The sequence below is a fragment of the Nocardia sp. NPDC004068 genome, from assembly GCF_042874315.1.
In the GTDB taxonomy this organism is placed as follows: domain Bacteria; phylum Actinomycetota; class Actinomycetes; order Mycobacteriales; family Mycobacteriaceae; genus Nocardia.
Map to the genome: position 1 here is coordinate 1 of NZ_JBIAMW010000016.1, position 111482 is coordinate 111482.

Consider the following 111482-nt stretch of genomic DNA (forward strand, 5'->3'; position numbering starts at 1 on the left):
TCAACACGCTCGCCCTGCACTATGGTGAGCGGATAACCGGAAACTAGCAGGACAATTCACCGTTCTGCCCACAAAAATTCCGACACTCCCTGCGGCCCTGGGTTGCCTGGCCTTTGGGGGAGTGCTCGGTTGGGATGCCCGTACCTGGGAATCCGAGGCTTGGGTGCCTTTCCTTGGGAGTGCGGCCGGGATGTCCGTGTCTGGGGGAGTGCGCGCCTACTGGTGTAGGGCGCCAGTGCGACGTAGGTGGTGGGGCCAGGGGATGAAGGGTCAGCGCCAGGGGGTGCGGTGGGGGGTCAGGGTGCGGGTGGCTTCGTGGGAGAACTCCAGGAGGATTCGGGAGAGGCGGGGGAGGTTGAGGGTGTCGGGGCGGGTGGAGAGGGAGAGGGCGGCGGGGGGTGTGCCGCGGGGGTGGATGGGGGCGGCGGCGCAGGTTATGCCGAGGACGGCTTCTTCTCGGGCGGTGGCTATGCCTTGGCGTTGGCGGATTCGGGCCAGTTCGCGGTGGAGGGGGGCGGGGTCGGCGATGGTGTGGGGGGTGAGGCGGGGGAGGCGGGTGTGGAAGGCGGCCTCGGTGATGTCGGGGTCGAGGGCGGCGAGCATGGCCTTGCCGAGAGCCGTTGCGTGGGCGGGCATTCGGCCGCCGAGGCGGGTGGGGAGGGCGGCGGAGAAGCGGCCGCCCGCCTTCTCGAGGTACACCACGTCGCGGCCGTCGAGGACCGCCAGGTGGCCGACGAGGCCGGTGCGCTGGCACAGCTCGTGCAGCAGCGGACCGACGGCGTCGCGGATCTCGTTGTGATCGGCGGTGAGACCGCCCAGCTCCAGGGCGCGCAGGCCCAGGCGGTAGCCGCCGGAGGTGTGGGTGAGCCAGCGCAGGCGGATCATCTGGTCGAGGATGCGATGCACCGTCGAGCGCGGCAGGCCCGTCCGGTCGACGAGTTCGAGCAGCGTCAGGGTGGGGGTGGCGGCGTCGAACGCGTCGAGGATCAGCGTCATCCGCTCGATCATCGACACCGGCCGCGCGGCCAGCGCGGTGACGGTCATGGGTACCTCCGTGGGCGCATCCGTCGGGTCACCCCTCACCCTGCTCCGTACCGGCCCCGTACCGAATCCGTGGAATTACCTATCTGTGAAGGTGACCCGCACCGACACCGGCGTCGTCTGCAAGGCCGCGAAGCTCGCCGCTGTGAACGCCGCCAGCCGCGGATGCGGAGCGAACGCCTTCGCCCGCGCCACCACATCGTCGTCGGGGCGCAGCTCGGCGCGGCCGGTGCGCCACCGATCCCCTTGGCGCAGCCGCACTTCCGGATTCGCGCGCACATTGTTGCCCCAGCCCGAACGCATCCCGTGCTGGCAGATCAGCCACGCGCCGTCGGCGTCGAACAGCGCCGACACGTTCACCCGGCGCGGTTGTCCCGACTTGCGGCCGATCGTCTCGAGTTCGGCGGCGAAGTCGGACCGCACGCCGATCCGATCCAGGACGCGGAACAGCGGATTGGCCACATACCGGCCCACCGCGCGTTCGACGGCGAACTTGCGCGCCTGCCGCTCGCCGCCGGTGTGACCGCGTTTGGGCCGCACGCTGTCGAAACCGTTGCGGCGCACCATGCTCACCGCCGTGCGCCACGGCGACCGTCCCGGATCGGGATCGAGCCCCGCCCCGAGCCGATGCAGCTGATCGGTGTGCCATTGCAGATCCACCGCGCCGTCGAGCGCCTTCAGCCCCCGCGAATTGCCGCGCAGGCCGAGCGTGATCGCGGGCGGACGCAGCGCGTCGACACCGTCGCTGAGGAGATCGCTTGCGGCGCTGGTGAATACGGCCGACGGGCGACCGAGCCCGATGACGTCGCAGGCGTCCGATCCCACCGCCTCGGCCATCGCCGATTGGGTCCGGAACCCGCCGGTCACCGCCAACGGAACCGTGGTCGCGGTGCGCCGCACGGTCTCGGCGTAGTCGAGGAAGTACGCCTCGCGGGCGCGCGTGCTCGCCGAGCGGCCCATCATCGCCGGGGATTCGTAACTGCCGCCGCTGATTTCGATGAGGTCCAGCCGTTCGGCCGCCAGCAGTTCGATCACCCCGCGCGACTCGTCCTCGGTGAGGCCGCCGCGCTGGAAATCGGCGGAGTTCAGTTTGACGGCGACCGCGAATCCCGGACTCACGGCCGCGCGAATGGCCCGCGCCACCTCGAGCACGAACCGTGACCGGCGCGACGCGTCGCCGCCCCACGCGTCGGTGCGCCGGTTGGTCAGCGGGGAGAGGAACTGCGAGACCAGGTAGCCGTGCGCGCCGTGGATCTGCACGCCGTCGAAGCCCGCTGCCTCCGCCACCCGGGCGGCGGTGGCGAAACGGGTGACGAGATCGAGGATTTCGGGCTCGGTCAGCTCGCGCGGGGTGGGCATGCCGGGGATGTCGAGCGCCACCGCCGACGGCGCGACCGGGCGGCGGCGCGAGGCCAGCGGATTCGCTTGCCGCCCAGGGTGATTGAGCTGCATCCACACCGGGGTGCCGCCGTCCTTGGCGGCCTTGGCCCAGCGGGTGAGCCCGTCGAGGTGCCGCTCGTCCTCGATCGCGACATTGCCGGGCTCGCCGAGCTGGGTGCGGTCGATCATGACGTTGCCGGTGACGACGAGGCCGAAACCACCTGCGCCCCAACGGCGGAACAGGCGTTCCAGCCGTTCGTCGGGCCCGTGGTCCGCGGTGCCGAGACCTTCGCTCAGGGCGGCCTTCATGAGGCGGTTCGGCAGCACCTGCCCGCAGGGAAGGGTGAGCGGATCGGTCAGCGTGGCCATGGTCGTGCTCCTTCCGTCCGGTCCCGGGTAGACCGATTGGTTTAGCGTGACGGTAGTACACCGATCGGTCTACGGCAAGGTAGGCTGGGCGGACGGACAGCGCGCAGGAAGGGGTCGCGACATGGGAGCCCGGGATCGTCTCATCGACAGCGCCGTGGAACTGCTGGGCCGCCACGGGGTCGCGGGGACGGGCATCGCTCAGCTGCTCGAGCACAGCGGCATCTCGCGCCGCTCGGTGTACCTGAACTTCCCCGGCGGCAAATCGGAGCTGGTCACCGAGGCCACGCGGGTCGCCGGGCGGGCCTACAGCGCGCTCATCCGCACGGCCGTCGCGGGCGCGGATCTGGCGAGCTGCCTGGCGTCGTTCCCGTCGATCTGGAGCGAGATGCTGGTGTCGAGCGATTTCACCGCGGGCTGTCCGATCGTGTCCGCGGCACTGGGCCGTTCGGAGGCCCCCGCGGCGGCCGACGCGGCGGGGGAGGCGTTCACCGAATGGGAGACCATCGTCGCCGAGCGGCTGCGCGCCGAACGCGTGGACGCGGAGACCGCGCGCTCACTGGCCACCACCATCGTCGCCGCGGTCGAGGGAGCGGTGGTGATGGCCCTGGCGACGCGCTCGGTGACGCCCCTCGAACGTGTCGGCGCGCAACTGTCGGCCCTGGTGGCCCAGCACACCCGAGCGGCCTGACCGCGTCGCTGCCCCATATTCGCATCGGCTCGGTCGAATTCTGTTGCTGGCCCGGCTTACTCATGCGGCCGTGAGCGCGGGTGTTGCTGCGCCCGGACGCGCCGTGAACGCGGGTGGTTTCGGCTCGCTCGGATGCCGTAGACGCGACTCGCGCGGATTTGTCAATAGCGTTCGGGCGCAATATGTTTCGGGAGATATCCATGTGCGCTCCGGGGGGTGGGGCGGGTAGCTTGGCGGGCATGACGATTCTGGTTACCGGGGCCACCGGGAACATCGGGCGGAAGGTTGTGGATCATCTCCTCGCGGCGGGGGCGGATGATGTTCGGGCGCTGTCGAATCGGCCCGAGCGGGCCGGGTTGCCGTCGGGGGTGGAGGTCGTGCGTGGGTTCCTCGGGCGGGTGGAGACGCTGCCCGCCGCGTTCGAGGGGGTGGATCGGATGTATCTCGCGCCGTATCTGCCGACCGTCGAGGAGGTGGTCGATCTCGCGCGGCGGGCGGGGGTCGGGCACATCGTGGATCTGTCGGGCGACGCGCATTGGGTGCCGATCGCGCGAGCGGTGGAGAAGTCGGGGGTGGATTACACCCATCTGTCGGCGGGGGAGTTCGCCGACAACAGTGTGATGTGGGCCGAGCAGATTCGGGAAGGGCAAGTGCGGGAGGCGTATCCGGAGGCGGCGAACGCGCCCGTCGCCATGGACGATATCGCGCGGGTGGCCGCCGCCGTGCTCACCCAGGACGGGCACGCGGGAGCCACCTATACGCTGACGGGACCGGACACCATTACGCGGGCGGAGCGGATTCGTGAGCTGGGTCGCGCGCTCGGCCGCGAGATCCCCGTGGCCACCGTGAGCGAGGCGGAGGCGGTGGCCGTGCTGGCGCCGGCGATGGGGGAGGAGTTCGCGCGGTGGTACGTGGAGGGCCTCGCCGCCTCCATCGACGATCCGCAGCGGCCGACCACGACCATCGCCGATCTCACCGGTCGGCCCGCCACCACCTTCGCGGAATGGGCCGCGGCCAACGTCGATCAGTTCCGCTGAGCCAGCAAGCGTTCGATCTCCTCGGCATCCGGAATCGACGCGCTGGCACCGAGTTTCGTGGTCGCCAGCGCGCCCGCGGCGCACGCCCAGGCCAGCGCGGCCCGGGGACCCTCGTGCCAGTGCGCGGCCAGGGCGCCGGTGAAGGTGTCGCCCGCGCCGGTGGTGTCGACGACCTCGACGGTGACGCCGGGATCGTCGAATTCGCCCTCGGGTCCCCGGTACCGCGCGCCCGCGCCGCCGCGGGTGGTGACGACGTGCGGCACGGGATCGAGCGCCGAACCCAGTCGCCGGGCCTCGCCCTCGTTCACCACGGCGATGTCGACGGCGTGCCACAGTTCCGGTGGAAGATCCTGCGCGGGTGAGGGATTCAGCACCACCGTCGTGCCGTGAGCGCGGGCGTGGTGGGCCGCGGCCAGTACCGTCTGGATCGGAATCTCCAACTGGCACAACAGCAGATCCGCGGCGGCGATCGTGGCGAGGTCGGGCTGGGACAGCTCGGTCATGCGGGCGTTGGCGCCGCCCACCACGATGATGGTGTTCTCGCCGGAGGCGTCCACGACGATGGTGGCGACGCCGCTGGGCCCCGCGACGGTCCGCAATCGGGCCGTCCCGACCCCCGCGTCGTCGAGCGCCGTCCGCAGTTCGGCCGCGAACAGATCGTCGCCCACCGCGCCCACGAAATCGACCTCCGCGCCCGCCCGCCGCGCGGCGATCGCCTGATTGGACCCCTTCCCGCCCGGCACCGTCTCGAACCCGCTCCCCAGGACGGTCTCCCCGGGCTCGGGCCGTCGCGCGGTCGTCGTCACCAGATCCAGATTGATACTGCCCACCACCGCGATGCGCGCCATAATCGCACCGTAGTCGCCGAAGGGGACATCGCGATGACAGACACCGATCCGCACATCCATGTCGACCGCAAGGTCGTGGCGGCCGGGGCCGACGTGCGCAACGCCATGGTCTCGGTACTCGGCTTCGCCCCCGACACGCCCGGCGCGGTCACCACGGGATGCGGTGTGCGCGCGGCCTTCTCGATGACCTCCGCGCGGCCGGAGAAGGTGACCTGCCTGCCCTGCCGAGAGTTCGCCGCGGCGGCGTATCGGCGGCTGGCCGATCAGGTTGAGCGGGCCGCGCGGATGCCCGGGGTGAACATCACGGCAACCGATGCCGCCACGGCCGCGACCCGGTTGCGGGAGATCGCGGCGCGATTCGCCGGTTAGGGAGGATGGTCGTTCTCTGTCCGGCCCTGTTCGCCGAGCGGGATATCCTGTGTCCCATGACTGCCCCCACTGCCACCGAACTGGACGACGTCCGGGCGGCGGTGCACGATGCCGCGCGCCGCGCTCGGGTGGCCTCGCGGACGCTCGCCCAGCTGACCACCGCCGAGAAGGACACCGTGCTGCACGCGGCGGCCGACGCCCTGCTCGCCGCCAAGGATCGGGTGCTCGCCGCCAATGCCGAGGACATCGAGACCGCGCGCGCCGCGGGCACGGCCGATTCGCTGCTCGATCGCCTGCGGCTGACCGAGGCCCGGATCGACGGCATCGCCTCGGGGTTGCGTCAGGTCGCGGGGTTGCCGGATCCGGTGGGTGATGTGGTGCGCGGGTCGACGCTGCCGAACGGGCTCGAGATCCGGCAGGTGCGGGTGCCGCTGGGTGTGGTCGGGATGGTGTACGAGGCGCGGCCCAATGTCACCGTGGACGCGTTCGGGCTGGCGTTGAAGTCGGGGAACGCGGCGCTGCTGCGTGGGTCGTCCTCGGCGGCCCGGTCCAATGCCGCGCTGGTCGAGGTGCTGCGTGAAGCCCTTGCGGCGCAAGGCGTTCCGCGGGACGCGGTGCAACTGTTGCCCAGCGCGGACCGGTCCAGCGTGACCCATCTGATCCAGGCGCGCGGTCTGGTGGACGTGGTGATCCCGCGCGGCGGCGCGGGCCTGATCAACGCGGTCGTGCGCGACGCGCAGGTGCCGACCATCGAGACCGGCACCGGCAACTGCCACGTCTACGTGCACGCCGCCGCCGATCTGGATATGGCCGAATCGATCCTGCTCAACGCCAAGACCCGCCGCCCGAGCGTGTGCAACACCGCCGAGACCGTGCTGATCGACAAGGCCGTCGCCGAGGTCGCGGTGCCCCGCCTGATCGGCGCGCTCGAGGGCGCGGGCGTCACCGTGCACGGCGATCTGCCCGGCCTGGTCCCGGCGACCGACGAGGACTGGGCCGACGAGTACCTGTCGCTCGACATCGCTCTGAAGGTGGTCGACGACCTCGACGCCGCCGTCGAGCACATCAACCATTGGGGCACCGGCCACACCGAGGCCATCGTCACCGCCGACCTGCGCGCGGCCCGCGAGTTCACCAACCGCGTCGACGCCGCCGCCGTCATGGTCAACGCCTCCACCGCCTTCACCGACGGCGAACAGTTCGGCTTCGGCGCCGAGATCGGCATCTCCACCCAGAAACTGCACGCCCGCGGACCCATGGGTTTGCCGGAACTCACCTCGACCAAATGGATCGTCTGGGGCGACGGCCAAATCCGGCCTGTTTGATTTCCGGCGTGGGTGTGTAACGTCGGACGCGGACGTTTTACGGCGCATATCCGCGTGTGCCGGGACCGAGGAGGACCGCACCAGTGCAGACCGCAGTGCACGAGCCGATCTTCGCGTCGGTCGACGATGTGATCGAGCGGCTCGCCACGACCGGCTATCTGGCCGACAAGGCGACCGCGACCTCGGTGTTCCTGGCGGATCGGCTCGGCAAGCCGTTGTTGATCGAGGGGCCCGCCGGTGTCGGCAAGACCGAGTTGGCGCGGGCGGTCGGGCAGGCGACCGGTGCCGAGTTGGTGCGTTTGCAGTGCTACGAGGGGATCGATGAGGCGCGGGCGCTCTACGAGTGGAACCACGCCAAGCAGATCCTGCGCATCCAGGCGTCGAGCGAGAACGGTTGGGCCGAAACGAAGGCCGACGTGTTCAGCGAGGAGTTCCTGCTCTCGCGGCCGCTGCTGACCGCGATCCGGCGCACCGACCCGACCGTGCTGCTCATCGACGAGGCCGACAAGGCCGATGTCGAGATCGAGGGCCTCATGCTCGAGGTGCTCTCCGACTTCGCCGTGACCGTCCCCGAACTCGGCACCATCGCCGCGGTCCGCCGCCCGTTCACGGTCCTCACCTCCAACGCGACGCGCGAACTGTCCGAGGCGCTCAAGCGACGCTGTCTGTACCTGCACATCGACTTCCCCGACGAGGAACTCGAGCGCCGCATCCTCGCCAGCCGCGTCCCCGAACTGAAGCCCGCGGTCGCCGCGCAACTGGTCCGGGTCGTGCACGTGCTGCGCGGTATGCAGTTGAAGAAGCTGCCGTCGGTGGCCGAATCCATCGACTGGGGTCGCACGCTGCTGGCGCTGGGCCTGAAGGATCTCGACGACAAGACCGTGCGCGCCACCCTCGGCGTGATCCTCAAACACCAGAGCGACCATCAGCGAGCGCTGGCCGAGCTGAAGCTGGCGTGAGGTGAGCAGGCGCACCCCCGCCCGCGCGTTGATCTCCTCGGCGCTGCGCGGCCGGGAGGACGGCCCGGAGGAGCCGAACGCGCTTGCGCCGCACGGTTTCCCGGGGCACCTCGTCGGATTCGTCGACGCCCTGCGCGCCCGCGGCATCGCGGTCGGTCCGTCGGAGACCGTCGACGCCGGGCAGGTCCTCACCGTGCTGGATCTGATGGATCGGGAGATGCTGCGCGAGGGCTTGGCCTGCGCGCTGGTCCGGCGATCCACCCAGCGCGCCACCTTCGACGGCCTGTTCGACCTGTGGTTCCCCGCCGCGCTCGGCCAGCGGGCCGCCGCGCAGGAGGTGGAGATCCCGCGCCGGGCCGACGGCGAGGTCGACATCTTCGAACTGCGGAAGATGTTGGCGGAGTTGCTGTCCGCCGACCCGTCGGGGCAGCGGACCCGCGAACTCCAGGCGTTGGCGGCGCAGATGGTCGAGCAGATGGGCCAGTACCAGTCCGCCAACGGCCCGTCGTTCTCGGCGTATCAGACGCTCAAGGAACTTCAGCCCGAACTGCTGATCAGCAAGATTCTCGCGGGATTGGCCGCGGGCGGCGACAATTCGGATTTCGACACCGAGGTCGCCCGCCGCGCCGCCCGGCAGCGGGTGCGCGATTTCCGCGGCACGGTCGAGGCCGAGACCCGCCGCCGCGTCGCCGAACGCATCGGCCGCGAACGCGTCGCCACCTACGGCGTGCAACGGCAGGCCGAGGACGCGGACTTCCTGCGCATCTCCGAGAGCGAACTGGCCGAATTGCGCCGGGGCAGTCAGCGTTTGGCGCGGGTGCTGGCGGCCCGGCTGGCCGCGCGCCGCCGCCGCGCCCGCCGCGGCGAGATCGACCTGCGCAAGACGCTGCGCAAATCCATGTCCACCGGCGGCGTCCCGATCAAGCTCGCCGCGCGCAAGCCCCGGCCCACGCGCCCGGATCTGGTGCTGCTGTGCGACATCTCGGGTTCGGTGGCCGGATTCTCCAGTTTCACCATGATGCTGGTGAACTCGCTGCGCGAACAGTTCTCGCGGGTGCGGATCTTCGCGTTCGTGGACCGCGTCGACGAGGTCACCCACCTGTTCGACCAGGTGACGCCGCTGGATCGGGTGACCCGGCGGATCTTCACCGAGACCAGGGTCGTCGGCATCGAGGGCCACTCCGACTACGGCACCGCGCTGCGCATGTTCGCCGAGGACTACCCGGAGGCGGTCACCAGCCGCACCTCCCTGCTGGTGCTCGGCGACGCCCGCACCAACTACCGCGATCCGGCCCTGGACACGCTGCGCGAACTCGCCGGGGTGGCCAAACACGCCTACTGGCTCAATCCGGAAGCCGAGAAGATGTGGGGCACAGGCGATTCCGCGGCCCGCCGCTACGCCGAGATCGTCGAGATGCACGAATGCCGTTCGGCGCGGCAACTGACCGCCGTCGTGAGCCGGTTGCTCCCCGTGTAGGAGGTGACGATGGATCTCATGCCCTACTGCCTGACCAAACCCGGCGCGTACCAGGACGAGCCGTGGGAGGGCGATGTGGTCGCCAAGGTCGGCGACAAGATCTTCGCGTTCGTCGGCGCGGAGTCGGTGACGCTGAAATGCGGGCGCACTCGCGAGGAGGCCGACGAACTCGTGCGCGTGTACCCCGACGACGTGACGGCCTCGGCCTACATCGGCCGCTACGGCTGGAACACCATCCGGCTCGGCGGTGCGGTCCCGCTCGACGAACTGCGCGAGCTCATCGATATCTCCTACGACGCGATCGTGGCGAAACTGCCGAAATCCAAGCGGCCCGCGCTCTGACGACCGCCCACCGCTCGCTAGGCTCACCGTTCGTGCAGGAAACAGGTCGGCGCAAGCTGGGTGTGATGGGCGGGACGTTCGACCCGATCCATCACGGGCATCTGGTGGCCGCCAGCGAGGTCGCCAATCGGTTCGCCCTGGACGAGGTGATCTTCGTCCCGACCGGGGAGCCGTGGCAGAAGTCCCGTCGCCAGGTCAGCGCGGCGGAGGACCGGTATCTGATGACGGTCATCGCGACCGCCTCCAATCCGAGCTTCTCGGTGAGCCGGGTCGACATCGATCGGGGTAAGGAGACCTACACCGTCGACACCCTGCGCGACCTGCAGAAGCTGTATCCGGACGCGGACCTGTACTTCATCACCGGAGCGGACGCGCTGGCCAACATCCTGACATGGCAGGATTGGGCCGAACTGTTCGAGCTGGCGAGGTTCGTCGGCGTGAGCCGTCCGGGGTACGACCTGAACGTCGACCATCTCGCCGAGCATCTGCGCGACAGCCCGGCCGACGCGGTGACCGTCATCGAGATTCCGGCGCTGGCCATCTCGTCGAGCGAGTGCCGTCGGCGCGCCGCCGAGGGGCGGCCGGTGTGGTATCTCGTCCCGGACGGGGTCGTGCAGTACATATCGAAGCGGCATTTGTACGTGCCGAACGGGAACGGGAAGGTGACGGAAACAGCATGACTGCATCCGCCGAAGCGGTCGACATGGCGCAGATCGCCGCGCGCGCGGCCGACGATAAACTGGCCTCCGACGTGGTGGTGCTGGACGTGTCCGAGCAGTTGGTGATCACCGACTGCTTCGTGATCGCCTCGGCCCCCAACGAGCGGCAGGTCAACGCGATCGTCGACAGCGTCGAGGAGAAGTTGCGCGAGGCCGGGCACAAGCCGGTGCGCCGGGAGGGCACCCGCGAGGGCCGGTGGGTGCTGTTGGACTACGTCGAGGTCGTCGTGCACATCCAGCACAGCGACGAGCGCAATTTCTATGCGCTGGAACGACTCTGGAAGGACTGCCCGCAGATCCCGGTGCCGGGTCTGGGCGACCCCCGGACCGGGGACGCCGAGTGAACAGACACGCCGGCGTGCGTCGCCTGATCATGTTGCGGCACGGGCAGACCGAGTGGAACGCCGCCGACCGCATGCAGGGCCAGATCGACACCGACCTCAGCGAACTGGGCCGCCGTCAGGCCAAGGACGCGGCGCGCGAACTGGTTTCGCACGAGGCGATCGCGATCCTGTCCTCGGATCTGCGGCGCGCCCTCGACACCGCGACGGCCCTGGCCGACCACACCGACCTCGACGTGGTGCCCGATCCGCGGCTGCGCGAGACCAGCCTCGGCGTCTGGGAGGGCCTGACGCACATCGAGGTCGACGCGCAGTACCCGGGCGCGCGGCAGCAGTGGCGGCTGGATCCGACCTACACCCCGCCCGGCGGGGAGAGCAAGCTCGAGGTGGGCGCGCGGGCGCTGCCGGTGGTGCGCGAACTGTTCGCCGAGCGCGCCGACTGGCCCGGCCGTACCATCATCCTGGTCGCGCACGGCGGGTTGATCGCGGCGCTGACCGCGGCTCTGCTGGATCTGCCGGAGAAGAACTGGCCGGTGCTGGGCGGGCTGGCCAACACCAGTTGGGTGCAGCTGAGCAGTCACGGTCCGAGCATCGAACAGCCCGGGTGGCGGCTCGATGTGTGGAACGCGGCGGCGAAGGTAGCACCCGATGTCCTCTGAGAACAGCGACGAACCGCGGCCCGTACTGCTGGTGATCGCCGATTCGCTGGCGTACTTCGGGCCCCGGGGCGGTCTGCCCGCCAACGATCCGCGGATCTGGCCGAATCTGGTGGGCGCCGAACTGGATTGGGATGTGGAACTCGTCGCCCGCATCGGCTGGACCTGTCGCGACGCCTACTGGGCGCTGATCGGCGATCCCCGGGTGTGGGCGGCCGTGCCGCGCGCGGGCGCGGTGGTGTTCGCGACCGGCGGCATGGACAGCCTGCCGTCGCCGCTGCCGACCGCGCTGCGCGAACTGATCCGCTATCTGCGGCCCCCGCTGCTGCGGCGCGCGGTGCGGACCGGATACCAGTGGCTGCAACCGCGGTTGTCGAAACTGGGCCGGCCGGTGGCGCTTCCGCCGCGGGTGAGCGTCGACTACCTGGAGCAGTGCCGCGACGCCCTCGCCCAGTTGCGGCCGGATCTGCTCGTGGTCGCCGTGCTGCCCTCGGTGCACGACTGCGCGGCGTACGGCCGGGTGCACGCCGGGCGGGAACCGGCGGTGCGGGCGCTGTCCGACTGGTCGGCGAAAACCGGTGTGCCGCTGGTGGATCTGGGCGAGGCGGTGCGCGACAACATCTTCTCCGGCGACGCGAATCCGGACGGCATCCATTGGGGGTGGGAGGGCCACACCGCGGTCGCGCGGGCCATGGTGAAGGTCGTCTCGGAGGTGCGCTAGCACATGGCCGTCGTGGTTGTGACCGATTCCGCCGCGAGCCTGCCCGCCGGACCGGTCGCGGAACTGGGCATCGAGGTGGTGCCGCTGCACGTGCTCGTCGACGATCGCGCGCTGCGCGAGGGCGTGGACACCTGCGAGATCGACTACACCTCCGCCACCGTCAGCACCTCGGCGGCCTCGCCGGGGGAACTGCGCGAGGTCTACGAGCGGGCGTTGGAACGCAGCGGCGGCGACGGTGTGGTGGCCGTGCACATCTCCCGGCAGCTGTCGGCCACCTGGGAGGCGGGCCGTCAGGCGATCCACGATCTGGGCGCGAGCGAGCATGTGCACCTGGTGGATTCGCTCAGCGCGGGACTGGGTACGGGTCTGCCCGTGCTGGCCGCCGCTCGTCGCGCGGCCGCGGGCGCGCCGCTCGACGGCGTCTACGACACGGCCGTGACCGCCGCGAACCGGGGGCGCGCCTTCATCGTCGTGAATCGGACCGAGCAGTTGCGCCGCGGCGGCCGGCTGAGCACGGCGGCCGCCTTCTTCGGCACCGAACTGGTCACCAAGCCCATCCTCCGGATCGCCGACGGCCGACTGGAATTGCACGAGAAGGCCCGCACCCGCAGCAAGGCGTTCGCGAAACTGGTGGCCGCCGCGGTGGACGCGGCGGGCGCGGACGGCGCGGCGATCGCCGTGCAGCACCTGGCCGCCCCCGAGGCCGCCGCCACCCTCGCCGGTCAGCTCGAGAACCTCGTCCCCGGCCTCCGCGAGGTGATCAGCGCCGAATTCGGGCCCACCCTCGCGGTGCATCTGGGGCCGGGCGCGGTGGGCGTGGTGGTGGTGCCGGGCGGCTGCGGCTAGTCACTGCCGGTAGGTCGCCAGGAAGCGGCCGATGCGTTCGATGATCGCCTCCAGATCGTCGGCGTGCGGGAGGGTCAGGATCCGGAAGTGGTCGGGGCGTGGCCAATTGAAGCCGGTGCCCTGCACGATGTGGATCTTCTCCTGCAACAGCAGGTCCAGCACGAAGCGCTCGTCGTCGTGGATCGGGTACATGTCCAGATCGATGCGCGGGAAGGCGTAGAGCGCGCCCTTCGGCCGCACGCACGAGACGCCGGGGATCGCGGTGAGCGCCTCCCACGCGCGATCCCGCTGCTCACGCAGCCGACCGCCGGGCAGGACGAGATCCCGGATGCTCTGATAGCCGCCGAGCGCGGCCTGAATCGCCTGCTGCGCGGGCACATTCGCGCACAGCCGCAACCCGGCCAGCATGGTCAGGCCCTCCAGGTAGCTCGCCGCGTGCTGCGTCGGACCCGACACCACCATCCAGCCCGAGCGGAAACCCGCGCAGCGGTAGGACTTCGACAGGCCGGAGAAGGTGAGGCAGAGCAGGTCGGGGGCGAGGGCGGCGGTGGCGGTGTGCGGGATGTCGTCGTAGCGGATCTTGTCGTAGATCTCGTCGGAGAAGACCACCAGGTTGTGCCGTCGCGCGATCTCGAGCAGTTGCCGCAACACCTCCGGCGGATAGACCGCGCCCGTCGGATTGTTCGGGTTGATGATCACCAGCGCGCGGGTGCGGTCGGTGATCTTGGCCTCGATATCGGCGAGATCCGGGTACCAGTCCGACTCCTCGTCGCACAGGTAGTGCACCGGACGGCCGCCGTTGAGCGTGGTCGAGGCGGTCCAGAGCGGGAAGTCCGGGGCGGGGACGAGGACCTCGTCGCCGTTCTCCAGCAGCGCCGTCATCGCCATCATGATCAACTCGGAGACGCCGTTGCCGAGGAAGACCTCCTCGACGTCCACGTCGTCGACCCCCAGGGTCTGGTAGTACTGCACGACCGCGCGCCGGGCCGACAGCAATCCCTTGGACGTGCAGTAACCGCTCGAGCCCGGCAGATTGCGGACGATGTCCTGGAGGATCTCCGGCGGCGCCTCGAAGCCGAACAGCAGCGGGTTGCCGGTGTTGAGTTTCACCACGTGGTGGCCCTCGGCCTCCAGCCGCGCGGCGTGCTCGGCCACCGGGCCGCGGATCTCGTACGACACTCCCGCCAGCTTGCTGGACTGCTTGACCTGCATGGACGTCCCTTCTCGATGCGGTTGCCGCACACTCTACTTGGAATCTCAAAGTATGCACTTGGATTTTCCAAGCGGCCCGCTACAGTGGGATCGTGCCACGCCGAAGCTACGACCACTACTGCCCCGCGAGCCGCGCCCTCGACCTCGTCGGCGACCGCTGGAGCCTGCTGGTGGTCCGCGAATTGTGTTCGGGCCCACGCCGTTACAGCGACCTGTTCGCCGACCTGCCCGGCATCAGCACCGATATGCTCGCCGCCCGCCTCAAGGACCTCGAACGCGACGGCATCCTGACCCGACGCCGCGTCGGGCCGCGGGCGTCGACGGCGTTGTACGAGCTGACGGCGGCCGGGCTGGGACTGCGTCCGGTGCTGGAGGCGCTGTCGGCCTGGGGCACAACGCTTCTCGGGGAGCGACGGGCGACCGACGCCGTGCGCGCGCACTGGTTCGCGTTGCCGTTGGGGCGGCTCATCGCCGAGCGGATCGGCCGGGGCACGGCGACGGTGCGGATCGGGGACACCGTCTTCCACGTGATCAGCGACGAGTCCGGGGTGGTGCATCGCGACGGTCCGGCGGAGGCGGCGGATGTGGTGCTGGATCTCGACCTGTCCGCCGCGACGGCGGTGGTGAACGGGAGTCGCACGCTGGAGGCCGCGCTACCCGAGGTGACCTGGCCGAATCGGGTTGCGGTGGACTGAGTTCGGGCTCGGTTGTCCACAGCCGAAAAGTTGTCCACAGGTTTGTCGAAAGCCCAGGTCGGCCGCCGAGCGACGCGGCGGCATCGGCCTAGCGTGTCGGACATGGCACGAGACGACGAGCGGGTGCGAGAGCGATTGGGTGCGCTCGAGAACGGGCGCGCGAGCCGGGGCGGCGGCTGGGATCAGGATGAGTTCGATCCCGGCCCCGACGACCGGTACGACGACGAGTACGTGGCGGAGCCGCGCACTCCGCAGTGGTTGAGCGAGCCCTCCGGCGGCGTGTCGGTGTGGCACGAGCGGCTGGTGCCGGAGCGGTTCCGGGGGACGCGCTGGGATCCGGGGCGGCGTGGGGTGCTGGTGCTCGCGGCGATCGGTGTGTTCGCGCTGGTGCTGGCGGCCGCGGCCGTGCAGCGGGAAAAACCTGTGCCGCACGCGGTTCCGCCGTTGCCGACGGTGCGTGTGGCGGCGAGCCCATCGATCCTGGCGGCGGAGACGACGGCGGGGACGACGGTGGAGGCAACTCCGACCGGTGTCGTGCCCGCCGCGAAACCGGTCGAACCGACGGCGGGCGGCCGGGCCGGTGAACTGGTGGTCAGTGTGGTCGGCATGGTCGAGCGACCCGGGCTGCTGCATCTGCCGTCGGGGGCGCGCGTCGCCGACGCGGTGTCGGCCGCGATCGCCCGGGACGGCGCGGATCTGTCGACGCTCAATCTGGCCCGGCGGCTCGGCGACGGCGATCAGGTCGTGGTGGGCGCGCACGGAACCGATTCGGGCGCACCGCGACTCGGCAGCGCGATCATCGTGGCGGGGCAACCGGCGGGTCCGTCGTCCGCGAGTCCGCAGGCGAAGGTGAACCTGAACACGGCCACCGAGGCCGAACTGGACACGCTGCCGGGGATCGGACCGACGACCGCGCGGGCCATCCTCACCTGGCGCGGCGAGCACGGGCGGTTCAGCAGTCTCGATCAACTCGCCGAGGTGCCGGGCATCGGTCCCGCGCGGTCGGCTCGGATCCTTCCGTTGGTGACGCTGTGAACGGGGCGGTGGGCCGGGAGCCGATCTCCGTTCCGCAGCCGCTGGATCTGAGGTTGCTGCCGACGGCCGCAGTGGGCTGGGCGGGAGTGGCGGGGACGATTCTGCTGGGATGGCGGTTCGGGGTGGTGCTCGCCGGGGTGTTCGGTCTCGCGGGAATCGGGTTGTCCTGGTTGCTGTTCCGGAATCGGCGGCGTAGCGCCCGAACGGCGGTGGCGGCGTTGGTGGCGGCACTGCTCGCCGGGGCCGGATTCGCCGGGGCGGCGGCGTGGCAGGAGCACGAGGTCGCCGGGCATCCGCTGGCGCGGCTCGCGGCCGGGACGACGGTCACGGCGGAGGTGGTGCCGACGGGCGATCCGAAGCCGTTGCGCACCAAGGCCTTCGGTGGGCGGCAGTGGCTGGTGCAGGTGGGGTTGCGGGAGTATCGGCGCGGTTCGGAGGCGGTGCGGGCGGGTGGGGCGGTGCTCGTGGTGGGATCCGGGGAGTCGTGGTCGACGGTGCTGCCCGGCCAGCCGCTGCGGTTCCGGGCCCGGGTCGATCGGGCGTGGCGGCGGGATCTGACGGTGGCGGTGTTGCGGGCGCAGGGCACGCCGGTGGCGGTCGGCGCGGCGCCGTGGTGGCAGCGGGCGGCCGGATCGGTGCGGGAGCGTCTCACCGAGGCCGCGGCGCGGGCGCTGGCCCCGGACGCGGCGGGACTGTTGCCCGGCATGGTCGACGGGGACGTGTCGCGGCTGCCCGACGAGGTGTACGAGAACTTCCGGGCGACCGATCTGGCGCATCTGATCGCGGTGTCGGGGACGAATGTGTCGATCGTGCTTGCGGCCGTGCTGGTTTCGGCGCGCGCGTGCACGGTGGATCTGCGCGTCGCGGTGGCACTGGCGGCGGTGGCGCTGGTGGCGTTCGTCGTACTCGCGCGACCGTCCCCGTCGGTGCTGCGGGCGGCGGCCATGGGCGGCATAGCCATCGTGGCCCTGGTGACCGGGCGCCGAAGACAGGCGTTCCCGGCGCTGTGCGCGGCGGTGATCGGGTTGCTCGCGTATTCGCCCCGGCTCTCGCTCGACGTCGGGTTCGCGCTGTCGGTCTCGGCCACCGCGGGTCTCGTCCTGGTGGCTCCGGACTGGGCGCACCGGCTGCGGGAGCGCGGGTGGCCGCGGATGGTGGCCGAGGCGTTCGCGGTCGCGACGGCCGCGTTCCTGCTCACCGCGCCCGTGATCGTCGGGCTCACCGGTCATCTCGCGCCCACGGCGATCCTGGCCAACGTGCTGGCCGAACCGGTGGTCGCGCCGATCACCGTGCTGGGCGCGGTGGCCGCGGTGGTGGCCTGCGTGTGGATGCCCGCGGCGGTGTTCCTGCTCGAGGTGACGGGTCCGCTCCTGCGCTGGCTGCTCACGGTCGCCGAAGAGGGTGCCGCGCTGAGCGTTTCCGTTCCGCTGCCCACCGGGGTGACGGGCGGGGTGATCACCGCGGTGGCGGTGGCCCTCGTCGTCGGAGTCCTGCACCGATCGAAACCGGGTAGGAGACCGGGTTGACCTTGACGCAGGGGCAAGCCCACAGCATGGTCGGTATGACCGCGACACAGCCTTCGTCATCGAGTTTCACGGTTCGCCACGACGGGGTGACCATCCCGGTGTTCCGTGGCGGCCACGGGTGGCGGCCCCTGGTGCTGTGCCCCGGATTGCTGTCGACCCGGGCGGAATACGAGGAGTTGATCGAACTACTGCGAGAGGATTTCGATGTGCTCAGCTTCGACCTGCGTGGTCACGGCGCATCCTCGGCGGGAGACCGGTATTCCTTCGAGGCGTTTCTCGGCGATTTCGCCGCCGTAATGGCCGATTCGGGACTTGTCGGGGCGGCGTCACCGCCCGTGCTCGTCGGGCATTCGCTCGGGGCGGACCTGATCGTGCACTACGCCGCCGAGCATCCCCGTGCGGCCGCGGAGATCGTCGTCATCGATGGAGCCGACCCGGTACCCGAGCCGTTCCTCACCGACAGCACCCTGCCGGAGTTTCGGGCCCTGATCGAAAACCTCACGCGGGAGCCGGAATTCGGGCGGCGGGTGGCACTGACCGCTCGGGACATTCTCGATCTCGATGTCGAGATCGATGCGGTCCGATCCCGCATCCTCGACCGTTATCGCCGGATCGAGGTTCCCATCACCATGATCATGTCGACGTCCATGGCCGGGAACGGGACCGACGAGCGGACGACGCGATGGAACGCCAACTGGCGCACTGGCGTCGAGCGACTCGTCCGCGAACTGCCCCACATTCGCACGCATTGGGTCGACGCCGGGCACGCGCTGGTCACGACGCATGCCGAGAGTGTCGCCCGCATCATCCGGAGCCGCCGATGATGACCATCGGCGAACTCGCCGCGCACGCGGGGGTGACCACGCGCACGATCCGGTACTACCACGCGAAAGGTCTGCTGCCCGAGCCGATCCGGGACGATTCCGGCTACCGCCGATACGCCCCGGCCACCCTGATCGACCTGATCAGGATTCGGACGCTCGCCGAGGCCGGGGTGCCACTCGCCCGCGTGCGGGAACTGCTGGTGGCCTCCGAACCGGAGTTCGCCGCGGCGGTCGCCGACATCGACGCGCGGCTGCGGGCCGAGATCCGCGAGCGGGAACGGCATCGGGCGCGTATCGCGCGTCTCACCGCCGGCGAGGGCCTCGTGCTGCCCGCGGAGGTGGTCGAATTCCTCGACCGGCTCCGGGCGCTCGGCGTCGACGAACGGATCGTCCGGGTGGAACGCGACGGGTGGATCCCGCTGGTCAACCGCTCGCCCGAGATGATCCCGAAGTGGATCGCGCGCAAGCGGATTCAGCTGGACGATCCGCCGCTGGTCGAGTTCTACCTCACCTTGGGGCAGGCATTGGACCAGACCGACGACCGGGAACTGGTTCGACTGGCCGACACGATGGCGGCCTATCTCGAGCGGCTGGCCGACGAACACGGCGAAGGCGACCTCGGCGCGGATCTCGAGCCCGCCCTCGCGGCATTGCTGGACGGGCTCGCGTTCGAGGTCGCGCCGTCGGCTCGGCGGCTCGCAGAACTCCTGACCGAACGCGGCTGGACCGGTTGGACCGATGTCGGGCGCTGTCGGACCCGGCCCGTAGGATCGGCGCCGTGACCGAACGTCCCGCACCCGTACATCTCGTGCTCGGTGAGGAAGAGCTGCTCATCGAGCGCGCGGTCGCCGCGATCGTCGCCCAGGCCCGATCCCACGCGTCCGACCCGGACGCGCTGCCGGTCGACCGCCTGCGCGCGGGCGACGCCAGCACCCCCGAACTGGCCGAACTGCTCAGCCCCTCCCTGTTCGCCGAGGACCGGGTCATCGTGCTGGAGTCGGCGGCCGAGGCGGGTAAGGACGCGGTCTCGGTCATCACCGCCGCCGCCACCGATCCGCCCGACGGGGTGGTGCTGATCATCCAGCACTCCGGCGGTGGCCGCGCCAAGGCGCTGGCCCCGGCTCTCCAGAAGCTCGGTGCCGTCTCCCACGACTGCGCCAAGATCACCAAGGCCGCCGAGCGAGTCGAGTTCGTGCGCAACGAGTTTCGCGCCGCGGGTCTGCGCGTTCCGGGCGAGGTGGTGCAGACGGTCCTCGAGGCGGTCGGCTCCGATCTCCGCGAACTGGCCGCCGCCTGCTCCCAGCTCGCCGCCGACACCGGCGGCAAGGTGGACGTCGCCGCCGTCCGCCGCTACTACTCGGGCAAGGCCGAGGTGACCGGATTCGACGTCGCCGACCTGGCCGTCTCCGGCGACCGCCCCGCCGCCATGGAAGCCCTCCGCTGGGCCACCGACCGCGGCGTCCCCGCGGTCCTGCTGGCCGACGCCCTGGCCGACTCGGTCCACACCATCGCCAGGGTGGGTTCGGCGGGCCGGGGCGACCCGTTCAAACTCGCCCCCCAACTCGGCATGCCGCCCTGGAAGGTCAAGAAGGCCCAGTCTCAGGCCCGCGGCTGGACGGCCGCCACCATCGGCACCGCGCTCCAAGTGGTGGCCGCCCTCAACGCCGACGTCAAAGGCGGCGCCGCGGACACGAACTACGCTCTGGAACACGCGCTTTCGCGAATCCTGGACCTACACGCCGCCCAGCGGTAGGCGCCCGCGTCATCCCACTGTGTCCATATCCGACGCGAGCCACAGCCCGTCGACGTTCTGCTCGGTCACGACCATATCGGTTGTGCTCGACTGCGGCTGCCCGCTTTCCTGCGATGTCACGACCTGCTCGGCGGCCACCCGAACCCGCACGCTCACACCGGAATCCGACTCGACGTCGCACACCACCTTGCCCGCCTCGGCATGCACCTGCCGGGCGATCAGCAGTTGCGCGAGCGTGGCCTGCGACCGGCTCAACCTCTCCCGCAACTCACCGGTGGTCAGTGCGAGCACTCGCGCGTTGTAGCCGTCCACATCCCGATAGTCGTAACTCGACAGGTTCCGCGCGAATTCACATGCCGCGTCCCGAGCCCCGTCGCTGTTCGAATCCGCGGACGCGGTCCCGCCCCCGACCGCACCGAACACAGCGCCCACCGCAACAATCATGACCGACAAGGCTTTTCGCATCCCGAGATCCTCCCACAAGAACCGTCTCAGGATCCGCTTCGGCCTTCCCGTAGTCCGGTGGAGGGCTGTCGCGCGCCGCGTAGCTGCGTTGGTTCGGTCGGGATTCGACTATGCCGCTGACGGACGCTGTTCGGCGTGCGGAGCGGTGAGGGCCTGATGGACGATGGATGAGTTCGAGATCAGGCTCAGCTCACCGCTGTCAGTGCCCGCCAGGGCTTTCGGGTGCGCGGGCGGGGGCGCGGGGCGGCGCATTCGATTCGGCGGCGTGCCTCGGTGGGGGTGATCCGGAGCAGGTCGCTCAACAGCTCGGCGGTGTCGTGGTAGCCGGTGTCGGCGGCGAGGCCGCGGCGTTCGGCCTCGGCGACGGCCGCGATCATGGCGGCGCCGAGGCGGCGGCGGTGGCGTTCGGTTTCGACGAGGGTGCGCAGGAGGTCGACATCGGCGAGGTCCGACCAGCTGCGTGCCGGAGAGTCCGGGGCCAGTGCAGTCGAAGGTGTCTTCACGCGGAGCAGTGTAGCCGATGATCGAACGCGTGTTCGATGAATTGGGCTTCCAGCGCGTCGAACCTTCCGGCAGGGTTGCTCGGTTTGTGCTCCGAGCACAAGATCAGGAAGGGAGCCGGTCCGCGGCGAGGTCACGGCGGTTGACGATTCCGGTCGAGGACAAGGTGCGGGTGGTGTTGTCGGTACTGGCCGGGGAGGCCCTGAGAGCGGCAGGGGGAGTGCCGGTTTCGAGGTTCGCTCGACTGGCTGGCATTCCCGCAGGCACGTATTGGAGACGGCTGTCCAGATCTTCGTCCTGGACAGTCCGCTGATGGTCACCCGTGCTCGGTAAGCGGCTGGCTAAAGATCAACAAGTGCCCATCGGGTGTCCGTACATGGAAGTCGCGCATCCCGTAGGGCCGGTCAGCCAGTGGCTCGACGATGTCGGCGCCGCGGGCGCGCAGCTCGTCGTGGCAGGAATCGACGTCGTCGACGACAACCACCACCCTGGCCGGGCCGACGCTGCTTTCGGCGTATAGGTGGAACTCGGCGGTGTCGCGGATCACGGCCGCGTAGCTCGGTGGGGTCTCCCAGGTGAATATGGTGTCGAATCCGAGCACGTCCGTGAAGTACGACCGCGCTGCCTGCACATCTCGGCACGGCAGCACGGGAACCGCCACCCGCATGACCATTCCGTCACCTTAGCCGACTTTGGTTCGAGATCGCTGATCTTGGGTAGGGTGCTGGCTGTCAGCGGTTCCTCTCGGTGGTAAGGGGAAGCTCTGCACGTTCACGGTAGGGCCTGCGGAGGCGGGCCGTGCGGTGAACGGAATTCCGTACCGATCGTGAGATGTGTTGCGCCACAAGATCACATTCCACATGCGCGCCTCAGCGAGAATGCGCGCTCATCGGCATTACAGCGCGGTCGCTCCATCGCTGGCGTAAACCTCATAACCAGCGAGATCCTGCCAGGATCTTGACGCAAGACATCGGCTCGGGTGTGTTGCGCTCGCGCAATGCGGCGTCGGCGGATGCGCCGGTTCTCCTGCGGCAGAGCCGATGTCGATGGTTGTCGCCGGCCGAGGTCGATCTCGGTCCCCCGATTCGATCGGCTACTGTGACCGAGGAGTGGGAGGAATCGGGTCATGTCGGCAGGGTCGAACGTGGGGGTTGTGCGCGGTGGGGGGCGGATTCGTCCTCTGCGGGCGCAGGGGATCTCGGTGATGGTTCTCATTGCCGGGGGCATCGTCATGCAGTGCGTCGGTGCGATTCTCGACTGGACGACACTGGCCGACCTCGAGCGAAGCTGGGAGCAACTGGATCAGTCGGACAAGCAGTGGCGGTCCAACGGCTGGGTGTACTACATCGGGCTCGCGCTGCTCGTAGCCGCAGGGATCGTATTCCTGATGTGGTTGTGGCGTGCGCGTCGGAATGCGGAGTCGTTGTCCGCAGCGCGGCATCGGCTTTCGATCGGCTGGGTGATCGGTGCCTGGTTCTGCCCGGTGGTCAACTTCTGGTTTCCGTACCTGATCGTGGCCGATGTGGTGCGCGCGAGTGCCCCTCGACCGTCGGATGAGCAATCGCGCCCTCGCCTTGTTATCGCGTGGTGGCTGTCGGTGCTCGTCTGCTCGGTGCTCAGCGTCGTGACGCTGATAATGAGCCTGCCGACGATAAGAACGCAAACCACCGGTGGATATCTGGTACTCGGGACCGCCCCGGTGGGAGGGTTCGGTCTGATCGTCGCGGAGCTGATCCGGGTCGCGGGACTGACGGTTGCGGCAATCCTGTTGGGAGCGATCATCTTCCGGGTGCAACGGTGGCAGGATATCCGCGCGACGCAGCATTTCGGTGATGACAACGACAAGTTGTCGTATTTCCCTGCGGCAGCGCGGCAATCGAGTGCGATGGTGGGGAGTTCCGCGGCCTCGCAACCACTGCCCGGTACCACCGCAGCCCCGGCGACGCTGCCGATGCGGGCGACCGACCCGGCGGTGGTCGGGCCCTACACGCTCATCGGTCGGCTCGGCTCGGACGCCAACGCAGAGGTCTATCTGGGCCGTGGCGACGACGGCGCGATGGTTGTCGTCCGGATTGTGCGCCCCGAGCCGACCACCGGCGGTCGCGATGAACTCGCCCGGGTATTCGCCTCCGCGCGGGCCGTGCGGAGTCCCTTCGTCGCGGCGGTACTCGGCGCTGACGCCGAGGCCGAGCCGCCGTGGATAGCGACCGAATACCTCGCCGGTCGGTCGCTGCACGATCTGGTGGACGAACACGGGCCGTTACCGCCAGCGATGGTGGCGGACATCGCTTTCGGGATCGCGCACGCGTTGTCCGCGATCCACGATGCGGGCCTGACGCATGGTGGGGTGACGCCGAAGTCGGTGACCATGACCGAAACCGGTCCCCGCACAGCCGCTTTCGGCGCCTTGCCCGCGCATCCCGAGTTGTCGGCGTTCAGTTCACCCGAACAACTCGCCGCCGAACCGGTCACGCCCGCATCCGATGTGTTCTCGCTGGGCGGCGTCCTGGCATACGCTCTCACCGGTCGTCCTCCGTTCGGCGACAGCGACCCGGCGACGCGACTGCATCGGATACGAACTCAGCCACCCGATCTCATCGGAATACCCGAGAGCAGGCTCGGTTTCATCATTACCGGTTGCCTCGATCTCCGCCCCGGGGCACGCCTGACGACGACACAGATACTCGGGCAACTCGAGGCCGCACGACCGCAGCAACCGACACCGGCATTGCCGCAACCGGCGTACGCGACAAGTTCTGACGCACCCCGGGGCAGGCATGTCCGCGCCGTCACCATCGGTGTTTCCCTAGCGGTCGTGGTGATCATCGCTGTCGGCGTGTTGGTCGGCAGCCTCGTCGAAACGGATCGAAGCACAGCTTCGGACACGCACACCTCCGCACAATCCACCGCGGGGCAGTTGGGGCCGTGGGGCAAGGTGCAGTGGATCGCGGACGTGTTCCCGTACCTCCTTCCCACGACGCCAGCGGCGCAGAACGGGTACCGGGGTATCGGAGGATGCGATGCCAATCCCAGCGGTTATCTCACATGCCACAACACCACCGATCCCAGGCGACCGGACTTCACCATCACCTGTAGCCACACCGAGGAATTCACCGACCAGCGTTTGAAGCTCGTCGGCAAACAGCAGCGCGGAAAGGAAACACTCCTTTTCTGGGACAGGCACCTCAAAGACGGGGATACCGGTCTCATAATCAGTTTCGAAGACTCGCCGCGCAGTCGATGCCGGATCGAATCCAGATTCCTGACCGGTTCGCAGGCTGACGATATCGATTGGTGGCGATCCGCGTCACTGTAGCGGTTGTAAGACCCGGGAAGCGCCTTCGATCAGGTGTGGCCTAGCTCCTCGGCCGCCGCTGCCGACCCAACTGATATCCCACCCGGTATCCGTCTCGGTAGCCGCGGTGTGAATCCGGTTCGGCGGTTCGGGGGAGTGGGGTTCGGGGACCGCCGCGGAGCGCGTCGCAGAAGCCGTCGCTGTGGCCGTCGCGGTAGCCCGCGCGATAGTCGTCCGAGGTCATATCGGCTCACCTCCGCTGGCCGGAGTGACGGGCTCGGTATCGAGACCTGCTGTGGGAGAGGCTGATTGGGGTGGGCCCGGGTTTCGGGCCCACCCGCGGGCGAGGGCCGCGCGCAGGATGCGGTCCACCTCCGCGAACAACCACCCCGGATCGGGTTCGCGGATCAGGCGTTGATGGCCTGCCGCTCCTGGTCGAGCCGGGTGACCTCGATCTTGCGGGGCTTGGCCTGCTCCGCCACCGGGATGGTCAGGCGCAGCACCCCGTCGCGGTAGTCCGCGCGGATCGCGTCCGTGTCCAGGTTCTCTCCCAGGAACAGCCTGCGGGTGAACACGCCGCGAGGGCGTTCGGCGGCGAACATCGAGCGCTGTGGGTCCAGCGCCGGGCGTTCGGCGCGCACGGTCACCACATTGCGTTCGACATCGAGTTCCAGTGAGTCCGGGGCGATTCCGGGCAGATCGAGTTCCGCCACGAACTCGTCCCCCTCGCGCCAGGCGTCCAGCGGCATCGCCGCCGGGCGAGCCGGGGTACCGAACAACTGCTGCGTCAGGCGATCCAGATCGCGGAAGGGATCGGTACGCATCAACATGGTCACCACCTCCGGTTCAGTCCACAATCTGATGATGGAGATTCACATAATCTGTGCTTGCGAGCACAGATATTTTTTAGCACTCTCCCGCGCCGAGTGCAAGGTCCGCTCATACGAAGCCCGCGAGCTCGAGCAGCCGGCGCGCGGGGCGGCTCGGGGACGGGATGAGCAGTTTGTGATCGGTCGGGGTGAGCCGGGCGGTGAGTTGAACCACCAGCCGCAGTGCCACGCAACCGAAGAAGGTGACCTCGCCGAGGTCGAGGACGATATCGGTCGGCGGCAGCAGCGCGAGTTCTCGATAGGCGGCGCTCAGCTGGGGTTCGGTGGTCATGTCGATTTCGCCGCGCATCACCACTCGCGGCAGAGGTTCCTGGAGGAAACAGCGCACCTCGCCCGGCTGGGGGTCCCAATCTCGCCGCGGCGGCGCGGTGATCACGGGGATGGCGTCGGATGGACTCACGATCGACCTCGCCTCCACGGACCGCCTCGGCGGCAGTCCACTTAATAATTGTCGCACGACAAATTTTGAGAAGCGAGAGCGGGAGGCGGAACGGTTGCCTAGTCGGGCGTGTCGCCGTGGACGCCGAGAAGGCACTGGCAGAGAGGAGTGTGCGGGATGCGAGGACGTGGCGGAGTCGTCTCGCGAAACGCCTTGCCGGACTTATCGATTGCCGCGTGGAAACGTTCCCCGGACGGGCGGCTCAGGCGCGGCGCTGCTGCTGATCGTCGGCACTGCGCTCGGCGCTGGCGTTGAACTCCGCCAAGCCCGCGAGCAGCGCCTCCCGTCCCGCGCCGCTCATGCCCTGGAGAATTCGGGCCAGTTCCCGCCGTCTGGTGTCGCTGACCTCGTTGAGCAGCCGCTGGCCGTCCCGGGTCAGGGCGAGCATCACCTCGCGGCGGTTGGCCGGACTCGCCGTGCGGGCGAGCAGGCCCGCGGCCTGGAGTCGATCGCACAGCCGGCTCGCGGAGGACGGCATGGCCTCCAACTCGACGGCCAGCCCGTTGAGGTTGATCTGCCCGTGCTGCTGCACGATGGTCAGGGCCTGGAGTTGCGAGGGGGACACCCGCGTGCCCACGGCCTGTTGCGCTCGGCCCCACAACACGACCAGTCGCGCAGCCGCCTGTTCGATGGCCGCGGCGAGCTCGGTCCCGGGTCGGTCCGGCCGTCGCGCACTGCTCATGCCCACTACTGTGACAGCTCCGACGCTCTGGCGACAGCCCGCACGCGGTACCGTCGTCGGACATGTGTCACGCGACAATGGTCGCGATCGACCGCAGCCACGTAGCCCCCGGGGGCTCGCCGACTCTCGGAGGCCCGATGACCAGCCATGACGCCCCGCTCGGGCACCTCGAGCAGACCCTGCGCGCCAGCGCTCCGCACGCGCTGCTCGACGTCGTCCGCGCCTCGCTGCGCGACGAGTTCGCGGCGAAGTCGGTGGATCTGCTGCTGGCCGACTACCGGCTGTCGATGTTGCAACCGGTCACCGAGCTGCCGCACACCGCCACCCCGCTGCCGGTCCGGACCACGACCGCCGGGCGGGCGTTCACCGCGCAGCAGGTGCTGCTCGAGCCCGGTCCGGCCGCCGAGGGTGTGGTGATCTACCTGCCGGTGGCCGTGCGCGGCGATCGGCTGGGGATTCTGCGGGTCCAGTTGCCCGCCGCCCCGACGGCCGCCGAGCATCACGCGCTCGCCGGGCTGGCCACCATGCTCGGGCACGAACTGATCGTGGCCGAACGCGACACCGATCTGTATCTCCAGGCGCGGCGGCGCGAACGGCTCAGTCTCGCCGCGGAGATGCAGTGGCAACTGCTGCCGGGGCGCGGCTGCTCCCGCGCGGAATACGCCCTGGGCGGGCAGCTCGAACCGGCCTACACGATCGGCGGGGACAACTTCGACTGGAGCACGTCGGCGGACCATCTGACGGTCACCGTCTCCAATGGCATGGGCCAGGGTATCGAGGCCGCGCTGCTGACCAATCTGGCGATCAGCGCGTTGCGCAACGCGCGGCGGGCGGGGCTGGACATCGCGGACCAGGCGTCGCTCGCGGATCAGGCCGTGTACGCGCAGTACGGGGGGAGTCGGCACGTCGCGACGCTGTTGATGCGTTTCGAGGTCGCCACCGGGCGGGTGGGGGTGATCGACGCGGGCTCGCCGCGGGCGCTGCGGTTGCGCGACGGGGCGGTCGAGCTGGTCGAGTTCGAGGCGCAACTGCCGTTGGGGATGTTCGACGGGACCGACTATCACGAGCAGACGTTTCAGGTGGAGCCCGGGGACCGGCTGGTGATCGTCAGCGACGGTGTGCACACCGCTCAGGCGCCGACCGGGATCGAGTACGGCATCACCAATCTCGACCTCGCGATACTCGCGTCCAGCAATCTGCCCGCCTCCGAGGCCGCGCGGGCCATCATCACCGCGTTGCTGGATTATCACGAGGGCACCGATCTGCTCGACGACGCGGTCGTGGTCTGTATCGACTGGACCAATCCTCGCCGGGAGTAAGTGGGTAGCGGTTAGTTTGCGGCCCTTGGGTTTTCGCGCTGGTTAGCGTGAAATCTGGCCTTCTTCTGGCGGTTTCCGCAGGTGTTCATGTCGCACCATTTGCGGGTGCGGCTCTGGCTGGTGTCGAAGAACGCGGACCGGCAGGTGGGGGAGGCGCACAGGGCGAGTTTTCCGTCGCGTTCGCCCGAGATGATGGCGATGGCGTCGGCGGCGATCACACCGAGAGCGTCCGGTACGGCGGACGAGCGGTTGAGGCGCCATCGGCGTGTGCCGTCCGGGGTGAGGATGGCGGTGGCCCGGCCTCGGGCGCTGCGATCGTTGATGACTTCGAGAGCGGATTCGGGGAGGGGCTCGCGGAGCGCGGCGGCGGTCGCGGCTTCGTGAATGGATTCCCGCAATTCCCAGGCGCTTTCGAGTTGAGCGGACGTGCAGGACTCGACGGCGAGGTCGTTGATCGCCAGCCAGTCGCCGAGGCGTTGGGGGGTGGGGATGCGTTCCACCGGGGTGCCGTAGCGCTCCGAGAGGGTTCCCGTGAAGCTGGTCGCCAGGATATTGCCCAGGCGGAATTCCGGGAGTCTGACGCGCATGGAACCAGCTTAGCAGGTTGCCGGGATTCGGTGGCGCGTGTTAGAACCGTCTAAGCCGGTTCTTGATTCGCTGGACGACCAGGAGTTCTCAATGCCTGCACACCATCCGAACAACGACGTCGACGTATTCGAAGCCCACGTGACGGATCACGAACTCGATGATCTCCGTGCTCGATTGGCGGCGGCGCGGCTGCCGGAAGCCGAGACGGTCCGGGGCGCGGAGCCCGGTCCTCGCCGATGGGCTCAGGGCGTTCCGCTCGCCGACCTCCGCGACGTCGTGGAGTACTGGCGTACCGAATACGACTGGCGATCGTTCGAGGCGCGGCTCGCGCGAATCGGCCAGTACCGCACCACAATCGACGATCTGGCAATTCACTTCCTGCACCGCCGATCGCCGCGCGCGGATGCCACTCCGCTGATCATGACGCACGGCTGGCCGGGGAGCATTGCCGAATTCGTGGATGTCGTGGAGGAATTGGCGGATCCGAAAGACGCTGGCGCGCCCGCGTTCCACGTCGTCGCCCCGTCGTTACCGGGTTTCGGGTACAGCGGCAAACCGGCGACGACCGGCTGGGGCATCGAAAAGATCGCCGCCGCATGGGTGGAGCTCATGGCGCGGCTCGGCTATCACGAGTTCGTCGCGCACGGCGGCGATTGGGGAGGCGTGATCACGACGGTGCTCGGCGGCCGATTCCCGGGCCGGGTCCTCGGCATCCACACCACCACCGCGCAGGCCCCGCCCGGCTTGCCGACCGACGGGCTCACCCCCGCCGAGCGCGCCTGGGCGGAGGAAACCCGCGACTTCTGGCGCTACCGCGCGGCATACGCGAAACAACAGGCGACCCGCCCGCAAACCATCGGCTATGCGCTCGTCGACTCACCGGTCGGGCTGCTCGCCTGGATTCTCGACAAGTTCGCCGAGTGGTCGGACACGAACGACAGCCCCTTCGAAACCCTCTCCAGGGACAGAATTCTCGACGACGTCACTTTGTACTGGCTGACCCGCTCCGGAGCATCCGCGGCCCGGATCTACTCCGAAAGCCACCTAGCCCTCGACCCCGAACTCCGAGTCGACGTTCCGTCGGCCATCACCGTCTATCCGCGCGACACCGAGAAATGCCCGCAGCCGTGGGCGCGGGAGCGGCACCGGCGCATTGTTCGGTGGCGGGAGGCGGAGAGCGGGGGACATTTCCCGTCGTTGGAGGTTCCGGGTTATTTCGTGGCGGACCTGCGGGAGGGTCTCGCGGCGGTGCTGGGTGCCGCTCAGAGAGCGTGACCGAGCCGGAGATCCGAACACACGCGCTCCACCGTGTCGCGCACGCTCCATGAGGCGTCGATGCGCCTTTCGGCGACGAACGGTAGCGGCTGCCAGCCGTGGTACCACGAACGCATGTCACTCGAGGTGAACTCCGTTGACTGTGGCCGCGTTTCGTGATGACGCGCGGTCTCGTCGCGTTCTCGAAGTATGGTGCGCCGCACGGTGTCCTGCGCCACGACGGCGCACTGTCCCTTCGGGAAGTGTCGCTGCAATTGATGGGCGACGGTGGATTTGCCCGATCCGGAGTTCCCCCGCAGGACGATGAGCGCGGACTTCGAATGACCGTTCATGGGCGTCATGGTGCGGTACCGGGCCGCTTCTCGCCGCGGGGCGGGGGCCGAAGTCGTTGTGGCACTCTGGAATTGTGAGGCATCTTCCCGTGACCCTGGGGTTGGATTTTCGTGTTCATCGGTACACGATCAGTCATCGGATGTTGGTGTTGCGGAGTGTGGACAGGATGGCTGAGGTTTGTTTCGAGGGGGTGGAGCGGATGGAGTTGGATCCGCGGTTCACCGGGGGGCTGACGCTCGAGCCGGTGGGGCGGCATGGGGATCTGGATGAGGGGGCCGCTGTGCCCTTGTTGTTGTTGCGGTTGAGTGGGGGTCGTTCGGGTCCGGGTTTGTGGCGTCGGGGAAGGTGACGGTGCGGCGATTTCGACGCGATGAGGGGGGTGTGGTGTTCGATCGGGTGTTGTTCTGAGAGGGGGCGAGTTACTCGGTTTTGGGCTCGGTTACTTTTCGAGGCCCCACCGTAGGCGGCGGTCCGGGTCGAAGGTGCGGATCGATGTTTGGACCCGGGGGCTGTTGGGGCCGAAGCAGCGGTCGAGGGTGTCTGTGGGTTCGACGTGGTTGAGGTAGGCGCCTGCGGAGTGGGGGGTCAGGGTTTGGTTCGCGGTGTGGATCCAGGATTCGGCTTCGGTGGGGGAGTGGGGGTCTTGGACGATCCACTCCAGGGCGGCCGCGTGGGAGCGCCAGGGGAAAGCTGTTGCGGGTGAGGGGGTTTCGGTGATGGTGCCGTCGAGGGGTTCGATAAGGACCACGCCGGAGGAGCCGGTGCGGGCGCGGGCGGCGATGAGGTCGACGATGGTGTCGGCGATGGTGGGGGAGAGGGTCGGGAGGATGTCGGATCCGGCGACGCGGGTGGTGCCCGGGGCGGGTTTGTCGCGGGCGATGTCGGTGATCGCGTCGAGGTGCGGGAGGGTGTGCTGTTCCTGGGCGGTGGGGGTGGTGGTCGCGTCGATCAGTGCCGCCGACGTTGCGGGACCGGATCCCGCGGGGCAGACCATCAGGATCTGGCAGTGGATGCCGTCGGCGGCGCGGAGGTCGACGCGGGCGTAGACGGCGCGGTCGGCGGTGGGCTGCCAGCGGGCCCAGCCGGTGAGGACCTGCGCCGCCTTGTCGCCCGGGAACGTCAGGCGCACAATGTCTTTCGCCGTGGCGGGGATGGTTCGGTAGGTGAGTTCGGTGACGATGCCACAGGCGCCGCCCGCGCCGCGGAGCGCCCAGAAGAGGTCCGGGGCCTCGGACGCCGAGGCGCGGGCGCTGGTTCCGTCGGGCAGGACGAGGTCGGCGGCGACGAGGCGGTCGCAGGTCATGCCGTACTGGCGCGAGTCGACGCCGAGGCCGCCGCCGACGGTGAGGCCGACGAGGCCGACGCCGGGGCAGGTGCCGATCGGGAGCGCCCGGTCGAACTTCGCCAATTCCTGTTGTGCGGCAAGGGATATGGTTCCGGCGCCGACGGTCACGAGGTCGCCGTTGACGGTGATCCGGTCGAGTCGGCGCAGATCGACGATGAGGGCGTCGTTGGTCGCGGAGGCGCCGACGAACGAATGACCGCCCGCGCGAGCCGCAATCGGCAGGCCGTGTTCGCGCGCGAAGGCCACGGCGGTGCGGACGTCCTCCGGCGCGGCCGCTTGGACCACTCCGGCCGGGGTGTTGCCGTTGAAACGGGCGTCTACCAGCGTTTTCGCGGGGCCGTATGTGGGGTCGCCGGGCAGCACGAGCGCTCCTCGCAGACGGCCCCGCAACGCGTCCCACGCGTCCGCGTCCACGGTCGCCCCCGCCGTGGCGCGCGCGAGTGTCCCGGCCACCGCGAGTCCGCCCGCGCCGAGGATCAACCCGCGACGCGACATCGATGAAGCCATCACACTCCCTCTCGAACGAATACGACGATGAGAACGAATGAGCTTGTCGTGCAGGAGAATCCGATATGTCCGAGCGGCGTGATGTGGGGTCATGACCCCTGACGCGTGAGTTGCTCGCAGCGAAGATAGCCGAATCGCTGGTGGAAAGCCAATGTGCGGGATCCGGAGGCGGTGGCCAATGGCTCGTCCGCGTATACATGGCTACGGGCCGACTGCGGAAATAGGCGAATGGTGCGGTGCGAGAAGGAAATTCGATGTTTCGGAGGCCCGGGCCGAGTACTCGGGCCACCGAGTGGATCTGACTAGAGCGCGCCCTTTTCCGGGTCGCCCGCCGGTACGGCTTCGAGGATCTGGACGTCCAGCGGGGCGGCGACCAGATCTTTGAGGCCCTCGTTCATCGCCTTGATGGTGGGGGCGCCGCCGTGCGCGCCGAGAGCGGCCATGTCGCGCCACTTCTCGACGAAGACGAAGCGGTCCTTGCCCTTGTGCAGGGCGTAGCGTTCGCAGCCGTCCTCGTTGTGAACCTCGGGGATGAGGCGGGTGAGGACCTCGGCTACCTCGTCGAATTTATCGGGCTTCGGGGTGATGGTGGCAACGATCACAGGCACGGGGCGAGGGTACCAGTTGGTCTGTGCGGGTGGGTTCGGTCGCGCGTCGGTCAGGACAGGTCGGAGAAGTGGGCGTTGTTCGCGACGGCGGTGACGTGGACGCCGTCCGGGCCGGGTTGGATCGCGGTCAGGTGCGCGCCCAGCGGCAATTGCTGGAGGGGGACCGTGAAGGTGAGCCATTGGCGGAGCAGGTCGAGGGAGACCTCGGGTCCACCGGCCTCGGCCTGGATGGAGACGGGGGTGACCTCGAAGCCGGTGGGGGTGGGGGCCACGGTGACGTCCATGGTGCCGGGGACCTGGACGCCCTCGATGGTGAAGGTGCCGGTCACTCGTAAGCCCTTGGGGCCCTTGGTGATCGACCGGACTCCGGTGGGGGCGTATTTCACGATGACGTCGTAGGGGACCAGGGCCGTGGCGGTGGCCTTCTCGGCGACCAGGTTCGAGGTGCGTTGGTGGATCAGGTCGTTCAGGGGTGCGGTGACGTCGGTGAGGGTGATGTCGAGGTCGTGGACGGTGATGTCCTTGTCCGACCAGTCGCCCACCCGGATCCCGATGTCCCGATAATGGCCGTCGAGGGCCTGGGTGAGGAAGGGGAAGCCCGTGATGTCCACCCGCGGCTGCTGGGCCAGATGGTTCTCCTCGGCGACGCGGCGGCCGATCTCGTGCTGCGCCAGCACGACCGCCACCCGGTCACCCACGAACAACGCGATCACCACCAGCACGATCGTTGCCACTAGTCCACGCATGCGCTCACCCGCTCGGCCATCCCACCATCATGCGGGTGATGGTGGTTCGTGGGGGAAGGGGGACCGACGAGGGAGGCGGGTGATCTGGGTCCGCAAAGGAGGGGTGATTGAGGAGGAGCGGGTGATCTGGGTCCGTGGGGGAAGTGGGACCGAGGAGGGAGGCGGGTGATCTGGGGTCCGCGAGGGAATGGGACCGCGGAGACGACGCGGGTGATCGAGTGATGAGGCACACACCTTCGCGAGCGGAATAGATCCTCCCGCACCCTCGTTGATCACCTTGCCGACGTCGGGACAGCCCCGGGCCGCACCCCTTTTTGTCGTTACGTACGACCACTCGCCGAGAGGCGCTTGTTGGGCGTCGGTGTTGTCGAGCGAACGCCGCCAGGTTTCGAGCCTGGCGGCGTTCGTCGTTTCGGGGCTCAGTCGGCGAGGAAGCGTTGGAGTTCGGCCGTGACGAATTCGGGGTTCTCCTCGACGAGCCAGTGGCCCGCGTGCGGGACATCGGTCGCGCGGACGATATTGGTCAGGCGCGGGGAGACGGTGCCGCGGATCGCGTCGAGTTGGCCCTGGGCGGTCAGGAGCAGGGTTGGGACGGGGGTGGGGGCGGCGGCGAGGGTGTCGCGGACGTCCTGGTCGAGGGCTCGGTAGAGCTCGAAACCGGCGGTGAGGGTTTGGGGGCGGGAGTAGGTGCGGGCGAACTCATCGATGTCGCCGGGGGTGAAGGGGGAGCGGTCGGAGGTGCCGCCGAACGCGGTGCCGCCGAAGGAGACCTGGGGGTAGAACAGGGCCAGGTAGTCGCGGACGTGGTCGCCGACGAGGGTTTCGGGGACTCGGCGCTGGGAGTGGAAGGCTATGTGCCAGCTCAGGTTTCGATAGGCGGCGGCGTCGATCGCGGGCCCGGGGAGCGGGAGGTCGAGGTAGCCGAGGCGGGCGGTGTCGGCGGGGAACCGGGTGGCGTACTCGTACGCGACCGCGGCGCCGAAGTCGTGGCCGACTACGCTGGCGTCGTGGGCGCCGAGGCGGTCGCCGACGAGGGTGTGCACGTAGCGGGCGAGGGTGGCCTTGTCATAACCGGTGGGGGTACCGGTGCTGTCGCCGAGGCCGGGCAGGTCGACGGCGTAGACGGTGTGGTTCTCGGCGAGGGCGGGCATGATCGGCCACCAGCCGTACCAGGTCTGCGGCCAGCCGTGCAGCAGCACGACCGGGCTGCCGTGGCCGCCGGTCACGTAGTGCATGCGGACACCGTCGATTTCGGCGAATTCGTGCCGGAACGCGCGGGCGAAGGCGGGATCGTCGTGGGTGGCGGCGGCGTAGGGGGCGACCGCGGTGGTCGTCGAGCAGGCCGTGCCGACCGTCGTGAGCAGGACGGCGAGGACGGCGGCGGCGAGGGACCGGCGCATCGGAGACTCCTTCTGTCGGAGCGCCCAGTGTCGCCAGCGGCCTGCCGGATCGGCACACGAATTTGCCGTTCCGGCAATATCGGTCCGTGACGAGGCGCACATCCGTCCATCCGGAATAGATCCCCGCCCACCCTCGTTGACCACCTTGCCGACGTCGGGACAGCCCCGGGCCGCACCCCTTTTCAGTCGTTACGTACGACCACTCGCCGAGAGGCGCTTGTTGGGCGTCGGTGTTTTCGGAGAGCGCCGCCAGGTTCGAAGCCTGGCGGCGTTCGTCATGTGCGGGGGCTATGCCTCGCGGGTACGCCAGTCGTGCCCCGCCGCAACGACTCCCGCCAGCGCCGTGCAGGCCGCGCTGGCCCACCACGCGGTGATCGGACGGCCGGTGTGGTCGACGAGCGGACCGGCGAGCATCGGGCCGAGGACCGCGCCGACGTTGAAGGCCGTGGTGGCCAGGGCGCCGGCGATGTGCGGGGCGGAGGGGGAGGCGGCGGCGATGATCGCCGCGATCAGTGTCGACCCGACTCCGAACGCGAGCGCACCCGACAGGGCCGCCATCGCCAGCACGCCACCGAGGGTCGCGGCGACCGCGGCCGCCAGCAGCCACACACCCGTGAGCACGATCGCGCCGCCGACGATGATCGCGCGCCGGTGCCGATCCCCGTACCGCCCGGCCAGCGTCACGCCTGCGAACGAACCGAGGCCGAACAGAGCCAGCGCGACCGGAACCCACCGCACCCCGCCCGGAAGGCCGGACGCGATCGTGCCGAGATAGGTGAAGGCCGCGAAAGTGCCCGCGTTGACCAGACATCCGGCCGCGACGGCGACACCGACGCCGCGATCACCGACCACCAGCCATTCCCGCCATCTCGGGCCGGGACGCGCCGCGTCGCCGAGCCGATCGAGCAGCGCCCACAGCGGCACGAGCACCGCGAGCCCGACGAGCGCGACCGCCCAGAACGCCGAGCGCCAGCCCTGGACCTGACCCAGCGCGGTCCCCGCCGGAACCCCGACGACACATGCCACGGTCACCCCGGCCACCACCACCGAGGTCGCGCGCCCGATCCGCTCCGGACCGACCAGCGCGGGCAGCGCCGCGAGCGCCACCGCCAGGAATCCGGCGTTCGCCACGGCCGCGATCACCCGAACCACCAGCAGGACCGCGAAACTCGTTGCGACAGCGCCGATCACGTGCGCAACGCAGAACGCCCCCAGAAAAGCCGCCGCCGACAGCCGGACCGGTACCCGGCCCGCCGCCACCGCCATCAGCGGCGCGCCCACCACCATTCCGGCGGCGAACAGCGAGGTCAGCAACCCCGCGCTGCCCAGCGAGACGCCGAGGTCCGCCGCGATCGGTCCGAGCAACCCGGACACCATGAATTCCGATGTGCCCTGCGCGAAGACCGCGACAGCGAGCACGTACACCACCTTGGGCATGACGAGAGAACTCCCGGATCGAAGTGTAGGAACGTCGTCCGGCGTTGGGAGACAGGCGAATTCACCGATCGCGAAAACCGGTGCGGCACAGGCTCACAACGCCGCCCGGCCGGTGGGCCGGGCGGCTATCCTCTGGACGCCTCCGGGGAATTCACGCCCCCAGAGTAACTTCGGCACCCCGTGCCCCCGGTTCTGGGGGCGAAACAATCCCGGGCGGAAGGACGACTGACCTATCGTTCGTGTTTCCGAGAGGAACTTTCGATATCGAGGAGGATTCATGCAGTCATTCGCAGTGCGGGCGGCGGGCGCCCTGGCCGCGGCCGCGATCGCTCCCGTTCTGTTCGCCACCGCCGCGCACGCCGACGACGGCACCGTGTACTTCGCCGACGGGAGCATCAATTGCTCGATCACCAGCGACGGCACGGTCGGATGCGATTTCGCCTATCCGCAGCGGTTGTCGTACAAGATCAGCGAGAACGTCTACACCCCGGCCATTCCGGCGACCCAGGTCGTCATCGACATCCCCTGGCTGCCCGCCCACCCGGGCTTCGGCGGTTCGCACACCCTGCCGGGCGGCAACCCGGCGCTCAGCGATGTGAAGACCGGTGCCGGAACGTGGGGTCCGTACATCGACTACGCGGGCGCGCACTGCGAGGCGGGTTTCCATGGCAGCTTCAGCTGCTCGTCGAAGGGGCACGACTGGTGGGTCTACAGCGGTAACCTCACCGCGTCGCTCTGATCGCGGAGACGACAAAAGCCGCCGTGGTCGTCCAGTGCCACGGCGGCGTCGTTACGTTCGGGGGCGGTAGCGCCCGCGGGCTCAGCCCAGCTTGTTGAAGGCCAGCGCGAGCGCCGACTTCTTGTTGGCGGCCTGGTTGGCGTGGATGACGCCCTTGGAGGCGGCCTTGTCCAGGTCGCGGCCGGCGGCGCGCATGAGGTCGAGGGCCTTGTCCTTCTCGCCCGCCTCCGCGGCCTCGCGGAACTTGCGGATGGAGGTGCGCAGCGCGGACTTCACCGACTGGTTGCGCTGGCGCGCCGCCTCGTTGGTACGGATCCGCTTCATCTGGGACTTGATGTTGGCCACGCGTGTTTCCTCTGATTCCTGTCGTCAGTTGGGGTCATGCCTCGGAAGTCTGGGGGCGCACTATCCAGCGATAGCGCCGCGCCGACGATCGAGATTACCAGGGACCGGGGTCCCGGGCGAAATCGCCCTGGTCGGGGTCAGTACCAGTGATAGTCGGCGCACAGGCGATGCGCGACCAGATCGAAGGTCTTGCGCGGCAGGATCGCGCCCTCGCGGCGGATGCCCGCCTCGGGCACGTCGAGCACCCGATCCAGCCGCACCCAGCTCGGGCGGCCCTCGTAATCCCAAGGGCCCGTGCCGATTCCGATCCAGTTGCCGTCGTCGGCGCGCAACGGGTTCGACGACAGCATCAGCCCGAGCAGGGTCTTGCGCTCGCGCCCGACCACCAGGACGGGCCGGTCCTTGCCGTTGCTCGGGTCCTCCTCGTACGGCACCCACGTCCACACGATCTCGCCCGGATCGGCGCGGCCGTCGAGGTGCGGGCAGTACACGACCTGCCGCGCGCGCAGATGGGTGGGCATCGGCGTCGACGCCGACGGCCGGACCGCGATCTTGCGCGGCCGCCGTCCCAACGCGCGATCCACCAGTTTGGGCGCCTGCTGCCGAACGATCCTCGGCCCCTGATCCTTGGCGATCGCCCCCAACTGCTTGCCCAGAGAGCTCCACGTGCCCGCCATGATTCGGAGCATAACGGCGGGCGGGCCCGTTCTCATCCGCGCGGCGAGCCGGGTGCACTCCCTGCGAGGCAGTACCGGTGGACGGGGGTGTCCGAAGTTCATGGGACGATGGGCGGCAGTCCATCGAGCACCTGTGAGGGAGTGGAGTGCCCAGCTTCGCGGATACGACGTTCACCGATCCGTCCCGGATCCGGAACTTCTGCATCATCGCGCACATCGACCACGGCAAGTCGACCCTGGCCGATCGGATGCTGCAACTCACCGGGGTGGTCGAGGAGCGGCAGATGCGCGCGCAGTACCTGGACCGGATGGATATCGAGCGGGAACGCGGTATCACGATCAAGGCCCAGAACGTGCGGTTGCCGTGGGCCGTCGACGGCACCGACTACGTCATGCACCTGATCGACACCCCGGGCCACGTCGACTTCACCTACGAGGTGTCGCGGGCGCTCGAGGCGTGCGAGGGCGCGGTGCTGCTGGTCGACGCCGCGCAGGGCATCGAGGCGCAGACGCTGGCGAATCTGTATCTCGCGCTGGACAAGGACCTCACCGTCATCCCGGTGCTGAACAAGATCGATCTGCCCGCCGCCGATCCGGATCGCTACGCCGCCGAACTCGCCCACATCGTGGGTTGCGAGCCGGAGGAGGTGCTGCGCGTCTCGGGCAAGACCGGGGTCGGGGTGCCCGAACTGCTCGACGCGGTCATCCGCCAGGTGCCGCCGCCGCAGGGCGCGGCCGAGGCGCCCGCGCGGGCGATGATCTTCGATTCGGTCTACGACACCTATCGCGGCGTGGTCACCTACGTGCGCGTGGTCGACGGCAAGCTCACCCCGCGGCAGAAGATCAAGATGATGTCGACCGGGGCCACCCACGAACTGCTCGAGATCGGAATCGTCTCGCCGGAGCCGAAACCCACGCAGGGGCTGGGCGTGGGCGAGGTGGGCTACCTCATCACCGGCGTGAAGGACGTGCGGCAGTCCAAGGTGGGTGACACGGTCACCACCGCGCGTGACGGGGCGACCGAACCGCTGACCGGCTATCGCGAACCGCATCCGATGGTCTACTCGGGCCTGTATCCGGTGGACGGCTCGGACTATCCGGATCTGCGCGACGCCCTGGACAAATTGCAGCTCAACGACGCCGCGCTCACCTACGACCCGGAGACCTCGGTGGCGCTGGGCTTCGGCTTCCGCTGCGGGTTCCTGGGCCTGCTGCACATGGAGATCACCCGCGAGCGGCTGCAACGCGAATTCGATCTGGACCTGATCTCCACCGCGCCCAACGTGGTCTACCGGGTAGTCATGGAGGACGGGACCGAGCATGTGGTGACCAATCCCTCGTACTGGCCCGAAGGCAAGGTGCGTCGCGTGTACGAGCCGATCGTGAAGTGCACCATCATCGCGCCCAGCGAGTTCATCGGCTCGATCATGGAACTGTGCCAGTCCCGCCGCGGCGAACTCGGCGGCATGGACTACCTGTCGGAGACCCGCGTCGAACTGCGCTACACGCTGCCGATGGCCGAGATCATCTTCGACTTCTTCGACTCGCTGAAGTCGCGCACCCGCGGCTACGCCAGCCTGGACTACGAGGAGGCCGGGGAGCAGGAGGCCGATCTGGTCAAGGTTGACATCCTGTTGCAGGGCGAGGCCGTGGACGCGTTCTCCGCGATCGTGCACAAGGATTCGGCGCAGGCGTACGGACGCAAGATGACCGAGAAGCTCAAGGAGCTCATCCCCCGCCAGCAGTTCGAGGTGCCGATCCAGGCGGCCGTCGGGTCGAAGGTCATCGCGCGCGAGAACATTCGCGCGATCCGCAAGGACGTGCTCGCCAAGTGCTACGGCGGCGACATCAGCCGCAAGCGCAAGCTGCTCGAGAAGCAGAAGGAGGGCAAGAAGCGGATGAAGACGATCGGCCGGGTCGACGTACCGCAGGAGGCCTTCGTCGCCGCGCTGTCCAACGAGGCGGCGGCGGACAAGGCCAAGGAGAAACGCTAGGCAACTTGTGCAGGTGACCGGTTGGGTCTGCCGGGTGATTCTGGGTCTTCTGTAACGTTTCGAGCGCTGGCAGGGTTGTACAGCGTGAAGAGTCCCAGAAACTCCTTACCTGGATGATGTGACAGGTGGGTTTTCCGGAACATATGGTGTACCTGATCTTTTTCGTATGACCCGTTCGGTCCGGATACCGAGCACCTGAGAGCGGAGCTTGTATGACGCGTGACCTGCCCTTCGACGACGACGATTCGGGCGCGGGCGATCACGCGGGGGAAACCGCGTATCGCGTCGCGAACGGCGTCGCGCGGGTGGCCCGGGCAGGCGCATACGTGACGGGTGGCGCACTCGTCGCGTCCAATGGCAGCCCGGCCCCGTCCCACGAATCGCACGACAGCAGCCACTTCGCGGGCTGGGCGATCAACGACCCGCACCCCGACGCGCCCAGCCCGGTGATGTCCTACCCGGACCCCGCGCCGAATTCGGTACCGCCACAACTGGGTTCGCACGGGCCCACGTCCGTCGCCGCCCCGCTGCCCGCCGCGCAGCCGCTGCCGCCGCGATCGGGCGGCTTCGGCCTGCCCGAACTCGACGGCACCGTCGGTGCGGGCGCGCCGAGCATGCATCTGCCGCCCAGCGGCACCGAGAACTACGACCCGAACGCGGGGGAGGGCGTGCCGGGCATCGGCGGCCTGCCGACCCTGGACGATTCGACCGGCTCGAACGCGCCGTTCGGCCTGCCGGGTAGCGAGCACGGTTCGTCCGGGTTCGGACTGCCCAGCCTGCCCACCCATCCCGCGCACGGGTCCGCCGAATCGGGATTGCCGGGCGCGGACGGACATTCGACGGCGCTGCCGCTGAACCACGGCCTCGGGCTGCCCGGCACCAACGGCCTGTCGCTGCCCGGGATGAACGGACTCGGCGCGGGCGGCTTCGGCCTGCCCGACGCGGCCGGACAGCCCGAGCACGCCTTCCACGGCGTCGGCGGCGGCAATCCGGGCGTATTCCTCGGCACCGAGGTGAAGGTCGACGCGCACGTCGGCCTCGACGGAATCTGGGTGACCACCGAGGCGAAGGTCGATTTCGCGGTCGGCGACGTGGGCGATCAGCTGGACGACTACTCGCACTGGCTGGGGTCGGGGGTGAATCATCTTCCCACGGGCGGTGATTCGCAGGGCCACGGCTCGACGGGATCGCATTCGCAGCTGGGCGCGCAGTCCGGTCCGCAGGCCGCGACCTCCGGCGCGCCCGCGTTCGCCGCGCCCGCGGGTACGCCCGCGACGCCGGGCGCGTTCCCGCCGGTCAGCGGGGCTCCGGGGGTTCCGGTGCTCGCCGCCGCGCCCGCCGCACCCGCGGTCGTCTCGGCCCCGGTCACGAATGTCGCTGTGCCGCAAGCGATCACGGCTCCGCCCGCGCCGCCGATGGTGCAGCCGGTGGCCGCGACGCCGTTGCAGACCGGGCCGCACGCCGCCGAGGCCGGGGCGAGTCCGATCGCGACCGTGCTGCCGACCCATGTGGCGCCCCTGGTGGCGGTGCCCGCGGTCGCGCACGCCGACACCGGATCGACGATCACGACGACCCCGGGCGGCCACGCGGGCCGCACCGCCACCGGGGAGCCGACGACCACCGGCAAGACGCCGACCTCGCCGGCCGACGCCGACAAGTCGAGCACGGTGCCGCACGTCAGCGTGCCGCCCACCGTGCTCACCAAGCCGGGGGACGCGACCACCGCGCGCCCGGGCGACTCGACCACCGGGCACACCGGCGGAACCACCACGCGCCCCGGCGATTCCGGCACGACGCAGCCGGGCGGCGGCACCACCCACACCGGCGGCGCCACGACACGGCCCGGCGACGCCACCGACGACGACTCGAGCGGTCCGACCGGCACCACGGGCGGCGGTTCGGATTCGACGCGAACGCCGACCACCACCCACGATTCGGACGGTGGCACGACGGGGCACGCCGCCGACCCCACCGGCACGCACGGTTCCACCCCGTCGGCGGACAACACCGCGCCGACCACCGCGAATCACGGCACGGCCCCGACCACCCAGCAACCGCAGCCGACCATCCGGCCGGACGGGGGCGAGACGGGCGGTACGGGAACCCATGTGGCCCCGGTCGATCCGCATCCGGGCGCGGTCGTGCCCACCAATCAGGTTCCGGTGAAACCGGTTTCGCACGTGGTCGACACCTACGACCACACCCCGTGGACCGGCGATCACGGCGGCCTGCTGGTGGCCTCGGGCGGTGACCTGTCCACCCAGCTGATGCCCGACACGACCTACGCCGAACTGCATCACCCGGTGCTCCATCCGGTCGCCGACCTACACATGACGCTGTGACGGGAACGACGGAACTGGACACTGGCACCGCCAAGCATCCGGACGCGATGGCGCCCCTGCTCGGGCTGCTCGACGAGCTGCTCGGGCAGACGCGCGCGTCCGGCCGCGCGGATCTGACCGCGCGCCTGGTGATGTCGCGCGCGCGGGTCGCCGATCCGCGGGTGCGGCTGGTGGTCGTGGGTGAACCCAAGAACGGGATGAGCACCCTGGTCAACGGTCTGGTCGGAATGACGGTGAGCCCCACCGAAACTCCCGTCGGCGTGCCGGTCATCGCCGAGTACGGGCCCGAACCGGCCGCCACGCTGGTCCGCGCCACGGTCGCCGGGCGCACCGAACGGCTGCCCATCGACCCGCACGAGCCGGGTTCGGCGCTGGCCGCCGAGGGCGTGATCCGCGCCGAGTTCGCCGCGCCCAGTCCGCTGCTGGCCGAGGGCTTCGTGGTGATGGACGCCCCCGGCGCCCCCGCCGACACCTCCACCACCTGGTCGCTGATCGCCGCCGCCGACGCCGTGCTCTACGTCTGCGAGGCCGCGGTGGAGTACGGCCCCGAGCAGATCGCGCAGCTGCAACGCATCCAGCAGGTGTGCCCGACGGTCATCTGCGTGCTCAACAAGATCGACCGGTTCCCGCACTGGGCCCAGGTGCAGCAGCGCAACCGGACCCTGCTCGACAACGCCGGACTCGGTTTCGCGGTCGCCCCGATCTCGGCCGAGATGTACCTCCAGGCCGGGCACGACCGCCGCCGCGATCTGGAATCCGGTGTGCCGCAACTGATCGACCACATCCGCGACTACGTGCTGGGCCGCGCCGACTCGGTGGCCCGCGAGGCCGCGGTGCGCGATATCCGGATGATCACCGACCATCTGGCGCTGGCCCTGCGCAGCGAGGCCGAGACCCTGCGCGATCCGCGCCGCTACGGTGAGATCACCGATCGGCTGCGGATGCTGCGCGCCGAGGCCGACGATCTGCGTCAGCGTTCGGCCAACTGGCAGGTCACCCTCGCCGACGGCTGCGCCGAACTGATGGCCGATATCGAACACGACCTGCGCCACCGGCTGCGCAGCCTGATTCGCGACGCGGAGAACGAGATCTCGAAGCAGGATCCGGCCCGCAAGTGGGCCGAGTTCGGCGCGGATCTGGACGCGCGAATCTGCGAGGCGGTCGAGGAGAACTTCGTCATCGCGCACTACCGTTCGGTGGAGTTGGCCGAGCAGGTGGGCAACAAGTTCGGCACCGACCGCGACGTGCCGATGCCGGATCTGCGGCTGGAGAAGCCGGGCGAGGTGCTCGAGCCGGTCGCCTCGCTGGAACCGCTGGGCAGCGCGAAAGTCGGTGTGATCCAACCGGTTCTGAACGTGATGCGCGGCGGCTACGGCGGTCTGCTGATGGTCGGCGTGCTGCTGGCGAGCGTGGCCGGGCTGCCGCCGGTGAACTGGTACTCGGGCACGGCCGCGATCCTGCTCGGCGCGTACGCGCTGTGGGAGGACCGCAAGCTGCGCCGGGAGAAGCGCCAGGCCGAGGCCAAGGTGGCGGTCGCGCGGCTGATGGACGATGTGATCTTCCAGGTGGGCAAGGAATCCCGCAATCGGCTGCGCGCGGTGCAGCGGACGCTGCGCGACCACTTCACCACGCTGGCCAACCAGACGTTGCGCTCGGTCGACGAATCCCTGCGCGCCGCCGAGGAAGCCGCGGCCGTGCACTCCCCGGAGGGCCGCAACCGCCGCCTCACCGATATCGAGTCCACGCTGGTGTCGCTGCGCGACCTGCGCGAGCGGGCCGACGCGATCTGAGCTGCCCGCGCGCGGCGGGTGCGGTAAGTTACGCCGAAACCCGATTCGCGGAGGAAGTATTTTGCGTACCACACTGCTCGCCGGGCTGCCGGTCGGTCTGTTGCTCGGTTCGGCCGTCGCGTTCGTCGCCCCCGCGGCCGAGGCCGCGCCCCGGGCGCCGCTGAACTACACCTGCACCGCCAAGACATGGGACGGCCAGGATCTCGCGCCCGTCACCGTGCAGGCCCGCAACGGGGTCAACCAGGCCCGCCTGCGTGCCCGCCCGGAGTGGCGGGGGCAGGCCGACTTCGACACCATCGCCTGCACCCCGAGCTGACCCTGTGTCCGGGGCGTAGGGCAAGGCTCCTGCTCAGGCCCGGTGGGCCGGGTGGAAGTCGCCGGAGGACACCGACTGCTCGGCCCGGATCACGTGGGTGAGGGCGTTGATCAGGGCCAGATGGGTGAACGCCTGCGGATAGTTGCCCAGGTGCCGCCCGGTCCGCGGATCGAGTTCCTCGGCGAACAGCTCCAGCGGGCTGGCGTAGCCGAGCAGCCGCTCGCACAGCCGCCGGGCGCGGGAGACCTCGCCGATCTCGACGAGCGCGGACACCAGCCAGAACGAGCAGATCGTGAAAGTGCCCTCCGCGCCGGACAATCCGTCGTCGGTGGTCTCGGTGCGGTAGCGCAGCACCAGGCCGTGATCGGTGAGCTCGTCGGCGATGGCCAGCACGGTGTCGCGCACCCGGGCGTCGGTCGCGGGCAGGAAGCGGACCAGCGGGATCAGCAGCAGCGACGCGTCGAGGGTGTCGCCGCCGTAGGTCTGGGTGAACACGCCCTTGTCGTTGACGCCGTGCTCGAGGACGTCGGCGTGGATCTCCTCGGCGATGTCGGACCACTTCTTGGCGAAGTCGAGTTCGCCGTGCATCTCGGCCAGTTTCGCGCCGCGATCCAGCGCCACCCAGCAGAAGATCTTCGACGAGGTGAAGTGCTGGGGTTCCCCGCGCACCTCCCAGATGCCGCGATCGGGTTCGCGCCAGTTGTCGATCGCGCCCTGCACGGCCTGTTCGAGCATGGGCCACAACGTCTCCGGGACCTGCTGCCGCGACTTCACGTGCAGGTACACCGAATCCAGCAGCACGCCCCAGACGTCGTGCTGCTGCTGGTTGTAGGCGCCGTTGCCGATGCGCACCGGGCGCGCGCCGTCGTAGCCGTAGAGGTGGTTCAGCTCGGCCTCGGTGATCTCGCGTTCGCCGCCGACGCCGTAGAGCACCTGCAACGGCAGCGGATCGCCGTCGCCGTCGGTGGCGACGTCGTGCAGGAACGCGAAGAAGTCGTCGGCCTCGCGGTTCATCCCGAGCGTGTACAGCCCCCACAGCGCGAAACTGGAATCGCGCACCCAGGAGTAGCGGTAGTCCCAGTTGCGTTCGCCCCCAGGGGTTTCCGGCAGTGAGGTGGTCGCCGCCGCGAGCAGCGCCCCGGTCGGCGCGTAGGTCAGGCCCTTGAGGGTGAGGGCGCTGCGCTGGAGGTACCCGCGCCAGGGATGGTCCGGGAACTTGCCGAGAGTGATCCACTGCCGCCAACATTCGGTGGTCTGCCACATCTTCTGCGCGGCCTCGGCGAAATTGCGCGGCGGCGGCAGCACCGACCACGACAGCGCCACGAACACCTCGTCGCCCTCGCGCATCCGGCTGCGGGCGCGCGCCTCCCGGCCCTCGAGGCCGAGCCGCAGATCGGTGGTGAGAGTCAGGTTGTCGCAGGGCAATTCGCCCTCGCAGCGCGCGGTGGCCTGCTCGTAGACCTCGCCGGTGTACTCCCAGGTGGCCGCGGCGCGGTGGTAGTCGAAGGCGGGCTCGCAGCTGACCTCGAGTTCGACCACGCCGCTCACGCACTTCACCGTCCGCAGCAGCAGATGCTCGGCGTCCCAGTCCATCGGGGTGCGGCGGTAGGTGCGGCTGCGCTTGTCGTTGTTGTGCCAGGGGCCCAGCACCAGCGCGTCGCGCACGATCAGCCAGCCGGTGTCGGTCTGCCAGGTGGTCTCGAGGATCATGCCGCCGGGCAGGTAGCGCCGCGCGGCGGGCACGTTCACCCCGTAGGGCCCGACCCGGAAGTGGCCCGCGCTGCGATCGAGCATCGCGGCGAACACGCTGGGGGAGTCGGGGCGCGGCAGGCACATCCACTCCACCGCGCCGTTGCGGGCGATGAGGCAGTTGACCTCGCAGTCGGACAGGAAGGCGTAGTCGTCGATGGGCGGGAAGATGGATTTGTGGGTGGTGCCCAGATGCGCCGGGACGAAGCCGCCCGCGAGATCGATGTCGGGGATGTCGGCGAGCGCGTCGCGGCGCACCGGGATGATCTCCGCGTCGAGGTCGGGGTCGAGGGGTTCGTCGCTGATCGGTTCATCGAAGGACGCCATGTCCCAATCATGGGTGCCCCGGGCGAGCGCGTCCACAGAGACGGGACCCGACCGGGCCGGTTCCGGCCGGTCGCGTCCACAGCGACCGGGCCGGTTCCGCCGAGCGGCGCGGCTACTAGGCTGGAGGCGTGCAACACATCGCTGGCTGGTGGGACGGCTTCGAACTGTGGGTCGCCGGGCTGCCGTTCGTGCCGCAGTTCGCCGTGGTCCTGGTCGGGATGGTCCCGGTGAGCTTCGCCCTCGCGTATCTGCTCGATCGCGGGCTGCGCGTGGCGCTGCGGGCCCTCGGGCGCGACCGGGCCGTCGTCGCCGAACCCCGTCCGGACGCGCCGCGGCCGGTGCGTCGGGAAAAGGAGCCGGTCTGATGCCGCGCTCGCGGGTGCAGCTCGCGCTGATCGCCCTGCTCGTACTCGTCGTCGTGGCCTGGTTGCTCACCCGTTGACCGCCCGAACGCCGCCCTTCGGCGCACGGGCCACCCCCGATGTCGGCGCGGTTCGGTACTGTGCACCCCATGCCAACCGATGAGGATTTCGCGGGACTCGAACAGTTGCTGGAGTCCGACGAACTCGAAGAGAGCCCTCGCCTGATCGCCACCCACTACGCCTCCCCGGAGGAGGCGATCGAGATGGTCCGGGCCGCCCAGCTGCTCGGCCTCGGGGTGCGCCTGCACAACCGGCTGCGGGTGGACGAGGACGGGGAGGACGGCGAGGAGACCGCCTCGGAGGAGTGGATCCTCGATTTGCTGGAGAGTCCGCCCGAGGTCGACGAGGACTAGACCCCCCCGGTTCATCAGCACCCTCGACGAGGCCCCCGGCATGCCGCGGGGCCTCCTGTCGCTTCCCCCGGGAGGGCGGCCCGCGGATCCGCTTCACCTCCGTCGTTTCCATTCGGGTGATTCGCGAGGTTAGCGCCCGCTCTGTTAAGGTTTGCCCGTGTCATCGAGCGTTGTGCCGCAGGTCCGCCACGAATTGGCGTTGATCGCGGTGCGTTGCCTCGTGGTCGCCGATATCTACTGTCGCTGAATTCGCACCGGGTTCGGCTGCGCGTAACTCCCGTTAGAATTGGCGCGCACTTTCGCAGACCGAACCCGTTCCCGCGGCGTCAGCCGTAGCCGCGCCACTGCCGCACGACCCGTGCGGCGGATCCTCTCGGCACCCCAACGTTCCGCCACGACTCTCGTATCCGTGCTGGCGGGCAGCAGGAAAGGTTCACCCGATGTCTCGCAGTTCCCGGCTCTTCTCGCGTCGACGTACCGCCGCCGTCGCGCTCACCGCGCTGGCGGCCGTCACCCTGACCGCCTGCGGTGGCGGAGCCAGCGACACCTCCGGCGGCAACGGGGGCGGCAGCAGCAGCTCGCTGACGCTGTTCGCCTACTCGGTCGCCAAGCCCGGCTTCGACAAGGTCATCCCCGAGTTCAACAAGACCGAGGGCGGCAAGGGCGTCGGCGTGCAGGCGAGCTACGGCGCGTCGGGCGACCAGTCCCGCAAGGTCAAGGACGGGGCCGAGGCCGATGTGGTGAACTTCTCCGTCGAGCCCGACATCACCCGCCTGGTCGACTCCGGTCAGGTCGACGCGAGCTGGAATGCCGACGCGCACAAGGGAATTCCGTTCGGTTCGGTGGTCGTGATCGCGGTCCGCAAGGGCAACCCCAAGGGCATCAAGGACTGGGACGATCTGCTCAAGCCCGGCGTCGAGGTGGTCACCCCCAACCCGTTCAGCTCCGGTTCGGCCAAGTGGAACCTGCTCGCCCCGTACGCGGCCAAGAGCGAGGGCGGCAAGAACCCGCAGGCGGGCCTGGACTACCTGAGCCAGCTCATCTCCAAGGACCACATCAAGGTGCAGCCCAAGTCGGGCCGCGAGGCGACCGACACCTTCCTCCAGGGCACCGGTGACGTGCTGCTCAGCTACGAGAACGAGGCGCTGTTCTCCGAGCGCAACGGCGATCCGATCGAGCACGTGCTGCCGCCGACCACGTTCAAGATCGAGAACCCGGTCGCGGTGCTGAAGAACTCCAAGAACCTCGACAAGGCCGTGAAGTTCAAGGACTTCCTGTTCACCGAGGCCGGCCAGAAGGCGTTCGCGCAGGCCGGCTTCCGGCCCGTCGACCCGAAGGTCACCAGCGAGTTCGCCAAGGACTTCCCGACGCCGGGCAAGGTGTGGACCATCGCCGACCTGGGCGGGTGGAAGCAGGTCGACAAGGACCTGTTCACCCCCAACACGGGCAGTGTCGCGGTGATCTACGACAAGGCCACCAAGTAGCGCAGGGACCACTCGGGAATACTCGACGATCGTGACCGACAGCAGTATCGGACAACGACCACGCCGCTCCTGGCTGCGGATGACCGGTTCGGTCGGGCCGCTCGGCATCGCCACCGCGGTGTTGTGGCTCAGCCTGATCGTGTTGCTCCCGCTGGCCGCGCTGACCTTCCACTCCTTCGACGAGGGCTGGTCGGGGTTCTGGGACGCCGTCACCGCACCCGCCGCGCTGGACGCGCTGCGGGTGACGGTGCTCGTCTCGGTGGTGGTGGCCCTGGTCAACGTCGTGATGGGCACCCTGGTCGCCTGGGTGCTCGTGCGCGACGAGTTCCCGGGCAAGGGCATCGTGAACGCGCTGATCGACCTGCCCTTCGCGCTGCCGACGATCGTCGCCAGCATCGTGCTGCTGTCGCTCTACGGCCCGGAGAGCCCGGTGGGTGTGCACTTCAACGCCACCCAGCCGGGCCTGGTGGTGGCGCTGACCTTCGTCACGCTGCCGTTCGTGGTCCGCTCGGTGCAGCCGGTGCTGATCGAGACCGACAAGGAGGTGGAGCAGGCCGCGGCCTCGCTGGGCGCGGACAACCTCACCACCTTCCGCAAGATCGTGCTGCCCACGCTCGCCCCGGCGATCATCTCCGGCGGCGGGCTCGCCTTCGCCCGGGCCATCGGCGAATACGGTTCGGTCGTGCTCATCGGCGGCAACATCCCCCGCCACACCCAGGTGGCCTCGCAGTACATCCAGCAGCAGATCGAGGTGGATCGGCCGATGAACGCCGCGGCGGTGTCGGTGGCGCTGCTGGTGATCTCCTTCGCCACCCTGCTGGTGCTGCGGGTCGTCGCCGACCGCACGGCACGCAAGGAGCAGTCGACGCGATGAAACTGTCCACCCCGACCCGGCTCTCGCTGCGCGTGCTCGCGCTGGCGTACCTGTTCGTGCTGCTGGTGGCGCCGCTGATCATCATCCTGTGGCGCAGCTTCGAACGCGGCCTCGGCGCGTTCTTCGAATCGATCACCACCCCGGCCGCCATCTCCGCGTTCGATCTGTCGCTGCTGATCGTGGCGATCGTGGTCCCGCTCAACGTGGTGTTCGGCGTGATCACCGCGATCGCGCTGGTGCGCGGAAACTTCCCGGGCCGCACCCTGATTCAGGGCGTGGTGGATCTGCCGTTCGCGGTTTCGCCTGTGGTGGTGGGTGTTTCGCTGATCATGCTGTGGGGTGTGCACGGCTGGTTCGGCGGCGTGGAGAATCTCGGCTTCAAGGTGATCTTCGGGCTGCCGGGCATGGTGCTGGCCACCATCTTCGTGACGCTGCCGTTCGTGGTCAGCGAGGTCGTGCCGGTGTTGCACGAGATCGGCGACGATCAGGAACAGGCCGCGGCCACCCTGGGCGCGACGCGCTGGCAGACGTTCTGGCGGATCACCCTGCCCGCCATCCGCTGGGGCCTGACCTACGGCATCGTGCTCACCGTCGCGCGCGCCCTCGGCGAATTCGGCGGCGTGATCATGGTGTCCTCGGCGCTGCCCGGCATCTCGCAGACGCTGACGCTGCTGGTGCACGGCCGATACATCAACGACCACAACACCTTCGGCGCGTACTGCGCGGCGACCCTGCTGATGGGCCTGGCGCTCGTCACCCTGATCCTGATGACCCTCCTCGAACGCAAGCGGGGCACTGCGAAATGATCACCGTCACCAACGCGAACAAACGCTACGGTTCGTTCGCCGCCCTCGACGACGTGAGTCTCGAGATCCCCTCCGGGGAGCTGACCGCGCTGCTCGGCCCGTCCGGTTCGGGCAAGTCGACGCTGCTGCGCTCGATCGCCGGACTGGAATCGCTGGATTCGGGCCTGGTGGTCATCGCCGACCGGGACGTGACCCGGGTGCCGCCGCAGAAGCGCGACATCGGCTTCGTGTTCCAGCACTACGCGGCGTTCAAGCACATGACCGTGCGCGACAACGTGGCCTTCGGCCTGAAGATCCGCAAGCGGCCCAAGCGCGAGATCACCCGCCGCGTGGACGAATTGCTGGGCATCGTCGGCCTCGACGGCTTCCAGCACCGCTACCCCTCGCAGCTGTCGGGCGGCCAGCGTCAGCGCATGGCCCTGGCCCGCGCGCTGGCCGTGGACCCGCAGGTGCTGCTGCTCGACGAGCCGTTCGGCGCGCTCGACGCCAAGGTGCGCCACGATCTGCGCACCTGGCTGCGGCGGCTGCACGAGGAGGTGCACGTGACCACCGTGCTGGTCACCCACGATCAGGAGGAGGCGCTCGACGTCGCCGACCGGATCGCGGTGATGAACAAGGGGCGCATCGAACAGGTCGGCACGCCCGAGGACGTGTACGACCGTCCCGCAAACGATTTCGTGATGTCGTTCCTCGGCGCGGTCGCCAAGCTGAACGGACATCTGGTGCGCCCGCACGACATCCGCATCGGCCGCGACCCGAGCATGGCCCTGGCCGAGCACGAGGGCACCGCCGAATCCGCCGGCGTCACCCGGGCGACGGTCGAGCGCGTCGTGCACCTCGGCTTCGAGGTGCGCCTGGAACTGCGCAACGCCGCCACCGGCGACCTGTTCACCGCCCAGGTGACCCGCGGCGACGCGGAAGCGTTGCGGCTCAACGACGGTGAGACCGTCTACGCCCGCGCCACCCGAATCCCGGACCTGCCCAGCGCCTGACACCCGCCCGGACAACCCCGTGTCCTCTGCTTGGCAAACCCCCAGCAAGGTGATTGCCTTGATGCGGGTCACGGTTCGGTAAACGGCTTCCTCTCGAACGAGGTGGGTGTGATGACGGTTGGGCTCGGCGTGAGTATCGGCACGGTCAACACGGTCTGCGCCGTGACGGGCGGCGGTCGCGCCGAACGGAAGTCGCGCGGCGGCCCACCGCACACCTGGCGCACCACGCTCACCTTCGACAGCACCGGCGCCGCGCGGGTCGGGCGCATCCCCCGCCACGGCCGGGCCATCACCGAATTCGCCGATCTCACCGAGGGTTCCGCGGTCACGGCCCGGGTCGGCCATCGCGCGCTGTCGGCCGCGGATCTGGTGGCCACCGTCGCCGACAGCGTCATCGCCACCGCTCTGGGCGCGAAAGGCGGTGCGGGCGCGGGCATTACGATCACCCATCCGATCCACTACCCGCCCGAACGAGTGGCCGACCTGCGCGCGGCGCTCGACGCGGCCGGACTGGACCGGGCCGCGCTGGTCGCCGAACCCCTCGCGGCCGCGGCCTGGCTCGAACACCGGCACGGACCGCTCATGCCGGGCCTGGCGCTGGTCTACGACCTCGGCGGGTCCGGGTTGACCGTCACCCTGGTACGGGTCGGCGCGGGCCGCCCGGACGATCCGATCGTCGGAGAGCCGTTGCGCTCCAAGGCATTCGGCGGCCGGGCCTTCGGCGACCTGATGGCCCGGCGGGCGCGCTGGCACGCCACCGACGCACCCAGCCTGGTCGGGGTGCTGTCCGATACCACCATCACCGAACTGCGCGCCGCGCACATTCGTCGATCCCTGGGGTTGGTCTACGAATGTCTGCGCGTCGCCGACGTCACGATGGCCGACGTCGATCGGGTGCTGGTGGTGGGCGGGGCCGCGCGCCCGCCGGAGGTGGCCGGGGCGCTGGCGGACGCCCTGGCCCGTCCGGTCTTCGTCGCCGCCGATCCGGAGCGGACCATCGCCGAGGGCGCGGCGCTCCTGGCGTGCCGCGCGGCCGCCCCGCCGGACGCGGTCGCCGAACGCCGGGCCGCCCGCGCGGGCTTGCGTCGGCGCTTCGCCCGCGCCGCGGTGACCGCCGCCGTCGCGGCCGGGGGAGCGCTGTTCGCGGCGACCGCGGTGGCCAGCGACGGGGCCGCCGCCGCGCTCATCGACGCGAACGGGATGTGCTTCGTCCAACCCGCGCCCTGACTGCGTTGTTATCTGTGACACACCCATAGCGGACCTACTCGCGGGTACCCCCAGTTCGGGTGTACGTCTGTGCACCGAACCCCGAAATCGGGCGCTCACCCTCCGATCGGCTAGTTGACGTGACTCGGTGTTGGTGTAACCATGGGACACAGTTACTAGTGCGAGATGGAGAGGCTGTGACGACGATGTCCGTTGCCGCGACGCCCAACGACCCCGTGGTCGCCCAGGCTCAGGAGTACGCCCAGAAGTTGATGCTGCTCTCGGAGGGCTCGGTCAACAAGCACTTCGATCCGTTCGACGACATCGACTGGGACAACCCCGATTTCGCGCCCGACGCCGGCGAGGAGCGGTGGGTGCTGCCCGTCTCCGGCGACGCGCTCGGCCGCCACCCCTGGTACCAGGCCCTGCCGCTGGAGCGGAAGATCGCCATCGGCAAGTACCGTCAGGCCAATGTCGCCAAGGTCGGCCTCCAGTTCGAGTCCATCCTCATCAGCGGCATGGTGACGCACAACTTCGGCCTGCCCAACGGCTCGCCCGAGTTCCGGTACTGCTCCCACGAGATGATCGAGGAGCACAACCACACCCTGATGTTCCAGGAGATGGTCAACCGGATCGGCATCGACGTGCCCGGCATGGGCCCGCTGGTCAGCAAGTTCAAGTACATCGGCGCGCCCGTGGCCGCGCTGTTCCCGAACCTGTTCTTCATGGCCGTGCTCGCCGGCGAGGAGCCGATCGACCACATCCAGAAGGCGATCCTGCGCTCGGGCGAAGAGGTGCACCCGATCATGCGCGGCGTCATGTCCATTCACGTGGCCGAGGAGGCGCGGCACATCTCGTTCGCGCACGAGTTCCTCAAGAACCACGTGCCGGAGACCAACGCCGCCAACAAGTTCGTGCTCTCGCTGCTGATGCCGGTCGTGATGTGGATCCTCGGCCGCTCGATCTACACCCCGCCGCGGTCGTTCTGGCGCGAGTTCGACATTCCGGACTACGTGCGCAAGGAGCTGTTCTACGGCACCAAGGAGGCCAAGCAGGACTTCGCCGACTTCTTCGGCGACGTGCGCACGCTGGCCAAGGAGATCGGCCTGATGAACCCGATCGCCCGCGGTGTGTGGAAGTTGCTGAAGATCGACGGCCACACCACCCGCTACCGCTCGGAGCCGCTGCGCGCCGTGCGGGCGCACTGAACGACGGCGGTCATCGATGCCCTACGTCGTCACCCAGTCCTGTTGCAGCGACGCCTCGTGCGTGTACGCCTGCCCGGTCAACTGCATTCATCCCACGCCCGACGAACCGGACTTCCGGACGGCGGAGATGCTGTACGTCGACCCGCAGGCGTGCGTGGACTGCGGCGCCTGCGCCACCGCGTGCCCGGTGGACGCCATCACCTCCTCGAAGAAGCTGACGCCGGAGCAGCAGCCGTTCATCGAGATCAACGCCGACTTCTACCGGCAGGTCCGGCCGCGTCCCACGCTCGCCAAACCCATTCCGGCGCCCGAGGTTTCGCGTGAGCGCGGCCCGCTGCGAGTGGCGATCGTCGGTTCGGGGCCGTCGGCGATGTACGCGGCCGACGAGTTGCTCACCCAGCGTGACGTCACGGTGACGGTTCTCGATCGGCTCCCGGTACCCTACGGCCTGGCCCGGCACGGCGTCGCCCCCGATCACACCCGCACCCGGCAGGTGAGCCGGTTGTTCGACGTCATCTCGGCCCAGCCCGGCTTCGGCTCGTATCTGAATGTCGCCGTGGGCGAACACATTTCGCACGCGGATCTGCTGCGGCACTTCCACGCGGTGATCTACGCCGTGGGCGCGTCGGCCGATCGCAAGCTGGGCATCCCCGGCGAGGGCCTGCCCGGCAGCGTCTCGGCGACGGAGTTCGTGGCCTGGTACAACGGCCATCCCGACCACGCCGACCGCGAGTTCGACCTGTCGCACCGGCGCGCGGTGATCGTCGGCAACGGCAATGTCGCCCTGGACGTGGCCCGCATCCTCACCGCCGATCCCGAACTGCTCGCCGACACCGAGGTCTCCCCACGGGCGCTGGAAGCGTTGCGGCACAGCAAGATCGAGGAGGTCGTCATCGTCGGCCGCCGCGGCCCCGCCGAATCGGCCTTCACGGTCCCGGAATTCGTGGGCCTGCTCGGTTCCGACATCGACATCGTCGTGGAAGGCGATGTCCCCGAACCGATTCCGGGTATGCCGCAGAAGGTGGAACACAAACTCCGCCGCCTCCGCGAGGTCGCCGACCGCCCCGTCGGTTCCCGCAAACGCATCGTCCTGCGCTACCTGTCCTCCCCCGTGGCCCTCACCGGCACCGACCGCGTGACCGGAATCGAACTGGCCCACAACACCCTCGCCACCGACCCCGACGGCACCGTCCGCGCGGTCCCCACCGGCGATACGGAAACCCTGGACACCGGCCTGGTCCTGGCCTCGGTCGGCTACCGCGGCACCCCCCTCCCCGACCTCCCCTTCGACGAAGCCCGAGGCGTCATCCCGAACACCGACGGCCGAGTCGAACCCGGCACCTACGTCACCGGCTGGATCAAACGAGGCCCCACCGGCTTCATCGGCACCAACAAATCCTGCGCCCAGGAAACGGTCCGTCACTTGGTCGATGACTTCAACGCAGGCACCCTCCCCACCCCACCCGCCTCGTTGGCCGACTTCGACACCTTGATCACCACCCGCCGCCCCACCGCAATCCGAGGCGGCACCTCGAGCGAACCCTGGTGGAAGCGAAAGCTGTTGTCCCGCAGCTGATCCATCGCCGGGACGCCGAGGCGTCCGGCGCGGCGGTGCGAGGGCCGTAGGTCGCTGGGTACGGTGGCTGTCGTGCCCCGAGAGACGTTGACCAGGGAGCAGATCGTCACGGCGGCGGTGGCGGTACTGGATGCCGAGGGTGTGGCCGGGCTGAACGTCCGTCGGCTCGGAGCGCGGTTGGGTGTGGCCGCCACGGCGATGTACTACTACGTCAAGAGCAAGGACGAGTTGGTCACCCTCGCCGCGGATTCGGTCTGGCGGGAACTCGAGCTGCCCGACCCGGCGGTGATCGAATGGCGCTCGGCCGCCATGCTATTGGCGCGTGAGCTGCATGCGATGGTCGCCCGGCATTTTTGGCTGCTGCCCGCCATGAGCACGCACGTCGTCTACGGGCCGGGCAAGGCCCGGTTCGACGACTGCTGCCTGGCGGTGTTCGAGGGTGCCGGGTTTTCGAGGACGGATGCCGACCTCGCCGCCGCGACCGTGCTGATGTACGTCATCGGGGCGGCACACGGGTCTGCCGCCGAACGCGCCTGGCAGGCCCGGATGCGGCGCACGGGTGTCGATGAGGACGCCCGCCGGGAGGAGGTCATGGCCTCCATTGCCGAGACCGTGCGGCAGTTCCCCCGTCTCCTGGCGCGCTCGACGTCGCCGCCGGTCGGCGTCGAAACCCTGCCCGGGGACACGGGATTCGAATTCGGGCTGCGCACGGTGCTCGACGGACTGGAGGCCCGACTGGATCAGGAGAAGTAGCGCCCCGCCGAGGGCAGCGCGAGTAGCAGGATCACCGCGGCCGATCCCGCGGTGGCCAGCAGCCATCGCGCGACGATCGCCGGACGATACCAGGACGGCAGGGCGTCGACCCCGGCCCGCAGCACCGCACCGATATCGAGCGCACGCAGCCGCGGATCGTCGAGTTCGGCGAACGCGGACACGGTGATCCGCGTCGCGAACACCTGCATGCCGGTCACGAACCCGACTCCGAGCAGTACCAACGGCTCCACCACCCACGACGACACCCGCCCGATCCCGGCTCCGGACAGATCGAGTACCGCGAGCACGACCAGCACCGCCGCGATCGACCCGCCCGCGACGAATGCCCCGGGCCCCTCGTCCATTCGGATCCCGTGCTCCGCGAGCGCTTCCGGCGGCACGCCACGTCGCGCCACCTCCGCCTCCATCGCACGCTGCGCCCGCGGACCGGCCGATCGGAAGGCGGCCAGCATCACGACGAACAACCCCGCGAGCGCCAATTGCAACAGGCTCGCCATCAGGACAGCAACGGGCACGGCGCCTCCCGGTTTTGAACTAAGATAAAAACTAGGCTAGGGGGCATTTCAACTTTGTTCAACTCGTGCACGCGACTTGCGGGTGGCAGACGGCGGCGGCGCGCCGCGAGACGGTAACGAGACGGGGGAGGGAGGCGAATCTTCCTGTGCGGCAGGCTGTTTCCGGACCAGGTGGTCTCGGCTGGGTTTTGTGTCCGAAATGCCGAGGCTCAGAGGATCAGCAACTGTCCAGCCATTTGGTAACGGTCGGTTGTTTTCGGGGTGCGGGTGATCAACTCGGGGATGGCGCAGCGCACCGGTCGGTTTTTCGTGAGAATTACTGTGCGGTAGCTGGTTTCGGGGGTTAATGGTCGGTTGAGTGGGGATTTGGGGGTGAGGGATGGGTGGAGATGGGCTTCTATCTGCGGGTTCGTGATACGTACCAAAGGGTTTGAAACCTTTTCTCCGCATTCGGTATTCGTGATCGACAAGTGCCAGCTAACCTGAGTTCGCTGTTTGGTAAACGACCGCGACCACATGGCGCTATCCATGGGGCCGTGGTCTCGGTGCGTTGACGGGATGGCAATGACTGTTGGCTTCGGCATGAGCATCGGCACAGTGAACTCGGTGTGGGCGGCGGTCGCCGGGGAACGCGAGCGGCCCGCGGTGCGGGTGCGGCGGACGGCGGTCACGTTCGACAGCGCGGGTGGGCCGCGCATCGGGGGCGTGCCCCGATTCGCCCCTGTGGTCACCGATTTCGCCGATCTGACGCGTGATGTCGAGCCGGTGCTGCTGGCGGGGCGCATCTGGACGCCCGCCGATCTGGTGGCCGCCGTCGTCTCGTGCCTCGTCACCGCCAACGAACCCGCCGAGGGTCCGGTCGCCACCTATCCGGCCTGCTATTCGGAACGTCAAGTGACGTCGCTGCGGCACGCGCTGGACTGGGCGGGCGCGCCCGACGTCGTGCTCATGCCCGAACCGGTGGCCGCGGTGGAATGGCTCGACGCCGAGCACGGGGTGTCGGAGAACGGGTTGACGCTGGTCTACGACCTGGGCGGCAACTGCCTCGACGTCGCCGTCGTACGGACCGAGGCCGATCGTGAGGAACGCGGCGTGCTCGGCGCGCCGGTGCGGTCGCACGACTACGGCGGCCGTCCGCTCGGCACGATCCTCGCCCGATACGCGCGAGCGCTGTCCCCGGGCGCGCCGTCGCCGGTGTCGAAGGTGGTGCCCGCCATCGACACTCAGCGCCTGCGGGTCTGGCATGTGCGCAATTCCCTTCGCGTCGTGCGCAATTGCGTGCGCGGCGCGGGGTTGACGCTGCGGGACATCGATCGGGTGCTGCTGGTCGGCGGCGCGGTCCGGCCCGGCGAGGTCGCCGAGGTACTCGCAGAACTCGATCGGCCGATCGTGATGGCCCCGGATCCCGCGCACACGGTCGCCGTCGGGGCGGCCCTCGCCTCGGCGCGACTCGCCGACAGCGGGGTGACCCTCGGGCGGTACGCGCGGGGCGCGGCCGTATTATCCAGCGCCGCCGTGGTTTCCGCGGTGGCGATGTCCGCGGCCACCATGCTCGGCACCGGGCCGATCGGAACCGACGGTCCCGCACTGGAATTCGCGCCCGCGCTCGCGGGACCGGCCGATGGGGATCGGCAGGATCAGCGGGAGTTGGAGCTGTTCGACGGGTTGACTCAAATGGCCGGGGTGCCGTCGAAGGCCGACGCATTGCTGACGCGGTTCACTCCGTATGCCGCGAAACAGCTGGTGTCTCAGTCGGTCTCGGCTGCGACGTCGATCGAGACGGTGATTCGCTCGCACGGCGTCGGGACCCGCTGTGATCCGCCCACCACCCGGACGGTATACGCCGATCCTGCGCGCTTCCGCAATCCGCTGCCGTTCGCGCCGTCGGCCTCGCGCGTGTCCGGGCAGGCGGTGTCGGCGACGATCCCGTCGGTGAGCCTGCCCGGTCCCATCGCGATCCAGCCCGGTCAGTTGGATCCGATCGCGGCGACGGGGTCGATCGGCGCACCGGCCGAAGCTGTGCTCGCGGTGGGTTCGCCCGTTCCAGGGAGTGCGCCTGCTCCCGTAGGTGCGCCTGCGCCGGGTGCCGTTGGTGCATCCGCTCCTGGGGCGGCGGGTGCGCTCGCTCCAGGAAGCGCGCCGGGTTCGGTGGGTGCTCCCGGGGGCGTGCCGGGTTCCGTTGGTGCATCCGCTCCCGCCAGTGCGCCCGCGCCCGGTTCCGTCGACGCACCTGCTCCAGGAAATCCCCCCGCGTCGGGCTCGGTGGGTGCGCCTGCCTCGGCTCCGGGGGCTGCGCCCGCGTCGCCTGGCGCGCCCTCCGGCCCGGCCGCCTCACCGAACGGTCCGTCCACCGCGGGCTCGTCGACTTCCGCTGGCTCCCAGCAGAACTCGCCCGGCGGTGCTACGGGAGCCCCCAGTGGGACGAGCGGCCAAGCCAGCTCACCCGCGTCCGGTGGAACGACAACGGGCAATGGAATAGGCTCCGGGGCAACGAGTTCGGGAGGCGCGTCCACCGGTGGCTCGGCGGCCCAGGGCGGAACATCGATGTCGGGCCCGTCGAACGGCTCGGCCTCCGTGGGTGGTACGTCCTCCGGAACTCGCTCGGGTACAACATCTTCCGGCGGAATGTCGGGGGGAACCGGCGCGGGCAAATCGGGCGGCGGTTCCGGAGGCGGCTCAGGCGGCGGCAAAGGCCACTGAGGCCGCGCCTCTCCGCCGAAACGCCACTGGCTCGACGCGCCGTAGCGAAGGCTCCCCGAAGCGGCAAGGGCCACTGCGGCCGTACCTCTCCGCCCAGACGCCAGCGGCTCGACGCGCCGTAAGCGAAGACTCCCCGAAACCGATTGAGCCCGAACGAAATACCCGGACGACCTCGTCGCGCCCGCTGACGAACCCGTCCCCACCGCCCGACGACCTCGTGCCGCAAGATGAGGGGCGCCACGAGGTCGTCGGCCGGAGCGCTCAGCCGAGGCCCATCACTGACCGGCGGCTGGACCCGGGGTCAGGCCCGACCCCAAGGCCCGTGCCGCCGCCCTGCGCCCCGGGGAGATCCAGGTTGTCCTTCTCGAGCGCCGGACCCTGCGGCGCGGGCGGCTTTCCCGGCGCGCCGGGGAGATCCAGGTTGTCCTTCTCGAGTGCCGGACCCTGCGGCGCGGGCGGCTGTCCCTGCGTGGCGGGGAGATCCAGGTCATCCTCCTCGAGCGCCGGACCCTGCGGGCGGCTTTCCCGGCGCGGCGGATGCGGCGGGCTGGCCCGGGACGGCTGGCTGCTGCGGGGCCGACACCATCCTGACTGTCGACGCGAAGCCGAGCCCACGTATTCACCATCATGCCGTCACGAATTCCACTGCGCCGCAGTAACTCTCGTGTAACTGGTGGCGCTCACCGATGGACCATACGCAGCGATGCCGAATGTCCGGACGAAGGTGTCCAGCCCAGCCCGAAGGCCGCACCCGGGCGAGGGGACGCCCGTCTACTGCGCGGCCGACACCATCCCAACCGGCGGAACGAAGCCGGGCCCAAATATTCACCATCATATAGTCGCGAATTCCACTGCGCCGCAGAAACTCTCGCGCAACTGGTGGCGCTCACCGATGGACCATACGCAGCGATTCCGAGCGCCCGGACGAAGGTGCCCCGCCCGAAAGCCGGACCCGGGCGACGGGACCCCCCGTCTACTGCGCGGTGAACCCCCCGTCGATCGATACCACCGCACCGGTGAGAAAGCTCGCCTCGTCACTGAGCAGATACGCACACAGTGAAGCGATCTCATCCGGTTCGGCGATGCGGCCAAGGGGATGCAGGGCGGCGACGGCGGCCACACCCTCGGGCGTCGCGCCCATCGAATTGCGGAAGGCGGGGGTGTCCACGGCACCGGAGGCGATGGCGTTCACCCGGACACCCTGGGCCGCGGTTTCCAGCGCCACGGCCCGGGTCAGGCCGACGACGCCGTGTTTGGCTGCCACATAGGGCGCCACCGAACCCATCCCGACCACGCCCAGGTTGGACGCGTTGTTCAGGATCGCGCCGCCGCCTGAGGCCAGGATGGCCGGAACCTGATGGCGCAGACCGTGATACACGCTGTCGAGATTCAGTGCCAGATCCGCACGCCACCCGTCCTCGGCGATGTCCTGGACGGGGCCGAAGGCATTGACCGCGCCCGCGTTGTTGAGCGCGGCGTCCAGGCGGCCGAATTCGGTCACGGCCGTGTCGGTCAGCCGGGCCACGTCGTCGGGCACGGTGACATCGGTCGGCACGAACACCGCGCGGCCGCCCGCCGCGCGGATCCGCTCGACGATGCCGTCGCCCGCCTCCTTCCCGCGCGCGCCGAGCACCACGGCCGCGCCCTCGGCGGCGACCCGATGCGCCACCGCCGCGCCCACGCCCGATGTCGCGCCCGTGATCAGAACCACCTTCGAGTCGAACCGACCGGTCATCTCGTCCTCCATATCGTCTGTCGTGCTTGCCCTTTCGAGTCAACGCGACGGAAGGCGCTGCGGCTGGCGGAAACCGGACGTGTAATTGACGTGTCATATATTGCCCCGGTCGGCTACGCGGGCACACTGGATTGATGGAGGCCAGAATCATCGGAACCGTGATGCCGGTGCTCGAGATCGGGCTCGCGCCGGGGGAGAGCGTCGTGGCCGAGGCGGGCCAGCTGTCGTGGATGACGGATTCGATTCGATTGCACACGTCCTCGCGAGTGGGCGGCGGGATGTTCCGGGCGGTGAAGCGGGCCTTCGCGGGTACGGGTTTCTTCATGACCGAGTACGGGGCCGACCTGCGTCCGGGCATCGTGGCGTTCGCGGCGAAACTGCCCGGGCAGATCGTGCCGATCACCCTGGAACCCGGTGCGGACTATCTGGTGCACCGGCACGGATTCCTGTGCGGCGGCGGCGATGTCGCGGTGAGCGTGAGTTTCCAGCGGCGGCTGGGCGCGGGCATCTTCGGCGGGGCCGGATTCACCCTGGCCAAGGTGAGCGGCGCGGGTTACGCGTGGGTGGAGTTGTCGGGGGAGGTGGTGCAGTACGACCTCGCGCCCGGCGAGACCCTGCGCGTGCATCCCGGACACGTCGGAATGTTCGACGCCAGTGTCGATTTCGACATCACCCTCATCCGCGGCATCCGCAACATCCTCTTCGGCGGAGAGGGCCTGTTCCTGGCCGCCCTCACCGGCCCCGGCCGAGTATGGCTGCAATCACTGACCATCAGCAACCTCGCCCAGGCCCTCCTCCCATACCTACCCCTCCCGGAGCGCAACGAGCAGTAACGCCCGATCGGCCCGCCCATACCTCGACGCACCGAGCAGCGATGTGCACCGCTATCTCGACGCAACCAGTGGTGCTGCCGCTCAAGCCCACCGCTACCCCGGCGCAACGTACGGGGATGTGTGTGCATCCGTAAGAATGGGCTGGTGGACACTGTACGCAGGCCCGAATTGATAGCGCTGGATGTGGATGGGACGCTTCTGCAAACCGGGCAGCCGGTCTCGCCGCGGGTTCGCGCGGCGGTGCGTGCCGCGGCGGATGCCGGTGCGCATGTCGTGATCACCACGGGGCGTACACTGCTCGCGACCCGGGTGGTCGTGGAGGATCTCGGGCTCGGTGAGGGGCAGGCGTTGTGCTCGAACGGCGCTGTGCACGTGGACATTTCGAATTGGCAGCCGCTGTCGATGCAGACCTTCGACGCGGAACCGTCGGTGGACGCGTTGCGGTCGCGGTTCCCGGACATGGTGCTGTCGGTGGAGAAGGTGGGCGTGGGCACGTGGACGACCGGATACTTTCCGGGCAGTTTCCGGCTCGGTGAGTACCGTTTCGTCGAGGATCACGAGCTGAGCCTGGAGCCCACCACCCGCCTCAGCGGCTGGTGGCCGGGGGGAACGCTCGCCGATATGGTCGCGCTGCTCGACGAACTGGTGCTGCCCGGGGCGGGCTGGGTGCACGGGGAGTACGAACCCTTCCTCGTCGCGAGTAAACAGGGCGTCTCCAAGGGCTGGGCGCTCGAGCGGCTGCGGCGTCGGCTCGGCGTCGACCACGAGGCGACGCTCGCCATCGGCGACGGCTACAACGACCACGAAATGCTTACGTGGGCAGGACATTCGGTGGCCATGGGCAATTCGGTGCTCCCCATTCTGGAGCTGGCCGACGAGGTGACCTTGGATGTCTGCGAGGACGGGGTGGCCGTCGTGCTGGAACGGTGGTTCGCGAACTGAGTCAGGCCGCCGCCGACCCGCGACGCAGCTCCGCCCGCGCCGAGACGTAGCGGCTGAGCACCACATCACCAACGAACGGATGGTCGCCGATCGGGTCGGCGTGGGTCGCCTCGGACGCGGCGGTGAGCAGCCGATCGGTGAGCAACCCCGGCGCGAGGAACCACGGGGCGACCACGATATCGGTACACCCTCGCTCACGTAGCCGCGAAACCGCCTGGGGCAGGCCCGGTTCGGTGGTGGCGAAACACACCGACGTACGCCAGGCCGTCCCCTCGGCGAGCAATCGGCCCACCCGCCGCGTGCGCCGATTGGCCGCCGCCGACGACGAACCGACCGCCGCCACCGCCACCCCCACCGACGGATCGAACGGATCGACCCCGGTGTCCCGAACCCGTTCCCGCAGTCCGGAAATCAGCCGCGCGTCGGTACCGAGCACCTCGGCCTGCACCAACCGCAACCGCGGATGACGCCCTCGAGCCCGCGCCAGCAACCCCGGCAGATCGACCCGGGCGTGATACGCGCTCCCGAGCAACAGCGGCACCACCACCGCCTCGGTATGCCCTTGCGCCGCAACGGCGTCCACGACCTGCTCCACCGACGGCGTACTCAGATCGAGAAACGCCAGCCGGACATCCATTCCCGGATGACGCGCCGCCAGATCCGCCACGACCGCCGAAACCGTTGCGGCGGAACGCGGATCGCGACTGCCGTGGGCGACCGCGATCAGCGCCGGACCGGACTCAGACACCGGACCCGGAACCGACCTCGACCATGGTCAGCACGTCGCCGACCAGACCGGCCGCCAGCGTATTGCCGCCCGCCTGATCGATGAGCAGGAAGCTGCCCGTATGCCGGTTCACGCGATAGTCGTCGGCCACGATAGGATCAGCGACCCGGATCGAGATCCGCCCGATATCGTTGAGCGACAACGACTCCGGGGCCGGATCGGCGGCCAGGTTCTGTTCGTCGAAGCGCTCGACCAGCGCGCCGACGATGGCCTGCGTGGTGCGGGTGCCGTGCTTGAGCAGCAGGCGGGCGCCCGCGCGCAGCGGCTTGTCGCCGAGCCAGCACACCGTCGCGTCGAAGGCGTCGATCGGCTCGGGCGCGTCGGCGGCCGCGACGATGGTGTCGCCGCGGGAGACGTCGACGTCGTCGGCCAGCACCAGGGTGACGCTGCGGCCCGGCTGCGCGGTGGCCAGTTCGCCGTCGGCGGTGTCGATCCGCTCCACCGTCGTGCGCACGCCCGACGGCAGGACCACGACCTCGTCGCCCTTGGCGACCACGCCCGCCGCGATTTGTCCGGCGTAGCCGCGGTAGTCGGGGTATTCGGCGGTGCGGGGCCGGATCACGTACTGCACGGGGAAGCGCAGGCCGATCGAGTGCCGACCCGAGCTGTCGGCGTCCACGGGCACCGACTCCAGATGCTCGATGAGCGAGGGGCCGTGGTAGAACGGGGTGTTCGCCGAGCGGGAGGCGACATTGTCGCCGTGCAGCGCCGACACCGGGATCGCCACCACGTCGTCGCCGGTCCAGCCGAGTTTCGTTGTCAGCTCGGTGAATTCGGTCGCGATCCGCTCGAAGACGCCCGCGGCGTCGTCCACCAGATCGATCTTGTTCACGGCCAGCACCAGCTTCGGCACGCCCAGCAGCGCCATCACCGCGGCGTGGCGGCGGGTCTGCTCGATGACGCCCTTGCGCGCGTCGACCAGCAGGATCACCAGCTGCGCGGTGGACGCGCCGGACACCGTGTTGCGGGTGTACTGCACGTGGCCGGGGGTGTCGGCGAGCACGAAAGTCCGTGCGGGCGTGGCGAAATAGCGGTAGGCGACGTCGATCGTGATGCCCTGTTCCCGCTCGGCGCGCAGGCCGTCGACGAGCAGGGACAGATCGGGGGTGGCCAGGCCGCGGTCCACCGAGGCGCGGGTGACGGCGTCGATCTGGTCGGCCAGCACCGACTTGGTGTCGTAGAGCAGGCGTCCGACCAGTGTGGACTTGCCGTCGTCGACACTGCCGGCGGTGGCCAGTCGTAATAGGTCGGACATCAGAAATAACCTTCTCTCTTGCGGTCTTCCATCGCGGCCTCCGACACCCGGTCGTCGCCGCGGGTGGCGCCGCGTTCGGTCAGCCGGGACGCGGCGACCTCGGCGAGGATCTCCTCGTTGGTGGCGGCGGTGGAAAGCACCGCGCCCGTGGAGGATCCGTCGCCGACGGTGCGGTAGCGCACCGACTTGATCAGCAGTTCCTCGTCCTCGCGCGGACCGCCCCAGGAGCCGGGGGTCATCCACATGCCGTCGCGCTGGTAGACCGGGCGCTCGTGGGCGTAGTAGATCGAGGCCAGATCGACGTCCTCGCGGGCGATGTAGCGCCAGATGTCGAGTTCGGTCCAGTTGCTCAGCGGGAACACCCGCACATGCTCACCCGGCGCGTGCCGACCGTTGTACAGGTTCCACAGCTCGGGCCGCTGCCGCTTGGGATCCCAGCGCCCGAACGCGTCGCGTAGCGAGAAGATCCGCTCCTTGGCCCGCGACCGCTCCTCGTCGCGCCGCCCGCCACCGAACACCGCGTCGAACCGATTCGCCGCGATCGCGTCCAGCAACGGCACGGTCTGCAACGGATTGCGAATCCCGTCCGGCCGCTCGGTCAGCCGCCCGTCGGCGAGGTACTCCTCCACCGACGCCACATGCAGCCGCAGCCCGTACTTCGCCACCACCCGGTCCCGGAACTCCAGCACCTCGGGCAGATTGTGCCCCGTGTCGACGTGCAACAGCGCGAACGGCAACGGCGCGGGCCAGAACGCCTTGAGCGCCAGATGCAACAGCACCGTCGAGTCCTTGCCCCCGGAGAACAGGATCACCGGCCGCTCGAACTCCCCCGCCACCTCGCGGAAGATGTGGATGGACTCCGACTCGAGGGCGGCCAGGGTATCGAATTCGGTATCGGTCACTGTGAGAGTCATGACTGGTGTAACCCGCATTCGGTCTTGGCGAGGCCGGCCCAGCGGCCGCTTCGCGGATCGGATCCCGGTTCCGGCTTCCGTGTGCACGGGGCGCAACCGATGGACGGATAGCCCTCCTCGACGAGGGGGTTGACGAGGATGCCGTGTTCGCTGATGTAGGCGGACATCTCGTCGTCGGACCAGGCGGCGATCGGGTTGATCTTGACCAGGCCGAATGCCTCGTCGAAGGAGATGAGGGGGGCGTTGGCGCGGGTGGGGGCCTCGACGCGGCGGATACCGGTGACCCAGGCGTTGTAGCCGGACAGCGAGCGGGTCAGGGGGACGACCTTGCGCAGGCGGCAGCATTCGTTGGGCTCGCGGGCGAACAGGTCCTTGCCGAGGAGCCGATCCTGTTGCGCCGCAGTGTGTTCGGGGGTCACGTTGATCACGTTCACCCCGTAGACGGCCTCGACCGCGTCGCGGGTGCCGATGGTCTCGGCGAAGTGGTAGCCGGTGTCGAGGAACAGCACGTCCACGCCGGGGCGGACCCGCGCGGCGAGGTGGACCAGCACCGCGTCCTGCATATTGGAGGCGACGATGTAGCCGGGGCCGAACGTCTCGTCGGTCCAGCGCAGCAGGTCGGTCGCCGAGGCGTCGGGGCCCAACAGGGCCGCGCCGTCCGCGGCGATCCGGCGGAGTTCGTCCTCGGACAGCTTCTCCAAAGTGGTTGCCATAGCTCACATCTCCCGTTAGCGAAGGTCGGCCTCGTCGGCGCGGACCGCCCACCGCGCGAACCGTTCGCCGGTGTCGCGGTTCTTGACGAAGTTGCGCACCACGCGCTCGATGTAGTCGCCGAGCTCGGCGCTGGTCACCTTGTGCTGGCGCAGCTTGCGGCCGAAACCGCTGTCGAGCCCGAGGCTGCCACCGAGATGAACCTGGTAGCCCTCCACCTGATTCCCCTCGCCGTCGTCGACCAGCTGCCCCTTGAAGCCGATGTCGGCGATCTGGGAGCGGCCGCAGGAGTTGGGGCAGCCGTTGATGTTGATGGTGATCGGGACGTCGAGCTGGGCGTTGATGTCGGCGAGGCGCTGCTCGAGTTCGGGCGCGAGCGCCTGGGAGCGCTTGCGGGTCTCCACGAACGACAGCTTGCAGAACTCGATCCCGCTGCACGCCAACAGGTTCCGCCGCCACATCGACGGCCGCGATTGCAGGCCCAGCGGCGCCAGCTCGTCGATCAGCTCGTCGACCTTGTCGTCGGGCACGTCGAGCACGATCAGCTTCTGGTACGGGGTGAAGCGGATGCGGTCGGCCCCGACGCGCTCGACCGCGTCGGCGACCTTGGTCAGGATGGTGCCGGATACGCGACCCGCGATGGGGGAGAAGCCGACGGCGTTGAGCCCGTTGCGCAGCCGCTGCACGCCGACGTGGTCGATCGGCCGCGCGGGCTGCTCCGGGGCGGGACCGTCGATCAGCTTGCGCTGCAAGTACTTCGTCTCGAGCACCTCGCGGAACTTCTCGATGCCCCAGTCCTTGATCAGGAACTTGAGCCGCGCCTTGGACCGCAACCGGCGGTAGCCGTAGTCGCGGAACAGCGCGACGACCGCCTCCCACACCTCCGGCACCTCGTCGAGCGGGACCCACGCGCCGACCCGTTGGGCCAGCATGGGATTGGTGGACAGGCCGCCGCCGACCCACAGGTCGAAGCCGGGGCCGTGCTCGGGGTGTTCGACGCCGACGAAGGCCACGTCGTTGATCTCGTGCACCACGTCCTGCTGACCGGAGATGGCGGTCTTGAACTTGCGGGGAAGGTTGGAGTACTCCTTCTTCCCGATGTAGCGGCGCACAATCTCCTCGATCGCCGGGGTGGCGTCGATGACCTCGTCGAGCGACTCACCGGCCAGCGGCGAACCGAGCACCACGCGCGGGCAGTCGCCGCACGCCTCGGTGGTCTGGAGGCCGACCGCCTCGATGCGCCGCCAGATCTCGGGGACGTTCTCGATCTCGATCCAGTGGTACTGGAGGTTCTCGCGATCGGAGAGATCGGCTGTGTCGCGGGCGAATTCGGTGGAGATCTGGCCGAGGGTGCGCAACTGCTCGACGTTCAGCGCGCCGCCGTCGCAGCGGATGCGCATCATGAAGTAGCGGGCCTCGAGCAGGTCGATGTTCTCGTCGCCGGTCCAGGTGCCGTCGTAGCCCTGCTCGCGCTGGGTGTACAGGCCCCACCAGCGGAACCGGCCGCGCAGGTCGGCCTTGTCGATGGAGTCGAAACCGCCCTTGGCGTAGATGTTCTCGATGCGGGCGCGGACGTTGAGCGGGTTGTCGTCCTTCTTGCTCTGCTCGTTGGGGTTGAGCGGTTCGCGGTAACCCAAGGCCCACTGGCCCTCCGACCGGCGGCGTACGGGCTTGCCCGTGCGCTCGCGCGGACCGGTGGGGGCCTCGCGGCGGGGGCGGTCGGGCCGGACGCGGCGCTCGGCGGCGGGACGCGCCGGGCGGGCGGATTCGGACGGGGTGTGACCGGCGTCGGTGCTCGACGTCATGGGGTCGCTCCTGCGGGTGGTGATCTGGCCTTGCGGCAGACGGGAGGGGCTGGCTCTCGCCTTCGGTATTCAGCGGCCGGGGACATCGGCGTCCGAAGGGGCGCCGGAACCGGGGGACGGGGGACCGAACTACCGGAGGCGTTCGGGCAGACAGCCCGCGCTGCACACACGCTTGAAGTCGACGTGGCGTCGCGCCACCAGTCGCACTCCAAGTCCGGTCATGAGAGTTATTGTGCCATGTCAGCGGGGTCCTTCCGACCGCCCGGGGCATATTTTCCGGGAATTCGAGGGAAATTCCCTGGACGCTCGACCTGATTTGTGAGATGGGTCATAGGTCAGACTGGAACGATGACGTCCACCCAGATTCCCGCCGCCGATGCCGCCGACGCGCGAGGGGTCCATGTGCGGGGACGGGCCGCCGATGCCGCCGACGCGCGAGGTGTCGGCGTCACGGAGCGACCGCTGCTGCGGGACTTCGGGGGCGGGCCGTTCGGAATCTACGTGCACGTGCCGTTCTGCGCGACTCGCTGCGGCTACTGCGATTTCAACACCTACACCGCGGGGGAGTTGGGGACCTCGGCCTCGCCGCAGTCCTGGCTCGCCGCGTTGCGGGGCGAATTGGGCGAGGCGGCAAGGGTTTTCGGGGAGTTGCCGAGCGCGCAGCCGCCGGTGTCGACGGTGTTCGTGGGCGGGGGCACGCCCTCGCTGCTGGGCGGGGACGGGCTGGCCGAGGTGCTCGACGCGGTGCGCGAGCGTTTCCCGCTGGCCCCGGGGGCCGAGGTGACCACCGAATCCAATCCCGAATCGACCTCGCCGCGATTCTTCGAACGGCTGCGTGCGGCCGGGTTCACCCGGATCTCGCTGGGGATGCAGTCGGCGGCCGAGCACGTGCTGCGGGTGCTCGACCGCACGCACACCCCCGGCCGGGCGGTGGCCGCGGCGCGGGAGGCGCGGGCCGCGGGATTCGAGCACGTCAATCTGGACCTCATCTACGGCACGCCGGGCGAACATGACGAGGATCTCGACGCGAGCCTCGAGGCCGTGCTGGCCGCGGGCGTCGATCACGTCTCGGCGTACTCGCTGATCGTGGAGGACGGAACGGCCTTGGCGCGCAAGGTCCGTCGCGGGGAGCTGCCCGCCCCCGACGACGACGTGCTCGCGGCCCGCTACGAACGCATCGACGCGCGGCTGTCCGCGGCCGGGCTGACCTGGTACGAGGTGTCCAATTGGGCGGCGGGCGACGCCGCGCGCTGCCGCCACAACCTCGGGTACTGGGACGGCGGCGACTGGCTGGGCGCGGGGCCGGGCGCGCACAGCCACCTCGGCGGGGTGCGGTGGTGGAACGTCAAGCATCCGGCGCGCTACGCCGCGCGGGTGGCCGGGGGCGGTCTGCCCGCCGCGGGCTGGGAGGCGTTGACGGACGAGGAGCGGCACACCGAGCGCGTCATGCTGACCGCGCGATTGCGCACCGGGCTGCCGGTAGCCGAGTTGACCGCGGCCGAACTGCGGGCCGTGGATCGCGTCGTCGCGGACGGGCTCGCGCTGCGCGCGGGAGATCGGTTGGTGCTCACGGCGAATGGGCGGCTGCTCGCCGACGGGGTCGTGCGCGAACTGCTGACCGCCGGAGGCTGACCGCCTCGGAACGAGATGTGATGGAAGTCGCATCGGCGTATCCTGGTTCCCTTTTTGGCCGGGATACTCCCGCACGAGAGTAGTACTGGGCGTAGGGTCCGATGTGACCCCGAGGAGCCCCATGTTGCAGGCGCATCGCATCAGTCCCGTCCCCGACCAGAGCGAATTCGCCGAGTTGCGAGCCGCCGAGCGAGCCGAATCGGCTCGTTTGGGCGCGTTGGCCGCTCGTGCCGTCGCCAGTCACGCCACCGACGCCGAGGACTGCATGTCCCTGCTGGCCATGCTGGGGCTCGACGCACGAGCCGGGCGGGACGCGTTCGACGTCTGAGGGTCCCAGCGGCCTTAGCACTGTTCCGGCACGTGTGCTAACGATTCGCCGTTCGCGCTCTAAACTGGATTCCGGATGACCCGGGATTCCGCGTAGTCGTGGCCGTACCGCGCCACCGCGCGCCCGGGCGGACCCGATGGCGAGCGAGGAGGTGTGGGACCGGTGTCGAGTACGGAGCAGCGGCGGCTCGAGGTCCTGCGTGCGATAGTCGCGGACTACATCGCGACCAAGGAACCGATCGGCTCGAAGACCCTTGTCGAGCGGCACAACCTGGGCGTGTCCAGTGCGACCGTGCGCAACGATATGGCCGTGTTGGAGGCGGAGGGCTACATCACCCAGCCGCACACCAGTTCCGGCCGGATCCCCACCGACAAGGGCTATCGCCAGTTCGTCGACAACATCGCCGAGGTGAAGCCGCTGTCCACGGCCGAGCGCCGGGCGATCCTCGAATTCCTGGAGAACGGCGTCGATCTCGACGACGTGCTGCGCCGCGGCGTGCGGTTGCTGGCGCAGCTGACCCGGCAGGTCGCCATGGTCCAGTACCCGACCGTGTCGGCCTCGACCGTGCGGCACATCGAGGTGGTCGCGCTCAACCCGGCCCGGCTGCTGCTGGTGGTCATCACCGACACCGGCCGCGTCGATCAACGCCTGGTCGATCTGGGCGCGGTGCTCGACGACGAGGATCTGGCCGTGCTGCGCGCGATGCTCGGCAAGGCGATGGACGGCAAGCGGCTCTCGGCGGCCTCGGCCGCGGTGGCCGAACTGCCCGAGCGCGCCCCGGCCCGGCTGCGCGAGGTGCTGGTCCGGGTGTCGACCGTGCTGGTGGAGACCCTCGTCGAACACCCCGAGGAGCGGCTCGTGCTCGGCGGCACCGCCAACCTCACCCGCAACGCCAACGACTTCGGCGTCTTCCCGGGCTCGCTGCGCGCGGTGCTCGAGGCGCTCGAGGAACAGGTGGTCGTGCTGAAACTGCTTGCGGCAGCGCAACAGCCGGGCATGGTCACCGTGCAGATCGGTGAGGAGACCCAGGTCGAGCAGATGCGCGGAACCTCCGTCGTCTCGACCGGGTACGGTGTGCCGGGCGCGGTTCTCGGCGCCATGGGGGTACTGGGTCCGACCCGGATGGACTACCCCGGGACCATCGCTTCGGTCGCCGCGGTCGCCCGTTACATCGGCGAGGTGCTCGCCGAACGATGAGCGACCAGCGGCATGGTTCGGCTGTGGAGCAGGGCAGATGCGATACACCTTCGGAACAGGACTAGAAGAGACACAAGTGGCACGGGACTACTACGGAATCCTCGGCGTCGGGCGCAACGCGACCGACCAGGAGATCAAGCGCGCCTACCGTCGGCTGGCGCGGGAATTGCACCCCGACGTCAACCCCGATCCGGACGCGCAGGAGAAGTTCCGCGATGTGTCGGCGGCCTACGAGGTGCTCAGCGATCCGGAGAAGCGGCGCGTCGTCGACATGGGCGGCGATCCGCTCGAAGGCGGCGGTGGCGCCGGCGGTTTCGCGGCCGGGTTCGGTGGTCTGGGCGACGTCTTCGAGGCGTTCTTCGGCGGCATGAGTTCGGCCGGGGGTTCCCGCAAGCCGCGCGGGCGGGTGCAGCCGGGCGCGGATTCGCTGCTGCGCACGCGGCTTTCGCTGGCCGAGTGCGCGGTCGGGGTGACCAAACATCTGACCGTCGACACGGCCGTGCTGTGCGATGTGTGCCAGGGCGCGGGCACCAACGGCAACTCCAAGCCGGTGCGGTGTGAGACGTGTGGCGGCGCGGGCGAGATCCAGACCGTGCAGCGCTCGTTCCTGGGTCAGGTGATGACCTCGCGGCCGTGCCCGACCTGTCGCGGCGCGGGCGAGACCATCCCCGATCCGTGCCGCAAGTGCGGCGGCGACGGCCGGGTGCGCGCGCGCCGCGAGATCGCCGCGCCGATTCCCGCGGGTGTCGCCAACGGGATGCGGGTGCGGCTGGCCGCGCAGGGCGAGGTCGGTCCGGGCGGCGGCCCGGCCGGTGACCTGTACGTCGAGATCGTGGAGCAGCCGCACGACACGTTCGTGCGCGACGGGGACGACCTGCACTGCACTATCCGGGTGCCGATGGTCGACGCCGCGCTGGGCGCCACGGTCGTCATCGACACCATCCTCGACGGTCCCACCGAGCTGACCATCCCGCCGGGCACGCAGCCGGGGGAGGTGTCGGTGCTGCGCGGGCACGGCATGCCGAAGCTGCGGTCGAGCGCGCGCGGCGATCTGATCGCGCACCTCGACATCGTGGTGCCGACCAAACTCGACAGCAAGCAGACCGAACTGCTGCGCAAGTACAAGGCGTTGCGCGGCGGCGAGCGCACCGAGGTGCTGTCGGCGCAGTCCGAGCACAACAGCGGGTTGTTCGCCCGCCTGCGGGCCTCGTTCAGCGGGCGCTGAGTGGCCGCGACGGTCTTCTATCTCGACGAGATCCCGGAGCCCGGCGCGATCGCGGTCCTCGACGGCCCGGAGGGGCGGCACGCGGCGACCGTGCGGCGGATCCGGGTGGGCGAGGCCGTCACGCTGTCCGACGGCGCGGGGCTGCTCGCCGCCTCGGAGGTGGTCGCCGCCGGGAAGGATCGGCTGGAGCTGAGGGTCCGCGATCGCGTTCGCGCGCAACTGGTTTCGCCGCCGGTGACGGTGGTGCAGGCGCTGCCCAAATCCGATCGTTCGGAGCTGGCCGTGGAACTCATGACCGAGGCCGGGGCGGACGTGATCGTGCCGTGGCAGGCGGCCCGGTGCGTGGCGAACTGGGAGGGCAAGGCGCGCAAGGGCGTCGACAAATGGCGCGCCGCCGCCCGGTCCGCGGCGCGGCAGTCGCGGCGCGCCTACATTCCCGAGGTCGGAGAGCCGCACCGCACCGCCGAGGTGCTCGAGTTGGTCCGGGAAGTGAAGGCGGACAACGGAATCGCGGCCGCGCTACACGAATCGGGGACAACGCGGTTCGTGGACTTGCCGCTCGCGGCGGCCACGCGGGTGGTGCTGATCGTCGGCCCCGAGGGCGGGTTGGACGACGCCGAACTGGACGCCCTGGCCGCGGCGGGCGCGGATATCGCCCTGCTCGGCCCGACCGTCCTGCGCACCTCCACCGCCGCGGCCGTCGCGCTGGGCGCGTTGGGGGCGTTGACGTCTCGCTGGTGATCCCGTCTCCCCGCGCGAATCCTGCTCGGCCCCTTCGGATCACCGGGTCTCCTGGGATCCCACTGCCGACGGAAGGCCCGGGACGAGGGGATCGAGCGGCGGCTCACACCGTCATGGGTTGGCCCGAGACGAGGGGGATCGGGCGGCTCACATCGTCAGGGGTTGGCCCGGGACGAGGGGGGATCGGGCGGCTCACACTGTCAGGGGCTGGCCCGGGCCGAGGGGGATCGGGCGGCTCACACCGCCAAAGGCTGGCCCGGATCCAGGATGTGGACCGTGGTGTCGGGGGCGTGGTCGGCGGTGGCGTCGCGGAACAGGTCGGGGCGGTTGCGGGTGGATTTGATCATGATGCGGTCGCCGAGCGGGCCCGCGGTGAAGGCGTAGTGGATCGGGACGGCCAGGCGGGGGCGGAGGACCGAGGTGAACTCGGCGGCCTCGGCGGCGTCCATGACCTCCTGGCGATTGCCCAGCGGGCGCACCCGCAGGCCGTTGACGGGTAGCAGCGCCAGATCGAATTCGCCGAAGCGGGACGGGATTTCGTCGAGATCGGCGATGCGGCGGGTGTCCGCGCCGAAATAGACGGTGTGCCCGTCGGATCGCAGGACGAAGGTCACCTCGGGGACGCCGTGGCTGGCCGGGGCGGCGGTCACCAGCACCGGGCCGAGTCGGGTCGACTCCCACGGGTCCAGCTCCACCACGTTCGGGAAGCCCGCCGAACGGACCTGCGCGGCAAGACCTTTCACGACCGCGAACGGGACGCGCTTGTCCGGATAGCTCGCCAGCGCGGCCAGATCGCAGTGGTCGTAGTGGCCGTGGCTGATCACCACCCCCGCGAGCTCCGGCAGGTCGGCGGCGGTGGCCACGGCGCGCGGCTCGCCGGGGCGGTAGAAGGGACGCTCGGACAGCCACGGATCGGTGAGGATGCGGGCGCCGCCGAAATCGAGCAGCACGCTGGCGTGCACGACGCGGGTGACGGAGAGCATGGCGACTTCCTAACAAGACGGGCGTCTAGTGACAGATGTCAGTAGACGCCCGTCTTGTTATGCTGTCAAGGTGCCGGAGAAACAGAACGCGCGCAGCCGCAATCGCCGCGGGGAAGGGGCGCGGCTGCGGGCGGAGTTGGTGGCCGCGGCCAGCGCGCTGCTGGAGTCGCTCGACGGGCAGGAGGCGCTGTCACTGCGCGCGGTGGCCCGGCGGGCCGGGGTCGCGCCACAGAGCGTGTACTTGCATTTCGCCGATCGCCGGGCCCTGCTGACGGCGGTGTACCAGGCGCGTTTCGCCGAATTGCACGACGCGCTCACGACGGCCCGAGACGCCGTGCCCGGCAACGACTCCCGGGCCGCGCTGCGGGCGATCTGCCGGGCCTACTGCGGATACGGCGTGGCCCACCCCGGGCACTACCGCGTCCTGTTCGGGACGGCGGGGACGCCGGGCTGGGAGCCGGTCGAGGAGCAGCTGCCGGGCCTGCGCACGTTCGGCCTGCTCGTGGACGCCGTAACCGCCTGCGGCAGCGCCGATCCCACGGCCACCGCGACCTGTCTGTGGGCGGCGATGCACGGGTTGATCACGCTACGTCAGGACCGGCCCAGCTTCCCCTGGCCCGATCTCGACGATCTCGTTACGACCCTGGTGGACGCGCACCTCGCGGCCGTGCGGTAGGGGTCCAGGAGATGGCCGGGCCGCATCCGGCCGCCGTCCTGTGAATCATCCGATGGCAGCGAGGTATTCACCGTAGAACAGCGCCAACCCGAAGGCCGCGGCGATGCCGCCCAACAGCCAGAACCGGATGATGACCGTGGTCTCGGCCCACTGCCCGAGTTCGAAGTGGTGATGGAACGGGGCCATCTTGAACAGTCGCCGCCCGGTGGTGCGGAACACCACGATCTGCAACAGCACCGACAGGATCTCGGCGAAGAAGACCGCCCCGACGATCACCATGAGCAGTTCGGTCCGGGTGGTGACGGCCAGCCCGGCCAGCAGGCCGCCGAGGGTCATGGATCCGGTGTCGCCCATGAAGATCTTCGCGGGAGCCGCGTTCCACCAGAGGAATCCGATGCACGCCGCCGCGCCCGCCGAACACACCAGCGCCAGGTCGAGGGGGTCGCGCACCTGATAGCAGCCGACGCCGGGTTTGGTCGCGCACGCGTTGCTGTACTGCCAGAACGTGATGATGGTGTACGCGCCCAGCGCGAAACCCATCGAGCCCGCGGCGAGCCCGTCCAGGCCGTCGGTGAAGTTCACCGCGTTCGACCACGCGACCACCAGGAAGCACACGAAGATCAGGAAGAATCCGACCCAGAACGTCAGCGTCGCGTCGTCGCGCACGAACGACAGGTGGCGGCTGCCCGGGGTCAGCCCGGTCGCGCCCGGAAACCGAAGGGCCAGAACGCCGAACACCACCGCGGCCCCGAGCTGCCCGAGGTATTTGCCCTTGGCGGTGAGCCCGAGGTTGCGGCGCTTGCGCAGTTTGATGAAGTCGTCGAGGAAGCCGACCACGCCCAGCGCGGTGGCCAGGCCGAGCACCAGCAGGCCCGACGCGGTGACGCCCTCGGCGTCGTAGCGCAACCCGATCAGGTGCGCGCCCAGGTACCCCACCCACATGCCGACGATGATGGCGATACCGCCCATCGTCGGGGTGCCGCGCTTGGCCTGGTGGCTGGCCGGACCCTCCACCCGGATCTCCTGACCCATGCGGCGGCGCGCGAACAGTTTGATCAACAACGGCGTCAATGTGATCGAGACCGCCAGCGCGATCATCGCCGAGAACAGGATTAGCCTCATCGCCGTCGAATGATAACCAAGATCAGGCCGCGATCATCGGGCAGATGAGCTACTTCGGCCCAGCCGGATCGCCGCGACGGCCGCTGCCGCCACGAGAATGCCCGCGTAGGCGGTCAATCCGGCCCACCCGTGCCGGGCGTACCAGATGCCCGCCGCGCCGCCCGCGACCGAACTGCCGAGGTAGTAGAAGAACAGGTACAGCGAGGACGCCCCCGCCCGATCGTGCCGCGCCGCGACCCCCACCCACGCGCTGGCCGTGGAGTGCGCGGCGAAGAATCCGACCGTGCACAGCAGCACGCCGACGAGCAGGACCGGCAGCCGGTCGGGCAGGGTCAGCGCGAGGCCCGCGGCCATCGTCACCAGCGCCGCGGCGAGCACTCGCCCGCGGCCGATCCGATCCGACAACCGGCCCGCCACGGTCGAGGAGGCGGTGCCGCCCAGATACAGCACGAACACCGAACCCGCTGCGGCGGTGGACAATCCGAACGGCTCGCGGGTCAGCCGGTAGCCGAGGAAGTTGTAGACCGAGACGAATCCGCCCATCAGCACGAAGGCCAGCGCGAACAGCGCCGCCAGCGTCGGATTGCGCAGATGTCCGAGGAGATCCCGGATCAGGGTCGGCACCCGTAGGGGTTGCGCGACGAAGCCACGCGAGGCGGGCAGCTCGCGCACGAACCAGACCGTGCACAGCGCGGCCGCGACGCCGAGCACGGCCGCACCCCACCGCCACGAGCCGCCCTCGAGCACGAACGCCGGGATCAGCCGCCCGGCGAGCCCGCCGACCGTGGTTCCCGAGACGTAGACGCCCATCGCCGCGCCGAGCCCGCCCGCGCCGATCTCCTCGGCCAGATACGCCATCGCCACCGCGGGCACCCCGGCCAGCGCCAGCCCTTGCAGGGCCCGACCGGCAAGCAGCACATCGAGATTCGGGCTGACCGGCAGCAGCAGGCCCAGCGCGGCGGCGGTCACGGCCGAGACGATCATCACCCGGGTCCGCCCGAACCGGCTCGACAGCACGCTCACCGGCACGATCGCCAGTGCCAGCGTGCCGGTGGTCAGCGACACCGCCAGCGCGGCGTGTGCGGGCGTGGCGCCGAAGGCCGCCGAGAGGCTGGGCAGCAGGGCCTGCGCGGAGTACATGGTGGCGAAGGTGGTCAGGCCCGCCGCGAACAGCGCCAGCGTGATTCTGCGCTCGTGGGCGGCGGTTTCGGCGGGGGCGGTCGCGACGGTCATATCGCCAGGATGGGCGCGGCGGGGCATCGAAAGGAAATGCATAATGGGGGAGTTCTAAATGCGTATTCTGTATCAGTACTGGTCCGGCAGGAGGTGGGCGCGTGCCGAGTGACGAGTGGCACTGGCTGCTGACCCTCGCCGAACTCGAGCACGTCGGGGCGGCCGCCGACCGCCTGGGCGTCTCGCAGCCGACGCTGTCGCGGACGCTGGCCCGGCTGGAGGATCGGCTCGGCGTGCGGTTGTTCGACCGGCACGGAAAACGCCTGTCGCTCAACGACTTCGGCCGCGTCTACTACGAGCACGCGCGCCGCGCCCAGGCCGAACTCGACGCCGCGCGGCGGGCGCTGGCCGAGCTGTCCGATCCGGCCCGGGGCGTGGTGCGGCTGTCGTTTCTGCACTCGTTCGGGGCGCGGCTGGTGCCGGAGCTGATCGCCGCCTTCCGGCGCGGGCAGGGGCGGGTGGATTTCACCTTGAGCCAGGACGCGGCCGAGGCCGTCACGGCCCGGGTGCTCGACGGCGACGCCGATCTCGGCATCGTCTCGCCGCGGCCCGCGGCGGCCGGGCTCGGCTGGCGGACCCTGCTGCGGCAGCGGCTGGCCCTGGCCGTGCCCGCCGATCACCGGCTCGCCGGGCGGCGTCAGGTGCGGTTGGCCGAGGCCGCCGACGCCGACTTCGTGACCATGCCCGCGGGCTTCGGCATGCGCCGCATCCTCGACGACCTCGCCGCCGCCGCCGATTTCCGCCCGCGCGTCGGGCTCGAGTCCAGCGATCTGGTGACGGTCGCCGGGCTCGTAGCGGCCGGGCTCGGGGTGGCGGTGCTGCCGCTCGAGGAGGGGCCCGTGCGCGGGCCGCGGCCCGGTCCGGCGCTGATCCCGCTCGCCGATCCGGGGGCCACGCGGGCGGTCGGGCTGATCTGGTCCGCGGGCGCGCCCGCCGCCGACGCGGTCCGGCGGTTTCGCGACTTCGCCGCCGAGTGGGCGCAGCGTTGACCGGCACATGGCCGTGACCTGCGGGTTGCCATCTATTCACTGGGCGGTGTCGGTGCCGCGAGTTAAACTTTGTCCAACACACAGCACACGTTCGAGACCGGAAAGCAGGCCATAGGTCCTATTGCGAACCCAAGGTGAATTCGGCGACCCGACAACTCCCACGGCCGGCATCGGAGCCGGCGGCGACGCCTCGGGCCCCGCCGCACGGACCGTGCGTTCCAGCATCGAACTGGCCCCCGAATCGGTTTTCGGTTTCCTCGGCTCGGCCGACGAGAATCTGCGCGAACTCGAGCGACTGCTCGACGCGGACATCCACGTGCGCGGCAACTCCGTGACGCTCACCGGCAAGGCCGCCGACGTGGCCCTCGCCGAGCGGGTCGTCGAACAGCTGGTCGCGCTGACCGGGCGCAACCGCATGGTCACGCCCGAGGCCGTCCGGCACACCTACGCCATGCTCACCGAGGGATCCTCCGATTCCCCGGCCGAGGTGCTGAGCCTGGACATCCTGTCCCGCCGCGGCAAGACCATCCGGCCCAAGACGCTCAACCAGAAGCGCTACGTCGACGCCATCGACGCGCACACCGTCGTGTTCGGCATCGGCCCCGCCGGTACCGGCAAGACGTATCTGGCCGTCGCCAAGGCCGTGCAGGCGTTGCAGACCAAGCAGGTCAACCGGATCATCCTCACCCGGCCCGCGGTCGAGGCGGGCGAACGACTGGGCTTCCTGCCCGGCACGCTGAACGAGAAGATCGACCCCTACCTGCGCCCGCTCTACGACGCGCTGCACGACATGATGGACCCCGAGGCGATCCCGAAGCTCATGGCGTCCGGCGTGATCGAGGTCGCCCCGCTCGCCTACATGCGCGGCCGCAGCCTCAACGACTCGTTCATCATCCTCGACGAGGCCCAGAACACCACCCCCGAGCAGATGAAGATGTTCCTGACCCGCCTGGGCTTCGGCTCCAAGATCGTGGTCACCGGCGACATCACCCAGATCGACCTGCCCGGCGGCACCCAGTCCGGCCTGCGCGTGGTCAGCGACATCCTCGCCGACGTCGACGACATCCACTTCGCCGAACTCACCTCGAGCGACGTCGTCCGCCATCGCCTCGTCGCCGACATCGTCGACGCCTACGACCGCTACGAGGCCGAAACCCGCCCCCAGGTGGGCACGCCGCACTACCCGGGCAACCGGGCGCAGCGCCGCGCGGCCGGGCGCGGGGGGCGACGGTAGGACAGGCCCACCGGACCCGTCCGCGCGACACCCGGCCGATAGGCTGACAGCGTGAGCATCGAGATCGCCAACGAGTCGGGTATGGACGTATCCGAGGAAGAACTAGTCAGTGTCGCGCGGTTCGCGATAGCGCAGATGGATGTGCATCCGGCCGCCGAACTGTCGATGGTGTTGGTCGATCTCGACACCATGGCGGATCTGCACATGCGGTGGATGGATCTGCCGGGGCCGACGGATGTCATGTCGTTCCCGATGGACGAGCTCGAGCCGGGCGGGCGGCCCGACAGCGCCGAGCCGGGGCCGTCGATGCTGGGGGACATCGTGCTGTGCCCCGAGTTCGCGGCGGGACAGGCCGAGAAGGCCGGGCATTCGGTCGATCACGAGCTCGCGCTGCTGACCGTGCACGGCATCCTGCACCTGCTCGGCTACGACCACGCCGAGCCGGAGGAGGAGAAGGAGATGTTCGGCCTCCAGGCGCGGCTGCTCGCGGACTGGTACGAGAGCCTGCGCGAGGAGCGGCGCCGCGCCGAACTCGCCGAACGCGACCGCAGGCTGCTGGGCAAGACCGGATTCACCGACGCCGGTGATCCGTTGGGCCCGGCGTGAATTCGCTGATCCTGCTGCTCCTGGCGATCGTGCTGGTCCCGGCGGGCGGCGTCTTCGCGGCCCTCGACGCGGCGCTGGTGACGATCTCCCCGGCCCGCGTGGACGATCTGGTGCGCGCGGACCGCACGGGCGCGCGGCGGCTCGCGCGGCTGGTGGTCGACCGGCCGCGCTACGTGAATCTCATGGTGCTGCTGCGGGTGGTGTGCGAGATCACCGCGACCGTGCTGCTGGCCGCCGTCTTCGTCGACGTGCTGCCCGCGGGCTGGGCGCTGCTGGTGACCGCGGTCGTCATGGTGGTGGTCGACTACATGGTCATCGGGGTCGGCCCGCGCACCCTGGGCCGCCAGCACGCCTATTCCATCGCGCTCGGGGCGAGCCTGCCGTTGCAGGCCATCGGCGCGCTGCTCGGCCCGGTGAGCCGGTTGCTGATCGTGCTCGGCAACGCCATCACCCCCGGCCGCGGATTCCGCAACGGCCCCTTCGCCTCCGAGATCGAGTTGCGCGAAGTCGTCGACATGGCCCAGCAGAGCGGCGTGGTGGACTCCGAGGAACGCCGCATGATCCAGTCGGTGTTCGAACTCGGCGACACCGCCGCCCGCGCGGTCATGGTGCCGCGCACCGAGATGGTGTGGATCGAGGCGGACAAGACCGCCGCGCAGGCGATGTCGCTGGCCGTGCGGTCCGGACATTCGCGGATCCCGGTGGTCGGTGAGAACGTCGACGACATCCTCGGCGTGGTCTACCTGAAAGACCTTGTGCCGTACGCGGATCGGGGCAAGAAGGTGCGGGTGCGCGAGGTCATGCGCCCGGCGGTGTTCGTGCCCGACTCCAAACCGCTGGACTCCCTGCTCGACGAGATGCAGCGCCGCCGCAACCACATGGCCCTGCTGGTCGACGAGTACGGCGGCATCGCGGGCCTGGTGACCATCGAGGACGTGCTCGAGGAGATCGTCGGGGAGATCGCCGACGAGTACGACACCGACGAGATCGCCCCCGTCGAGGACCTCGGAAACGGCAAATACCGCGTGGCGGCGCGACTTTCGGTGGAAGATCTCGGCGAACTGTTCGACATGGACATCGATGAGGAGGACGTCGACACCGTCGGCGGCCTGCTCGCGCACGCGCTCGGCCGGGTGCCCCTACCCGGCTCCAAGGCCGTCGTGCACGGCCTGCAACTGCGCGGCGAGGGCGGCGCCGACGCGCGCGGCCGGGTCCGCGTGCACACGGTCCTGGTGAAGCGGGCGCCGGAGAAGCGCGCGCCGGAGGACGGGTCGAGCGAGGCGGACGAGACACCGGGCGGCGGGGAACACGCGCCGGGCGACGAGCAGGAAGCGGTGGGTACCGAGGATGGAGATGGCGATGAGTGAACGCGATGCCGCCGGGCTGGACGCGGAGGACAACAAGCTGCTGGTGCTCGCGCGGGGCGCGCTGGGCCGCACCGGCGGCGCGAGCGGCGCGGCGGTGCGCGACACCGACGGGCGCACCTACGCGGCGGGGGAGGTGGCGCTGAAAGCGTTGCGGCTCACGGCGTTGCAGTCGGCGGTGGCCGCGGCCATGTCCAGCGGCGCGGAGGGCTTCGAGGCGGCCGTGGTGGTCGGCGCGCAGCTGCGCGACCCGGGAGTGGCCGCCGTACAAGAGGTTTCGTCGACCGCGCGGATCATCTTCGCCGACCGCAAGGGCGCGATCTACGACACCGTCGAGGACGGCTTCGGCGCCCGATCCGAGGTCGTCGAATGAGCGAGGAGTTCCGGTCCGGCTTCGTCTGTTTCGTGGGCCGCCCCAATACGGGCAAGTCCACGCTCACCAATGCCATGGTGGGCCAGAAGATCGCGATCACCTCCTCCCGCCCGCAGACCACCCGCCACACCATCCGCGGCATCGTCCATCGCGAGCACGCCCAGCTGATCCTGGTCGACACCCCCGGCCTGCACCGGCCCCGCACCCTGCTCGGGCAGCGGCTCAACGACCTGGTCCGCGACACGTACTCCGAGGTCGACGTCATCGCGATCTGCATCCCCGCCGACGAGAGGATCGGCCCCGGCGACCGCTGGATCGCCCAGCAGATCGAGCAGATGGCGCCCAAGACCACCCGCATCGGCGTGGTCACCAAGATCGACAAGGTGAGCCGCGACCGGATCGCCGAACAACTGCTCGCCGTCGCCGAGCTGCTCGGCCCCGACGCCGAGGTGGTGCCGGTGTCGGCGGTCGAGAACGAGCAGGTCGACGTCCTCATCGACGTCATCGCGTCGAAAATGCCGGAGGGCCCGGCCTTCTACCCCGACGGCGAGCTGACCGACGAGCCCGAGGAAACCCTCATGGCCGAGCTCATCCGCGAGGCCGCGCTCGAGGGGGTGCGCGACGAGCTGCCGCATTCGCTGGCCGTGGTCATCGAGGAGGTGTTGCCGCGCGAGGAGAGCGAGGGCATGCTCGACGTGCACGCCATCCTCTACGTGGAACGGCCGAGCCAGAAGGCGATCGTGATCGGCAAGGGCGGCAGCCGCCTCAAGGAGGTCGGCACCGCCGCGCGCAAGCAGATCGAGAACATCCTCGGCACCCGCATCTACCTGCATCTGCACGTGAAGGTCGCCAAGGACTGGCAGCGCGATCCGAAACAGTTGGGGCGCTTGGGTTTCTAGCGCTCCCACCAGGGGTCGGGGCGCTGCCGGTCCCAGCGCAGCTCCGATTCCAGTTGTGCCGCGAGCGAAACCAGCAGCGGTTCGGCGCAGGCTGGACCCATGAGCTGCGCGCCGACCGGCAGGCCCGCGTCGGTGATGCCCGCGGGCACGTTCACGCTCGGCCAGCCCAGCACGTTCCACGGCCAGGTGTAGGGGCAGGCCGCGGTGATCAACGCGTCGGTCGCCGAGACGCCCAGGCCCTTCATCGCCGTCACCGGCGGCGGCGGGGTCGCGGTGGTGGGGGCGAGGACGACATCGTAGTCGTCGAAGAAGCGGCCGATCCGCCTGTGCAGCAACGGTTCCACCGCGCGCGCCGCGAACAGCGCCGGACCGCCGAGCAGCAGGCCCAGGCGGGCGTTGCAGTGGGTGCGTGGATCGACTTGCGCCCCTTGCAGTTTCGCGAGTTCGGTGCGGATGCCGACCATGGAGCGGGGCAGGAAGCTCGCCCCGATCAGCAGGCCGTAGTGCAGATCGGCGACGGTCACCTCGTGGCCGAGGCGGCGCAGCGTGTCCGCGACGCCGCGCACGTGGGCCGCCACCTCGGGATCCAGCGCGGTTCGGGTGGCGGTGAACGGGATTCGCAACGACAGCGCGATGCGCAGCCGCCCCGGATCGCGGCCCACGGCGTCGGAGACGGTGAGCGCGGGCGGGGTGTGCCGGTCGCCCGGATGCGCGCCCGCCGCGACGTCGAGCAGCAGCGCCGCGTCGGCGACCGTGCGGGCCAGCGGGCCGTGCACGGTCAGGCCGTGGAACGACTCGGGCAGCGGCCAGGTCGAGATCCGCCCGCGCTGCGGCTTGATGCCCACCAGATTCGTCCACGAGGCGGGTATGCGCACCGATCCCGCCCCGTCGGAACCCAGTGCGGCGGGCACCAATCCGGCCGCCACCGCCGCGGCCGACCCGCCCGAGGAGCCGCCCGGGGTGTGTTCGGCGTTCCACGGATTGCGGGTGTAGCCGAAGGATTCGGCGTCGGTGAACGGCCACTGCCCGATCTCGCAGGTGTTGGTCTTGCCGACGATCACCGCGCCCGCCGCTCGCAACCGCCGCACCACCTCGGCGTCCTCGGTCTTGGCGGGGAACTCGCCGCCGCAGCCGAAAGCCGTTGGCTCCCCGGCGATATCGGTGTCGTCCTTGATCGCGATCGGCACGCCCAGCAGTGGTGCCCGCTCCCCGGCGGCGACGCGCCGATCCGCCGCGGCGGCCTCGGCCAGGGCGCGTTCGCGGCGCACGATCCGGAACGCGTTGAGCGTGTCGCGGCTCGCCTCGGCGCGGTCGAGCGCGTCGGTGGTCGCGGCCACGGAGGTGGTGTCGCCGCGCGTGATCGCGGCGGCGAGCTCGGCCAATCCGAGGTCACGGGTGGACGCCGTCGTCATGTGAGCTCCGTCTCGTCGGTCCTTGCCCCCGAACGGTAACGCGGAGTTGGTCGGACGTCCACATCCGGCTTTCGAGGTGTGCTGTTTTCAAATTGTGATGTCCCCGGCCGCCGTTTTCCCAGGAGCGCGCCGGGTGCGCCCCGGCACGGACCGACCGACCGGCCTACCATCCATTCGCGTGAAGTGGATGTCCCGGGCGTTCGGATCGAAAGAGCTACCGTTGCAATTGCGTTCGGCGCTGGAGTCGGACGGCATCATCGTCTTCGGTCCCATCAGCGGCTCGGTGGCCCGGCGCAGTTATCGCACCGCGCTGCACTACGCGTCCTCGAGCTGGACCGATATCGCGGCGGGCACGGTGGCGATGAGCAAGCGCCGACTGATCGTGTGGGGCAATCGCGAGGCGCTCGTGGACGTCCCGCTCGGACATCCGGCGGTGACGATGGAACTCCAGGGTCCCGAGCGGATGCTCGTTGAGGCCGACAACTTCGGCATCGATCGCACCCGCACCGGCTGGACCACGCTGCTGCTGCGCACGATTCACGCGCCGCGCATCGAGCAGCTCTACAGCGAGAATCGCGTGCGGTAGTGTTCCGGCCGCCGCGCGGGGCGGGCATGCGAGGATGGGTCCGTGCGTCTTTACCGTGACCATGCGATCGTGCTGCGCCAGCACAAGCTCGGCGAGGCCGATCGCATCGTCACGCTGCTGACCCGCCAGCACGGCCTGGTCCGCGCGGTCGCCAAGGGCGTGCGGCGCACCCGTTCGCGGTTCGGGGCCCGGCTCGAGCCGTTCGCCTACGTCGACATCCAGCTCTATCCCGGCCGCAATCTGGACACCGTCACCCAGGTGCACACGGTCGAGGCGTTCGCCGCCGACATCGTCGCCGACTACGGCCGCTACACCACCGCCTGCGCGGTCCTCGAGACCGCCGAACGCCTCGCCGGTGAGGAACGGGCGCCCGCGCCCCGGCTGCACACGCTCACCGCGGGGGCGTTGCGCGCCATCGCCGCCCACCAGCGTCCGCACGAGCTGATCCTGGACGCGTTCCTGTTGCGCGCCATGGGTTTCGCGGGCTGGGCCCCGGCGCTGGACGAGTGCGCGCGCTGTGCCACCCCCGGTCCGCATCGCGCCTTCCACGTCGCGGCCGGGGGAGCGGTGTGCGTGCACTGCCGCCCGCCGGGGTCGGCCACGCCCGCGGTGGGGGTGCTCGATCTGATGAGCGCGCTGAATCGGGGGGACTGGTCGGGGCTGGACGCGGTGCCGGAGGGGGTGCGGCGGCAGGCCAGCGGGCTCACCGCGGCGCATTTGCAGTGGCATCTCGAGCGGCAGTTGCGGACGCTGCCGTTGATCGAGCGGACCCGGCCGCACGAGGACGCGGATACGCGGGTGGGGTGAGTCGCGCGTCGGCGTGGCGTCGCGCTTCGGGCCGAGGTGGGTGAGTTCCGCTTCGGGCCGAGGTGGGGTGAGCGGAAGCGGAGTCGCCGGACCGGAACCCGGGCGGAGGGGGCGAGAATTCCGGGTCGAGGGCGCGGGCTCCGGCGCGTGATGCAGGATTGGGGGCGTGATCGGTAATCGCACCTCGACCGCTCAGGGCCGCACCGTTCGTCCGCCGTCGCCGCATCCGTCCGGGGCGCGGCCGCCCGCGCTGCCGATGGAGTTCGTGCCCAGGCACGTCGCGCTCGTCATGGACGGCAACGGGCGCTGGGCGCAGGAGCGGGGGCTGCCGCGCACCGCGGGGCACGAGCGCGGCGAGGCGGTGCTCATGGACACCGTGGAGGGATGCATCGAGATCGGGGTGAAATGGCTGTCGGCGTACGCCTTTTCGACCGAGAACTGGCGGCGCAGCCCCGACGAGGTGCGCTTCCTCATGGGCTTCAACCGCGACGTCATCCGCCGCCGCCGCGACGAGATGCACGAGATGGGGGTGCGGGTCCGCTGGGCCGGGCGGCGACCGCGGTTGTGGCGCAGCGTGATCAAGGAACTCGAGATCGCCGAGGAGCTCACCAAGGACAACACGGTGATGACCCTCACCATGTGCGTCAACTACGGCGGCCGGGCCGAGATCGCCGACGCCGCACGGGAAATCGCGCGCCTCGCCGCGGCGGGGGAGCTGAATCCGGAGAAGATCACCGAGGAGACCTTCGCCCGCTACCTCGACGAACCCGATATGCCGGACGTCGACCTGTTCCTGCGTCCCTCCGGCGAGTTGCGCAGCTCCAACTTCCTCATCTGGCAGTCGGCCTACGCCGAATTCGTCTATCAGCACACGCTTTTCCCCGATTTCGACCGGCGCAATCTGTGGGAGGCGTGCGTGGAGTACGCCAAGCGCGACCGGCGTTTCGGCGGGGTGAAATGAGCCCGACCACGGCCGAGGAGTTGCAGGCCCGCGCCGGTGCGTGCCTGACCGGATGCGATATCGCGGTGCGGGTCGAGGACGGCGGGCTGGGCTTCGAATTCGAGGGCGCGCTGTGCTCGTTGCGCGGGGTCACCCTCGCCGAGGGCCTCGATGTGCTCACGCTGACCTGCGTGCTGGCCTGGGACCGGCCGCTCAAACCACAGTTGCACAAGCGGGTGGCCGATCGGAACAACGCGTTGCAGTTCGGTTCGCTCACCGTGATCGGGCACGACAAGCTGGCCGATGTGATCCTGCGCTACACCTTCCCGGCCGCCGGACTGTCGGACGCGGCGTTGACGACCATGCTGCTGCTGGTGCTGTCGGGTGCGGGACGGGCGCGAAAAGGGTTGCTGCCCTAGGGTTTTCGAAAGTCAAACAGGAGTTCCATCCCGCGTGCCATGGCCTCGGGATCGGTGTCGCCGAGCAGCACGTGCTGGAGCAGGAAGCCGGGCATGATGCCGAGCAGGGTCTTGGCCACGGCGTCGGTGTCGGCGTCGGGGGCCAGCCACCCGGCCGCGCGCATCCGGTCGGCGTACTCGCGCCAGCGCTCGCGGAACATGCCGATGGCCGCGCCGACGTACGGGTGCCCCTCGGGATCGATGGCCGCGAGCGCCCACGCCTGCGGGGCCAGGCGCACCCGGCCGCTGGATTCGCCGATGCGCACGATCTCGCTGGTCAGGGCGCCGATGACGGCGCTCGGGGTGGGCAGCGGGTCGCGCTGGACGAGTTCGGCCAGGACACCGCCGATGAGCACCATGGCGTCGGCGGCGAGGGCGGCGATCAGATCGTCCTTGCTCTTGAAGTAGCGGTAGACCGCCCCCGCCGACAGGCCGGACTCGGCGAAGACGTCCTGCATCGAGGTGGCGTGAAAACCCTTGCGGGCGAAGCATTCCTGCGCGGCGTCCAGGATCTGGCGGCGGCGGCGCTCGAGGTGTTCCGCGCTGACTCGGGGCATGGTCTCCAAAATAAAACGAATGTTCGTTCTTGACAAGCCTCGACGGCTGGTGCCACGGTTGGAGCTCAAAGAGAACGAACCTCCGATTTTCTGGGGAGCCCCTCATGAATGCCATGTCACGCGCGATCGCCGTGGGCCTGGCCGCGGCCGTCCTGCAAGCCGTCATGCTGATCGCCTTCGCCTGGCCCGCCGCCAACCTGAAGCCCCGCGACCTCCCCCTCGTCGTGACCGGCCCCCAGGCCGCCTCGGTCGCGGACAAACTCACCCAACACGACCCCGCCGCCTTCGCCATCACCACGGTCCCCGACGAGCCCGCCGCCCGCTCGGCCCTGGAACACCGCGACGCTTACGGCGCGATCGTCACCGGGGGCGGCCAGCCTCGCCTTCTGGTCGCTTCGGCGGCGAGTCCTGTTGTGGCGCAGTTGCTTACGCAGATGGGGCAACAGTTGGTGAGTGCCCCTGGTGGTCCCGGTGCCCCTGCCGGTTCTAGCGCCCCCGTGGCTTCCGGTGCCCCTGGTGCCCCCGCTGACCCTGGTGCCCCTGGTGCCTCCGCTGGTCCTGGTGCCCCCGCTGGTCCTAGTGCTCCGGCTGGTCCTGGTGTCCCCGTGGCCCCTGCTGCTTCCGGTGCCCCGAGCGCCCTCATCGAGGACATCGTCCCCGCCGACTCCCACGACCCCCGCGGCGCGGCCTTCGGGGCCATGGTCCTGCCCCTGGTGATGGCGGGTATCGCCGCGGGTGCTCTCCTGAGTCTGCTCATCCCCATCCTCGCCGCGCGGGTGGCGGGTCTGTTCACCTTCGCCGTGGCCGCGGGTCTGTTGAGCATGTCCGTCGTGCAGGGTTGGCTCGATATCCTCCCCGGCTCCTACCTCACTCTCGCCGCCGTAGCCGCCCTGGTCTCCTTCGCCGTCGCTGGGTCGGTGGTCGGGTTGGCGGCGGTCGTGGGCCGACCCGGCATAGGCATCGCCGCCCTGCTCCTCCTCCTGATCGGCAACCCCTTCTCCGCCGCCACCTCCGCCCCCGAACTCCTCCCCACCTTCTGGGGCTCCCTCGGCCAATACCTCCCCCCGGGCGCCGCCGCCACCCTCCTCCGCTCGGTCGCCTTCTTCGACTCCCACGCCCTCACCACCCCCCTGACGGTCCTGCTCACCTGGTCCGCCGCCGCCCTCATCCTCATCACCCTCGCCGCCCTCCGCCCCCAACCAGCCCCCACCCCCGCCTGAATCCCCAAGCACGGCAACCCAATCCGCACCCTTTATACGAATCCGCACCCCTTGCAGGGCTCTACAAGGGGTGCGGATTCGAATAAAGGGTGCGGCTGGGTTGCCGTGCCTGGGGTCAGGTGCAGCGGTGGCAGATGCCGAAGACCTCCAGGGTGTGGCTGATCTGGGTGAAACCGTGTTGGGCGGCGATGGATTCGGCCCAGGCTTCGACGGTGGGGCCTTCCACCTCGACCGTGCTGCCGCAGTGGCGGCAGACGAGGTGGTGGTGATGGCCCTTGGAGCATTGGCGGTAGACCGATTCGCCGGTGTCGGTGCGGAGGACGTCGACCTTGCCCGCCTCGGCGAGGGATTGGAGCGTGCGGTAGACCGTGGTGAGGCCGATGCCCTCGCCGCGGCGGCGGAGTTCGTCGTGGAGTTCCTGGGCGGAACGGAACTCATCGATGTCGCCGAGCAGCGCGGCGATCGCGCTGCGCTGGCGGGTACTGCGAATACCGACCGTCTTTTCGGTTGTGCCCGTCTTGTCCGGCACGGATCACCCTTCCTCGGCGTGTGCGACGGCGTCGACGACGATGCGCGCCAAGTGGTCGTCGACCAGCTCGTAGATCACCTCGCGGCCGGTTCGCTCGCCACGCACCACGCCCGCCGACTTGAGGATGCGCAGATGCTGGCTGACCAGCGGCTGGGTCACGCCCAGCGTATCGACCAATTCGTGCACACAGCGCGGCGACTCGCGCAGCTGCAACACGATGGCGATCCGCACGGGCGCGGCCAACGCGCGCAACAGCTCGCCCGCGTTGTCCAGAATCGCGCGCGGCGGAACCGCGGGTGCGCTCGGCGCGCGGTACGGGTACGGGTCGTGCGGAATCGGGGTGGGCGCCTCCACGGCGACGCGACTGCGACGAAGGGGGGCACCGCTGTCGGTGGTCATCGAACCAACTCCTTATTGGAAACCGATGCCATTATTGGTATGCACAGGTGCGCATGTCAATCTTGACCCCCGGTGTGTCGAACCGATACTGCTTCGACGCCCCCGTGCGCCCCTCGATAGGCTGGTTCGAATCGCCCACCACCCATCATCCAGAGGGAGAGCTTCAGCAGTGGCACCCAAGTCGAAGATCGACACCGTCGCCAACCTCGCCAAGCGTCGCGGCCTGGTGTACCCCAGCGGTGAGATCTACGGAGGTACCCGCTCGGCGTGGGACTACGGGCCGCTCGGCGTGGAGCTCAAGGAGAACATCAAGAAGCAGTGGTGGCGTGCCATGGTCATCAGCCGCGACGACGTGGTGGGCCTGGACTCCGCGATCATCCTGCCCCGGCAGGTGTGGGTCGCCTCGGGCCACGTGAGCGTCTTCAACGACCCGCTCGTGGAATGCCTCAACTGCCACAAGCGGCACCGGCAGGACCACCTCCAGGAGAACTACGCCGAGAAGAACAAGATCGACGACCCGGATTCGGTCTCGATGGAGGTCATCGCGTGCCCCGACTGCGGCACGGTCGGCAAGTGGACCGAGCCGCGCGATTTCAACATGATGCTCAAGACCTACCTCGGCCCGATCGAGTCCGAGGAGGGCCTGCACTATCTGCGCCCGGAGACCGCGCAGGGCATCTTCGTCAACTTCGCCAATGTGATGACCACCGCGCGCAAGAAGCCGCCGTTCGGTATCGCCCAGATCGGCAAGAGCTTCCGCAACGAGATCACCCCGGGCAACTTCATCTTCCGCACCCGCGAGTTCGAGCAGATGGAGATGGAGTTCTTCGTCAAGCCCGGCGAGGACGAGCAGTGGCATCAGTACTGGATCGACACCCGGCTGGCCTGGTACACCGACCTCGGCATCGATCCGGAGAACCTGCGGCTCTACGAGCACCCGAAGGAGAAGCTGTCGCACTACTCGACCCGCACGGTCGACATCGAGTACCGCTTCCACTTCCAGGGCAGCGAATGGGGTGAGCTCGAGGGCGTCGCGAACCGCACCGACTTCGACCTCAAGACGCACTCCGAGCATTCGGGCACCGAGCTGAACTACTTCGACCAGAACACCGGCGAGCGCTACACCCCCTATGTCATCGAGCCCGCGGCGGGCCTGACCCGTTCGCTCATGGCGTTCCTCATCGACGCCTACACCGAGGACGAGGCCCCGAATGCCAAGGGTGTCATGGAGAAACGCACCGTGCTGCGCCTGGACCGCCGCCTGGCCCCGGTGAAGGCCGCGGTCCTGCCGCTGTCGCGCAACGCCGATCTCTCGCCCAAGGCCAAGGACCTCGCGACCCGGCTGCGCAGGAACTGGAACGTCGACTTCGACGACGCGGGCGCGATCGGCCGCCGCTACCGCCGGCAGGACGAGATCGGCACACCGTTCTGTGTCACCGTCGATTTCGACACCCTCGAGGATCAGGCCGTCACGGTCCGCGAGCGCGATTCGATGACGCAGGAACGGATTTCGCTGGATCAGGTGGAGGGATACCTGGCCCAGCGGCTGCTGGGGGCGTAGCGGGCGGCGGTGGGTCGAACCGAGCCCGAGGAGATCTTCGCGCGAGCGGGCGTGCGGGGCTGGTCGCACGTCCGCTGTATCGAGTGCGGAGCCGAAACCGGTTGGCGCGCGGACGAACTCGTGGTCCTGTCGTCGGTGGTCAAGGTGCCGCTGGTGCTCGAGCTGGCCCGGCAGATCGCGGCCGGGCAGCTGGACCCCGCCGACCGGGTGCGCGCGAGCGCCGCGGACCGGCTCGGCGGCCCCGGCACCTCGGGCTGTCGCGACGACGTGGAATACAGCCTGCGCGACGCCGCCTGGCTCGCCCTGACCGTCAGCGACAACACCGCCGCCGACCTGCTGTTCGACCGCGTGGGCCTGGACAATGTGCGCGCCCTGACGAACGAGCTGGGGCTGTCGCGCACGAGAATCGTCGGCGCGCTGCGGGATCTGCTCGCGTCCATGGCCGAGGACATGGGCGTCGCCGACGCGGCCGAATTCGCCCGCCGCTATCGGGAGATGCCCGCCGAGGAGATCCTCGGGCTGCGCATCCTCGACCCCCGCCGCACCTCCGCGAGCACTCCCCGCGACATGACCCGGCTGCTGGAACTCGTCGCCCGCCACGAGGCCGCCCCGCCGGACGCCTGCGCGTGGCTGCTCGAGTTGATGTCGGCCCAGCTCAACCACCATCGCATCGGCTCCGCCTTCGACGACGAGATCGCCGTGCGGGGCAAGACCGGAACGCTACCGGGCGTGCGCAACGAGATAGCCGTTGTGGAGTATCCGGACGGAACTCGGTACGCCGCAGCCATTTTCACCCGAACCACCGATCTCGCCCATCGCCTGCCGCGCGTGGATCGCGCGATCGGCGCCGTCGCCCGTGCCGCCGTCGAATCGCTCGACCACCCCTGTCGATCGGGGATCACCGCCCACTGACGAGCATCACCGCCGCTCGACCAGCACCTGCCACGGCCGCACGTCGTCTCCCGTCGGGACCGGCCGCGAAACCCCGTCCGCGCCAAGGACTTCCACGATCAACTCCGCGAAACCCGATGCGGCAGGATGCGGCGCGGCCGTAGGCCAGGCGAGGGACAGGCGGCGACGCACGGGTTCGTCACGCAGCGGACGCCACACCACCCGGGCCTCCTTGCGCGCCACCGTCCCCTGTTCGAACGCGACGCCGTGGCCCGAGAGAACCAGTCCCAGAACGAATTCCGGATTCCGGGCGTGCACCACCCGGCCGGGCCGGAAGCCCTGTTCCCAGCAGATGCGCAGAATCGCGTCGTAGGGTCCGGGAGCGGCGGCGCGGGGCGGCATGACCAGGCCGTGCCCGGCCAGATCGCCCAGGGCCAGTTCGGTTTTCGAGGCGAGCGGTGATTCGCGGCGGAGCACCACACCCAGCGGGGTGTCGATCGCCGGGCCCAGCCGCAGACCCGTCACATCGACCGGATGCTCGAGCAGTCCGGCGTCGAGTTGCCGCTCGGCGAGCAGGGCCAGTTGTTCGGTGGTCGTCAACTCCTGCAGATCCAGCCGCACCTCCGGACGCGCCCGCTCGAAGGCCGTCAGCAGCTCGGCCAGCGTCCGTCCGGCCAGATCCGGTGGCACCCCGACGCGCAGCGCGTCCGTCTCGCCGCGATGCGCGCGGCCCACCAGGGCGACCGTCCGATCCCAACGGGCGAGCAGATCGCGGGATTCGGCGAGCAGGATCTGTCCGGCCTCGGTGAGGGTGACCGTGCGGCCGCGGTCGAACAGCCGCGCGTCCAGATCCCGCTCCAACTCGCGGATGCGCTGGCTCAGCGGCGGCTGGGCGATGCCGAGACGTTCCGCGGCCCGGCCGAAATGCGATTCCTCGGCGACGGCGACGAAGTAGCGGAGCTTGCGCAGGGGGTCCACGCTGCGACGATATCGGTTCCGATATCGGAAGATCGAGCGGTTGATCTTGGACAGCGGCCCGGCGGCTGTGATGTCGTGCCCCGCATGAGCAGTGTGAGCAGACGAGGGTTGCTCGGCGCGGCGGCGGTGCTGGCCGCCGGATGCGCGGTCGAGCGCCACGGCCCGAGTGCGACGACCCCGGCCGCGGCGGCCGGTTCCCCGGTGACCGTGCGCTGGTGGGGCAACAACGGGTGGGAGATCACCGACGGCACGAAGACCGTGCTGATCGACCCGTGGCTCACCCGCTTCCGCACCGGCACCTACACCCCGGCGGGCGCCGACCCGCGAACCCCGATCTCGGTCGACACCGCCCTCATCGACTCCTATGTCGACTCCGGCCGCCTGCGCGCGGACCACATCCTGGTCACCCACGGCCACTACGACCACCTCACCGACGTGCCCTACATCGCGCAGCGCACCGGCGCCACCGTGCTCGGCACCGAGACCCACCTGAACCTGATGGCCTCCCTCGGCGCACCCGAGAAACAACTCGCCCTGGCGACCGGCGGCGAGGACCTCGCCTTCGACGGCTACCGCGTCCGCGTGCTGCGTTCCCTGCACTCCATGACCGGCCCGCGCGCCCAGATCGCCTATCCCGGAACGAGACCCGGCCTCGGCGCGACGAATTGGCCACGGCCCCAGGTGATCAGCGACCTGGTCGAGGGCGGCACGCTCGCCTATCACGTCACCATGGGCGCGGTCGGCGTGCTGAACTTCGGCGGCGCCAACTACATCGAGTCCGAACTCGCCGGGCTGCGGCCGGACGTGCTGTTGCTGCCCGCGGGCGGCACCCTGATCCGCGACTACGTGCCCCGCCTGCTGCGCGCGCTCGGGAATCCGCGCTATGTGGTGCCGACGCATTGGGACGATTTCGATCTCCCGCTGAGCGAACCCGCCCGCGACGCCGGCGGCCTGGAACCGTTGCGCCGGGCCGTGACCGCGGCGAGTCCCGGCAGCCGCTTCGTCGTGTTGGATCATCTGGAGACTCTCACCCCCTGACCGGAAATATCCGTGTCGTCGCGGTCGTTCGCCACCGACAAAGAGTCCCGAACGGAAGAGGTGCGGTATGGCCCAGGCGGTCCGGTTCGATGAGTACGGTGACGTCGATGTGCTGAACGTGGTCGAGGTGCCCGATCCGGCGCCCGGCCCGGGGGAGGTGCTGGTGGCCGTGGTCGCCGCCGGGATCAATCCGGGCGAGTCGAAGATCCGCGCGGGCCTGCTGCACGACCGCTGGCCCGCGACCTTCCCCTCCGGCCAGGGCACCGATTTCGCGGGCCGGGTGGCCGCGCTCGGCGACGGGGTGAGCGGTATCGCCGTCGGTGACGAGGTGCTCGGCTTCACCAACAACCGAGCCAGCCACGCCACCCACGTCGTGGTGCCCGCCGAGCAGGTCACCCCCAAACCCGCCGACCTGTCCTGGGACATCGCGGGCGCGCTGTTCGTCGCGGGCACCACCGCCTTCGCCGCAGTGCGCGCGGTGAGCCCCGAGGCGGGGGAGACCATCGCGGTGTCCGGCGCGTCCGGTGGCGTGGGATCGATTGTGGTGCAACTGCTTCGGGCCCGCGACGTCACCGTGCTCGGCATCGCCGGACCCGCCAAGCACGACTGGTTGCGCGCCCACGGCGTCACCCCGATCGCCTACGGCGAGGGCCTGGCCGAACGCCTGCGCACCGCCGCCCCCGACGGCATCGACGCCTTCATCGACACCTACGGTTCCGGCTACGTGGAACTCGCCCTGGAACTGGGGGTGAAACCGGACCGCATCAACACCATCATCGACTTCCCCGCCGTCGAGAAGTACGGCGTGAAATCCGAGGGCAACGCCGCCGCCGACACCATCGACGTGCTCGCCGAACTGGCCGACCTGGCCGCCGCGGGCACCCTCGAGATCCCCATCGCGGCGACCTACCCGCTCACCGAGGTGCGCGCGGCGTACCGCGAACTCGAACGCGACCACACCCACGGCAAGATCGTGCTGCGGCCCTGAGTTGTGGGACGAACGTTCACATCCCGGAAATGGATGAGCGTTCCTTCCGGGCGGTAGGGTGTCCGCGAAAGATGTTGGCACGTCGAGGGAGTGGTGGTGCGTCGGCTCCTCGACTTCTGGGTCGCGCTGGCGGCGCTGGCGGGCATGATGCTCACCGGGGCCGCCGCGATCGCGGCCGCGCAGACGGGAGCGTGGGCGTCGGCCGCGCTGTTCGCGCAGCCCGCGGTGGCGTGCCTGCTGGTCGTGGTCGTCAATGTCCTGGCCGAGATCGCTACGGCCGTGCTGAATCTGCTGGCCGCGCTGGTGGTGCCGTTGCTGGCGATTCCGCCGGTGCGTCGGCGGGTGGGCCGGGCGCGGTTGCGCCGCAATGCCTCTCGGGGGCAACTGGTAGGGGGTAGGTGGGAGGCGCGACCGTGACAGTTGTCATGGTCGCATCGTGACGCTCGAGCGAGGCGTGGCCGGTCGCGACGCGCGAGAGTCGTAGGCATGACATCAGCCATCGAGATCCGGGGGCTCACCAAGGCGTTCCGCACCCCGGCCGGAATCGTGCGGGCGGTGGACGGCCTCGACCTGACCGTGGCGCCGGGCGAGGTCGTCGCCTTCCTCGGCCCCAACGGCGCGGGCAAATCCACGACCCTCGACATGCTGCTGGGCCTGCTGAAGCCCGACTCCGGACACGTCGCGCTGTTCGGCGGACCGCCGGACCGCGCGATCGCCGCGGGCCGGGTCTCGGCCGTCCTGCAATCGGGTGGGCTGCTGCCCGACCTGACCGTCGCCGAGACGGTGCGGCTGGTGGCCTGCCTGCACGCGAACCCCCGCCCGGCGCGAGAGGTGTTGCTGCGCGCGGGAATCGACGACATCGCCGAGCGCATGGTCGGCAAATGCTCCGGGGGACAACAGCAACGGCTGCGGTTCGCGCTGGCCCTGCTGCCCAATCCGGATCTGCTCGTGCTCGACGAGCCGACCACCGGCATGGACGTCGAGGGCCGCCGCGACTTCTGGAACGCCATCCGCGCCGACGCGCGGGCGGGCCGCACCGTGCTGTTCGCCACCCACTACCTCGACGAGGCCGACGCCTACGCCGACCGAATCGTATTGGTGCGCAACGGAACCGTGGTGGCGGACGGCAGCGCCGCCGAGATCAAGAACCTCGCCTCCGGCCGCGTGGTGAGCGCCACCCTGCCGGACGCGGACCGCGAACGGCTGCTCGCGCTGCCCGGGGTGGATTCGGTCGAAACGAGGGGTGACCGAATCCTGGTGCACACCAAGGACTCCGACGCCGTCGCCCGTTATCTGCTGCACGCCACCGCGGCCGTCGACCTGGAGGTCACCGGCCGCAATCTCGAGGACGCCTTCCTCACCCTGACCGGAGGACACTGATATGCACACCGCGCTCGGCGGCTTCAGCACCGAATTCCTCGGCCTGGAGCTGCGCCGGATGTTGCGCAACAAGCGCACCGGCATCTTCGCCCTGATCATGCCCGCGGTGGTGTTCGTCGCCGTGGGCACCAACTCCTCGTATCGCGGCGAGGCGTACGGGTCGGGCAATCTCACCGCGTATCTGATGATCTCGATGGCCGTCTACGGCGCGATGTTCGCCACCGCGTCGGGCGGGGCGATCGTCGCGGTGGAGCGCGGGCACGGCTGGAACCGGCAGTTGCGGTTGACCCCGCTGCGGCCGGTCACCTATGTGGCCATCAAGGTCATGGTCGCGATGGTGCTCGGATTGCTGTCCGTGACAGCGGTTTTCACGCTCGGCGCGATCTTCGGGGCGCGGCTGACGCCGGTGGCGTGGGTGAGTTGTTTCGTGCTGTCCTGGGTGGGTTCGCTCGTGTTCGCGGCCTTCGGCTTGTTCCTCGGCTATCTGCTGCCCGCGGAGAATGTCATGCAGTTGCTCGGGTTGGCCCTGGCGGCGCTGGGCTTCGGCGGCGGGTTGTTCGTGCCGCCCAGTGGCTGGTTCGAGACGGTGTCGCGGATCTTCCCCACCAATGGCATCGCCACGCTCGCGCGGCTGCCGATGGGGGAGGAGAGTCTCGGGTCGATCGGGATCGCGCTGGTCAATGTCGTGGTGTGGACAGCCGTGTTCGGCGGGGGAGCCGCGTACCTGTTCCGCCGCGACACGGCGCGCTGAGGTAGCGTCCGCTCGTGACCGGCCGATCATCCCTCGACCCCCGCGGGCTGGAACGCGTCCATGTCCTCGATGTCGTCTCGCGGCTGCTGGATCGGGCCGCCGCCGACCCGGTCCGGCCGAGCCGCTGGCGGCGGGCGGGGTGGGGGGCGTTCCTGGCGGTGGCGTGGCTGGTGTACCTCATCGGGCCGATCAGCGGTCACCTCGGCGCCGGGCATCGGGTTCGCGGCGGTGTGGCCGCCGCGGCCGCGATCGCGCTGCTGGCGCTCATCGTGATCACGTTCGCGCTGTTCCGTCGCGCCGACGACGACGTGCTGGCCGAACCCGATCCGGTGGACCACCGATTGTGGCTGCTGCTGGCGGCGATGTCGGTGCTGAGCATCGCGTTGCTGACCACGTTGGGGCCCACCGCCTTTCCCACCACCATGTACGTCGCCGCGGTGGCCATCATCGTGCTGCCCAGCCGGCAGTCCGGCTACGTGGTGCTGATCGTGGTGACGGCGACCGTGCTGCTGGCCGTGACCGTGCCGGGCCTGCACATCGGCGGCGGCCTGCTGCTGGTGTGCCTGGTGCCCGTGGGCATCTGGTTCGGGCGCGAGATCGGCCAGCGCGGCAAGCGGTTACGCGAGCTGGCCCGTCGTCAGCAGGGTGAGCTGGCCATCGTCGAGGAACGCAATCGCGTCGCGCGCGACGTCCACGACATCCTCGGCCACTCGCTCACCGTCATCACCGTGAAAACCGAACTGGCCGGGCGCCTGGTCGACCTCGACCCCGCCCGCGCCAAGGCCGAGATCGCCGAGGTCGAACGCCTCGCCCGCGAAGCCCTCGCCGGGGTCCGCGAAACCGTCGGCGGTCTGCGCGAGATGTCGCTGGCGGCCGAACTCGCCACCGCGCGAACGGCGTTGCACGCCAGCGGAATCGACGCCGACCTCCCGGACTCGGTCGACGTGCCGCCGCGCCAGAGCATCCTGTTCGGCTGGGTCCTGCGCGAGGCCGTCACCAATATCGTCCGCCACAGCCAGGCCCACCACTGCACCGTCCGTGTCACCCCCACCACGATCGAGATCACCGACGACGGCGTGGGCCTGCCCGACACCACCCCCTCCGGCAACGGCCTCGCGGGCCTCCGCGAACGCGTCCGCGCCGCGGGCGGCAGCCTCGAAATCACCACGCCGCCCGGAGGAGGTGTGCGCTTGCGTGCAACCCTCGCCCCTTGAGCCCTTAAGCCCTTAAGCGGTGAGCCCTAAGCCCCGAGCCCTAAATTCCACCCCGAAGCCCGAAGCCCGAAGCCCGAAGCCCGAAGCCCGAAGCCCGAAGCCCGAAGCCCCAAGGCCCAAGCCCCAAGCCACAAGCCCCAAGGCCCAAGCGGTGAGCGGTGAGCGGGCGGCGGGGAGCGGAGACGTTGACCCGTGAGCCCTGACCCGCGAGCCCTGGGTCCTTAACCGCGAGCCGTAAGTCCTGAGCCGCCAGTCCGGAGAGCCGCGAGCCGTCAGTTGTGAGCATGAGGCGCGCGCCGGGAGTTGTGAGCTATGCGCGGGGACTCGTGAGCCCTGAGCGCGACTGCCGGGCACGCCGCTATCGTCTGTGGGCGATGACGATCAAGCTGTTGCTCGCCGATGATCAGGCGCTGGTGCGTGGGGCGCTGGCCGCGTTGCTCGGGCTGGAGTCCGATCTCGAGGTGGTGGGCGAGGTGGGGCGGGGGGACGAGGTGCTCGCCGCGGTGGAGCGGACCGGGCCCGATGTCGTGCTGCTGGATGTGGAGATGCCGGGGATGGACGGGATCGCGGTCGCGGGGCAGTTGCACGCGGCGCATCCGGGTGTGCGGATTCTCATGGTGACCACCTTCGGGCGCCCGGGCTACCTGCGGCGCGCCATCGATGCCGGGGCCGACGGTTTCCTCGTGAAGGACACGCCCGCAAGGGAATTGGCCGACGCCGTCCGCCGCGTCCACATGGGCCTGCGTGTGGTCGACCCCGCACTGGCCACCGAAACCCTCACCTCCGGCACCTCCCCCCTGACCGCCCGCGAACGCGAGGTCCTCGCCGCCGCCGCCGACGGCTCCACCGCCGCCGCCATAGCCGCCCGCCTCCACCTCTCCGAGGGCACCGTCCGCAACCACCTCTCCGCCGCCATCGGCAAAACCGGCACCCGCACCCGAGCCGAGGCCGTCCGCACCGCCGAACGCCTGGGCTGGCTGTAGCGCCCCGCATCCGCACCGAACCCCGCACCGGCCCTCGCTTGTTTTCCCCTCCGCCCCCCGGGTAGTGCGCAGGGACAACCCACGGATGAGGAGTGCGTATGCGGGCAGTGACGTGGCAGGGGCGGCGGAAGGTGTCGGTCGACGAGGTTCCCGATCCTAAGATCGAGGAGGCTACGGATGCGATCATCAAGGTGACCTCGTCTGCCATCTGCGGGTCCGATCTGCATCTGTACGAGGTGTTGGGGGCCTTCATGAGTGAGGGCGACATTCTGGGTCACGAGCCGATCGGGATCGTCGAGGAGACGGGGCCGGGTGTGACCGATCTCGCCCCGGGGGACCGCGTCGTGGTGCCGTTCAACATCAGCTGCGGCCACTGCTACATGTGCGGCACCGGGCTGCCCAGTCAGTGCGAGACCACCCAGGTCCGCGAATACGGTTCGGGCGCGGCGCTTTTCGGCTACTCCAAACTCTACGGCCAGGTGCCGGGCGGGCAGGCGGAATACCTGCGGGTGCCGCACGCGGACTTCACCCATGTCAAGGTGCCGCACGGCCCGCAGGACACCCGCTACCTGTTCCTGTCCGACGTGCTGCCGACCGCGTGGCAGGCCGTGGAATACGCCGCGATCCCGGACGGCGGCTCGGTGACCGTGCTCGGCCTCGGCCCGATCGGCGATATGGCGGCCCGGGTCGCGCGGCACCGGGGATACCGCGTCATCGGCGTCGACCTGGTGCCCGAACGGCTGGCCCGCGCCGCCGCGCGCGGCGTGGAGATCGTGGACCTGTCGGCCGTCGACGCCCCCGTCGGCGACATCATCCGGGAGATGACCGACGGGCGCGGCACCGATTCGGTGATCGACGCGGTCGGGATGGAGGCGCACGGCTCCCCGATCGCCTCGGCGGCGCAGCTGTCGGCGTCGCTGCTGCCGGACGCGGTGGCGCGCAAGGTGATCGACACCGCGGGCGTGGACCGGCTGGCCGCGCTGCACAGCGCGATCGACATCGTGCGCCGCGGCGGCACCATCTCGCTGTCGGGCGTCTACGGCGGCATGGTCGATCCGATGCCGATGAAGGTGCTGTTCGACAAGCAGATCCAACTGCGCATGGGCCAGGCCAACGTCAAACGCTGGATCGACGACATCCTGCCGCTGCTCGACGACGACGATCCGCTCGGTGTGGACGACTTCGCCACCCACCGGCTCCCGATGGCCGCCGCGCCCGAGGCGTACGCCATGTTCCAGCGCAAGGCCGACGGCGCGGTGAAGATCGTGCTGGATCCCGCCCTGGCCACCTGACCCCCGGACGGTGTCGGTGCGCATGACTACCATCGAGACCGTGATCACGATCGATCGTCCCTACACCGGCCACGTCGCACCGGGCGAGAACCCGCAGCAGCGGGACGTGCCCGGCGCGCGCATCGTGAAGATGTCGGTCGGCCCGATGGACAACAACGTCTACCTCGTGCAGGACACCGCGTCCGGCGACGCGTTGCTGATCGACGCGGCCAACGAACCGGACCGCATCCTCGAGTTGATCCGGCAGGAGACGCCGGACCGGCTGCGCCTGATCCTCACCACCCACCAGCATTTCGACCACTGGCAGGGTCTGGAGAAGGTCGCCGCCGAGACCGCCGTGCCCACCGCCGCGCACGGCCTCGACGCCGAACCGCTGCCGGTCCGGCCGGAACGCGTTCTGGCCGAAGGGGATTCGGTGCGCATCGGCGAACTCGACCTCGAGGTCATCCACCTGCGCGGGCACACCCCGGGTTCGGTGGCGTTGGCCCTCACCGACGGCGACGGCCGGGTGCACCTGTTCACCGGCGATTCCCTGTTCCCCGGCGGTGTGGGCCGCACCACCTCGCCGGCGGATTTCGACTCGCTCTACACCGACGTGACGGGCAAACTGTTCGACCGCTTCGGCGACGACACCGCCGTCTATCCCGGCCACGGCGACGACACCACCCTCGGCGCCGAACGCCCGCACCTGGCCGAGTGGCGGCAGCGCGGTTGGTGACCACCGGTCGCGGATCGCGCCCGGATCACCGCAATCCCGGCGTGACCGAATCCTGGCAGACTCGGGTCATGTCGTCCGCTCCGACCCGACCCGTGCCTGTCCGCAGCGCCGCATCCGGCTCACCCCGGCCGGGCTCGCCGGTGCTGCGCTGGATTCGCCGGTTGATCGCCGGAACCCTCCTGTTCGGCGTCGTGGTGGTGGGCGGCACCGCCTTTCGGGTGTGGCAGGTGGCGCGGATCAACGACTACTCGCACGCCGACGCGATCGTGGTACTCGGCGCGGCGCAGTACGACGGCACACCCTCGTCGGTGTTCGAGGCCCGGCTCGCGCAGGCGTACCACCTGTACACCAAAGGCGTTGCGCCGCTGGTCATCACGGTCGGCGGCAAACAGGTCGGCGACAACTACACCGAGGCCGCCTCGGGGCGGAACTACCTGCGCGATCGCGGCGTGCCCGCCGACCACCTCCTCGCGGTGGAGACCGGATCGGACACCTTGCAGAGCATCGAGGCCGTTGCCGACGCCATGCGCGCCCGCGACCTGTCCTCTGCCGTGCTGGTCAGCGACCCCTGGCATTCGCTGCGCACCCGAACCATGGCGCGGGACGCGGGATTACAGGCGTGGACCGCGCCCACCCGCACCGGCCCCGCGGTCTACACCCGCGAATCGCAGGCGCACGGCATCGCGCGCGAAACCGGTGCGCTGCTGTGGTATCAGATCACCCACGTCTCCGCCGACTTCAAATACACCGCGGAGCAATGACTTTGGACGACTACATCGACCAGGACCGCGAACGCATGGTGCCGGAGACCTCCGACACCGCGGGCCTGAGCTGGTCGCCCTGTCCCGCCCGGCGCAGCGACTACGCCCGCGACCGCGCCCGCGTGCTGCATTCGGCCGCGCTGCGCCGGCTGGCCGACAAGACGCAGGTCATGGGTCCGCGCGAGGGCGACACCCCGCGCACCCGGCTCACCCACTCGCTCGAGGTCGCCCAGATCGGCCGCAGCATCGCCGAGGGGCTGGGCTGCGACCCGGATCTGGTGGATCTGGCCGGGCTCGCCCACGACATCGGACATCCGCCCTACGGCCACAACGGCGAACGCGCGCTGGACGAGTTCGCCGACGCGCACGGCGGATTCGAGGGCAACGCCCAGAACCTGCGCATCCTCACCCGGCTCGAACCCAAGGTGTTCGACGCGACGGGCGAGAGCTTCGGGCTCAACCTCACCCGCGCGGCGCTCGACGCGTGCGTCAAATACCCGTGGGGCCGAACCGAATCCGCGACCAAATTCGGCGCGTACGAGGTGGATCTCGAGCGGCTGGGCTGGGTGCGCAAGGGCGCGCCGGATCGGCGGCAGTGCCTGGAATCGCAGGTGATGGACTGGTCCGACGACGTCGCCTACTCGGTGCACGACGTCGAGGACGGCGTCATCGCGGGCCGAATCGACCTGCGCGCCTTGGCCGATCCCGCCGAACAGTCCGCGCTCGCGGCGCTCGGCCACGCCCAGCATCCGGGCCTGACCATCGACGATCTCGTCGCCGCGGCCGAACGGCTGTCCGGGCTGCCGGTCATCGCCGCGGCCGCCGGATACGACGGCACGCTGCGCGCCTCGGTCGCGCTCAAGCGACTCACCAGCGATCTGGTCGGCCGGTTCGCCACCGCGGCGGTGGAGGCGACCCGGCAGGCGTGGGGCGGGCGCAGGCTGTGCCGCTACGGGGCCGACCTCGAGGTGCCGCGCATCGTGGCCGCGGAGGTCGCGGTGCTCAAGACCGTCGCGCTGCGCTACGTCATGTCCGATCCCGAACACCGCCAGCGCCAAGCCGATCAACGCGACCGCGTCCACCGGGTCGCCGCGCACCTGCTCGCCGTCGCGCCGGACGGGCTGGACCCGGTGCTGCTGCCCTGGTGGGAGGAGGCGAGCGACGACACCGCGCGGGTGCGGGTGGTGGTGGACCAGATCGCCTCCTACACCGAGAGCCGCCTCGAGCGGGTGGCGGCTAGACTCGGTGATCGTGGCCGGACGACTCCCTGATCGCGATATCGCGGCAATTCGTGAACGCGTACGCATCGAGGACGTCGTGGGTGAGTACGTGGCGCTCAAGCGCGCCGGGGCCGACTCGCTGAAGGGCCTGTGCCCCTTCCACGACGAGAAGTCGCCCTCGTTCCATGTGCGCCCGAACCACAGCCACTTCCACTGCTTCGGCTGCGGCGAGAGCGGCGACGTCTTCGCGTTCCTCCAGAAGATCGATCACGTCGGCTTCGTGGAGGCGGTCGAGCAGCTGGCCGACCGCATCGGATACAAGATCAATTACGAGGGCGGCGGCACCTCGGTGCAGCGCGATCGCGGCACCCGCTCGCGACTGGTCGCCGCGAACGCCGCCGCGCACGAGTTCTACGTGGCCCAGCTCGCCGAGCCGGAGGCCGCCGCGGCCCGGAACTACCTGACCGAGCGGAACTTCGACGCCGCCGCGGCCCGGCACTTCGGCTGCGGTTTCGCCCCCGGCGGCTGGGACAGCCTCACGAAGCATCTGCTGCGCCGCGGTTTCGACATCAAGGAGCTGGAGGCGGCGGGGCTGTCCAAACCGGGCAGACACGGGCCGATCGACCGGTTCCATCGCCGATTGCTCTGGCCGATCCGCAATCTCAGCGGCGATGTCATCGGCTTCGGCGCGCGGCGGTTGTTCGACGACGACCAGATGACGGCCAAGTACATCAATACGCCGGAAACGGTGCTGTACAAGAAGTCTCAGGTGCTGTTCGGGCTGGATCTGGCCAAGCGCGAGATCGCCAAGAGCCATCAGGCGGTGGTGGTCGAGGGCTACACCGATGTGATGGCCATGCATCTGGCGGGTGTGAAAACCGCTGTGGCGTCCTGTGGTACGGCCTTCGGGGACGAGCATCTGGCGGTGCTGCGCCGGTTGCTGATGGACGACACGTGGATGCGCGGGGAGATCATCTACACCTTCGACGGCGACGAGGCCGGGCAGGCCGCGGCGCTCAAGGCGTTCTCCGGCGATCAGCGCATCGCCATGCAGACCTACATCGCGGTCGCGCCGGACGGTCAGGACCCGTGCGAACTGCGGCAGCGGTCCGGCGACACCGTGCTGAAGGATCTGGTCGCGCGGCGGGTTCCGTTGTACGAGTTCGCGATTCGCGGCATCGTCGAGAAGTACTACGACGATCCGGTGCGCAAGGACATGGGCCCCGACAAGCAGGTGCAGGCGCTGCGCGAGGCGGTGCCGCTGGTGGCGCAGATCAAGGATCCGGTGCACCGCAAGGCCTACGGGCTCAAGCTCGCGGCGCTGGTGGGCTGGCCGGACGAGCATCAGGTGGTGCGCCGGGTCGGCGAGGAGGCGCGGCGGGCGCGCAACGGCGCTCCGGCGCGGCCCGCGCGGTCCGGTGCGCCGGACATGTTGGACGGCAAGGCTTCCGAGCACGTCGCCGCGCGGCCCAATCCGAAGGATCCGGTGCTGCTGCCGCAGCGGCAGGCGCTCGCGGCCGCGTTGCAGTATCCGGCGCTGGCCGGGCCGGTGTTCGATTCGCTGGATCGGGAGGCGTTCACCCATCCCGCCTATGTCGCGGTGCGCTCGGCGATCCTCGAGGCCGGGGGGACGGCCGCGGGATTGGGTGGGGCGGAATGGGTTTCGCGGGTCAGCGATCACACCGACGATCTCACGCTGCGCGCGCTGGTGTCCGAGCTGGCCGTGGAGCAGTTGCCGGTGAAATCGCTCGACGACATCCGCCGGTTCGTCTCCGGTGTGCTCGCCCGGACCCAGGAGGCGTGGGTGGGTCGCCAGATCGCGGAACTGAAGTCGAGGTTGCAGCGGGTGTCCTCGACCGAGGAGCCGGACGCCTACATGGCGCTGTTCGGCGATCTGGTCGCGCTCGAGCAGTACCGCAAGAGCCTGCTCGCGCAGGCCATGGGCAACTCGGACGACTTCGCGCCCGCCTGATCAGCGGCGCAGCTGATCCTGCGGCACCAGCACCGTGGTGCGCTCGTCGATCGGCTCCATCGGCTCGAGCCGCGGCTGCGTGCTCAGCCGGTCCGACAGCTTCTGCCGACCGACCATGACGAGTTTGCGAGTGACGGGACTGCTGGTGATCGCGCGGGTGGTCTTGCTGATCTGCTCGTAGCGGGCGCGACCCGCCTTGGCTCCGAGCACGTAACCGGCTGCGACGCCGATGATCAACCGCAGCATATTCTTGGGCTCCTCCCAGTAGCTGTCCGCGCCGTACATCCTGCCCGACGCGTGCGCGGGCTGTCGATTCAGGCCCCGGGTTCGCCCCGGGTTTCCGAGGATGCCAGAGGGGTCCGACAGGTGCGGTGACGCCGGAGATAGGCACGGTGCACGAAACCCGTCGGCCGGATTCATGAGTTTGGCGATGGACGCCGCCGGGTCCTGTGCTGTGTGCTGAATCACGTTCGGGTGTCGACGGGACTGGAGGCCAACGTGATTCGCGGACGAGGACTCGCCGGTGTGGCGATCGCTATCGGCGTGTTGCTGTCGACGCCCGCGGCGGTGGCGGTCCCGCTGATCGGTCCGCCGGCGACCGCGCCCGCGGGCGTGGGGATTCCGGCCGGATACGCGCCGCCCGCGCCCGCGTACGGGATCGGTGTGGATCCGGGACAGGTCGTGCCGCTCGCGGACGGGACGCGGCTCACGGCGACCGTGCGCTACCCCACCGATCCCGTGACCGGGCAGCGCGCGGCGGGACCGTTCCCGGTGATCGTCGACTACACGACGTATGTGGGATTGAACGGTGTCATCACCGCGGCGGTGCTCGGCGCGGTGCGCGGCGCGTTGGACAGTCTGGGGGTGCGGCTGCCGGACGAGCTGGCGGATCTGAATCGCATTGCGCACCAAGGGATGAGCACGCAGGACGAGTTGGTGCGGCGCGGGTACATCGAGGTGATCGCCGATGTGCGGGGGACGGGTTCGTCGACGGGGGAGTGGGATCCGGCCTCGCCGCGCGACGGACAGGACGGTGTGGAGCTGGTGGACTGGGCCGCGCGGCTGCCCGGTTCGAGCGGGGCCGTCGGCATGTTCGGGTATTCGTTCCCCGGTGTGTCGGGGATGTTGACCGCGGAGCGCAGCCGTCCCGGGTCGCCGCTGAAGGCGATGATGATGTTCACGGTGCCCAATGACGTGTTCAAGCACGTCGCGAGTCATGACGGCATGTTCAGCCCGATCCTGTTGACGGCGATCATTCCGGCCGTCGAGTTCCTGGGCGTGCTGGGACCGATGTTGAATCTGCCGCTGACACCGCAGGTGGCCGTGCAGGCGTTGTTCGATCACCTGCGGGCCGCGCTGGCCTCGCCGGACAGTCCGCTGGCGAAGCTCGTGGAGGGGTACGGGAACGGGACGTACGCGCACAAGGATTCGTGGTGGGCCGCCCGCGACTTCGGGCCGGGCCTCCATGCCTTGGTGGACAACGACATTCCGACGTACTTCGTGGACGGGATCTGGGACCTGTACCAGGACGGCGCCTTCCAGAACTACGCGCAGTTGCAGAACCTGGCCGCCGGACGCCCGCAGTACGGGCCGATGACGGCCGGGGCGCCGACCGATCCGCGGTTCCAGGTGTTGATGGGGCCCTGGTACCACGTCGGAATGGGGGCGGGCCCGTACGCGCGGCTCGATACGGATCCGGTGACGATCGCGTGGTTCGACCACTGGCTCAAGGGCGTCGACAACGGGATCGATCGGCCCGAGGGCACATTGCATGTGCTCGATCAGACCGGGGCCGGGGCGAACACCGACGCCTATCCGTTCGGGTTCGCGCGGCCGACGAGTCTCGCGCTGGGGCCCGGGACGCTGGGCGGTTCGCCCTCCGGCAGACCGGACCGGCTCACCTACTCGCCCGTCGAGAACGTCTGCAACAGAGACAATTTCGAGCAGTGGACGGCCGGGGTGCTGCAACTGGTGTTGAACCTGTTCGACGTGAACGACCCCTGCGCCGCCGGACAGGTCGGCCCCGCGTCCGGCATCGCCTACGTCGGCGAGCCCGTGGCCGCGGACACCCTCGTGGCCGGGCCCGGCGCCGTGCACGCCTACCTCCGCTCCAGCGCGCCCGAGGCGGCCCTGCAAGCCCACCTGGACGACGTCGCCCCCGACGGCACCTCCGCCGAGATCACCGGCGGCGCCCAACTGGGCACCCTGCGCACCCTCGACGAGGCCAAGACCTGGCGCACCGACGACGGCACCGTCTACTCCCCGGAACACGCCCTCTCCTCGGCCGCGGTGACCCCCTTCCCGCCCGGCGAGATCATCGAGGTCGACCTCCGCCTCCGCCCCACCTACTACCGCCTCCTCCCCGGCCACCGCCTCCGCCTGCGCCTCACCACCGGCAACTTCCCCTCCACCCTCGCCCCCCTCCCCGCGATCCCCACCCTCCTGGGCTCCACCCTCGACATCCTCCACGACCCCACCCACCCCACCACCCTCACCATCCCCCTGCATTCCCCCAGCTAGACCCCCGATTTGGGCCCCTCCCGCCCGATACGCTAAAGTTTCACCTCGGCCCGCCCGGTACGGAACGGGCCAGGCAGTCCCCTATAGCTCAATTGGCAGAGCAGCCGACTGTTAATCGGCAGGTTTCTGGTTCGAGTCCAGATGGGGGAGCAGTTTATGGCCCCTGACCAGCGATTCAACCCGCTCGGTCCGGGGCCGAATTTGTACCAGCCCCCTGCGGCCCTCCAGCAAGTCTCCACAAAGTCGCACCACGACCATTTCCGGTCCTGCCTCGCTCACCGGTGCGACCCATCCCCGCCACGACAGCATCATGCACGACCGCCGCGGCCTCGTGGTGCACCTTCCCGCGCGCCATGTACCGCCGTTGCGTCATCGCAGGGTCAGCGTGCTGGAGCACGTCCGCGGTCACCCGCGCCGACAGCTTGGCGTCATCGAGAACGAGCGCGATCAACTTGCGGAACGAATACGGCACGATGTCGTCGGGCAACCCCAGCGCCTCCCGAACCCGCTGCCACTGGTGATTCACGTTCACCGGGTCGCGCAACGTCCATTCGAACGACGGAAAGATCAGGTCCACATCGTAATCGGACGGCGGAGGATTCTCCCGCTTCCGCTGCTCCATCCGTTCCCACCGGCGATCGAGAATTTCCACCGCGAACTCGGGCAGCGCAATAGTGCCCTGCGGATTCTTCGGATCATTGTCCTTCACCACCCGCACAAGCCCTTTGCCCTTCACCCGAATCACCTTGCCGACCGTACGAATCGTCTTGTTCTTCCGATCGTAGAACGGCCACGCAAGCCCGAGCACCTGGCTAGGACGCTGACCCACCGCGCCCATGATCGCGATCAGATCAGCCAAATCCGCATCCTCGCAATAATCCGCGACCGTGGGCGGAGTGTAGGAACGGACACCTCGCTCCTGCTCCGCCTTGGTCAGCTTTCGAGGACACGGCACCGTCGACCAGTACACCGACGACAGGATGAAGCACAGGCCATCGATATCCACGGCCCCAGCACCCCCGGTCCGCCCCTTCGGCGCCACGTTCTCCGGAATCTCCGCCTCCCGCACCGGATTGACATCCAGCGCGTTCTTGCGGACCGCGAAACGGAACATCCCCGACAACATCGACCGCGCGTTCAACATCGAACCGCGACCATGATTCTCCGCGACCATTTCCAGGAAAGATTCCGCGGTACTGGTCTTGAACTCCTCCGGACCGATCCGGCGGTATCCGTACTCAGCGATCAACATCGCCGCCCACCGGTCGTACAGCCGAATCGTGTTCTCCGCGCGACTCTTCTTCACCAAGTGAGCACGGTACAACGGCCACAACTGGGCCACGGTAGTCGCTCTCGTCACTTCGGTCTCCGTGTCCGGGGCCAGCTCAGCCGCCGCCGCCCGAACCGCGGTCTCCGCACGACTGCCATCCCGATCCGGAATGCGCCGACCACGGCTGTCGTAGCGCTCAGGAGACACACGCGTCACGCGCCGCGGCTTACCACTCCGATCCCGCACCCACGTATCCGCCTCCCAATGCCCAGGGCGAAGCTCCGTCAGCCGAACACGACCGGGAACACCCATCGCACGAGGAGGCCGACCGGTTCTAGCCACCGACGAACCCCGCGCCATCGCCGGAACCCATCGACTCCATCGCCTCGAACAAATCCGCTGTCTTCCACAGGTATTCACGCCCACGACGGATCGGCTTGGGCAACGGGAACGGTGCCGAACCCTCCCGATTCCACCGCCGCAGCACCTCCGGATGACACCGAATGACCAACCGAGCCGCTTCGTTCGTCTTCAACCACACCGGTAAAGCGGAATCCGCTGTCGACTGCATCGCCGTTCCTCCTACGCCACATCCGAAATTGCCGAATTCTGTTGCAGCACAACGGGTTTATGGGGAACACCACCCGCCGCCAATAACGCCCCGGCGTACTCCGCTCGATTCGTCGTCCGCCGTGCGATCGCAGACATGATCAAGTGCTCACGCAGTGGGCGTTCCTTGTCGCCCGGCTCCACCGGAGTCACCCGCAGATGCGACGTGTCCGGCTTCTCGATCCCCACCGCGGCAAGCAGTTGCCGAACAAACTCGACACGATCCGCCTTGTGATCCGGCAGCGTCTTGCCCGACCATCGGCGCGACACCAACACGCGCCGACCCGGCAGACCGAGGGTGTCCCGGCGATGTGCCTTGCCCTTGCAGCGGCCCGGCACCGTCTTGTCCGTCGCGCCCTGGGGGACGATGCCGTACTCCAGCCACACCGGGCAGCGCGGCGAACACGGCACCGACTGCAACTCGCGATGAAGACGGTCGTAATGGTCGGCCGCGCGATCCGACCGCGGTTCCACGATCTCGCCGATCGACTTCACCAGATACTTGGTGACGTAGCCGATGGTTCGGCCGGCCTTTTCCGGGATGACGCCCTGGATGTGCTTGCGGTCCATCTGTTCGCCGAACCTGACAACGTGCGCCGGTTCCAGGTCGTCCACCGTGTCCAGCACATCCAGGGCGTCATCCCAGTAGGAGAGCGGCTGCCCCGTGTCCGGATCAACGAACGTCGCGCGGCGGTGGTCCCACACCGGTTGATACTGACCGCCGTACACGCGGTTCTCCGGGGCGAAGTGCGGCCACCACACCTGGTGATACGTCGCCGCGGTCACCTGCTTGAGGGTTTCGCGGGAGATCGCGCCGCGGATCAGGATGTGCAGATGCGGAGCCCCACGCTTCTGCGGTTCCACCGTGGCGAAATACTGTGCGTCCCAACCGATCGCACGCCGCAGGTTCTGAATCCACCGGTCGACCAGCTTGGAGAAGAACACGATATCGCGGGCCGCCTTCTGGTAGTCGTAGCTGCCCGGGTTGACCGGGGAACCGTCCGAACACGGCTGCCCCTTCTCATCGGTCGCCCCGTCGCTGTTGATGCGTCCGTAGGACGGCATCGTGAGCGTGACGAACATCGAGGGCTGGTGCTTGCCCGCGAACACCCTGCCCAGGGTGCGCTTCTCCACCTTCTTCCTGGGCAGGTCCGGCACGTCCTGGCGCCGCCTGGTCGAGCGCCGACGCCGATCTCCTGCGGTCGCATTGAGAGCCGGGAGACGGCCCCGTAGCCCGGTTTCCCGTAGCTCGGCGTCGAGGTCGCGGACCACCTCCCGGATACCGTCCGCCAGTTCGTCGTCCCTGGCGTCCACCGCGGCCCGGTAGTCGGTCACCAAATCCGCACGGGCAGCGAGCAACTCGATTTGCCGCTCGGTCGGATCAGCCCTGTAGTCCACCGGTTCCGCGGCCATGTGCCAGCCCTCCCGACACTGCGCGATCCGCAAGGCACGATGCGCCTTCGCGCACGCCGGACACACCGACTCGATCGTCGACTTGCACGGCGCACCCTCATAGCGGACCGTGCCCGTCCTCGGGTCCTCGATCCGCATCGGAATCGGCCGCTTGCACACGTCGAACTTCTCCGCCGTGGCTTGGGCGATCTCGAACAGGTTCGGCAGGGCACGACGCTGCGCCGCCGTCTGCCGAGCCGGTTCCGCATT

At 69.5% G+C, this 111482-nt stretch carries 113 protein-coding genes and 1 tRNA gene (1 of these 114 running past the window's edge); 73 read left to right on the top strand and 41 right to left on the bottom strand.

Going from position 1 to position 111482, the window contains the following annotated elements; all coding sequences use genetic code 11:
* Positions 1-270 precede the first annotated feature (270 nt).
* Both ACFYTQ_RS31065 and ACFYTQ_RS31070 read right to left on the bottom strand, forming a co-directional pair.
* Positions 271-1044: an IclR family transcriptional regulator gene (locus ACFYTQ_RS31065; protein WP_387368713.1), complete on the bottom strand. Its 774-nt coding sequence runs from the start codon at positions 1042-1044 to the stop codon at positions 271-273.
* Positions 1045-1119: 75 nt separating this feature from the next.
* Complete coding sequence (locus ACFYTQ_RS31070; protein ID WP_387368715.1) at positions 1120-2790, bottom strand: nitroreductase family deazaflavin-dependent oxidoreductase; 1671 nt, start codon at positions 2788-2790, stop codon at positions 1120-1122.
* A gap of 121 nt (positions 2791-2911) precedes the next feature.
* Here ACFYTQ_RS31070 and ACFYTQ_RS31075 point away from each other — a divergent pair, with 121 nt between their 5' ends.
* Together ACFYTQ_RS31075 and ACFYTQ_RS31080 are read left to right on the top strand one after the other, a co-directional pair.
* Positions 2912-3478, top strand: a complete 567-nt coding sequence (locus ACFYTQ_RS31075; RefSeq protein ID WP_387368717.1) for a TetR/AcrR family transcriptional regulator — start codon at positions 2912-2914, stop codon at positions 3476-3478.
* Between the two features lie 239 nt (positions 3479-3717).
* Positions 3718-4515 carry an NAD(P)H-binding protein gene (locus ACFYTQ_RS31080; RefSeq protein WP_387368719.1) on the top strand — a complete coding sequence of 266 codons (798 nt, stop codon included), beginning with the start codon at positions 3718-3720 and terminating at the stop codon, positions 4513-4515.
* On the opposite strand, the gene ACFYTQ_RS31085 is transcribed toward ACFYTQ_RS31080, so the two are convergent.
* Positions 4503-5363: a ribokinase gene (locus tag ACFYTQ_RS31085; RefSeq protein WP_387368721.1), complete on the bottom strand. Its 861-nt coding sequence runs from the start codon at positions 5361-5363 to the stop codon at positions 4503-4505. The two genes, ACFYTQ_RS31080 and ACFYTQ_RS31085, sit on opposite strands and share 13 nt — an antisense overlap.
* Before the next feature lie 33 nt (positions 5364-5396).
* On the opposite strand from ACFYTQ_RS31085, the gene ACFYTQ_RS31090 reads away from it, so the two are divergent.
* The 10 genes from ACFYTQ_RS31090 to ACFYTQ_RS31135 all read left to right on the top strand — a co-directional run bounded on the left by ACFYTQ_RS31090 (position 5397) and on the right by ACFYTQ_RS31135 (position 13118).
* Complete coding sequence (locus tag ACFYTQ_RS31090) at positions 5397-5732, top strand: hypothetical protein (RefSeq protein ID WP_387368723.1); 336 nt, start codon at positions 5397-5399, stop codon at positions 5730-5732.
* A 56-nt stretch (positions 5733-5788) separates the two neighbouring features.
* The gene (locus tag ACFYTQ_RS31095; RefSeq protein ID WP_387368725.1) at positions 5789-7057 is read left to right on the top strand and encodes a glutamate-5-semialdehyde dehydrogenase; all 1269 of its coding nucleotides are present in this window, start codon (positions 5789-5791) and stop codon (positions 7055-7057) included.
* Positions 7058-7140: 83 nt separating this feature from the next.
* The gene (locus ACFYTQ_RS31100; protein ID WP_387368727.1) at positions 7141-8016 is read left to right on the top strand and encodes an AAA family ATPase; all 876 of its coding nucleotides are present in this window, start codon (positions 7141-7143) and stop codon (positions 8014-8016) included.
* A 31-nt stretch (positions 8017-8047) separates the two neighbouring features.
* Complete coding sequence (locus tag ACFYTQ_RS31105) at positions 8048-9493, top strand: VWA domain-containing protein (RefSeq protein WP_387369014.1); 1446 nt, start codon at positions 8048-8050, stop codon at positions 9491-9493.
* Between the two features lie 9 nt (positions 9494-9502).
* Positions 9503-9835, top strand: a complete 333-nt coding sequence (locus tag ACFYTQ_RS31110) for an MmcQ/YjbR family DNA-binding protein (protein WP_387368729.1) — start codon at positions 9503-9505, stop codon at positions 9833-9835.
* Between the two features lie 32 nt (positions 9836-9867).
* The gene (nadD, locus tag ACFYTQ_RS31115; protein ID WP_387368731.1) at positions 9868-10515 is read left to right on the top strand and encodes a nicotinate-nucleotide adenylyltransferase; all 648 of its coding nucleotides are present in this window, start codon (positions 9868-9870) and stop codon (positions 10513-10515) included.
* Complete coding sequence (gene rsfS, locus ACFYTQ_RS31120) at positions 10512-10898, top strand: ribosome silencing factor (RefSeq protein WP_387368733.1); 387 nt, start codon at positions 10512-10514, stop codon at positions 10896-10898. Before nadD ends, rsfS begins: the two co-directional genes overlap by 4 nt.
* A 29-nt stretch (positions 10899-10927) precedes the next feature.
* On the top strand, positions 10928-11554 hold the full coding sequence (locus ACFYTQ_RS31125) for a histidine phosphatase family protein (protein WP_387369016.1): 627 nt from the start codon (positions 10928-10930) through the stop codon (positions 11552-11554).
* Complete coding sequence (gene octT, locus ACFYTQ_RS31130) at positions 11544-12272, top strand: diglucosylglycerate octanoyltransferase (RefSeq protein ID WP_387368735.1); 729 nt, start codon at positions 11544-11546, stop codon at positions 12270-12272. The genes ACFYTQ_RS31125 and octT overlap by 11 nt, the downstream gene beginning before the upstream one ends.
* Positions 12273-12275: 3 nt before the next feature.
* Positions 12276-13118 (top strand): DegV family protein, encoded by an 843-nt coding sequence (locus tag ACFYTQ_RS31135; RefSeq protein ID WP_387368737.1) that lies wholly within the window; start codon positions 12276-12278, stop codon positions 13116-13118.
* On the opposite strand, the gene ACFYTQ_RS31140 is transcribed toward ACFYTQ_RS31135, so the two are convergent.
* Positions 13119-14330, bottom strand: coding sequence for a pyridoxal phosphate-dependent aminotransferase (locus tag ACFYTQ_RS31140; protein WP_387368739.1), 1212 nt, complete (start codon positions 14328-14330; stop codon positions 13119-13121). It lies immediately after the preceding gene.
* Positions 14331-14422: 92 nt separating this feature from the next.
* Here ACFYTQ_RS31140 and ACFYTQ_RS31145 point away from each other — a divergent pair, with 92 nt between their 5' ends.
* From ACFYTQ_RS31145 to holA, 6 genes are all read left to right on the top strand, one after another.
* Positions 14423-15025, top strand: coding sequence for a winged helix-turn-helix transcriptional regulator (locus tag ACFYTQ_RS31145; protein WP_387368741.1), 603 nt, complete (start codon positions 14423-14425; stop codon positions 15023-15025).
* Positions 15026-15127: 102 nt separating this feature from the next.
* Positions 15128-16060, top strand: coding sequence for a helix-hairpin-helix domain-containing protein (locus ACFYTQ_RS31150; RefSeq protein ID WP_387368743.1), 933 nt, complete (start codon positions 15128-15130; stop codon positions 16058-16060).
* Complete coding sequence (locus ACFYTQ_RS31155) at positions 16057-17586, top strand: ComEC/Rec2 family competence protein (protein WP_387368745.1); 1530 nt, start codon at positions 16057-16059, stop codon at positions 17584-17586. Before ACFYTQ_RS31150 ends, ACFYTQ_RS31155 begins: the two co-directional genes overlap by 4 nt.
* A 35-nt stretch (positions 17587-17621) precedes the next feature.
* Complete coding sequence (locus ACFYTQ_RS31160; RefSeq protein ID WP_387368747.1) at positions 17622-18410, top strand: alpha/beta fold hydrolase; 789 nt, start codon at positions 17622-17624, stop codon at positions 18408-18410.
* Positions 18407-19192, top strand: a complete 786-nt coding sequence (locus tag ACFYTQ_RS31165; protein ID WP_387368749.1) for a MerR family transcriptional regulator — start codon at positions 18407-18409, stop codon at positions 19190-19192. Before ACFYTQ_RS31160 ends, ACFYTQ_RS31165 begins: the two co-directional genes overlap by 4 nt.
* A complete protein-coding gene (gene holA / locus ACFYTQ_RS31170; protein WP_387368751.1) occupies positions 19189-20163 on the top strand; it encodes a DNA polymerase III subunit delta in 975 nt (324 codons plus the stop codon). The genes ACFYTQ_RS31165 and holA overlap by 4 nt, the downstream gene beginning before the upstream one ends.
* 9 nt (positions 20164-20172) lie before the next feature.
* Here holA and ACFYTQ_RS31175 read toward each other — a convergent pair whose 3' ends face one another.
* From ACFYTQ_RS31175 to ACFYTQ_RS31185, 3 genes are all read right to left on the bottom strand, one after another.
* The gene (locus ACFYTQ_RS31175; protein ID WP_387368753.1) at positions 20173-20595 is read right to left on the bottom strand and encodes a hypothetical protein; all 423 of its coding nucleotides are present in this window, start codon (positions 20593-20595) and stop codon (positions 20173-20175) included.
* A 218-nt stretch (positions 20596-20813) separates the two neighbouring features.
* Positions 20814-21131 (bottom strand): DUF222 domain-containing protein, encoded by a 318-nt coding sequence (locus ACFYTQ_RS31180; protein WP_387368755.1) that lies wholly within the window; start codon positions 21129-21131, stop codon positions 20814-20816.
* Positions 21132-21445: 314 nt separating this feature from the next.
* Positions 21446-21802, bottom strand: a complete 357-nt coding sequence (locus tag ACFYTQ_RS31185; protein ID WP_387368757.1) for a VOC family protein — start codon at positions 21800-21802, stop codon at positions 21446-21448.
* Positions 21803-22255: 453 nt separating this feature from the next.
* Between ACFYTQ_RS31185 and ACFYTQ_RS31190 the strand changes: the two genes are divergently transcribed.
* Complete coding sequence (locus ACFYTQ_RS31190) at positions 22256-24445, top strand: DUF4328 domain-containing protein (protein WP_387368759.1); 2190 nt, start codon at positions 22256-22258, stop codon at positions 24443-24445.
* Positions 24446-24485: 40 nt separating this feature from the next.
* Here the strand turns inward: ACFYTQ_RS31190 and ACFYTQ_RS31195 are convergent, their stop codons facing one another.
* The 4 genes from ACFYTQ_RS31195 to ACFYTQ_RS31210 all read right to left on the bottom strand — a co-directional run bounded on the left by ACFYTQ_RS31195 (position 24486) and on the right by ACFYTQ_RS31210 (position 26435).
* Positions 24486-24668: a hypothetical protein gene (locus ACFYTQ_RS31195; RefSeq protein ID WP_387368761.1), complete on the bottom strand. Its 183-nt coding sequence runs from the start codon at positions 24666-24668 to the stop codon at positions 24486-24488.
* 163 nt (positions 24669-24831) lie between these two features.
* Positions 24832-25254 carry an Hsp20/alpha crystallin family protein gene (locus ACFYTQ_RS31200; protein ID WP_387368763.1) on the bottom strand — a complete coding sequence of 141 codons (423 nt, stop codon included), beginning with the start codon at positions 25252-25254 and terminating at the stop codon, positions 24832-24834.
* A 109-nt stretch (positions 25255-25363) separates the two neighbouring features.
* A complete protein-coding gene (locus tag ACFYTQ_RS31205) occupies positions 25364-25714 on the bottom strand; it encodes an STAS domain-containing protein (RefSeq protein WP_387368765.1) in 351 nt (116 codons plus the stop codon).
* Positions 25715-25955: 241 nt separating this feature from the next.
* The gene (locus tag ACFYTQ_RS31210; protein ID WP_387368767.1) at positions 25956-26435 is read right to left on the bottom strand and encodes a MarR family winged helix-turn-helix transcriptional regulator; all 480 of its coding nucleotides are present in this window, start codon (positions 26433-26435) and stop codon (positions 25956-25958) included.
* A 137-nt stretch (positions 26436-26572) separates the two neighbouring features.
* On the opposite strand from ACFYTQ_RS31210, the gene ACFYTQ_RS31215 reads away from it, so the two are divergent.
* Positions 26573-27754, top strand: a complete 1182-nt coding sequence (locus ACFYTQ_RS31215) for a PP2C family protein-serine/threonine phosphatase (protein WP_387368769.1) — start codon at positions 26573-26575, stop codon at positions 27752-27754.
* 11 nt (positions 27755-27765) lie between these two features.
* Here ACFYTQ_RS31215 and ACFYTQ_RS31220 read toward each other — a convergent pair whose 3' ends face one another.
* The gene (locus tag ACFYTQ_RS31220; protein WP_387368771.1) at positions 27766-28341 is read right to left on the bottom strand and encodes a CGNR zinc finger domain-containing protein; all 576 of its coding nucleotides are present in this window, start codon (positions 28339-28341) and stop codon (positions 27766-27768) included.
* Positions 28342-28432: 91 nt separating this feature from the next.
* On the opposite strand from ACFYTQ_RS31220, the gene ACFYTQ_RS31225 reads away from it, so the two are divergent.
* Positions 28433-29617: an epoxide hydrolase family protein gene (locus tag ACFYTQ_RS31225; RefSeq protein WP_387368773.1), complete on the top strand. Its 1185-nt coding sequence runs from the start codon at positions 28433-28435 to the stop codon at positions 29615-29617.
* Here ACFYTQ_RS31225 and ACFYTQ_RS31230 read toward each other — a convergent pair.
* From ACFYTQ_RS31230 to ACFYTQ_RS31255, 6 genes are all read right to left on the bottom strand, one after another.
* A complete protein-coding gene (locus ACFYTQ_RS31230) occupies positions 29605-29949 on the bottom strand; it encodes an AAA family ATPase (RefSeq protein WP_387368775.1) in 345 nt (114 codons plus the stop codon). The two genes, ACFYTQ_RS31225 and ACFYTQ_RS31230, sit on opposite strands and share 13 nt — an antisense overlap.
* A gap of 440 nt (positions 29950-30389) precedes the next feature.
* Positions 30390-31802 carry an FAD-binding oxidoreductase gene (locus ACFYTQ_RS31235; RefSeq protein ID WP_387368777.1) on the bottom strand — a complete coding sequence of 471 codons (1413 nt, stop codon included), beginning with the start codon at positions 31800-31802 and terminating at the stop codon, positions 30390-30392.
* A gap of 302 nt (positions 31803-32104) precedes the next feature.
* The gene (locus tag ACFYTQ_RS31240) at positions 32105-32410 is read right to left on the bottom strand and encodes a putative quinol monooxygenase (RefSeq protein WP_387368779.1); all 306 of its coding nucleotides are present in this window, start codon (positions 32408-32410) and stop codon (positions 32105-32107) included.
* Between the two features lie 50 nt (positions 32411-32460).
* Positions 32461-33156, bottom strand: coding sequence for a DUF2993 domain-containing protein (locus ACFYTQ_RS31245; protein WP_387368781.1), 696 nt, complete (start codon positions 33154-33156; stop codon positions 32461-32463).
* A gap of 419 nt (positions 33157-33575) precedes the next feature.
* Positions 33576-34556, bottom strand: a complete 981-nt coding sequence (locus ACFYTQ_RS31250; RefSeq protein ID WP_387368783.1) for an alpha/beta fold hydrolase — start codon at positions 34554-34556, stop codon at positions 33576-33578.
* Between the two features lie 288 nt (positions 34557-34844).
* A complete protein-coding gene (locus tag ACFYTQ_RS31255) occupies positions 34845-35993 on the bottom strand; it encodes an MFS transporter (RefSeq protein ID WP_387368785.1) in 1149 nt (382 codons plus the stop codon).
* A 277-nt stretch (positions 35994-36270) separates the two neighbouring features.
* Here ACFYTQ_RS31255 and ACFYTQ_RS31260 point away from each other — a divergent pair, with 277 nt between their 5' ends.
* A complete protein-coding gene (locus ACFYTQ_RS31260) occupies positions 36271-36732 on the top strand; it encodes a hypothetical protein (protein ID WP_387368787.1) in 462 nt (153 codons plus the stop codon).
* Between the two features lie 81 nt (positions 36733-36813).
* Here ACFYTQ_RS31260 and rpsT read toward each other — a convergent pair whose 3' ends face one another.
* Together rpsT and ACFYTQ_RS31270 are read right to left on the bottom strand one after the other, a co-directional pair.
* Positions 36814-37077 carry a 30S ribosomal protein S20 gene (gene rpsT, locus ACFYTQ_RS31265; RefSeq protein WP_387368789.1) on the bottom strand — a complete coding sequence of 88 codons (264 nt, stop codon included), beginning with the start codon at positions 37075-37077 and terminating at the stop codon, positions 36814-36816.
* A gap of 137 nt (positions 37078-37214) precedes the next feature.
* Positions 37215-37754, bottom strand: a complete 540-nt coding sequence (locus ACFYTQ_RS31270) for a type II toxin-antitoxin system PemK/MazF family toxin (protein WP_387368791.1) — start codon at positions 37752-37754, stop codon at positions 37215-37217.
* A gap of 146 nt (positions 37755-37900) precedes the next feature.
* Between ACFYTQ_RS31270 and lepA the strand changes: the two genes are divergently transcribed.
* The 4 genes from lepA (at position 37901) to ACFYTQ_RS31290 (ending at position 44196) form a co-directional block, all read left to right on the top strand.
* Positions 37901-39748, top strand: a complete 1848-nt coding sequence (gene lepA, locus ACFYTQ_RS31275) for a translation elongation factor 4 (protein ID WP_387368793.1) — start codon at positions 37901-37903, stop codon at positions 39746-39748.
* Between the two features lie 212 nt (positions 39749-39960).
* A complete protein-coding gene (locus ACFYTQ_RS31280) occupies positions 39961-42090 on the top strand; it encodes a hypothetical protein (protein ID WP_387368795.1) in 2130 nt (709 codons plus the stop codon).
* The gene (locus tag ACFYTQ_RS31285; RefSeq protein WP_387368797.1) at positions 42087-43880 is read left to right on the top strand and encodes a hypothetical protein; all 1794 of its coding nucleotides are present in this window, start codon (positions 42087-42089) and stop codon (positions 43878-43880) included. Before ACFYTQ_RS31280 ends, ACFYTQ_RS31285 begins: the two co-directional genes overlap by 4 nt.
* A 61-nt stretch (positions 43881-43941) precedes the next feature.
* Complete coding sequence (locus ACFYTQ_RS31290; RefSeq protein WP_387368799.1) at positions 43942-44196, top strand: hypothetical protein; 255 nt, start codon at positions 43942-43944, stop codon at positions 44194-44196.
* A 33-nt stretch (positions 44197-44229) separates the two neighbouring features.
* Here ACFYTQ_RS31290 and ACFYTQ_RS31295 read toward each other — a convergent pair whose 3' ends face one another.
* Positions 44230-46272 carry a glycoside hydrolase family 15 protein gene (locus tag ACFYTQ_RS31295; RefSeq protein ID WP_387368801.1) on the bottom strand — a complete coding sequence of 681 codons (2043 nt, stop codon included), beginning with the start codon at positions 46270-46272 and terminating at the stop codon, positions 44230-44232.
* Between the two features lie 128 nt (positions 46273-46400).
* Between ACFYTQ_RS31295 and ACFYTQ_RS31300 the strand changes: the two genes are divergently transcribed.
* The 11 genes from ACFYTQ_RS31300 to ACFYTQ_RS31350 all read left to right on the top strand — a co-directional run bounded on the left by ACFYTQ_RS31300 (position 46401) and on the right by ACFYTQ_RS31350 (position 55946).
* Complete coding sequence (locus tag ACFYTQ_RS31300; protein ID WP_387368803.1) at positions 46401-46637, top strand: hypothetical protein; 237 nt, start codon at positions 46401-46403, stop codon at positions 46635-46637.
* A gap of 146 nt (positions 46638-46783) precedes the next feature.
* Positions 46784-47047, top strand: a complete 264-nt coding sequence (locus tag ACFYTQ_RS31305; protein ID WP_387368805.1) for a hypothetical protein — start codon at positions 46784-46786, stop codon at positions 47045-47047.
* Positions 47048-47204: 157 nt separating this feature from the next.
* Positions 47205-47294, top strand: coding sequence for an Ms4533A family Cys-rich leader peptide (locus tag ACFYTQ_RS31310; RefSeq protein ID WP_342773471.1), 90 nt, complete (start codon positions 47205-47207; stop codon positions 47292-47294).
* 193 nt (positions 47295-47487) lie between these two features.
* Positions 47488-48531: a sulfate ABC transporter substrate-binding protein gene (locus ACFYTQ_RS31315; protein WP_387368807.1), complete on the top strand. Its 1044-nt coding sequence runs from the start codon at positions 47488-47490 to the stop codon at positions 48529-48531.
* A gap of 79 nt (positions 48532-48610) precedes the next feature.
* The gene (cysT, locus tag ACFYTQ_RS31320; protein ID WP_387369018.1) at positions 48611-49405 is read left to right on the top strand and encodes a sulfate ABC transporter permease subunit CysT; all 795 of its coding nucleotides are present in this window, start codon (positions 48611-48613) and stop codon (positions 49403-49405) included.
* Positions 49402-50211, top strand: a complete 810-nt coding sequence (gene cysW, locus ACFYTQ_RS31325; protein ID WP_387368809.1) for a sulfate ABC transporter permease subunit CysW — start codon at positions 49402-49404, stop codon at positions 50209-50211. Before cysT ends, cysW begins: the two co-directional genes overlap by 4 nt.
* On the top strand, positions 50208-51203 hold the full coding sequence (locus tag ACFYTQ_RS31330; RefSeq protein WP_387368811.1) for a sulfate/molybdate ABC transporter ATP-binding protein: 996 nt from the start codon (positions 50208-50210) through the stop codon (positions 51201-51203). The genes cysW and ACFYTQ_RS31330 overlap by 4 nt, the downstream gene beginning before the upstream one ends.
* Positions 51204-51314: 111 nt before the next feature.
* Positions 51315-52430, top strand: coding sequence for an Hsp70 family protein (locus ACFYTQ_RS31335; protein ID WP_387368813.1), 1116 nt, complete (start codon positions 51315-51317; stop codon positions 52428-52430).
* 185 nt (positions 52431-52615) lie between these two features.
* Complete coding sequence (locus tag ACFYTQ_RS31340; RefSeq protein ID WP_387369020.1) at positions 52616-53617, top strand: diiron oxygenase; 1002 nt, start codon at positions 52616-52618, stop codon at positions 53615-53617.
* 16 nt (positions 53618-53633) lie between these two features.
* Positions 53634-55193, top strand: coding sequence for an FAD-dependent oxidoreductase (locus tag ACFYTQ_RS31345; protein WP_387368815.1), 1560 nt, complete (start codon positions 53634-53636; stop codon positions 55191-55193).
* 72 nt (positions 55194-55265) lie between these two features.
* Complete coding sequence (locus tag ACFYTQ_RS31350; protein ID WP_387368817.1) at positions 55266-55946, top strand: TetR/AcrR family transcriptional regulator; 681 nt, start codon at positions 55266-55268, stop codon at positions 55944-55946.
* Here the strand turns inward: ACFYTQ_RS31350 and ACFYTQ_RS31355 are convergent.
* Entirely contained in the window at positions 55934-56482 is a 549-nt protein-coding gene (locus ACFYTQ_RS31355) for a hypothetical protein (protein ID WP_387368819.1), read from the bottom strand. The genes ACFYTQ_RS31350 and ACFYTQ_RS31355 overlap by 13 nt on opposite strands.
* Before the next feature lie 209 nt (positions 56483-56691).
* Positions 56692-57072, bottom strand: coding sequence for a hypothetical protein (locus ACFYTQ_RS31360; protein ID WP_387368821.1), 381 nt, complete (start codon positions 57070-57072; stop codon positions 56692-56694).
* On the opposite strand from ACFYTQ_RS31360, the gene ACFYTQ_RS31365 reads away from it, so the two are divergent.
* Positions 57065-59182: an Hsp70 family protein gene (locus ACFYTQ_RS31365; RefSeq protein WP_387368823.1), complete on the top strand. Its 2118-nt coding sequence runs from the start codon at positions 57065-57067 to the stop codon at positions 59180-59182. The two genes, ACFYTQ_RS31360 and ACFYTQ_RS31365, sit on opposite strands and share 8 nt — an antisense overlap.
* A 973-nt stretch (positions 59183-60155) precedes the next feature.
* On the opposite strand, the gene ACFYTQ_RS31370 is transcribed toward ACFYTQ_RS31365, so the two are convergent.
* Positions 60156-60917: an SDR family NAD(P)-dependent oxidoreductase gene (locus ACFYTQ_RS31370; protein ID WP_387368825.1), complete on the bottom strand. Its 762-nt coding sequence runs from the start codon at positions 60915-60917 to the stop codon at positions 60156-60158.
* Positions 60918-61051: 134 nt separating this feature from the next.
* Between ACFYTQ_RS31370 and ACFYTQ_RS31375 the strand changes: the two genes are divergently transcribed.
* A complete protein-coding gene (locus ACFYTQ_RS31375; protein WP_387368827.1) occupies positions 61052-61750 on the top strand; it encodes a TIGR00266 family protein in 699 nt (232 codons plus the stop codon).
* Positions 61751-61894: 144 nt separating this feature from the next.
* Positions 61895-62692 carry an HAD family hydrolase gene (locus ACFYTQ_RS31380; RefSeq protein WP_387368829.1) on the top strand — a complete coding sequence of 266 codons (798 nt, stop codon included), beginning with the start codon at positions 61895-61897 and terminating at the stop codon, positions 62690-62692.
* Position 62693: 1 nt separating this feature from the next.
* Here ACFYTQ_RS31380 and ACFYTQ_RS31385 read toward each other — a convergent pair whose 3' ends face one another.
* From ACFYTQ_RS31385 to ACFYTQ_RS31410, 6 genes are all read right to left on the bottom strand, one after another.
* Entirely contained in the window at positions 62694-63440 is a 747-nt protein-coding gene (locus ACFYTQ_RS31385; RefSeq protein ID WP_387368831.1) for a sirohydrochlorin chelatase, read from the bottom strand.
* Positions 63433-64734, bottom strand: a complete 1302-nt coding sequence (locus ACFYTQ_RS31390) for a sulfate adenylyltransferase subunit 1 (protein ID WP_387368833.1) — start codon at positions 64732-64734, stop codon at positions 63433-63435. The genes ACFYTQ_RS31385 and ACFYTQ_RS31390 overlap by 8 nt, the downstream gene beginning before the upstream one ends.
* Positions 64734-65648, bottom strand: coding sequence for a sulfate adenylyltransferase subunit CysD (gene cysD / locus ACFYTQ_RS31395; RefSeq protein WP_387368835.1), 915 nt, complete (start codon positions 65646-65648; stop codon positions 64734-64736). Before cysD ends, ACFYTQ_RS31390 begins: the two co-directional genes overlap by 1 nt.
* The gene (locus ACFYTQ_RS31400; protein ID WP_387368837.1) at positions 65645-66361 is read right to left on the bottom strand and encodes a phosphoadenylyl-sulfate reductase; all 717 of its coding nucleotides are present in this window, start codon (positions 66359-66361) and stop codon (positions 65645-65647) included. Before ACFYTQ_RS31400 ends, cysD begins: the two co-directional genes overlap by 4 nt.
* 15 nt (positions 66362-66376) lie before the next feature.
* Positions 66377-68164: a nitrite/sulfite reductase gene (locus ACFYTQ_RS31405; protein WP_387368839.1), complete on the bottom strand. Its 1788-nt coding sequence runs from the start codon at positions 68162-68164 to the stop codon at positions 66377-66379.
* Positions 68165-68293: 129 nt separating this feature from the next.
* Positions 68294-68386 carry an Ms4527A family Cys-rich leader peptide gene (locus tag ACFYTQ_RS31410; protein ID WP_387368841.1) on the bottom strand — a complete coding sequence of 31 codons (93 nt, stop codon included), beginning with the start codon at positions 68384-68386 and terminating at the stop codon, positions 68294-68296.
* A 126-nt stretch (positions 68387-68512) separates the two neighbouring features.
* Here ACFYTQ_RS31410 and hemW point away from each other — a divergent pair, with 126 nt between their 5' ends.
* The 5 genes from hemW to ACFYTQ_RS31435 all read left to right on the top strand — a co-directional run bounded on the left by hemW (position 68513) and on the right by ACFYTQ_RS31435 (position 73287).
* Positions 68513-69796, top strand: a complete 1284-nt coding sequence (hemW, locus tag ACFYTQ_RS31415; protein ID WP_387368843.1) for a radical SAM family heme chaperone HemW — start codon at positions 68513-68515, stop codon at positions 69794-69796.
* A 121-nt stretch (positions 69797-69917) separates the two neighbouring features.
* Positions 69918-70124 carry a hypothetical protein gene (locus ACFYTQ_RS31420; protein WP_387368845.1) on the top strand — a complete coding sequence of 69 codons (207 nt, stop codon included), beginning with the start codon at positions 69918-69920 and terminating at the stop codon, positions 70122-70124.
* 162 nt (positions 70125-70286) lie between these two features.
* On the top strand, positions 70287-71321 hold the full coding sequence (gene hrcA, locus ACFYTQ_RS31425) for a heat-inducible transcriptional repressor HrcA (protein WP_387368847.1): 1035 nt from the start codon (positions 70287-70289) through the stop codon (positions 71319-71321).
* A gap of 76 nt (positions 71322-71397) precedes the next feature.
* Entirely contained in the window at positions 71398-72546 is a 1149-nt protein-coding gene (gene dnaJ, locus ACFYTQ_RS31430; RefSeq protein WP_387368849.1) for a molecular chaperone DnaJ, read from the top strand.
* On the top strand, positions 72547-73287 hold the full coding sequence (locus ACFYTQ_RS31435; protein WP_387368851.1) for a 16S rRNA (uracil(1498)-N(3))-methyltransferase: 741 nt from the start codon (positions 72547-72549) through the stop codon (positions 73285-73287).
* A gap of 236 nt (positions 73288-73523) precedes the next feature.
* Here the strand turns inward: ACFYTQ_RS31435 and ACFYTQ_RS31440 are convergent, their stop codons facing one another.
* Complete coding sequence (locus ACFYTQ_RS31440) at positions 73524-74270, bottom strand: MBL fold metallo-hydrolase (protein WP_387368853.1); 747 nt, start codon at positions 74268-74270, stop codon at positions 73524-73526.
* Positions 74271-74340: 70 nt separating this feature from the next.
* Between ACFYTQ_RS31440 and ACFYTQ_RS31445 the strand changes: the two genes are divergently transcribed.
* Positions 74341-74946: a TetR/AcrR family transcriptional regulator gene (locus ACFYTQ_RS31445; RefSeq protein ID WP_387368855.1), complete on the top strand. Its 606-nt coding sequence runs from the start codon at positions 74341-74343 to the stop codon at positions 74944-74946.
* Positions 74947-74991: 45 nt separating this feature from the next.
* Here ACFYTQ_RS31445 and mraY read toward each other — a convergent pair whose 3' ends face one another.
* Together mraY and ACFYTQ_RS31455 are read right to left on the bottom strand one after the other, a co-directional pair.
* A complete protein-coding gene (mraY, locus tag ACFYTQ_RS31450; RefSeq protein ID WP_387368857.1) occupies positions 74992-76068 on the bottom strand; it encodes a phospho-N-acetylmuramoyl-pentapeptide-transferase in 1077 nt (358 codons plus the stop codon).
* 33 nt (positions 76069-76101) lie between these two features.
* Positions 76102-77301, bottom strand: a complete 1200-nt coding sequence (locus tag ACFYTQ_RS31455) for an MFS transporter (RefSeq protein WP_387368859.1) — start codon at positions 77299-77301, stop codon at positions 76102-76104.
* A 101-nt stretch (positions 77302-77402) separates the two neighbouring features.
* Here ACFYTQ_RS31455 and ACFYTQ_RS31460 point away from each other — a divergent pair, with 101 nt between their 5' ends.
* The 6 genes from ACFYTQ_RS31460 (at position 77403) to era (ending at position 82766) form a co-directional block, all read left to right on the top strand.
* Entirely contained in the window at positions 77403-78290 is an 888-nt protein-coding gene (locus tag ACFYTQ_RS31460) for a LysR family transcriptional regulator (RefSeq protein WP_387368861.1), read from the top strand.
* 169 nt (positions 78291-78459) lie between these two features.
* Entirely contained in the window at positions 78460-79524 is a 1065-nt protein-coding gene (locus tag ACFYTQ_RS31465) for a PhoH family protein (protein WP_387369022.1), read from the top strand.
* Between the two features lie 51 nt (positions 79525-79575).
* A complete protein-coding gene (gene ybeY, locus ACFYTQ_RS31470; protein ID WP_387368863.1) occupies positions 79576-80130 on the top strand; it encodes an rRNA maturation RNase YbeY in 555 nt (184 codons plus the stop codon).
* The gene (locus tag ACFYTQ_RS31475) at positions 80127-81497 is read left to right on the top strand and encodes a hemolysin family protein (protein ID WP_387368865.1); all 1371 of its coding nucleotides are present in this window, start codon (positions 80127-80129) and stop codon (positions 81495-81497) included. Before ybeY ends, ACFYTQ_RS31475 begins: the two co-directional genes overlap by 4 nt.
* On the top strand, positions 81484-81867 hold the full coding sequence (locus tag ACFYTQ_RS31480; RefSeq protein ID WP_387368867.1) for a cytidine deaminase: 384 nt from the start codon (positions 81484-81486) through the stop codon (positions 81865-81867). Before ACFYTQ_RS31475 ends, ACFYTQ_RS31480 begins: the two co-directional genes overlap by 14 nt.
* A complete protein-coding gene (era, locus tag ACFYTQ_RS31485) occupies positions 81864-82766 on the top strand; it encodes a GTPase Era (RefSeq protein WP_387368869.1) in 903 nt (300 codons plus the stop codon). The genes ACFYTQ_RS31480 and era overlap by 4 nt, the downstream gene beginning before the upstream one ends.
* Here era and ACFYTQ_RS31490 read toward each other — a convergent pair.
* Positions 82763-84178 (bottom strand): amidase, encoded by a 1416-nt coding sequence (locus ACFYTQ_RS31490; protein WP_387368871.1) that lies wholly within the window; start codon positions 84176-84178, stop codon positions 82763-82765. The two genes, era and ACFYTQ_RS31490, sit on opposite strands and share 4 nt — an antisense overlap.
* 178 nt (positions 84179-84356) lie before the next feature.
* Between ACFYTQ_RS31490 and ACFYTQ_RS31495 the strand changes: the two genes are divergently transcribed.
* From ACFYTQ_RS31495 to ACFYTQ_RS31510, 4 genes are all read left to right on the top strand, one after another.
* Positions 84357-84764, top strand: a complete 408-nt coding sequence (locus ACFYTQ_RS31495) for a hypothetical protein (RefSeq protein WP_387368873.1) — start codon at positions 84357-84359, stop codon at positions 84762-84764.
* 42 nt (positions 84765-84806) lie between these two features.
* The gene (gene recO / locus ACFYTQ_RS31500) at positions 84807-85571 is read left to right on the top strand and encodes a DNA repair protein RecO (protein ID WP_387368875.1); all 765 of its coding nucleotides are present in this window, start codon (positions 84807-84809) and stop codon (positions 85569-85571) included.
* 256 nt (positions 85572-85827) lie between these two features.
* Complete coding sequence (locus ACFYTQ_RS31505; RefSeq protein WP_387369024.1) at positions 85828-86532, top strand: isoprenyl transferase; 705 nt, start codon at positions 85828-85830, stop codon at positions 86530-86532.
* On the top strand, positions 86529-86930 hold the full coding sequence (locus ACFYTQ_RS31510) for a hypothetical protein (RefSeq protein WP_387368877.1): 402 nt from the start codon (positions 86529-86531) through the stop codon (positions 86928-86930). The genes ACFYTQ_RS31505 and ACFYTQ_RS31510 overlap by 4 nt, the downstream gene beginning before the upstream one ends.
* On the opposite strand, the gene ACFYTQ_RS31515 is transcribed toward ACFYTQ_RS31510, so the two are convergent.
* A complete protein-coding gene (locus ACFYTQ_RS31515; RefSeq protein WP_387368879.1) occupies positions 86927-87526 on the bottom strand; it encodes a TetR/AcrR family transcriptional regulator in 600 nt (199 codons plus the stop codon). The genes ACFYTQ_RS31510 and ACFYTQ_RS31515 overlap by 4 nt on opposite strands.
* Before the next feature lie 605 nt (positions 87527-88131).
* On the opposite strand from ACFYTQ_RS31515, the gene ACFYTQ_RS31520 reads away from it, so the two are divergent.
* Positions 88132-88746 (top strand): hypothetical protein, encoded by a 615-nt coding sequence (locus ACFYTQ_RS31520; protein ID WP_387368881.1) that lies wholly within the window; start codon positions 88132-88134, stop codon positions 88744-88746.
* Positions 88747-88861: 115 nt separating this feature from the next.
* Here the strand turns inward: ACFYTQ_RS31520 and ACFYTQ_RS31525 are convergent, their stop codons facing one another.
* Both ACFYTQ_RS31525 and ACFYTQ_RS31530 read right to left on the bottom strand, forming a co-directional pair.
* Entirely contained in the window at positions 88862-89275 is a 414-nt protein-coding gene (locus ACFYTQ_RS31525) for a Fur family transcriptional regulator (protein WP_387368883.1), read from the bottom strand.
* 3 nt (positions 89276-89278) lie between these two features.
* Positions 89279-89674: an ArsR/SmtB family transcription factor gene (locus ACFYTQ_RS31530; RefSeq protein WP_387368885.1), complete on the bottom strand. Its 396-nt coding sequence runs from the start codon at positions 89672-89674 to the stop codon at positions 89279-89281.
* Positions 89675-89843: 169 nt separating this feature from the next.
* On the opposite strand from ACFYTQ_RS31530, the gene ACFYTQ_RS31535 reads away from it, so the two are divergent.
* Together ACFYTQ_RS31535 and ACFYTQ_RS31540 are read left to right on the top strand one after the other, a co-directional pair.
* On the top strand, positions 89844-91235 hold the full coding sequence (locus ACFYTQ_RS31535) for a glycine--tRNA ligase (protein WP_387368887.1): 1392 nt from the start codon (positions 89844-89846) through the stop codon (positions 91233-91235).
* A gap of 9 nt (positions 91236-91244) precedes the next feature.
* A complete protein-coding gene (locus ACFYTQ_RS31540) occupies positions 91245-92147 on the top strand; it encodes a serine hydrolase (protein WP_387368889.1) in 903 nt (300 codons plus the stop codon).
* A gap of 6 nt (positions 92148-92153) precedes the next feature.
* Here the strand turns inward: ACFYTQ_RS31540 and ACFYTQ_RS31545 are convergent, their stop codons facing one another.
* Positions 92154-93104 carry a LysR family transcriptional regulator gene (locus ACFYTQ_RS31545; RefSeq protein WP_387368891.1) on the bottom strand — a complete coding sequence of 317 codons (951 nt, stop codon included), beginning with the start codon at positions 93102-93104 and terminating at the stop codon, positions 92154-92156.
* Positions 93105-93188: 84 nt separating this feature from the next.
* Here ACFYTQ_RS31545 and ACFYTQ_RS31550 point away from each other — a divergent pair, with 84 nt between their 5' ends.
* From ACFYTQ_RS31550 to dnaG, 12 genes are all read left to right on the top strand, one after another.
* Positions 93189-94142: an MBL fold metallo-hydrolase gene (locus ACFYTQ_RS31550; protein WP_387368893.1), complete on the top strand. Its 954-nt coding sequence runs from the start codon at positions 93189-93191 to the stop codon at positions 94140-94142.
* Between the two features lie 67 nt (positions 94143-94209).
* The gene (locus ACFYTQ_RS31555; RefSeq protein WP_387368895.1) at positions 94210-95130 is read left to right on the top strand and encodes an NADP-dependent oxidoreductase; all 921 of its coding nucleotides are present in this window, start codon (positions 94210-94212) and stop codon (positions 95128-95130) included.
* A 96-nt stretch (positions 95131-95226) separates the two neighbouring features.
* A complete protein-coding gene (locus ACFYTQ_RS31560) occupies positions 95227-95547 on the top strand; it encodes a hypothetical protein (RefSeq protein WP_387368897.1) in 321 nt (106 codons plus the stop codon).
* A gap of 69 nt (positions 95548-95616) precedes the next feature.
* Entirely contained in the window at positions 95617-96510 is an 894-nt protein-coding gene (locus ACFYTQ_RS31565; protein ID WP_387368899.1) for an ABC transporter ATP-binding protein, read from the top strand.
* A gap of 1 nt (position 96511) precedes the next feature.
* Entirely contained in the window at positions 96512-97261 is a 750-nt protein-coding gene (locus tag ACFYTQ_RS31570; RefSeq protein ID WP_387368901.1) for an ABC transporter permease, read from the top strand.
* A gap of 14 nt (positions 97262-97275) precedes the next feature.
* The gene (locus tag ACFYTQ_RS31575; RefSeq protein WP_387368903.1) at positions 97276-98475 is read left to right on the top strand and encodes a sensor histidine kinase; all 1200 of its coding nucleotides are present in this window, start codon (positions 97276-97278) and stop codon (positions 98473-98475) included.
* A gap of 374 nt (positions 98476-98849) precedes the next feature.
* Entirely contained in the window at positions 98850-99458 is a 609-nt protein-coding gene (locus ACFYTQ_RS31580; protein WP_387368905.1) for a response regulator, read from the top strand.
* A gap of 98 nt (positions 99459-99556) precedes the next feature.
* On the top strand, positions 99557-100750 hold the full coding sequence (locus ACFYTQ_RS31585) for an alcohol dehydrogenase catalytic domain-containing protein (protein WP_387368907.1): 1194 nt from the start codon (positions 99557-99559) through the stop codon (positions 100748-100750).
* A gap of 22 nt (positions 100751-100772) precedes the next feature.
* Entirely contained in the window at positions 100773-101468 is a 696-nt protein-coding gene (locus ACFYTQ_RS31590) for an MBL fold metallo-hydrolase (RefSeq protein ID WP_387368908.1), read from the top strand.
* Between the two features lie 68 nt (positions 101469-101536).
* The gene (locus ACFYTQ_RS31595) at positions 101537-102229 is read left to right on the top strand and encodes a YdcF family protein (RefSeq protein WP_387368910.1); all 693 of its coding nucleotides are present in this window, start codon (positions 101537-101539) and stop codon (positions 102227-102229) included.
* Positions 102226-103500, top strand: a complete 1275-nt coding sequence (locus tag ACFYTQ_RS31600; RefSeq protein ID WP_387368912.1) for a deoxyguanosinetriphosphate triphosphohydrolase — start codon at positions 102226-102228, stop codon at positions 103498-103500. The genes ACFYTQ_RS31595 and ACFYTQ_RS31600 overlap by 4 nt, the downstream gene beginning before the upstream one ends.
* Entirely contained in the window at positions 103481-105421 is a 1941-nt protein-coding gene (gene dnaG, locus ACFYTQ_RS31605) for a DNA primase (protein ID WP_387368914.1), read from the top strand. The genes ACFYTQ_RS31600 and dnaG overlap by 20 nt, the downstream gene beginning before the upstream one ends.
* Here the strand turns inward: dnaG and ACFYTQ_RS31610 are convergent, their stop codons facing one another.
* Positions 105422-105667 carry a hypothetical protein gene (locus ACFYTQ_RS31610; protein ID WP_387368916.1) on the bottom strand — a complete coding sequence of 82 codons (246 nt, stop codon included), beginning with the start codon at positions 105665-105667 and terminating at the stop codon, positions 105422-105424.
* A gap of 279 nt (positions 105668-105946) precedes the next feature.
* Here ACFYTQ_RS31610 and ACFYTQ_RS31615 point away from each other — a divergent pair, with 279 nt between their 5' ends.
* Positions 105947-107941: a CocE/NonD family hydrolase gene (locus ACFYTQ_RS31615; RefSeq protein WP_387368918.1), complete on the top strand. Its 1995-nt coding sequence runs from the start codon at positions 105947-105949 to the stop codon at positions 107939-107941.
* 77 nt (positions 107942-108018) lie between these two features.
* Positions 108019-108091 (top strand) — tRNA-Asn (locus tag ACFYTQ_RS31620).
* 25 nt (positions 108092-108116) lie between these two features.
* On the opposite strand, the gene xerC is transcribed toward ACFYTQ_RS31620, so the two are convergent.
* Positions 108117-109247 carry a tyrosine recombinase XerC gene (gene xerC, locus ACFYTQ_RS31625; RefSeq protein ID WP_387369026.1) on the bottom strand — a complete coding sequence of 377 codons (1131 nt, stop codon included), beginning with the start codon at positions 109245-109247 and terminating at the stop codon, positions 108117-108119.
* A 546-nt stretch (positions 109248-109793) separates the two neighbouring features.
* A protein-coding gene (locus tag ACFYTQ_RS31630; protein WP_387368920.1) for a replication initiator crosses the window boundary here: on the bottom strand, positions 109794-111482 show its 3' portion. It continues 69 nt past the right edge of the window; only the last 1689 of its 1758 coding nucleotides appear in the window; its start codon lies beyond the right edge, outside the window — the gene reads right to left on this strand; it ends in the stop codon at positions 109794-109796.

Excerpts from the sequence above, each read along its gene's own strand:
- ACFYTQ_RS31410 (WP_387368841.1), bottom strand. The coding sequence starts at position 68,386 with ATGACCGGACTTGGAGTGCGACTGGTGGCGCGACGCCACGTCGACTTC.
- ACFYTQ_RS31110 (WP_387368729.1), top strand. The coding sequence starts at position 9,503 with ATGGATCTCATGCCCTACTGCCTGACCAAACCCGGCGCGTACCAGGAC.
- mraY (WP_387368857.1), bottom strand. The coding sequence starts at position 76,068 with ATGAGGCTAATCCTGTTCTCGGCGATGATCGCGCTGGCGGTCTCGATC.
- era (WP_387368869.1), top strand. The coding sequence starts at position 81,864 with ATGAGCGAGGAGTTCCGGTCCGGCTTCGTCTGTTTCGTGGGCCGCCCC.
- ACFYTQ_RS31555 (WP_387368895.1), top strand. The coding sequence starts at position 94,210 with ATGGCCCAGGCGGTCCGGTTCGATGAGTACGGTGACGTCGATGTGCTG.
- ACFYTQ_RS31215 (WP_387368769.1), top strand. The coding sequence starts at position 26,573 with ATGACCAGCCATGACGCCCCGCTCGGGCACCTCGAGCAGACCCTGCGC.
- ACFYTQ_RS31270 (WP_387368791.1), bottom strand. The coding sequence starts at position 37,754 with ATGGCGGGCACGTGGAGCTCTCTGGGCAAGCAGTTGGGGGCGATCGCC.
- ACFYTQ_RS31585 (WP_387368907.1), top strand. The coding sequence starts at position 99,557 with ATGCGGGCAGTGACGTGGCAGGGGCGGCGGAAGGTGTCGGTCGACGAG.
- ACFYTQ_RS31090 (WP_387368723.1), top strand. The coding sequence starts at position 5,397 with ATGACAGACACCGATCCGCACATCCATGTCGACCGCAAGGTCGTGGCG.
- ACFYTQ_RS31580 (WP_387368905.1), top strand. The coding sequence starts at position 98,850 with ATGACGATCAAGCTGTTGCTCGCCGATGATCAGGCGCTGGTGCGTGGG.
- ACFYTQ_RS31365 (WP_387368823.1), top strand. The coding sequence starts at position 57,065 with ATGAGCATCGGCACAGTGAACTCGGTGTGGGCGGCGGTCGCCGGGGAA.
- ACFYTQ_RS31250 (WP_387368783.1), bottom strand. The coding sequence starts at position 34,556 with ATGCGCCGGTCCCTCGCCGCCGCCGTCCTCGCCGTCCTGCTCACGACG.
- ACFYTQ_RS31210 (WP_387368767.1), bottom strand. The coding sequence starts at position 26,435 with ATGAGCAGTGCGCGACGGCCGGACCGACCCGGGACCGAGCTCGCCGCG.
- ACFYTQ_RS31295 (WP_387368801.1), bottom strand. The coding sequence starts at position 46,272 with ATGGCGTCCTTCGATGAACCGATCAGCGACGAACCCCTCGACCCCGAC.
- ACFYTQ_RS31085 (WP_387368721.1), bottom strand. The coding sequence starts at position 5,363 with ATGGCGCGCATCGCGGTGGTGGGCAGTATCAATCTGGATCTGGTGACG.
- ACFYTQ_RS31195 (WP_387368761.1), bottom strand. The coding sequence starts at position 24,668 with ATGACCTCGGACGACTATCGCGCGGGCTACCGCGACGGCCACAGCGAC.
- ACFYTQ_RS31235 (WP_387368777.1), bottom strand. The coding sequence starts at position 31,802 with ATGGCTTCATCGATGTCGCGTCGCGGGTTGATCCTCGGCGCGGGCGGA.
- ACFYTQ_RS31610 (WP_387368916.1), bottom strand. The coding sequence starts at position 105,667 with ATGCTGCGGTTGATCATCGGCGTCGCAGCCGGTTACGTGCTCGGAGCC.
- ACFYTQ_RS31340 (WP_387369020.1), top strand. The coding sequence starts at position 52,616 with ATGTCCGTTGCCGCGACGCCCAACGACCCCGTGGTCGCCCAGGCTCAG.
- ACFYTQ_RS31600 (WP_387368912.1), top strand. The coding sequence starts at position 102,226 with ATGACTTTGGACGACTACATCGACCAGGACCGCGAACGCATGGTGCCG.
- ACFYTQ_RS31400 (WP_387368837.1), bottom strand. The coding sequence starts at position 66,361 with ATGGCAACCACTTTGGAGAAGCTGTCCGAGGACGAACTCCGCCGGATC.
- cysT (WP_387369018.1), top strand. The coding sequence starts at position 48,611 with ATGACCGGTTCGGTCGGGCCGCTCGGCATCGCCACCGCGGTGTTGTGG.
- ACFYTQ_RS31490 (WP_387368871.1), bottom strand. The coding sequence starts at position 84,178 with ATGACGACGGCGTCCACCCGTGACCTCGGATTGGCCGAGCTCGCCGCC.
- ACFYTQ_RS31190 (WP_387368759.1), top strand. The coding sequence starts at position 22,256 with ATGTCGGCAGGGTCGAACGTGGGGGTTGTGCGCGGTGGGGGGCGGATT.
- ACFYTQ_RS31135 (WP_387368737.1), top strand. The coding sequence starts at position 12,276 with ATGGCCGTCGTGGTTGTGACCGATTCCGCCGCGAGCCTGCCCGCCGGA.
- ACFYTQ_RS31420 (WP_387368845.1), top strand. The coding sequence starts at position 69,918 with ATGTTGCAGGCGCATCGCATCAGTCCCGTCCCCGACCAGAGCGAATTC.
- ACFYTQ_RS31125 (WP_387369016.1), top strand. The coding sequence starts at position 10,928 with ATGTTGCGGCACGGGCAGACCGAGTGGAACGCCGCCGACCGCATGCAG.
- ACFYTQ_RS31530 (WP_387368885.1), bottom strand. The coding sequence starts at position 89,674 with ATGACCACCGACAGCGGTGCCCCCCTTCGTCGCAGTCGCGTCGCCGTG.
- ACFYTQ_RS31330 (WP_387368811.1), top strand. The coding sequence starts at position 50,208 with ATGATCACCGTCACCAACGCGAACAAACGCTACGGTTCGTTCGCCGCC.
- ACFYTQ_RS31200 (WP_387368763.1), bottom strand. The coding sequence starts at position 25,254 with ATGTTGATGCGTACCGATCCCTTCCGCGATCTGGATCGCCTGACGCAG.
- ACFYTQ_RS31245 (WP_387368781.1), bottom strand. The coding sequence starts at position 33,156 with ATGCGTGGACTAGTGGCAACGATCGTGCTGGTGGTGATCGCGTTGTTC.
- ACFYTQ_RS31405 (WP_387368839.1), bottom strand. The coding sequence starts at position 68,164 with ATGACGTCGAGCACCGACGCCGGTCACACCCCGTCCGAATCCGCCCGC.
- ACFYTQ_RS31160 (WP_387368747.1), top strand. The coding sequence starts at position 17,622 with ATGACCGCGACACAGCCTTCGTCATCGAGTTTCACGGTTCGCCACGAC.
- ACFYTQ_RS31165 (WP_387368749.1), top strand. The coding sequence starts at position 18,407 with ATGATGACCATCGGCGAACTCGCCGCGCACGCGGGGGTGACCACGCGC.
- ACFYTQ_RS31595 (WP_387368910.1), top strand. The coding sequence starts at position 101,537 with ATGTCGTCCGCTCCGACCCGACCCGTGCCTGTCCGCAGCGCCGCATCC.
- ACFYTQ_RS31230 (WP_387368775.1), bottom strand. The coding sequence starts at position 29,949 with ATGAACGGTCATTCGAAGTCCGCGCTCATCGTCCTGCGGGGGAACTCC.
- ACFYTQ_RS31075 (WP_387368717.1), top strand. The coding sequence starts at position 2,912 with ATGGGAGCCCGGGATCGTCTCATCGACAGCGCCGTGGAACTGCTGGGC.
- ACFYTQ_RS31570 (WP_387368901.1), top strand. The coding sequence starts at position 96,512 with ATGCACACCGCGCTCGGCGGCTTCAGCACCGAATTCCTCGGCCTGGAG.
- ACFYTQ_RS31070 (WP_387368715.1), bottom strand. The coding sequence starts at position 2,790 with ATGGCCACGCTGACCGATCCGCTCACCCTTCCCTGCGGGCAGGTGCTG.
- ACFYTQ_RS31510 (WP_387368877.1), top strand. The coding sequence starts at position 86,529 with ATGAGCCCGACCACGGCCGAGGAGTTGCAGGCCCGCGCCGGTGCGTGC.
- ACFYTQ_RS31360 (WP_387368821.1), bottom strand. The coding sequence starts at position 57,072 with ATGCTCATGCCGAAGCCAACAGTCATTGCCATCCCGTCAACGCACCGA.
- ACFYTQ_RS31080 (WP_387368719.1), top strand. The coding sequence starts at position 3,718 with ATGACGATTCTGGTTACCGGGGCCACCGGGAACATCGGGCGGAAGGTT.
- ACFYTQ_RS31455 (WP_387368859.1), bottom strand. The coding sequence starts at position 77,301 with ATGACCGTCGCGACCGCCCCCGCCGAAACCGCCGCCCACGAGCGCAGA.
- ACFYTQ_RS31315 (WP_387368807.1), top strand. The coding sequence starts at position 47,488 with ATGTCTCGCAGTTCCCGGCTCTTCTCGCGTCGACGTACCGCCGCCGTC.
- ACFYTQ_RS31065 (WP_387368713.1), bottom strand. The coding sequence starts at position 1,044 with ATGACCGTCACCGCGCTGGCCGCGCGGCCGGTGTCGATGATCGAGCGG.
- cysW (WP_387368809.1), top strand. The coding sequence starts at position 49,402 with ATGAAACTGTCCACCCCGACCCGGCTCTCGCTGCGCGTGCTCGCGCTG.
- ACFYTQ_RS31505 (WP_387369024.1), top strand. The coding sequence starts at position 85,828 with ATGGAGTTCGTGCCCAGGCACGTCGCGCTCGTCATGGACGGCAACGGG.
- ACFYTQ_RS31440 (WP_387368853.1), bottom strand. The coding sequence starts at position 74,270 with ATGCTCTCCGTCACCCGCGTCGTGCACGCCAGCGTGCTGCTCGATTTC.
- hemW (WP_387368843.1), top strand. The coding sequence starts at position 68,513 with ATGACGTCCACCCAGATTCCCGCCGCCGATGCCGCCGACGCGCGAGGG.
- ACFYTQ_RS31480 (WP_387368867.1), top strand. The coding sequence starts at position 81,484 with ATGGCGATGAGTGAACGCGATGCCGCCGGGCTGGACGCGGAGGACAAC.
- ACFYTQ_RS31345 (WP_387368815.1), top strand. The coding sequence starts at position 53,634 with ATGCCCTACGTCGTCACCCAGTCCTGTTGCAGCGACGCCTCGTGCGTG.
- ACFYTQ_RS31305 (WP_387368805.1), top strand. The coding sequence starts at position 46,784 with ATGCCAACCGATGAGGATTTCGCGGGACTCGAACAGTTGCTGGAGTCC.
- ACFYTQ_RS31590 (WP_387368908.1), top strand. The coding sequence starts at position 100,773 with ATGACTACCATCGAGACCGTGATCACGATCGATCGTCCCTACACCGGC.
- ACFYTQ_RS31095 (WP_387368725.1), top strand. The coding sequence starts at position 5,789 with ATGACTGCCCCCACTGCCACCGAACTGGACGACGTCCGGGCGGCGGTG.
- ACFYTQ_RS31140 (WP_387368739.1), bottom strand. The coding sequence starts at position 14,330 with ATGCAGGTCAAGCAGTCCAGCAAGCTGGCGGGAGTGTCGTACGAGATC.
- ACFYTQ_RS31220 (WP_387368771.1), bottom strand. The coding sequence starts at position 28,341 with ATGCGCGTCAGACTCCCGGAATTCCGCCTGGGCAATATCCTGGCGACC.
- ACFYTQ_RS31390 (WP_387368833.1), bottom strand. The coding sequence starts at position 64,734 with ATGTCCGACCTATTACGACTGGCCACCGCCGGCAGTGTCGACGACGGC.
- ACFYTQ_RS31565 (WP_387368899.1), top strand. The coding sequence starts at position 95,617 with ATGACATCAGCCATCGAGATCCGGGGGCTCACCAAGGCGTTCCGCACC.
- ACFYTQ_RS31185 (WP_387368757.1), bottom strand. The coding sequence starts at position 21,802 with ATGGTCATGCGGGTGGCGGTTCCCGTGCTGCCGTGCCGAGATGTGCAG.
- ACFYTQ_RS31515 (WP_387368879.1), bottom strand. The coding sequence starts at position 87,526 with ATGCCCCGAGTCAGCGCGGAACACCTCGAGCGCCGCCGCCGCCAGATC.
- rsfS (WP_387368733.1), top strand. The coding sequence starts at position 10,512 with ATGACTGCATCCGCCGAAGCGGTCGACATGGCGCAGATCGCCGCGCGC.
- ACFYTQ_RS31255 (WP_387368785.1), bottom strand. The coding sequence starts at position 35,993 with ATGCCCAAGGTGGTGTACGTGCTCGCTGTCGCGGTCTTCGCGCAGGGC.
- ACFYTQ_RS31335 (WP_387368813.1), top strand. The coding sequence starts at position 51,315 with ATGACGGTTGGGCTCGGCGTGAGTATCGGCACGGTCAACACGGTCTGC.
- ACFYTQ_RS31550 (WP_387368893.1), top strand. The coding sequence starts at position 93,189 with ATGAGCAGTGTGAGCAGACGAGGGTTGCTCGGCGCGGCGGCGGTGCTG.
- ACFYTQ_RS31370 (WP_387368825.1), bottom strand. The coding sequence starts at position 60,917 with ATGACCGGTCGGTTCGACTCGAAGGTGGTTCTGATCACGGGCGCGACA.
- ACFYTQ_RS31150 (WP_387368743.1), top strand. The coding sequence starts at position 15,128 with ATGGCACGAGACGACGAGCGGGTGCGAGAGCGATTGGGTGCGCTCGAG.
- octT (WP_387368735.1), top strand. The coding sequence starts at position 11,544 with ATGTCCTCTGAGAACAGCGACGAACCGCGGCCCGTACTGCTGGTGATC.
- ACFYTQ_RS31280 (WP_387368795.1), top strand. The coding sequence starts at position 39,961 with ATGACGCGTGACCTGCCCTTCGACGACGACGATTCGGGCGCGGGCGAT.
- ACFYTQ_RS31260 (WP_387368787.1), top strand. The coding sequence starts at position 36,271 with ATGCAGTCATTCGCAGTGCGGGCGGCGGGCGCCCTGGCCGCGGCCGCG.
- cysD (WP_387368835.1), bottom strand. The coding sequence starts at position 65,648 with ATGACTCTCACAGTGACCGATACCGAATTCGATACCCTGGCCGCCCTC.
- ACFYTQ_RS31375 (WP_387368827.1), top strand. The coding sequence starts at position 61,052 with ATGGAGGCCAGAATCATCGGAACCGTGATGCCGGTGCTCGAGATCGGG.
- ACFYTQ_RS31225 (WP_387368773.1), top strand. The coding sequence starts at position 28,433 with ATGCCTGCACACCATCCGAACAACGACGTCGACGTATTCGAAGCCCAC.